At 43.6% G+C, this 115343-nt stretch carries 124 protein-coding genes and 2 pseudogenes (2 of these 126 only partly in view); 100 read left to right on the top strand and 26 right to left on the bottom strand.

The features are described 5' to 3' along the window. Positions 1-160 carry the 3' portion of a sensor domain-containing protein gene (locus EJA10_RS07035; RefSeq protein WP_211340540.1) on the top strand. Its footprint begins 1943 nt before the window's first position, so 160 of the gene's 2103 nt are visible here — the last part of the coding sequence; its start codon lies off the left edge, out of view; it ends in the stop codon at positions 158-160. Between the two features lie 27 nt (positions 161-187). Here EJA10_RS07035 and EJA10_RS07030 read toward each other — a convergent pair whose 3' ends face one another. Next, a complete protein-coding gene (locus EJA10_RS07030; protein WP_125479286.1) occupies positions 188-1054 on the bottom strand; it encodes a metallophosphoesterase in 867 nt (288 codons plus the stop codon). A gap of 196 nt (positions 1055-1250) precedes the next feature. Between EJA10_RS07030 and EJA10_RS07025 the strand changes: the two genes are divergently transcribed. After that, the gene (locus EJA10_RS07025) at positions 1251-1478 is read left to right on the top strand and encodes a hypothetical protein (RefSeq protein WP_246017708.1); all 228 of its coding nucleotides are present in this window, start codon (positions 1251-1253) and stop codon (positions 1476-1478) included. 56 nt (positions 1479-1534) lie between these two features. Here the strand turns inward: EJA10_RS07025 and EJA10_RS07020 are convergent, their stop codons facing one another. Continuing rightward, the gene (locus EJA10_RS07020) at positions 1535-2323 is read right to left on the bottom strand and encodes a C39 family peptidase (protein WP_125479285.1); all 789 of its coding nucleotides are present in this window, start codon (positions 2321-2323) and stop codon (positions 1535-1537) included. 171 nt (positions 2324-2494) lie between these two features. Between EJA10_RS07020 and EJA10_RS07015 the strand changes: the two genes are divergently transcribed. From EJA10_RS07015 to EJA10_RS07005, 3 genes are all read left to right on the top strand, one after another. Next, the gene (locus tag EJA10_RS07015; protein WP_125479284.1) at positions 2495-3700 is read left to right on the top strand and encodes an EAL domain-containing protein; all 1206 of its coding nucleotides are present in this window, start codon (positions 2495-2497) and stop codon (positions 3698-3700) included. A 74-nt stretch (positions 3701-3774) separates the two neighbouring features. Continuing rightward, the gene (locus EJA10_RS07010) at positions 3775-4017 is read left to right on the top strand and encodes a hypothetical protein (RefSeq protein WP_125479283.1); all 243 of its coding nucleotides are present in this window, start codon (positions 3775-3777) and stop codon (positions 4015-4017) included. Positions 4018-4288: 271 nt separating this feature from the next. Beyond that, entirely contained in the window at positions 4289-4960 is a 672-nt protein-coding gene (locus tag EJA10_RS07005; protein ID WP_125479282.1) for a DUF3993 domain-containing protein, read from the top strand. Between the two features lie 69 nt (positions 4961-5029). On the opposite strand, the gene EJA10_RS07000 is transcribed toward EJA10_RS07005, so the two are convergent. Both EJA10_RS07000 and EJA10_RS06995 read right to left on the bottom strand, forming a co-directional pair. After that, entirely contained in the window at positions 5030-5269 is a 240-nt protein-coding gene (locus EJA10_RS07000) for a glutaredoxin family protein (protein WP_125479281.1), read from the bottom strand. Position 5270: 1 nt separating this feature from the next. After that, entirely contained in the window at positions 5271-6233 is a 963-nt protein-coding gene (locus EJA10_RS06995; protein WP_125479280.1) for an MBL fold metallo-hydrolase, read from the bottom strand. Between the two features lie 184 nt (positions 6234-6417). Here EJA10_RS06995 and EJA10_RS06990 point away from each other — a divergent pair, with 184 nt between their 5' ends. From EJA10_RS06990 to EJA10_RS06945, 10 genes are all read left to right on the top strand, one after another. Then, a complete protein-coding gene (locus EJA10_RS06990; RefSeq protein WP_023627836.1) occupies positions 6418-6654 on the top strand; it encodes a YkuJ family protein in 237 nt (78 codons plus the stop codon). Between the two features lie 168 nt (positions 6655-6822). Next, positions 6823-7269: a cyclic-di-AMP-binding protein CbpB gene (gene cbpB, locus EJA10_RS06985; protein WP_125479279.1), complete on the top strand. Its 447-nt coding sequence runs from the start codon at positions 6823-6825 to the stop codon at positions 7267-7269. 55 nt (positions 7270-7324) lie between these two features. After that, positions 7325-8839 carry an MDR family MFS transporter gene (locus EJA10_RS06980; RefSeq protein WP_125479278.1) on the top strand — a complete coding sequence of 505 codons (1515 nt, stop codon included), beginning with the start codon at positions 7325-7327 and terminating at the stop codon, positions 8837-8839. Between the two features lie 112 nt (positions 8840-8951). After that, a complete protein-coding gene (locus tag EJA10_RS06975; RefSeq protein WP_125479277.1) occupies positions 8952-9845 on the top strand; it encodes a transcriptional regulator CcpC in 894 nt (297 codons plus the stop codon). 128 nt (positions 9846-9973) lie between these two features. Continuing rightward, positions 9974-10684 carry a 2,3,4,5-tetrahydropyridine-2,6-dicarboxylate N-acetyltransferase gene (gene dapD, locus EJA10_RS06970; protein ID WP_125479276.1) on the top strand — a complete coding sequence of 237 codons (711 nt, stop codon included), beginning with the start codon at positions 9974-9976 and terminating at the stop codon, positions 10682-10684. 61 nt (positions 10685-10745) lie between these two features. Then, on the top strand, positions 10746-11873 hold the full coding sequence (locus tag EJA10_RS06965) for an N-acetyldiaminopimelate deacetylase (RefSeq protein ID WP_125479275.1): 1128 nt from the start codon (positions 10746-10748) through the stop codon (positions 11871-11873). A 269-nt stretch (positions 11874-12142) separates the two neighbouring features. Then, positions 12143-12601 (top strand): TlpA family protein disulfide reductase, encoded by a 459-nt coding sequence (locus EJA10_RS06960; protein WP_125479274.1) that lies wholly within the window; start codon positions 12143-12145, stop codon positions 12599-12601. Between the two features lie 207 nt (positions 12602-12808). Further along, positions 12809-14557, top strand: a complete 1749-nt coding sequence (locus EJA10_RS06955; protein WP_125479273.1) for an ABC transporter ATP-binding protein — start codon at positions 12809-12811, stop codon at positions 14555-14557. A 119-nt stretch (positions 14558-14676) separates the two neighbouring features. Further along, positions 14677-16494, top strand: a complete 1818-nt coding sequence (locus EJA10_RS06950; RefSeq protein WP_246017707.1) for an ABC transporter ATP-binding protein — start codon at positions 14677-14679, stop codon at positions 16492-16494. Between the two features lie 139 nt (positions 16495-16633). Then, positions 16634-17578 carry a DUF4349 domain-containing protein gene (locus EJA10_RS06945; RefSeq protein WP_246017706.1) on the top strand — a complete coding sequence of 315 codons (945 nt, stop codon included), beginning with the start codon at positions 16634-16636 and terminating at the stop codon, positions 17576-17578. 62 nt (positions 17579-17640) lie between these two features. On the opposite strand, the gene rnjA is transcribed toward EJA10_RS06945, so the two are convergent. Together rnjA and EJA10_RS06935 are read right to left on the bottom strand one after the other, a co-directional pair. Beyond that, complete coding sequence (gene rnjA / locus EJA10_RS06940; RefSeq protein WP_125479272.1) at positions 17641-19308, bottom strand: ribonuclease J1; 1668 nt, start codon at positions 19306-19308, stop codon at positions 17641-17643. Positions 19309-19311: 3 nt separating this feature from the next. Continuing rightward, a complete protein-coding gene (locus tag EJA10_RS06935) occupies positions 19312-19524 on the bottom strand; it encodes a DNA-dependent RNA polymerase subunit epsilon (protein WP_125479271.1) in 213 nt (70 codons plus the stop codon). 588 nt (positions 19525-20112) lie between these two features. Between EJA10_RS06935 and EJA10_RS06930 the strand changes: the two genes are divergently transcribed. Next, a complete protein-coding gene (locus tag EJA10_RS06930) occupies positions 20113-20883 on the top strand; it encodes a Cof-type HAD-IIB family hydrolase (protein WP_125479270.1) in 771 nt (256 codons plus the stop codon). A 32-nt stretch (positions 20884-20915) separates the two neighbouring features. Here the strand turns inward: EJA10_RS06930 and def are convergent, their stop codons facing one another. Continuing rightward, on the bottom strand, positions 20916-21470 hold the full coding sequence (gene def, locus EJA10_RS06925) for a peptide deformylase (protein WP_125479269.1): 555 nt from the start codon (positions 21468-21470) through the stop codon (positions 20916-20918). 129 nt (positions 21471-21599) lie between these two features. After that, positions 21600-21725, bottom strand: a complete 126-nt coding sequence (locus EJA10_RS06920; RefSeq protein WP_125479268.1) for a YjcZ family sporulation protein — start codon at positions 21723-21725, stop codon at positions 21600-21602. Positions 21726-21834: 109 nt separating this feature from the next. Here EJA10_RS06920 and EJA10_RS24055 point away from each other — a divergent pair. From EJA10_RS24055 to lpdA, 5 genes and pseudogenes are all read left to right on the top strand, one after another. After that, positions 21835-22658 (top strand): annotated as a pseudogene (locus EJA10_RS24055) (YkyA family protein). 565 nt (positions 22659-23223) lie between these two features. After that, on the top strand, positions 23224-24339 hold the full coding sequence (gene pdhA / locus EJA10_RS06910) for a pyruvate dehydrogenase (acetyl-transferring) E1 component subunit alpha (RefSeq protein WP_125479267.1): 1116 nt from the start codon (positions 23224-23226) through the stop codon (positions 24337-24339). 3 nt (positions 24340-24342) lie between these two features. Further along, positions 24343-25320 (top strand): alpha-ketoacid dehydrogenase subunit beta, encoded by a 978-nt coding sequence (locus tag EJA10_RS06905; protein WP_035209342.1) that lies wholly within the window; start codon positions 24343-24345, stop codon positions 25318-25320. Between the two features lie 48 nt (positions 25321-25368). Next, positions 25369-26736 carry a dihydrolipoamide acetyltransferase family protein gene (locus EJA10_RS06900; protein WP_125479266.1) on the top strand — a complete coding sequence of 456 codons (1368 nt, stop codon included), beginning with the start codon at positions 25369-25371 and terminating at the stop codon, positions 26734-26736. 3 nt (positions 26737-26739) lie between these two features. Beyond that, on the top strand, positions 26740-28149 hold the full coding sequence (gene lpdA / locus EJA10_RS06895) for a dihydrolipoyl dehydrogenase (RefSeq protein WP_125479265.1): 1410 nt from the start codon (positions 26740-26742) through the stop codon (positions 28147-28149). A 52-nt stretch (positions 28150-28201) separates the two neighbouring features. On the opposite strand, the gene EJA10_RS06890 is transcribed toward lpdA, so the two are convergent. Continuing rightward, positions 28202-28579 carry a small peptidoglycan-associated lipoprotein gene (locus EJA10_RS06890; protein WP_246017703.1) on the bottom strand — a complete coding sequence of 126 codons (378 nt, stop codon included), beginning with the start codon at positions 28577-28579 and terminating at the stop codon, positions 28202-28204. A 613-nt stretch (positions 28580-29192) separates the two neighbouring features. Between EJA10_RS06890 and EJA10_RS06880 the strand changes: the two genes are divergently transcribed. Next, on the top strand, positions 29193-30068 hold the full coding sequence (locus EJA10_RS06880; RefSeq protein ID WP_125479263.1) for a polysaccharide deacetylase family protein: 876 nt from the start codon (positions 29193-29195) through the stop codon (positions 30066-30068). 15 nt (positions 30069-30083) lie between these two features. On the opposite strand, the gene EJA10_RS06875 is transcribed toward EJA10_RS06880, so the two are convergent. Further along, positions 30084-30518 (bottom strand): DUF1885 family protein, encoded by a 435-nt coding sequence (locus tag EJA10_RS06875; RefSeq protein WP_125479262.1) that lies wholly within the window; start codon positions 30516-30518, stop codon positions 30084-30086. A gap of 159 nt (positions 30519-30677) precedes the next feature. Between EJA10_RS06875 and EJA10_RS06870 the strand changes: the two genes are divergently transcribed. Together EJA10_RS06870 and EJA10_RS06865 are read left to right on the top strand one after the other, a co-directional pair. Next, positions 30678-30977, top strand: a complete 300-nt coding sequence (locus EJA10_RS06870; RefSeq protein ID WP_125479261.1) for a DUF3055 domain-containing protein — start codon at positions 30678-30680, stop codon at positions 30975-30977. A 288-nt stretch (positions 30978-31265) separates the two neighbouring features. Then, positions 31266-31388: a GapA-binding peptide SR1P gene (locus EJA10_RS06865; RefSeq protein ID WP_079508283.1), complete on the top strand. Its 123-nt coding sequence runs from the start codon at positions 31266-31268 to the stop codon at positions 31386-31388. A gap of 60 nt (positions 31389-31448) precedes the next feature. Here EJA10_RS06865 and EJA10_RS06860 read toward each other — a convergent pair whose 3' ends face one another. After that, the gene (locus EJA10_RS06860) at positions 31449-32918 is read right to left on the bottom strand and encodes an aminotransferase class I/II-fold pyridoxal phosphate-dependent enzyme (RefSeq protein ID WP_125479260.1); all 1470 of its coding nucleotides are present in this window, start codon (positions 32916-32918) and stop codon (positions 31449-31451) included. 218 nt (positions 32919-33136) lie between these two features. Here EJA10_RS06860 and EJA10_RS06855 point away from each other — a divergent pair, with 218 nt between their 5' ends. Together EJA10_RS06855 and EJA10_RS06850 are read left to right on the top strand one after the other, a co-directional pair. Then, positions 33137-34096, top strand: coding sequence for an NAD(P)H-dependent flavin oxidoreductase (locus EJA10_RS06855; RefSeq protein WP_125479259.1), 960 nt, complete (start codon positions 33137-33139; stop codon positions 34094-34096). Positions 34097-34251: 155 nt separating this feature from the next. Further along, the gene (locus tag EJA10_RS06850; protein WP_125479258.1) at positions 34252-34536 is read left to right on the top strand and encodes a UPF0223 family protein; all 285 of its coding nucleotides are present in this window, start codon (positions 34252-34254) and stop codon (positions 34534-34536) included. A gap of 47 nt (positions 34537-34583) precedes the next feature. Here the strand turns inward: EJA10_RS06850 and EJA10_RS06845 are convergent, their stop codons facing one another. Further along, positions 34584-35204, bottom strand: coding sequence for a YktB family protein (locus tag EJA10_RS06845; protein ID WP_125479257.1), 621 nt, complete (start codon positions 35202-35204; stop codon positions 34584-34586). 166 nt (positions 35205-35370) lie between these two features. Here EJA10_RS06845 and EJA10_RS06840 point away from each other — a divergent pair, with 166 nt between their 5' ends. The 3 genes from EJA10_RS06840 to EJA10_RS06830 all read left to right on the top strand — a co-directional run bounded on the left by EJA10_RS06840 (position 35371) and on the right by EJA10_RS06830 (position 37068). Further along, positions 35371-35565, top strand: coding sequence for a hypothetical protein (locus tag EJA10_RS06840; protein WP_125479256.1), 195 nt, complete (start codon positions 35371-35373; stop codon positions 35563-35565). A gap of 245 nt (positions 35566-35810) precedes the next feature. Next, positions 35811-36614 carry an inositol monophosphatase family protein gene (locus EJA10_RS06835; protein ID WP_125479255.1) on the top strand — a complete coding sequence of 268 codons (804 nt, stop codon included), beginning with the start codon at positions 35811-35813 and terminating at the stop codon, positions 36612-36614. Positions 36615-36765: 151 nt separating this feature from the next. Continuing rightward, entirely contained in the window at positions 36766-37068 is a 303-nt protein-coding gene (locus EJA10_RS06830) for a hypothetical protein (RefSeq protein ID WP_246017702.1), read from the top strand. Positions 37069-37100: 32 nt separating this feature from the next. Here the strand turns inward: EJA10_RS06830 and EJA10_RS06825 are convergent, their stop codons facing one another. After that, positions 37101-37286 carry a YlaF family protein gene (locus EJA10_RS06825; RefSeq protein WP_125479254.1) on the bottom strand — a complete coding sequence of 62 codons (186 nt, stop codon included), beginning with the start codon at positions 37284-37286 and terminating at the stop codon, positions 37101-37103. Between the two features lie 153 nt (positions 37287-37439). Between EJA10_RS06825 and typA the strand changes: the two genes are divergently transcribed. From typA to EJA10_RS06810, 3 genes are read left to right on the top strand one after another with little or no spacing between them, the layout of a single operon-like run. After that, positions 37440-39275, top strand: coding sequence for a translational GTPase TypA (typA, locus tag EJA10_RS06820; protein ID WP_125479253.1), 1836 nt, complete (start codon positions 37440-37442; stop codon positions 39273-39275). A 21-nt stretch (positions 39276-39296) separates the two neighbouring features. Next, positions 39297-39611, top strand: a complete 315-nt coding sequence (locus EJA10_RS06815) for a YlaH-like family protein (RefSeq protein WP_125479252.1) — start codon at positions 39297-39299, stop codon at positions 39609-39611. Between the two features lie 11 nt (positions 39612-39622). Then, positions 39623-39916, top strand: coding sequence for a hypothetical protein (locus EJA10_RS06810; RefSeq protein ID WP_125479251.1), 294 nt, complete (start codon positions 39623-39625; stop codon positions 39914-39916). Between the two features lie 705 nt (positions 39917-40621). Here the strand turns inward: EJA10_RS06810 and EJA10_RS06805 are convergent. Continuing rightward, positions 40622-40822 carry a YlaI family protein gene (locus EJA10_RS06805; protein ID WP_125479250.1) on the bottom strand — a complete coding sequence of 67 codons (201 nt, stop codon included), beginning with the start codon at positions 40820-40822 and terminating at the stop codon, positions 40622-40624. Positions 40823-40965: 143 nt separating this feature from the next. On the opposite strand from EJA10_RS06805, the gene EJA10_RS06800 reads away from it, so the two are divergent. Then, positions 40966-41421 (top strand): pyridoxamine 5'-phosphate oxidase family protein, encoded by a 456-nt coding sequence (locus tag EJA10_RS06800; RefSeq protein WP_125479249.1) that lies wholly within the window; start codon positions 40966-40968, stop codon positions 41419-41421. Between the two features lie 30 nt (positions 41422-41451). Here EJA10_RS06800 and EJA10_RS06795 read toward each other — a convergent pair whose 3' ends face one another. Next, entirely contained in the window at positions 41452-42039 is a 588-nt protein-coding gene (locus EJA10_RS06795) for a YhcN/YlaJ family sporulation lipoprotein (protein ID WP_425462080.1), read from the bottom strand. 227 nt (positions 42040-42266) lie between these two features. On the opposite strand from EJA10_RS06795, the gene EJA10_RS06790 reads away from it, so the two are divergent. Beyond that, complete coding sequence (locus tag EJA10_RS06790; protein WP_125479247.1) at positions 42267-43607, top strand: PhoH family protein; 1341 nt, start codon at positions 42267-42269, stop codon at positions 43605-43607. Positions 43608-43653: 46 nt separating this feature from the next. Here the strand turns inward: EJA10_RS06790 and EJA10_RS06785 are convergent, their stop codons facing one another. Beyond that, positions 43654-44154 (bottom strand): peptidyl-prolyl cis-trans isomerase, encoded by a 501-nt coding sequence (locus EJA10_RS06785; protein WP_125479246.1) that lies wholly within the window; start codon positions 44152-44154, stop codon positions 43654-43656. Positions 44155-44341: 187 nt separating this feature from the next. Here EJA10_RS06785 and EJA10_RS06780 point away from each other — a divergent pair, with 187 nt between their 5' ends. Both EJA10_RS06780 and EJA10_RS06775 read left to right on the top strand, forming a co-directional pair. Beyond that, entirely contained in the window at positions 44342-44623 is a 282-nt protein-coding gene (locus EJA10_RS06780) for an Fpa/YlaN family protein (protein ID WP_125479245.1), read from the top strand. A gap of 172 nt (positions 44624-44795) precedes the next feature. After that, positions 44796-45995 (top strand): FtsW/RodA/SpoVE family cell cycle protein, encoded by a 1200-nt coding sequence (locus EJA10_RS06775; RefSeq protein WP_125479244.1) that lies wholly within the window; start codon positions 44796-44798, stop codon positions 45993-45995. 29 nt (positions 45996-46024) lie between these two features. On the opposite strand, the gene EJA10_RS06770 is transcribed toward EJA10_RS06775, so the two are convergent. Then, positions 46025-46975 (bottom strand): COX15/CtaA family protein, encoded by a 951-nt coding sequence (locus EJA10_RS06770; protein WP_125479243.1) that lies wholly within the window; start codon positions 46973-46975, stop codon positions 46025-46027. Positions 46976-47593: 618 nt separating this feature from the next. Between EJA10_RS06770 and cyoE the strand changes: the two genes are divergently transcribed. The 8 genes from cyoE to EJA10_RS06730 all read left to right on the top strand — a co-directional run bounded on the left by cyoE (position 47594) and on the right by EJA10_RS06730 (position 55712). After that, entirely contained in the window at positions 47594-48520 is a 927-nt protein-coding gene (gene cyoE / locus EJA10_RS06765; RefSeq protein ID WP_125479242.1) for a heme o synthase, read from the top strand. Positions 48521-48622: 102 nt separating this feature from the next. Continuing rightward, positions 48623-49696 (top strand): cytochrome c oxidase subunit II, encoded by a 1074-nt coding sequence (coxB, locus tag EJA10_RS06760; RefSeq protein WP_125479241.1) that lies wholly within the window; start codon positions 48623-48625, stop codon positions 49694-49696. A gap of 30 nt (positions 49697-49726) precedes the next feature. After that, complete coding sequence (gene ctaD, locus EJA10_RS06755) at positions 49727-51598, top strand: cytochrome c oxidase subunit I (protein WP_125479240.1); 1872 nt, start codon at positions 49727-49729, stop codon at positions 51596-51598. Beyond that, positions 51598-52227, top strand: coding sequence for a cytochrome (ubi)quinol oxidase subunit III (locus EJA10_RS06750; RefSeq protein WP_125479239.1), 630 nt, complete (start codon positions 51598-51600; stop codon positions 52225-52227). Before ctaD ends, EJA10_RS06750 begins: the two co-directional genes overlap by 1 nt. A 4-nt stretch (positions 52228-52231) precedes the next feature. Beyond that, positions 52232-52567, top strand: a complete 336-nt coding sequence (ctaF, locus tag EJA10_RS06745; protein ID WP_125479238.1) for a cytochrome c oxidase subunit IVB — start codon at positions 52232-52234, stop codon at positions 52565-52567. 158 nt (positions 52568-52725) lie between these two features. Beyond that, positions 52726-53637, top strand: a complete 912-nt coding sequence (ctaG, locus tag EJA10_RS06740) for a cytochrome c oxidase assembly factor CtaG (RefSeq protein WP_125479237.1) — start codon at positions 52726-52728, stop codon at positions 53635-53637. A 334-nt stretch (positions 53638-53971) separates the two neighbouring features. Continuing rightward, positions 53972-54436, top strand: a complete 465-nt coding sequence (locus EJA10_RS06735) for a DUF420 domain-containing protein (protein WP_125479236.1) — start codon at positions 53972-53974, stop codon at positions 54434-54436. Positions 54437-54539: 103 nt separating this feature from the next. Beyond that, positions 54540-55712, top strand: coding sequence for a GNAT family N-acetyltransferase (locus tag EJA10_RS06730; protein ID WP_125479235.1), 1173 nt, complete (start codon positions 54540-54542; stop codon positions 55710-55712). A 55-nt stretch (positions 55713-55767) separates the two neighbouring features. Here the strand turns inward: EJA10_RS06730 and ytvI are convergent, their stop codons facing one another. Beyond that, positions 55768-56826, bottom strand: a complete 1059-nt coding sequence (gene ytvI, locus EJA10_RS06725) for a sporulation integral membrane protein YtvI (RefSeq protein ID WP_125479234.1) — start codon at positions 56824-56826, stop codon at positions 55768-55770. Positions 56827-57111: 285 nt separating this feature from the next. Between ytvI and EJA10_RS06720 the strand changes: the two genes are divergently transcribed. Next, the gene (locus EJA10_RS06720; RefSeq protein WP_125479233.1) at positions 57112-57480 is read left to right on the top strand and encodes a hypothetical protein; all 369 of its coding nucleotides are present in this window, start codon (positions 57112-57114) and stop codon (positions 57478-57480) included. 26 nt (positions 57481-57506) lie between these two features. On the opposite strand, the gene EJA10_RS06715 is transcribed toward EJA10_RS06720, so the two are convergent. Further along, positions 57507-57869: a YugN family protein gene (locus tag EJA10_RS06715; RefSeq protein WP_125479232.1), complete on the bottom strand. Its 363-nt coding sequence runs from the start codon at positions 57867-57869 to the stop codon at positions 57507-57509. Between the two features lie 252 nt (positions 57870-58121). Between EJA10_RS06715 and EJA10_RS06710 the strand changes: the two genes are divergently transcribed. Both EJA10_RS06710 and EJA10_RS06705 read left to right on the top strand, forming a co-directional pair. Next, positions 58122-58550, top strand: coding sequence for a CBS domain-containing protein (locus EJA10_RS06710; protein WP_125479231.1), 429 nt, complete (start codon positions 58122-58124; stop codon positions 58548-58550). Positions 58551-58807: 257 nt separating this feature from the next. Further along, positions 58808-59878: a CAP domain-containing protein gene (locus tag EJA10_RS06705; protein WP_125479230.1), complete on the top strand. Its 1071-nt coding sequence runs from the start codon at positions 58808-58810 to the stop codon at positions 59876-59878. A gap of 46 nt (positions 59879-59924) precedes the next feature. Here EJA10_RS06705 and EJA10_RS06700 read toward each other — a convergent pair whose 3' ends face one another. Further along, entirely contained in the window at positions 59925-60290 is a 366-nt protein-coding gene (locus EJA10_RS06700) for a hypothetical protein (RefSeq protein WP_125479229.1), read from the bottom strand. Between the two features lie 12 nt (positions 60291-60302). Then, positions 60303-60797: a PaaI family thioesterase gene (locus EJA10_RS06695; protein WP_125479228.1), complete on the bottom strand. Its 495-nt coding sequence runs from the start codon at positions 60795-60797 to the stop codon at positions 60303-60305. 386 nt (positions 60798-61183) lie between these two features. Between EJA10_RS06695 and EJA10_RS06690 the strand changes: the two genes are divergently transcribed. The 3 genes from EJA10_RS06690 (at position 61184) to EJA10_RS06680 (ending at position 62499) form a co-directional block, all read left to right on the top strand. Next, on the top strand, positions 61184-61585 hold the full coding sequence (locus EJA10_RS06690) for a YlbD family protein (RefSeq protein WP_125479227.1): 402 nt from the start codon (positions 61184-61186) through the stop codon (positions 61583-61585). Between the two features lie 14 nt (positions 61586-61599). Then, positions 61600-61839 carry a YlbE-like family protein gene (locus tag EJA10_RS06685; protein ID WP_125479226.1) on the top strand — a complete coding sequence of 80 codons (240 nt, stop codon included), beginning with the start codon at positions 61600-61602 and terminating at the stop codon, positions 61837-61839. A gap of 192 nt (positions 61840-62031) precedes the next feature. After that, positions 62032-62499 carry a YlbF/YmcA family competence regulator gene (locus EJA10_RS06680; protein WP_125479383.1) on the top strand — a complete coding sequence of 156 codons (468 nt, stop codon included), beginning with the start codon at positions 62032-62034 and terminating at the stop codon, positions 62497-62499. An 82-nt stretch (positions 62500-62581) separates the two neighbouring features. Here EJA10_RS06680 and EJA10_RS06675 read toward each other — a convergent pair whose 3' ends face one another. Next, positions 62582-62899, bottom strand: a complete 318-nt coding sequence (locus tag EJA10_RS06675; protein WP_125479225.1) for a hypothetical protein — start codon at positions 62897-62899, stop codon at positions 62582-62584. A 292-nt stretch (positions 62900-63191) separates the two neighbouring features. Here EJA10_RS06675 and EJA10_RS06670 point away from each other — a divergent pair, with 292 nt between their 5' ends. Continuing rightward, positions 63192-63467, top strand: coding sequence for a YlbG family protein (locus tag EJA10_RS06670; RefSeq protein WP_125479224.1), 276 nt, complete (start codon positions 63192-63194; stop codon positions 63465-63467). A 36-nt stretch (positions 63468-63503) separates the two neighbouring features. Here EJA10_RS06670 and EJA10_RS06665 read toward each other — a convergent pair whose 3' ends face one another. Then, entirely contained in the window at positions 63504-63893 is a 390-nt protein-coding gene (locus tag EJA10_RS06665) for a DUF7147 family protein (protein ID WP_125479223.1), read from the bottom strand. Positions 63894-64109: 216 nt separating this feature from the next. Here EJA10_RS06665 and EJA10_RS06660 point away from each other — a divergent pair, with 216 nt between their 5' ends. From EJA10_RS06660 to coaD, 3 genes are all read left to right on the top strand, one after another. After that, positions 64110-65531 carry a stalk domain-containing protein gene (locus tag EJA10_RS06660; protein ID WP_125479222.1) on the top strand — a complete coding sequence of 474 codons (1422 nt, stop codon included), beginning with the start codon at positions 64110-64112 and terminating at the stop codon, positions 65529-65531. Positions 65532-65946: 415 nt separating this feature from the next. Continuing rightward, a complete protein-coding gene (gene rsmD, locus EJA10_RS06655; protein WP_125479221.1) occupies positions 65947-66519 on the top strand; it encodes a 16S rRNA (guanine(966)-N(2))-methyltransferase RsmD in 573 nt (190 codons plus the stop codon). Continuing rightward, positions 66520-67011, top strand: a complete 492-nt coding sequence (gene coaD / locus EJA10_RS06650) for a pantetheine-phosphate adenylyltransferase (protein ID WP_125479220.1) — start codon at positions 66520-66522, stop codon at positions 67009-67011. Between the two features lie 18 nt (positions 67012-67029). On the opposite strand, the gene ylbJ is transcribed toward coaD, so the two are convergent. After that, entirely contained in the window at positions 67030-68253 is a 1224-nt protein-coding gene (gene ylbJ, locus EJA10_RS06645) for a sporulation integral membrane protein YlbJ (RefSeq protein WP_125479219.1), read from the bottom strand. A gap of 298 nt (positions 68254-68551) precedes the next feature. Here ylbJ and EJA10_RS06640 point away from each other — a divergent pair, with 298 nt between their 5' ends. Both EJA10_RS06640 and EJA10_RS06635 read left to right on the top strand, forming a co-directional pair. Then, positions 68552-69343 (top strand): patatin-like phospholipase family protein, encoded by a 792-nt coding sequence (locus tag EJA10_RS06640; protein ID WP_125479218.1) that lies wholly within the window; start codon positions 68552-68554, stop codon positions 69341-69343. After that, positions 69340-70365 (top strand): SepM family pheromone-processing serine protease, encoded by a 1026-nt coding sequence (locus EJA10_RS06635; protein ID WP_125479217.1) that lies wholly within the window; start codon positions 69340-69342, stop codon positions 70363-70365. Before EJA10_RS06640 ends, EJA10_RS06635 begins: the two co-directional genes overlap by 4 nt. Before the next feature lie 14 nt (positions 70366-70379). On the opposite strand, the gene EJA10_RS06630 is transcribed toward EJA10_RS06635, so the two are convergent. Continuing rightward, on the bottom strand, positions 70380-71600 hold the full coding sequence (locus EJA10_RS06630; RefSeq protein WP_125479216.1) for a nucleotidyltransferase: 1221 nt from the start codon (positions 71598-71600) through the stop codon (positions 70380-70382). Between the two features lie 146 nt (positions 71601-71746). Here EJA10_RS06630 and EJA10_RS06625 point away from each other — a divergent pair, with 146 nt between their 5' ends. From EJA10_RS06625 to EJA10_RS06610, 4 genes are all read left to right on the top strand, one after another. Then, a complete protein-coding gene (locus EJA10_RS06625; protein ID WP_125479215.1) occupies positions 71747-72271 on the top strand; it encodes a YceD family protein in 525 nt (174 codons plus the stop codon). A 79-nt stretch (positions 72272-72350) separates the two neighbouring features. After that, positions 72351-72524, top strand: coding sequence for a 50S ribosomal protein L32 (gene rpmF, locus EJA10_RS06620; protein ID WP_023615018.1), 174 nt, complete (start codon positions 72351-72353; stop codon positions 72522-72524). Between the two features lie 293 nt (positions 72525-72817). Then, a complete protein-coding gene (locus EJA10_RS06615; protein WP_342773893.1) occupies positions 72818-73582 on the top strand; it encodes an enoyl-CoA hydratase/isomerase family protein in 765 nt (254 codons plus the stop codon). Between the two features lie 89 nt (positions 73583-73671). Next, on the top strand, positions 73672-74301 hold the full coding sequence (locus EJA10_RS06610; protein WP_125479214.1) for an RsfA family transcriptional regulator: 630 nt from the start codon (positions 73672-73674) through the stop codon (positions 74299-74301). A gap of 50 nt (positions 74302-74351) precedes the next feature. Here the strand turns inward: EJA10_RS06610 and EJA10_RS06605 are convergent, their stop codons facing one another. Continuing rightward, positions 74352-74816: an N-acetyltransferase gene (locus tag EJA10_RS06605; protein ID WP_125479213.1), complete on the bottom strand. Its 465-nt coding sequence runs from the start codon at positions 74814-74816 to the stop codon at positions 74352-74354. A 230-nt stretch (positions 74817-75046) separates the two neighbouring features. On the opposite strand from EJA10_RS06605, the gene EJA10_RS06600 reads away from it, so the two are divergent. The 40 genes and pseudogenes from EJA10_RS06600 to EJA10_RS06405 form a co-directional block, all read left to right on the top strand. Further along, the gene (locus tag EJA10_RS06600; protein ID WP_125479212.1) at positions 75047-76390 is read left to right on the top strand and encodes an acetyl-CoA carboxylase biotin carboxylase subunit; all 1344 of its coding nucleotides are present in this window, start codon (positions 75047-75049) and stop codon (positions 76388-76390) included. Between the two features lie 14 nt (positions 76391-76404). Then, a complete protein-coding gene (locus EJA10_RS06595) occupies positions 76405-76617 on the top strand; it encodes an acetyl-CoA carboxylase biotin carboxyl carrier protein subunit (protein WP_125479211.1) in 213 nt (70 codons plus the stop codon). A 21-nt stretch (positions 76618-76638) separates the two neighbouring features. Then, complete coding sequence (locus tag EJA10_RS06590; protein ID WP_125479210.1) at positions 76639-78180, top strand: acyl-CoA carboxylase subunit beta; 1542 nt, start codon at positions 76639-76641, stop codon at positions 78178-78180. Positions 78181-78669: 489 nt separating this feature from the next. Beyond that, positions 78670-79566 (top strand): 2-dehydropantoate 2-reductase, encoded by an 897-nt coding sequence (locus EJA10_RS06585; RefSeq protein ID WP_125479209.1) that lies wholly within the window; start codon positions 78670-78672, stop codon positions 79564-79566. Further along, a complete protein-coding gene (locus EJA10_RS06580; protein WP_342773892.1) occupies positions 79563-79955 on the top strand; it encodes a DUF3397 domain-containing protein in 393 nt (130 codons plus the stop codon). The genes EJA10_RS06585 and EJA10_RS06580 overlap by 4 nt, the downstream gene beginning before the upstream one ends. Before the next feature lie 165 nt (positions 79956-80120). Next, positions 80121-81755, top strand: coding sequence for a bacillithiol biosynthesis cysteine-adding enzyme BshC (gene bshC / locus EJA10_RS06575; RefSeq protein WP_125479208.1), 1635 nt, complete (start codon positions 80121-80123; stop codon positions 81753-81755). A gap of 288 nt (positions 81756-82043) precedes the next feature. Further along, the gene (gene mraZ, locus EJA10_RS06570; RefSeq protein ID WP_125479207.1) at positions 82044-82475 is read left to right on the top strand and encodes a division/cell wall cluster transcriptional repressor MraZ; all 432 of its coding nucleotides are present in this window, start codon (positions 82044-82046) and stop codon (positions 82473-82475) included. 57 nt (positions 82476-82532) lie between these two features. Next, the gene (gene rsmH, locus EJA10_RS06565) at positions 82533-83471 is read left to right on the top strand and encodes a 16S rRNA (cytosine(1402)-N(4))-methyltransferase RsmH (protein WP_125479380.1); all 939 of its coding nucleotides are present in this window, start codon (positions 82533-82535) and stop codon (positions 83469-83471) included. A 24-nt stretch (positions 83472-83495) separates the two neighbouring features. Next, a complete protein-coding gene (ftsL, locus tag EJA10_RS06560) occupies positions 83496-83855 on the top strand; it encodes a cell division protein FtsL (RefSeq protein ID WP_342773891.1) in 360 nt (119 codons plus the stop codon). After that, positions 83855-86065: a penicillin-binding protein gene (locus tag EJA10_RS06555; protein ID WP_125479206.1), complete on the top strand. Its 2211-nt coding sequence runs from the start codon at positions 83855-83857 to the stop codon at positions 86063-86065. Before ftsL ends, EJA10_RS06555 begins: the two co-directional genes overlap by 1 nt. A 150-nt stretch (positions 86066-86215) precedes the next feature. After that, a complete protein-coding gene (locus tag EJA10_RS06550; RefSeq protein WP_125479205.1) occupies positions 86216-88129 on the top strand; it encodes a stage V sporulation protein D in 1914 nt (637 codons plus the stop codon). Positions 88130-88331: 202 nt separating this feature from the next. Beyond that, on the top strand, positions 88332-89792 hold the full coding sequence (locus EJA10_RS06545) for a UDP-N-acetylmuramoyl-L-alanyl-D-glutamate--2,6-diaminopimelate ligase (RefSeq protein ID WP_125479204.1): 1461 nt from the start codon (positions 88332-88334) through the stop codon (positions 89790-89792). A 1-nt stretch (position 89793) separates the two neighbouring features. After that, complete coding sequence (locus tag EJA10_RS06540) at positions 89794-90243, top strand: hypothetical protein (protein WP_125479203.1); 450 nt, start codon at positions 89794-89796, stop codon at positions 90241-90243. Between the two features lies 1 nt (position 90244). Beyond that, entirely contained in the window at positions 90245-91219 is a 975-nt protein-coding gene (gene mraY / locus EJA10_RS06535; protein ID WP_125479202.1) for a phospho-N-acetylmuramoyl-pentapeptide-transferase, read from the top strand. Next, entirely contained in the window at positions 91220-92572 is a 1353-nt protein-coding gene (gene murD, locus EJA10_RS06530; RefSeq protein ID WP_125479201.1) for a UDP-N-acetylmuramoyl-L-alanine--D-glutamate ligase, read from the top strand. 136 nt (positions 92573-92708) lie between these two features. Further along, complete coding sequence (gene spoVE / locus EJA10_RS06525) at positions 92709-93773, top strand: stage V sporulation protein E (protein WP_425462079.1); 1065 nt, start codon at positions 92709-92711, stop codon at positions 93771-93773. A 302-nt stretch (positions 93774-94075) separates the two neighbouring features. Next, positions 94076-95170, top strand: a complete 1095-nt coding sequence (gene murG, locus EJA10_RS06520) for an undecaprenyldiphospho-muramoylpentapeptide beta-N-acetylglucosaminyltransferase (RefSeq protein ID WP_125479199.1) — start codon at positions 94076-94078, stop codon at positions 95168-95170. 61 nt (positions 95171-95231) lie between these two features. Beyond that, positions 95232-96140: a UDP-N-acetylmuramate dehydrogenase gene (gene murB, locus EJA10_RS06515; protein ID WP_125479198.1), complete on the top strand. Its 909-nt coding sequence runs from the start codon at positions 95232-95234 to the stop codon at positions 96138-96140. A 258-nt stretch (positions 96141-96398) separates the two neighbouring features. Beyond that, a complete protein-coding gene (locus EJA10_RS23740) occupies positions 96399-97190 on the top strand; it encodes a cell division protein FtsQ/DivIB (RefSeq protein WP_125479197.1) in 792 nt (263 codons plus the stop codon). Beyond that, positions 97168-97872 carry a DUF881 domain-containing protein gene (locus tag EJA10_RS06505; protein WP_246017701.1) on the top strand — a complete coding sequence of 235 codons (705 nt, stop codon included), beginning with the start codon at positions 97168-97170 and terminating at the stop codon, positions 97870-97872. Before EJA10_RS23740 ends, EJA10_RS06505 begins: the two co-directional genes overlap by 23 nt. A gap of 114 nt (positions 97873-97986) precedes the next feature. Further along, positions 97987-98721, top strand: a complete 735-nt coding sequence (locus EJA10_RS06500) for a DUF881 domain-containing protein (protein ID WP_425462073.1) — start codon at positions 97987-97989, stop codon at positions 98719-98721. Next, positions 98721-99071 (top strand): small basic family protein, encoded by a 351-nt coding sequence (locus tag EJA10_RS06495; protein ID WP_125479196.1) that lies wholly within the window; start codon positions 98721-98723, stop codon positions 99069-99071. The genes EJA10_RS06500 and EJA10_RS06495 overlap by 1 nt, the downstream gene beginning before the upstream one ends. A 136-nt stretch (positions 99072-99207) precedes the next feature. Then, positions 99208-100491, top strand: a complete 1284-nt coding sequence (gene ftsA, locus EJA10_RS06490; RefSeq protein ID WP_125479195.1) for a cell division protein FtsA — start codon at positions 99208-99210, stop codon at positions 100489-100491. A gap of 40 nt (positions 100492-100531) precedes the next feature. Then, positions 100532-101674 carry a cell division protein FtsZ gene (gene ftsZ / locus EJA10_RS06485; RefSeq protein WP_125479194.1) on the top strand — a complete coding sequence of 381 codons (1143 nt, stop codon included), beginning with the start codon at positions 100532-100534 and terminating at the stop codon, positions 101672-101674. Between the two features lie 383 nt (positions 101675-102057). Then, a complete protein-coding gene (spoIIGA, locus tag EJA10_RS06480) occupies positions 102058-102996 on the top strand; it encodes a sigma-E processing peptidase SpoIIGA (RefSeq protein WP_125479193.1) in 939 nt (312 codons plus the stop codon). Positions 102997-103040: 44 nt separating this feature from the next. Next, positions 103041-103759: pseudogene (gene sigE / locus EJA10_RS06475) on the top strand (RNA polymerase sporulation sigma factor SigE). A gap of 165 nt (positions 103760-103924) precedes the next feature. Beyond that, positions 103925-104704 carry an RNA polymerase sporulation sigma factor SigG gene (sigG, locus tag EJA10_RS06470; RefSeq protein WP_125479192.1) on the top strand — a complete coding sequence of 260 codons (780 nt, stop codon included), beginning with the start codon at positions 103925-103927 and terminating at the stop codon, positions 104702-104704. Positions 104705-104827: 123 nt separating this feature from the next. Then, complete coding sequence (locus EJA10_RS06465; RefSeq protein ID WP_125479191.1) at positions 104828-105100, top strand: YlmC/YmxH family sporulation protein; 273 nt, start codon at positions 104828-104830, stop codon at positions 105098-105100. A gap of 66 nt (positions 105101-105166) precedes the next feature. After that, positions 105167-105994, top strand: coding sequence for a peptidoglycan editing factor PgeF (gene pgeF / locus EJA10_RS06460; protein ID WP_125479190.1), 828 nt, complete (start codon positions 105167-105169; stop codon positions 105992-105994). Beyond that, positions 105995-106681: a YggS family pyridoxal phosphate-dependent enzyme gene (locus tag EJA10_RS06455; RefSeq protein WP_125479189.1), complete on the top strand. Its 687-nt coding sequence runs from the start codon at positions 105995-105997 to the stop codon at positions 106679-106681. A 1-nt stretch (position 106682) separates the two neighbouring features. Then, positions 106683-107123, top strand: coding sequence for a cell division protein SepF (locus EJA10_RS06450; protein WP_125479188.1), 441 nt, complete (start codon positions 106683-106685; stop codon positions 107121-107123). 5 nt (positions 107124-107128) lie between these two features. After that, positions 107129-107389 carry a YggT family protein gene (locus tag EJA10_RS06445; protein WP_125479187.1) on the top strand — a complete coding sequence of 87 codons (261 nt, stop codon included), beginning with the start codon at positions 107129-107131 and terminating at the stop codon, positions 107387-107389. 155 nt (positions 107390-107544) lie between these two features. Then, positions 107545-108318 carry a YlmH family RNA-binding protein gene (locus EJA10_RS06440; protein WP_125479186.1) on the top strand — a complete coding sequence of 258 codons (774 nt, stop codon included), beginning with the start codon at positions 107545-107547 and terminating at the stop codon, positions 108316-108318. Positions 108319-108409: 91 nt separating this feature from the next. After that, positions 108410-108931, top strand: a complete 522-nt coding sequence (locus tag EJA10_RS06435; protein ID WP_125479185.1) for a DivIVA domain-containing protein — start codon at positions 108410-108412, stop codon at positions 108929-108931. Positions 108932-109297: 366 nt separating this feature from the next. Next, positions 109298-112057 carry an isoleucine--tRNA ligase gene (ileS, locus tag EJA10_RS06430; RefSeq protein ID WP_125479184.1) on the top strand — a complete coding sequence of 920 codons (2760 nt, stop codon included), beginning with the start codon at positions 109298-109300 and terminating at the stop codon, positions 112055-112057. A 148-nt stretch (positions 112058-112205) separates the two neighbouring features. Continuing rightward, entirely contained in the window at positions 112206-112493 is a 288-nt protein-coding gene (locus EJA10_RS06425) for a TraR/DksA C4-type zinc finger protein (RefSeq protein WP_125479183.1), read from the top strand. Between the two features lie 467 nt (positions 112494-112960). After that, positions 112961-113452 (top strand): signal peptidase II, encoded by a 492-nt coding sequence (gene lspA, locus EJA10_RS06420; RefSeq protein WP_125479182.1) that lies wholly within the window; start codon positions 112961-112963, stop codon positions 113450-113452. After that, positions 113424-114335, top strand: coding sequence for an RluA family pseudouridine synthase (locus tag EJA10_RS06415; RefSeq protein WP_125479181.1), 912 nt, complete (start codon positions 113424-113426; stop codon positions 114333-114335). The genes lspA and EJA10_RS06415 overlap by 29 nt, the downstream gene beginning before the upstream one ends. A gap of 207 nt (positions 114336-114542) precedes the next feature. Then, positions 114543-115085, top strand: a complete 543-nt coding sequence (gene pyrR / locus EJA10_RS06410; protein WP_125479180.1) for a bifunctional pyr operon transcriptional regulator/uracil phosphoribosyltransferase PyrR — start codon at positions 114543-114545, stop codon at positions 115083-115085. A gap of 142 nt (positions 115086-115227) precedes the next feature. Continuing rightward, positions 115228-115343 carry the start of a solute carrier family 23 protein gene (locus EJA10_RS06405; RefSeq protein ID WP_125479179.1) on the top strand. It continues 1201 nt past the right edge of the window, so the window shows 116 of its 1317 coding nt (coding positions 1-116); the start codon lies at positions 115228-115230; its stop codon lies beyond the right edge, outside the window.

Raw genomic sequence — 115343 nt, 5'->3', positions numbered from 1 at the left:
TCTGGGAAAAAGCCTTGGGATGGAAGTCATTGCTGAAGGCGTTGAAGAACAGGGCCAAGTCGACTTTCTGGTGGGAGTGGATTGTGAAAAAGCACAAGGCTACTATTTTGCGAGGCCTTTAAAGGTACGTGATGCCGAAGAACAATTCATACTGAATTAAAAAACAAGCAGCCAAACGGCTGCTTGTTTAATTTTGCAGTGTGAACAAGGATAATTCCGGTTGAGATAAAAACCTGAATGGAAGCCTTGTCGTTCCCAGCCCTCTGTTAACGTAAAGTTTCATAGACGGGTTGCTGCCAACGGTATAGAAGCCTTCCACATACTTTTCAGCAAAAGGCGGGGTGACCCAGGGACCATAGAAAGGAATCTGGATTTGCCCACCGTGGCTATGACCGCTCAGCTGTAATTGAATTGGGAATGCGGCAGCTTCATCTGCTTTATCTGGCGCATGGGAAAGGAGGATAGTGTAAGCGTCATGGGGGATCCCTGCCATCGCAGCTTTAATGTCCGGTTGTCCGAGCATGGCATCATCAATACCTGCAATCCAAAGTGAACTGCCATCCAGGAGTGAAACCTTTGCTGAACGGTTTAGCAATAAAGTGAATCCGGACAGTTCCATGATCTCTTTGTAAATTTCCGACCCATATCCGCCATGGTCATGGTTCCCATAAACGGCGAATTTCCCTAAAGGGGCATTTAGTTTGTTTAACATGGAGATGATTTGATTCCTGTCTTGGAAATGCCGAGGATCATCGAGCAGGTCTCCGGTAAAAACGATAAGGTCAGGGCTCAGTTTATTTATTTGCGAAATCAAATCCTCTAACTGTGCCATCGTATATTGGAACCCCACATGTGTGTCGCTGAATTGAATGATTTTCATGCCTTTGAATCCTGCAGGCAATGCGTCATTCTTAAGCTTATGGCGGGTGATATCCAGCATATGAGGTTCTAATTCACGAGCGTAATAATAGCCGCCCGTGCTTAATCCAGCAGCAGCAAAAAGTGTTCCAGCCATCCTTTTTATAAAAGTCCTCCGAGTCATTTGTTCCGACATGAAAATTACCAACCTATCTCCAAATTTCTCTACTATACTAGCAAACATACAATAAAAAATGAAGTGCCATTTTAGGGCAATAAAACGTAAACCAAAAGCGTTAAGGGTTTTTAAATCATTTCAGAAGGGAAGAAGAAGGAAATATGAAAAGGCTTTTGTCTTTAAAATATTTCTGGCCATGTAGAGGTGTTGTCCTTTGAACCACTATGATATGCAGGTTGAAATGATTTTTATTCCTGCCAAAAATGGATATATCAAAGTTTTTGTATATGGGTTCACCAATCTGGGAACCTGGGGGAGTGCTATTGCAGAATTCAATGGACTTTCCGTTTCCGCAAAGGGATTCAACAAAAAGAGGACGGTTGTCCGCTCAATCACCAAATTGCATGAATCCCTTGTGAAAAAAGGCGGCAAGAATGAATAACAGAGCAGAAAAAATAAGGCGGGAAGCGAACTCCAGCCTTATCCATAGCAATTTCCTCATTTGTAACTAACTGCTCTTGACTGCATGACTTTCCAGGTTTCGATGAACTTCTGTTTATTTACAGGTACCTGCTTCCTTCCGGATAAAGGGTCGTTTATATAGACCGTGTTCTCATTGAATCCCACGAGAACGACGGCATGCAGGTCCAATGGAGTTTTAATGACTTCTTTGCCATGCGTCCATGATTCCCAGCGGTCTGGCAGCCGATAGTCACCGGTTGTCCACACAACTACTGGATAGCCGGCAGAAACATGGCCGAGTACTTCATTAAAATCCCTGCCAGTTAAGTTGAAAGCCCGGCCTGGGAGGTATCGGTTGGTCAACTCCACCATTGGTTTATCAAAAACAGCATACCCTGCCTGTCTTCCGGTCATATCTCCTACAAAACCTTCAGCCGGATTGCCCCAGCTTAGGATATCTCCTCTTGCAGTCCTTTTGATTGGATCATTGTCTTTTTTAATTTCCTGGTAAAGCCTCATTTTATCTGTATCAGCTCCGGCGTATTTCAGCATCATCGCCAGGCTGGTCACTTCACATCCATATTTTAGTTCCGGGTTTTGCTTGATCAAGGGTACGTTCAGCAATGCTTTATTCTTTTTAACTGACTGTTGTTGATTAATTGTCGCTTGTTCAGGGGCTGCCTCTTTCTGAATCGGCCTGGGTGTTTCTGCTTTTGTCATTGGTGAATTTTTTGCATTTTGAGTATGCACTTCATAGTCGGCGGGCGAGCCGTGACTGCATCCAAGCAATGGAAGAAGAATGCCGATGAAATGCCACGCTTTCATGTCATCATCCTTCCATAAGCTCTGTTTATAGTTTAGGTCATTGCAGCGCTTTTATAATATGAGGAAAATGGAAACAGTGTAACTGAGGGATTACTCATAATATGATAAAATCATTCATATCAAAATAATGACGATATTTACTGCATGTAATGATGGGGGAGTGGGTGATGTATGGATGCTTTAGATATATTGACGGACCTTGAAAATGTCGTCCCATTTTTTCAGCCGATTTTCAATGCTGAAGAGCACAGAATCATCGGATATGAAATTCTTGGCCGCTATAAAAGAGGAAATGAAGAGATGAGCCTGGGGTCATTTTTTCAGGATGAAACCATTCCAGAAGAGTACCGGAATGAAGTGGATAATGCTGTCCTGACCAAAGCCCTTGAGATTGCTTCCCAGACAGATGACAGGGATATTTTGTGGTTCGTGAACAGGGATGCTGAATTATTGATGATTGATGACGGGGAGCAATTTCTTCAGCTGATTCTTTCATACCGTGAAAAAGGACTAAATCCCGGCCAAATTGTCCTTGAAATTTCCGACCGTCATGAACAGAGTCATTTAGAACATTTATTGAATTACTACAAAACATTTGGAATGAAAGTCGCGATTGATAAAGTTGGAAATGAAAGCAGCCATTTAGACAGGATTGCAGGAATCGAACCCGAAATCCTCAAGATTGACATGTCCTCTCTTAGGTCAACTGCCAGTGGTCCATCCTACCTGGATGTCCTCCATTCACTATCAATTCTGGCTCGCAAAATTGGTGCCACATTATTGTTTGAAAACATTGAAACTTCCTATCAGCTCCAGTTTGCCTGGAAAAATGGAGGAAGGTTTTATCAGGGGTTTTATTTAAGGAAACCGGAAGCAGCCCTGGTTGAAAAAGACATTCTGAAAGACAAGCTTAAAACCCAAATCCATGGGTTTATTTTATCCGAGAAGAAAAGGCTGCATTCATTTTTTGAGTTGCGGAATGAATTGCACTTGAAATTCAATGAATTAATCACACGGAACAAGAGGTCCGATACAGAGGAAATGCTGATCACATTATCGAAAAACCTTGAAGGAATCGCTTTTCGTATGTATATATGTGATGAGGATGGGTTCCAGTTGTCGCCAAATGTTTATAATTCAGGCGAAAAGTGGATTCTTCAGCCTGAATACCTGAATAAAAACTGGAGCTGGAGACCTTATTTCCTTGAAAACATTATCAGAATGAGAACAGGGAAAAAAGGAATCTTATCTGACCGGTACAGTGACATTGAATCAGGTGAGGTCATCCGAACGTTCTCCCTTCCATTAAACGAAAAGGAGTACTTGTTTGTTGACTTAAGTCCGTATTTCCTGAATGAAAAAGAAGGTTTATTTTGACAAAGGAAATGACGAATAGCAATCCGGAATAAGCACAATTTATATATATAGCCTTCTAAAAAAGGGGGATTCACATGAGTATATATACAACTATGCTGCTGTTGGCGGGAGCGGGAGTGCTAGTTGCCGGACTTTTTTATACCTGGTCCTTTGGCAAGGCACAGAAAAGGGCGCAAGGGAATCTTGATACCCAGGTCCCGGGAGCAGTACAAGAACACGCTTATATACGCAATCCGATTTTCTTAACCTATATCATTGTTCTTTCACTTGTATTGTTGTTTATCGTCTATTTCGCGGTAACAAGTGCAGGTTATTAACCTCCTGATGGGGGTTATTTTTTTTGTAGTCAGAATCAATGTTCATGAATCGTGGGGTACAGAGGAAAAAAGCATCATCTTGGAATTTCCTTATAAACTTACAATTTTTTCGACTTTTGCGTTAGTTCGCGTGTGCGGAGGGTAAAATGGAAATAGAAAGCAGCTTTTTATGTCAGATACTGATGTTATTTTGCGAATGAATTACATCATCCAATAGGGAAAATGTTGGTAAAATTGTATGTACTAGCCACCATAGAAAAGGGGGAGGAAAATGGACAAGCTGTCTAGACTATTATTTTTATTCAGTATGTTTCTTGTGTTGCTTGTACCGGTTCATGCTAATGCCCAATCTGAATTGAAAGGGCGGGAGCAGGTGTTTGAATTTCTTGGCAAGGCATTTGAATCCCAGGTTTCCCTGAGTGAAAAAGGAAGGACCATGAAGCAGGTGGAAGCGGTGCTCGATCCTTATTTTACCGAAGACTATAAATCCCAGTTCATTGAGGAAAACGTGATAGGACAGGAAAACCAGTACCAGACGTATGGAACGGATTTTGCTCCATACTACATTCCGTTTTACGCATTCTCAGATAAAACGAAGGTAGTGGATATGGAGGATGCGATCTATGTTGTTGAATTTTTCCCGGGCAATGGTGAAGGGCCAGTAAGCTACGATGATCACTATGAGGGCCTGAAGCTTGTACAGGAAGAAGGAAACTGGAAGGTTGCAGATTATTTGTATGACGAGATTCCTGAGGAAGTAATCAATAAAGCATATCCTGAGAAAGCCAAGGCCAAACAGGCGGAATCAACCGAAAAGGATCGCTCAAGTGCTTATGAAGGGAACTTTGTAACTGGACCGAACTTTTCGATGCTGAAAACCTTCATGGAGCTTGGCGTCATTTTCAAAAATGAAAACAGGACCTTGCTGTTTGGGTTATTATAAGATTAAAAAGGGTGTTCCCGAAAAAAAATGGGACACCCTTTTTGCTTCTTCAGCTTTGTTAACTGCTTCTCATTCGTCTATATTCAGTACTTGTTTCAGTCTTTCCAGGTCAAAGCCTGTGATGACTTCATCGCCTATGACGATCGTTGGAGTTGAGTAGGAATTGTATTGCTGTGTCAGCTCTTGCCTGCTTTTTTCGTCCTCGTGAATATTTCTCTCTTCATAAGTGAAGCCAAAATCTTTCAGGAACATTTTAATGATGGTGCAAGGCGGACAATCATTCTGGGTGTATACGATGATGCCGGTCATGTCAGCGGCTTCCTCCATTCTTTTTCTGAAAATAATGTGCAAGCCCCATGGCGCTTACATTGATGTCAAGGTGGAGCAGTTCGTAAATCGGGTGATTCTCATTGAGCCCCTGCTCTGTTAGGTGGGCTTTTATTTTACCATAAATGGTCCTGGTAATTTCCTGGACCTGCTGATCTGGGTGGATTTCTTGTGAGACAGCAAGCTTAGCTTCCTCCAGGAATACCTCAAGCCATTCCTCAACCTGTTTGAAAACAGCTGCAGGATTTTCAGACATCCCATAATGACCAAAGAAAATCCGTTCAATTCCCAAATCTTTATATCTCCCGATCGAGTGCCGCATTTTCTCTGGATCGAATTGATTTGGTGAAGTGGATGGAAGATAGAATTCAATTCCCTCCCTATATAGCTGAGGGTAAAAGATCCCGGCAGTATCGCCCGTAAAGACCCCTTTGAGAGCAGGATGGTAAATACTGAAATGATGGTTCGCATGCCCGGGAGTATCGAGGAATTCAAGCTTCAGGCCATGACTGATCTCAAGGGAATCGCCATCGCCCTTGACCACCAAGCGTCCTTCGGGAATGGGAATGATGGGATCAAACAATTGGTCGAATTTCTCTCCATAAACCGCTTTGGCCCCCTGTATCAAACGGGAAGGATCGGCCAAATGACGAGCCCCCTTTGGATGGACGACTACTTTTGCATTAGGGCATTTCTGGAGCATAAGTCCTGTTCCCCCGGCATGATCCAAATGGATATGGGTTACGATTATGTATTGAATATCGGCAGGTGTAACATTCATTGATTTCAGGCCATCAAGGATATGGGGAATGGAAGGACTTGCAGAAGTTTCAATCAGTGTAAGTTCATCTTCCATTAAGAGGTAAGTGCCTGTGCGTTCAGCAATGGACAGATCGTAATCATCAATCAGGAAAAGCTTTTCAGATAGTTGGACAGGTTTTTTCAAAAAAACACTCCTTTTCATAAGCTTTTACTTGTACATCGTCTGACAATATTTTATTCTGTTAATATTGACATGTAAAGAATTACGTATGAATATTCTGAAATCATTTTACATGGATATAAATAGGCCAATTGCGAAATCTATTTATAAGTTAATTGGTTTTTCTTGTTTGAAAGGAGAGGGAACAATGTCACAGCTTCAAGGAATTATCACCCGTTTAAAGAATCTGCAAGAGCAGTCCAATGGAGGAGAGCCTGCTCAACGCTTTTTTGAAGTAAATGGTGAGCGTAAATGCCAGGTTACATACCATCCGAAAACAGAAACGTACGAATTGGAAATATACAATGATAAAGAAAAGCCGAAGAAATACCAATTTGATAACATCGACATGATTACAATCGAGATTTTTGATTTGATTCAATAATCTCCTTGTAATGTGCTGCAGAATGAGAAAAGGACCCCCTGTGGTCCTTTTCTTGTTTAAGATTGTTACTTATAATCTCTTTGATACAGTGTAAACTAAATAAAAGCACCCTTACCTGATTTATGTTAAAATGAAATGGAAAGAAATCCATTTTAGGGAGTTTTCGCCATGATAAGTCTTTACAGCGGAGAGTTTTTGGAATTAACCATTAAGGACCTGATGATTCCTTCCGAGCGCGTTGCCCATGTGCAAGTTGGCAATAGTCTTGAGCATGCCCTTCTGGTTTTGACAAAGAGCGGCTACACCGCGATTCCAGTCCTCGATCCCCACTATCGCCTTCTGGGTTTAATCAGTACACCCATCATAATGGATTCCATCCTTGGCCTGGAAAGAATCGAATTTGAACAACTGGAAAGAAAACGGGTTGAAGAGGCAATGAATAAAAAAATTCCCAGGGTCAATATCCACTCCAACCTTCAATCTTCTCTGGATCTTCTTGTTGACCATCCATTTTTGTGCATCGAAGATGAATCTGGTATTTTTGAGGGGATTTTGACAAGGCGGACAGTTTTGCATCAGCTGACAAAGCATGTCAAAAAGCAAAATAAAAGATAAATGACAACAGCTCCCGGCTTCGGGGGCTGAATTTTTTACGTATAGAGGTGAAAGTATGGGACAAGCGGGGAATCCTCAGCAAAATGAGGGAAAACGGGTGACAAAGCGTCCCTATGTACTTGCGACAGTCATGCTTGCTATGTTTATGGGGGCAGTTGAAGGAACCATCATATCAACCGCTATGCCAGCCATTGTTGGCGATCTTGGGGGTTTTGCACTATACAGCTGGGTGTTCTCGGCATATTTATTGATGAATGCTGTTACAGTCCTTATTTATGGTAAGCTTTCCGACCTTTTTGGAAGAAAGCCGATTTTGACTTTTGGGATTATTGTGTTCCTGATTGGGTCAATTTTATGCGGTACGGCGGAAACAATGGAGATGCTTATCCTGTACCGTTTTATCCAGGGTTTTGGTGCCGGGGCTGTCATGCCAATCGCCACTACAATTGTAGGGGATATCTACACCAGGGAGGAACGGGCAAAGATACAGGGGTATCTTTCCAGTGTTTGGGGGATTTCTGCCGTTTCAGGACCAGCTCTCGGTGGACTTATTGTTGAATATGCGAGCTGGAGATATGTTTTCTGGATCAATGTTCCACTAGGAATACTGGCAATTGCCGGGCTTTGGCTTTATTTGCACGAAAACATCGAGAAAAAGAAACAACAGATCGATTATCCAGGGGCCATCCTGCTGACAGCGGCCATCAGTTCATTGATGATTGTCCTGGTGGAGGCGGGAACGAATTGGGCCTGGACCTCGCCAAAAACGATTGGATTGATTGCCCTAAGTGTATTGGCCTTTATATTCTTCATATTCCAGGAACGAAGAGCAGCCGAACCGATGATGCCATTTAATATCTGGCGGGAGAGGTCAATTTTTATAGCCAATATGACATCTCTTACTACAGGAGTTATGTTGATAGGCATATCGAGTTTCCTCCCGGCGTTTGTCCAGGGTGTAATGGAGAGGTCGCCGATTGTAGCAGGCTTCACATTAACGGCCATGTCTATAGGGTGGCCAATCGCAGCAGCAGTCGCGGGGCGCCTCCTGTTAAGAATAGGCTATCGCACGACATCTTTGTTTGGAGGGGCTTCTTTGATTTTCGGAAGCATTCTTTTCGTTACGCTTACGCCGGAAGCCGGACCGCTTTGGGCAGCAGCAGGCTCATTCTTTGTCGGAGTCGGGATGGGGCTGACGAGCACAGCCTTCATTGTGTCGATACAAAGCACTGTTGCGTGGCAGCAGAGGGGCATTGCGACAGCTGCGAATATGTTCATGAGAAACCTTGGAAATACAGTGGGTGCTGCCCTTCTTGGCGGCGTACTCAACAGCAGCATAATCTCCTACATGAAAAGGAACGGTGCTTCTGATCAGGATTTTTCCATCGATACTGCTAACGTCCTGCTTAATGAGGCTGACAGGATGAAATTGCCAATCGAATTGAAAACGGTCCTCCAGGATGCTCTGACAAACGCACTGCATTCTGTTTACATTGTTGTCTTGGTCTTTGCGGTGATCAGTATGCTGTTCATCCTATTCATGCCAAAAAAAGAAGAAACTGCTGAGTGATTTGAATTTTTCTGTGTGATACTCTTTTCGTCATTGAGATTACAATCTTTGATATAGTTAAGAAGGATTAATTAAAATATAAGATAAGCAAAACTTATAAAGAGGTTTTACTATGTCATCAATATCCGAATTCCATTTATTATCTGTGCTGGCTCAGGAAATGAATATGAGGAAGGCGGCGGAAAGATTATTTGTTTCCCAGCCTGCTATGTCGCAGCGCCTGCAGTCTATTGAAAAGGACTGGGGAGCCAAGCTTTTCCTCCGCTCACAGAAAGGGCTGACACTTACACCGGCAGGGGAAATCGTCGTCCAATTTGTGAATGAAACGATCAATCGGGAAGAAAAAGCGAGGGAATCCATCCATGCATTAAATTCAGAGGTATATGGAACCCTTAAAATAGCCGTGGCGTCCATTGTCGGACAAAACTGGCTTCCTCAGGTCTTGAAGAAATATGTGAACCGATACCCTCAGGCAAAGATTTCACTCGTAACAGGATGGAGCAGTGAAATCTCAAAAGCATTGTATGAAGACCAGGTCCATATAGGCATCATTAGGGGTACACCTGACTGGAAGGGTGTCAAGATCCATTTGTTCAAGGATAATCTTTATCTGGTCGATACCGAAATCACCAGCCCAGAGCAGGTCCTGGAAACGGACAGGCCGTTCATCCAGTTCAAAAGTGATTCAAATTACTACCAGGAAATCCAGGATTGGTGGCTGAGGCAATTCCAGACAGCACCAAGAAGGACGATTATCGTGGACCAGATCGAAACATGTAAGCAGATGACATTCAATGGAATTGGGTACGCTATTCTGCCGGCCATAACCCTGAACGGAGCTGAGAAGGATATATTCAAGGTCCCGCTCCATGACGAAAATAATGAACCGCTTGGCAGGGACACCTGGCTGCTTGGGTATGAGTCTGCATTCCAGCTTAAACAGGTTCAGGCATTCATCGAAATCGTGAAAGAACATATAGTGGACTCAAAACAGAATGATAAATAGTTTTTCTTGTTTTCGACACTTTTGTTTGTTAAAGTAATTTTTAGAAAATGGTTGTTTTCATCTAGCCCGCTTTACTGTGAGCAGGTTGAGAAGAACCTCGACAATACATATCTGGAGGTAAAAAGAACATGAAAATGATGGATGCTAACGAAATCATTTCGTTTATTCAAAATAGTAAAAAGGCTACACCTGTTAAGGTATACCTCAAAGGTGATCTTGAAGGAATCGAATTTGGCGAAAACACAAAAACGTTCATTTCCGGAAACACTGGGGTCATTTTTGGTGAGTGGGCTGAGATCAACCCGGCTATTGAAGCAAACCAGGCAAAAATTGAAGAATATGTAGTAGAAAACGATCGCAGGAACTCAGCGATTCCTTTGCTTGATATGAAGAATATTAAAGCTCGTATTGAACCAGGTGCGATCATCCGTGACCAGGTGGAAATTGGCGACAATGCGGTCATCATGATGGGCGCTTCCATCAATATCGGTGCTGTCATCGGTGAAGGCACGATGATCGATATGAACGTGGTCCTTGGGGGACGTGCGACAGTCGGCAAGAACTGCCACATTGGTGCTGGTTCCGTACTTGCGGGTGTCATCGAGCCGCCTTCAGCCAAGCCAGTCGTTGTTGAGGATGATGTTGTAATCGGGGCGAATGCTGTTGTTCTTGAAGGTGTAACGGTTGGAAAAGGCGCTGTTGTAGCTGCAGGCGCGATTGTCATTGATGATGTTCCTCCATATACAGTCGTAGCTGGAACTCCGGCACGCGTCATCAAGGAAATCGACGAAAAAACAAAATCAAAAACTGAAATCAAGCAAGAGCTTCGCCAGCTTTAATAGCATGCGAGAAAGCGTGGATCCTCAATCCGCGCTTTCTTTTATAAGGGGGGATTACTCGATGGATTTTGATTCTTTCATTAAAATTAGAAGAGACTTGCACCAAATTCCTGAACTAGGCTTTAGGGAATATAAAACACAGGCCTATCTGCTGGATTATTTGAGCCGGCTCCCACAAGAACGTTTGGAAATCAAAACGTGGGAGACCGGAATCTTTGTCAGGGTCAAAGGTGGGAATCCGACAAAGACGATTGGTTACAGGGCTGATATAGATGGACTGCCGATTACCGAAGCAACAGGTCTCGAATTCGAATCCACCCATACAGGACAAATGCACGCATGCGGCCATGACCTTCATATGTCAATTGCGCTTGGGCTGATCACTCACTTCGTCAACCAGCTACTAGATGATCATTTGCTTTTTATCTTCCAGCCTGCTGAAGAGGGGCCTGGGGGAGCGGAGCCGATGTTAAATACGGAAATCATGAAGGAATGGAAACCGGATATGATTCTCGCGCTGCATATCGCTCCGGAATATCCTGTCGGTACCATTGCTACCAGGGAGGGGCTCTTGTTCGCCAATACTTCTGAATTGTTCGTTGATTTGGCAGGGAAAGGGGGGCATGCTGCGTACCCTCACCAGACCAATGATATGGTGGTGGCTGCGTGTGCCCTTGTTACCCAGCTTCAGTCGATTGTTGCCCGCAATATTGATCCCCTTGATAGTGCAGTTGTAACAATAGGGAAGATTACCGGGGGGACCGTACAGAATATCATTGCTGAAACAGCAAGGATAGAAGGGACGATCCGCACCCTGTCCATTGAATCGATGGCTAAGGTGAAAGAAAGGATCGAGGCGCTTGTACATGGGGTTGAAGTAGGGTATCAATGTAAAACTGCGATTGATTATGGTGCCATGTACCATCAAGTATATAATCATGAAGAATTAACGCGGGAATTTATACAATTTGCAGAAGGCAACGAGCAAGTCAATGTTGTTGTTTGCAGGGAAGCGATGACTGGCGAAGACTTTGGCTACATGCTGAAAGAAATACCTGGATTCATGTTCTGGCTCGGAGTAAACTCAGGATATGGATTGCATCATGCCAAGTTGAATCCGGATGAAAATGCCATCGGGACAGCAATTGACTTACTTACAAGGTACATTGAATGGAAAGGGAAAAAATAATGTAAAATGGGCTGGCTTTCTGCCAGCCCTCTTTTTGTTTAATAGCAGTATGATCGATAAGTCCTAAATCAGTAAACAGCTTTACGTTATTATTTGGTGCAAAACATGGATGGTGATACACTAATATTCAGACAAAGGAATATTTTCCGCTGAACCCGTATATAAAATGCATCTTTGAAAGCACATAGGGCCTGGCATATGTTAGGTCTATTAGTTCTAACCACTGAACTGTTTTTTACAGCTAATCCTAATAGAGAGAGGTGCCAAATATGAGATTACGTGAACCAATGCCTGAATTGACAGGAGCAAGTGAATGGCTGAATGGTGAAGTCACAAGAAATCAGCTGATCGGTGAAAAGCCAACCCTCATCCACTTCTGGTCCATCAGCTGCCACTTATGCAAGGAAGCGATGCCTCAGATTAATGAATTTCGCGACCTTTACCAAGGCAAGCTTAATGTCATAGCTGTCCATATGCCCCGGTCAGAGAATGACTTGAATCTTGAGGAAATCAAGAAGGTAGCAGCAGACCACAGCATCACCCAGCCTATTTTCATTGATAATAGTCATAAGCTTACGGACGCTTTTGAAAACCAATATGTCCCCGCATACTATGTTTTTGATAAAGATGGCAAGCTTAGGCATTTTCAGGCGGGCGGCAGCGGCATGAAAATGCTAGAAAAGCGTGTGAACCGTGTCCTTGACGAAATGGAAAAAACGGAAGAATAGAAAGCAAGAGCCGGCTGATGCCGGCTTTTTATTGTCCGCTTGTATCTGACTATTCTTACTGACAAAAAAATTAAAAAATTCTTAAAAAAGGCTGGAAAAATATTTCGAAAGCCGATATATTAATGTATACGTGCCTTTTGTTTTTGCTAACCTTTTCCAAAAAAACAGAGGTTCTTACGATTCTCTATTTTCCAAGGGGGGAAATGAATGGATACATTCAAAAAACTGCAAGGCTATTATTGGCCCTACAAAAATTATTTTATCTGGTCCATCTTTTTCATGTTGATCGTTACCGCCATTACTGTGGTGTATCCGATGATCCTGCAGCTTACAATTGATGAAGTCATCATTGGAGGCAGGTACAATTTAATCCCAGTATTGGTAGCCAGCTTTGTGGGCTTCATGTTTGTAAAGGGTATCTGCACTTATATTTACCAATACACTGGCGATTTGTTTGGCATTCATTCCGTTTATAAACTTAGGAATTCCCTTTATGAGAAACTGCAGTTCCTTTCCTTCCGTTACTATGATAATGCGAAAACGGGAGATTTGATGTCCAGACTTACGGCTGACGTGGAGGGGTTCCGCTTTTTCCTCAGCTTCGGCTTTTCGGAATTGATCCGCTTTGTCTTACTGATTGGAATCAGCTTCTCAGTGATGTTTTATTATTCTATTTCTCTGACGTTTGTGACACTTGCGACACTGCCTTTCCTGGCAGTAGCTGTCTATAAATTTGATCGTGCTGTCCATCCTGCCTTCAGGGGAATAAGGAAATCTTTCGGTAAGCTGAATACGAAGGTACAGGAAAACATCAGCGGGATCAATACTGTAAAATCCCTCTCGAGGGAAGATTATGAGATTGGCAGATTCAATGATTCAAATGGTGACTATAAAGACAAATACTTATTCACCTCGGAAATTTGGGCTAAGTATTTTCCTTTTATGGAGTACATGGGGAATTTAAGTGTGGTCCTGCTCCTGGGATATGGAGGGTATCTCGTTATGAACGGCTCACTGCTGCCAGGGGAACTAGTCGCTTTCTACAGCCTTGTCTGGTATATCATGTGGCCGATCATGAACCTGGGGTTTGTCGTGAACCTGTTTTCTCAATCAAAGGCATCCGGAGAGAGACTGCTCGAAATCCTGGAGGCAGACGCTGAGATTAAAGAGAAGCAGGGAGCGTTAGAAATGGAGAAGCTTTCAGGCGATGTTGAGTTCCAAAATGTTACCCTCCGTTACGGAGAAGATGATTCAGAAGCATTATACGATATAAGCTTCAAGGCGCGCCCGGGAAAGACAATAGGGCTGATTGGCTCTACCGGCTCCGGAAAAACAAGCATTACTCAGCTGATGACAAGATTTTATGAGCCTGTCGAAGGAAAAGTCCTGATTGATGGCCGCGACATCAAGGATTACTCTTTACGCTCACTGCGCAGCAGCATAGGGATCGTACTCCAGGAGTCATTCCTGTTTTCCTCATCCATAAGGGCCAATATTTCGTATGGCAGACCGGATGCAACAGAGAAAGAAATCATTGCGGCAGCCAAACGGGCCCAGGCGCATGATTTCATCATGGAACTGCCCGATGGATACGAAACCATTCTCGGCGAGAGAGGCATGGGTTTATCAGGAGGGCAGAAGCAAAGGATTGCAATTGCAAGGGCAATTTGTGTCAACCCGAGCGTCCTGATCCTCGACGATGCCACAAGTGCTGTGGATATGGAAACTGAGTTCAAAATACAGAAGGCATTGCTTGAAGTAATGAAAGGAAGAACGACCTTCATCATTGCCCACAGAATCTCTTCCTTAAAGCATGCAGACGAAATAATCGTGCTTGAAAATGGAACGATAGCAGAACGAGGCACACACGAGCAATTAATCAAGAATGGCGGAACATATCAGAAAATATATGAAATCCAATTCAAGGACCGAAAGAAGGTAAGCCAGACTGGTTGATTGAAACAAGAGAGTGATGACGGACATGAACAAAGTGGAAACCGGGATCAGTGTCCGTCATCAAAATGTCCAATCATATAATACACTTAATCAAAAGCTGCACAACAGGGGGGAAGGATTTGAGCAAAAAGAGCAATTCTCAAGTCTTGAATCGGTTTCGGTATTCTACTGATCAAGTAATAGATAAGCCTTTTAATTGGAAGCAAATGTTAAGGCTGTTCAGCTATATGATGCCTTATAAAAAAACGCTGGTGCCTCTGTCGATTGCGATGGTTCTGATCACGACGGCGGTTAGGCTGGTAATCCCAATCCTTATAGGGATCTACACGCTAGACAGGGCTGTAGTGAACAAAGATGCCTCCATGCTGTTCTGGCTTGTTGCATTAATTGCAGGCTTGTATACAGCATCGTATGTTGCGAATATTTTCCGTATCCGCTGGATGAATCAATTAGGCCAAAATGTCATTTATGATTTGCGCAAGCATTTATTTACTCATGTTCAAAACCTGTCCCATCGTTTTTTTGACCAGCGTTCAGCAGGCTCAATACTGGTCAGGATCATGAATGATATCAATTCATTGCAAGAGCTGTTCACCAACGGAGTCATCAATCTGTTGATGGACATCGTGTTGCTGATCGGAATCTTTTTTATCCTGTTCACATTAAGCCCTCAGCTTACGCTTGCAATTATGATTATCCTGCCAATCATGTTTTTGATTTCGACAAAGCTCAGGAAAAATATCAGGCGCTCCTGGCAGGATGTAAGGATGAAGCAGTCGAAGCTGAATTCCCATTTGAACGAGAGCATCCAGGGCATCAGGGTAACCCAGTCTTTCACACAAGAAAAAGAGAATATGGCATTCTTTGATGGTGTCAATGATGAAACCTTTAAGAGCTGGAAAAATGCGTCTCAGAAAAACGCTATGTTCCGTCCGCTTGTTGAATTGACAAATGCCCTTGGAACAGCTGTCCTGATTTGGTACGGAGCGCATTTAATCCAGAATGGGACGATATCAATTGGTGTATTCGTTTCCTTTGCTTTTTACCTGGGGATGTTCTGGGAACCAATTTCCAGGCTTGGCCAGGTTTATAACCAGTTATTGATGGGGATGGCTTCCTCCGAAAGGATTTTTGAATTTCTGGATGAAAAGCCGATCGTATCAGAGGCTGATCATCCGGTTGAGCTCGAGGATATTCGCGGACAGATTGATTTTGAAAAGGTTGTCTTTTCATACGACGATAAGCGGACTGCGCTTAAAGGAATAAATCTCGAAATAGAAGCGGGCCAGACGGTTGCCCTCGTTGGCCATACAGGGTCTGGAAAAACAACCATCGCCAATTTAATCAGCAGGTTCTATGATCCAACCTCTGGAAAGGTGTCAGTAGATGGCCATGATCTGAAAGAGGTTTCTATTGGCAGCCTGAGAAAGCATATCAGTATAGTCCTGCAGGATACATTCATTTTTTCAGGTACAATCTATGATAATATCCGTTTTGGAAGGCCTGATGCTGCAGAGGAGGAAGTGAAGGCGGCTGCCGAAGCTGTTGGCGCGGCGGAATTCATTGAAAACCTGCCAAATGGCTACCAAACAGAAGTAGAGGAACGGGGGAATATCCTTTCCGTAGGGGAAAGGCAGCTGCTGTCCTTTGCGAGGGCATTGCTCGCAAATCCAAGGATTTTAATCATGGATGAAGCGACAGCCAGCATCGATACAGAAACAGAAATGAAGATCCAGAATGCGCTGAAAACATTGTTGAAGGGCCGGACAGCCATCATCATTGCCCATAGGCTGTCAACGATTCGTGAGGCGGACAATATCTTTGTACTTGAAAACGGGGTTATTATCGAGAAAGGAAACCATGCTCAGCTCATGGGAATCGAAGGAGAGTATTATGATTTAGTTCAGGCGCAATTCAATATGCTGGATGCAGTTTAGAAGCCTTCATTCGAAGGCTTCTTTTTGTAAACATCTTTCATTTCTGCACCAAAAGAATCAATTTGAAAACATCCTATATGTAACATTTTTACATGAAGGCCCGTCTGTATTAAAAAGATGTTATTAAGGGGGCAGGAAATTGATAAAAAAAGGATTGGCCATTTGCCTCTCCTTGATCATTTTGCTGGCGGGCTGCAGTGGCGGTACCTCACAGGAAGACAGTAAAATGAGCTCGGACCATGATAGAGACACGGTTGAAATGGAAAATAACACGGGAGAAATTGCTTTTTCAGATGAAGGCGAAAAGGACGTCGGTTCTGATAGCACTAGTAAGCAGAAAAGCAGCGTTAAAGGAGATGATCCAGCAGTCAGTATTCGTTTGGTCATCTTCACCGCACAATTGGATTTAACAGTGAAAAATTTTGAAAAGGCCCGAAATGCTCTCGAACAAAAAGCACAATCTTATATGGGATATATCGTCAAGTCAAATTCATTCCGTTATGAGGGAGAGCGCCAAAGCGGATCGATGACATTCAGAATTCCTCAGGAGCATTTTCAAGCTTTCCTGAATGATGCAGAGGGTCTTTCTGTTCATGTCAACAACCGCGAGGTAAACGGGCAGGATGTGACGGAGGAGTATGTGGATCTCGAATCGCGCCTGAAGTCAAAGAAGGCTGTTGAAGCAAGACTTCTTGAGTTCATGGAGCAGGCACAAAAGACAGAAGATCTGCTGAAGATCTCATCCGATCTGGCTGACGTACAAGAGGAGATTGAACAAATTGCCGGACGGAAAAAATTCCTTGAAAACCAGACGGCCTATTCAACAGTGATCATCACCCTGGAGGAAAATGAAATCCCAGTTTCGAAAATTGATAATGAGAACCTGAATACATGGCAAAAGATCAAGAAACAGTTCGCAGACAATATCAATCTGCTTCTGGCTGCAGGTTCAGGAATCATCGTCTTCCTGGTTGGAAACCTTCCAATTTTGCTGATTGCAGGTGTCCTCATTGCCGCGATTATTTATTTCATTAGAAGGAAAGTGAAACCTTCACAAAATAACAATATGGATTCAAATAGTTAACTTAGTATTATAAGAAGAGGCAAAACAAAAACCGTTGCGGAATCCGCAACGGTTTTTGCTGTTTATACCTCCATAATGATCGGAAGGATCATCGGCCGGCGTTTTGTTTTTTCATAAAGGAATGGTGCGAGAGTATCAGTGATTTCATTTTTAATTTCTGACCACTGAGTTGTCTTTCTTTCCATTACTTTATTCAAGTGCTTATTGATTAAGCTTTGCGCATCATTAATCAAGTCACCGGATTCCCTCATGTAGACAAATCCGCGTGAAATTAAGTCAGGTCCAGCTGCAATCTTAAAGTCCTTCATATTGATGCTTACGACTACAACAACCAAACCTTCTTCAGAAAGGATGCGCCTGTCGCGGAGAACGATGTTACCGATATCTCCTACACCGCTTCCGTCGATGTAAACATTACCGGATGGGATCTTGCCGGCGACACCAACTTCATTGTCACCTAGAGCAAGTACTTCACCATTGTCCATGATGAAGCAGTTTTCTTCAGGGACACCGCAATCATTTGCAAGCTTTGAATGCATCTTCTGCATACGGTACTCACCATGGATCGGCATGAAGTATTTTGGCTTGATCAGTCGAAGCATTAACTTCTGCTCTTCCTGACCGCCATGTCCGGATGTATGGATGTCATTTAACGAACCGTGGATAACATCCGCACCGGCACGGGAAAGCATATTGATTGTGCGGTTTACGCTGATTGTATTCCCAGGGATAGGTGAGGATGAGAAGACAACCGTATCTCCAGGCTGAATCTGAATCTGACGGTGGGTCCCGTTCGCAATCCTTGATAGCGCAGCCATTGGCTCTCCCTGGCTTCCTGTACATAGGATCGTTACCTGGTTAGCTGGCAGTCTGTTGATCTGCTGCGCATCGATGAACGTATCCTTGGGTGCCGTGATATAGCCTAATTCTTGTCCAATATTGATGGCAGATTCCATGCTTCGGCCGAAAACGGCAACTTTTCTGCCGTTCGTTACCGCAGCTTCTACAACCTGCTGTAATCTGTGAATGTTGGAAGCAAATGTAGCAAAAATGACTCGTCCATCCACTTTCCTGAAAATATCCTGGATGCTCTCGCCAACACGGCGCTCAGACATAGTGAAGTGGGGAACCTCTGCATTTGTGCTGTCAGAAAGGAGGCAAAGCACGCCTTCTTTCCCGATTTCAGCCATTTTTGTCAGGTTGGCAGGCTCACCTACAGGAGTGAAATCGAATTTGAAATCTCCCGTATGTACAATCTGTCCTGGTGGAGTTTTGACAACCACACCATAGGAATCAGGGATACTGTGAGTAGTCCTGAAGAAAGTAACTGATGTTTTACGGAATTTGATAATATCATCTTCCTTGATTTCAATCAGTTTGGCTTTGCGCAAAAGACCATGCTCTTCAAGCTTGTTTCGAATCAGTCCCAGGGCTAGCTTGCCGCCATAAATAGGAACATTGATTTCACGAAGCAAATAAGGGATGCCGCCAATGTGGTCTTCGTGGCCATGGGTAATGAAAAGGCCTCTGATTTTGTCTTCATTCTTCACTAGGTATGAATAGTCAGGAATAACATAATCGATGCCCAGCAATTCATCCTCTGGGAATTTAATGCCGGCATCGATCAAGATGATCTCATCCTGGAATTGCACACCATAGGTGTTTTTTCCGATTTCGCCAAGTCCTCCGAGTGCGAAAACGGCTGTTTGGTCATTTTTTACAAATTTCATAAATTATCCGATCTCCAATACTTCAAATTCTTCTTTTTGTTTTTCGTACTCCAGATAATTACCCTTTACTGCCTCGATATACTCAATATTATATTGGCGGTCAGCAATCTTTGTCCGGACATCTCTTTCAGAATCACCTTCGACATAAATCGTCTGTGTTTTTTCACGTACTGGTACTTGCTTGTTTGATTCCTGGAAGTAAACTTTAAAAATCATGTAAAATCTCTCTCCTTAAGTGAACTAATTCTTTTTATGCAGCTATTTTCAATAAGGTTCTTGTGAGCCCTCTTTAAAGAAAATAGCTAAATATAAAAATTAACAATGTAGATCATTGTTAGTATTCATCGTATGGATGCTTTAAGTAGCCGTCATTTCCGCTATTAACCAATTTACAATAAGGAAGGAGCCCTTCGCAAGTTTGAAGGGCTCAAAAAGTTATGCGATAGTTTTTTTGCGAAGCAATTCTTTCCACTGTTTTAAAAGCTTCTTTCTTAGCTTCTTTAACATAGTGGATCATCTCCTTACTTCTTATTTTAAACTATCCTTGTCCAAAGTAAAGTAAACAAGGAAAAGTTTAGTAAAGATTATTTTTCTAAAAGCTATCTTTTTGTTTATATTATATGATGAAATCGCAATTTTTTTCATGGGGAATCGTGTAATGACAGAAATTGTCATCTTTTTGCCACAGTTTTTCCTTTCTTATTTGTGTACAGGCACTAATGGATTTGGTAGACTATCGTGATTACATACTTTTAGTACAAAATAGACGAAATACCTCAAGAAAAAGCAGCAAAGGAGATCAAAATGAGCAAAATTGTATTCTTTGATATTGATGGAACACTGTTGGACCACGATAAAAATTTGCCAGCCTCTGCAAAGGAGGCGATTGGCTTGCTGAAGGAAAACGGTGTTTTTGTGGCCATTGCCACAGGGAGGGCACCTTTCATGTTCGAAAGCCTGAGGAAGGAGCTGGACATAGACTCTTTTGTCAGCTTTAACGGGCAATATGTGGTTTTTGAAGGGGAGGCAATCTATAAAAATCCCCTGAATGGCGAAAAAATAGAAAACCTTTATTTAAAGGCGGAGGAGAAGGGGCATCCGGTCGTTTTTATGAACCATAGGACGATGAAATCCTCGGTCAAACACCATGAATATATTGAAATGAGTCTTGGCGGACTGAAATTCGCCCATCCCGAACATGATCATACTTTTTATGTGGATCGTGACCTTTACCAAACCCTCCTTTTCTGTGAAGAAGGAGCAGAGGGATATTACCTGGAAGCTTTCCCTGAGTTTAAACTGATCAGATGGCATCCTTATTCAGTTGACATCCTGCCTGCAGGAGGCTCGAAGGCCGAAGGAATAAAGAAGATGATAGAAAGACTGGGCTTTAAGACTGAGGATGTTTACGCATTCGGTGATGGCCTGAATGATTTGGAAATGCTTGAAACAGTCGGAACCGGAGTGGCCATGGGAAATGCCGTTCCTGAACTTAAGGAACTCGCCAACATGGTAACAAAAGATGTCGATGACAATGGCATCTGGCATGGTCTGAAAAAGTTGAACTTAATTTAAAGTAAAAAGCCGAATCGGTTTCCGATTCGGCTTTATCTTTCAACTGGTGATGCATTAGGAATGTCCGCAAACGGATCCTGCTTGTTAATATGATCATAAAACATGACTCCGTTAAGATGGTCGATCTCATGCTGGAATACAATAGATGGCAGACCTTTTAATCGCAGTTTCACTTCATTTCCTTCGAGGTCAATTCCTTTTACTGTAACTCTTGCGTATCTTGGTACATATCCAGGAATCGATTCATCCACAGACAGGCATCCCTCTCCAGATTGGAGATAGGAACGCTCAACCGAATGGCTGACGATTTTCGGGTTGAACAGCGCATAGCTCAGCAAATTATCTTTTTCATCGGTCAAATGAACGGCGATCATCCGTTTAGATACATTAATTTGTGGTGCAGCAAGCCCGATTCCAGGTCGGAGTCCATGTCTCTGGGAGATTTCCGGATCCTGGCTATTTATAACGTATTGAAGCATGCTTTCTAAAATTGCCTTATCTTCTTGTGAAGGAGGCATAGGTACTTCTTCCGCGACATTGCGGAGGACAGGATGTCCATCGCGTACGATATCATCCATCGTCAACATTTGCTTCACCTCTGGTATGTAATAATTATAAGTCTAACAAATGATACCCTAAAAGTTAACTGAAAAAGTGGAACATACTTTAAGAAAAAAGAAGAGAGAAGGTGAACTAATTCACCCTCTCTGCTCAAACTAGAATTTCCAGCAAGCGCATCCTACGATGATGAGAAGGATGAACAATACGACAATCAATGCAAAACCTCTGCCGTATCCTGCTCCTCCTACTGGATAACCGCAACCATATCCATAACCGTACATAAAGGAAACCTCCTCCTTTGGTTTTTCGCCCTATTTTTTCAATGGGTCGATTGCTATAGCCTATGCATCAGGAAGAAAAAGGTATAGGCTGCAGCCTAAAGTCATAAAGATGCTTTACTCTGAATATATATATGGCAGGACAAGCCTTTTGCCGTTCCATCTCCATCTTTGTCATTATACGCCGCAAAATTTCATATCTATTGTCAAATCCCGCCGTAATCGCTATAGTAAAATTGGTATCTATGAGGAGGTTATTATATTGTCCATAATCAAAAAAATAAGTTTAGCCATCCTGTTGGTGGCTGGAGTTTTCAGTCTAACTGGGTGTCTGGACAAGCAATCGCCCGAGGAAAAAATGTTCGATGAGCTTGAAAAAGTCGTGTCGATTGAGAAAGTGTTTGAGGATCAGCAGGATCCGCTTGTTGATTTGGAAAAAAAGAAAAAGCGATATATGAACAAATTATTTCTCTTGGTATGAAGGAATATGACCAAATCGTCAAATTGGCAGACGAAGCACTTGAAATAGCCGACCAACGTACAGAGCATATCGATAAAGAGAAAGAAAGCATCGAGGAATCAGAAAAGGAATTCAAAAATGTTGCCGGCATTATCGAGGAAATCAAGGATGCTGAACTGAAACAACAGGCAATCCAATTGCAATCAACCATGGAGGAAAGATATCAAATCCATGGCGAACTATATAAGAACTACAAACAAGGCCTTCAATATGACAAAGAACTTTATGAAATGTTAAAGGACAAAGAATTAAGCTTTGAGAAACTCGAAGAACAAATCAATAAAGTGAATCAAGTTTATGAAACCGTCTTGAATAAAAATCAGGAATTCAACGAAAAAACGGACCAATACAACAAAGAGAAAATGGACTTTTACAAGAAAGCCGGGATTGAAGTAAGTACTGAGGACAAAAAGTAAACCATAGGCAAAGCCGCTCATTAAGAAGCGGCTTTTTATTTTGTTATAAAACTGCAGCCCAGGTTGGTCCAAAAAGTAAAAAATGCATTAATACAGTTTGAATTAAAAGTAATTTATTATAGTACAGATTTAAATAATAGGTAATACAGATGCTTTTCTGAAATAACAACATATTGATGGTGAATAAAATTAAAAAAGATAAAACATAGTATTTGACGGAGTTATTTTCGTGTTGTAAACTAAAAAACGAATGAGCATATTGTATTACTCTATTTTTAAATTTCATTGATACAGAATGTTGAACGTTGAAATGGAGATTAAGTAGTTTTTTTATAGTGAAACTGTGGAAAACTATAGAGTGGTGTGTTCACAAGAAACCATATCCTTGAGATTTGTTTTGAACGATCAAAAGATTATGCGCTTTTGTGTACTGCTTTTAAAAATGAAGTACAATTCTGCTCTGAGATGTATTTAGAAACCCGGGGAAGTTTATCCTGATAATGGGTAACCTATCTTTGTATATCAATTAAAAATTTATGAAGTATGAAAGGAAGAGGTGGCTCTGATGGCATCTAAAACAAAAAACAATACTGTTGATGCAATGAAGCAGCTCGAGAATATCGAAAGCCAATTCGAAATGTTCCAAATTCTAAACGAAGAGGGCGAAGTCGTTAATGAAGCGGCAATGCCTGAGCTTTCGGATGAGCAATTACAAGAATTAATGAAGCGTATGGTTTACACAAGAATCCTTGATCAGCGATCAATCTCTTTGAATCGCCAGGGACGTCTTGGATTCTATGCTCCTACTGCAGGACAGGAAGCTTCCCAGCTTGCATCCCAATTCGCACTTGAGAAGGAAGATTTCATCCTTCCAGGATATCGTGATGTGCCTCAAATGATCTGGCACGGACTTCCGCTTACACAGGCGTTCTTGTTCTCACGCGGCCACTTCAAAGGCAATCAGATCCCTGAAGGTGTAAACGTCATTTCACCACAAATCATCATTGGTGCCCAGTACATCCAGGCAGCTGGTGTTGCTCTTGGAATGAAAAAGCGCGGCGCTCAAGCAGTTGCTGTTACTTACACTGGTGATGGCGGATCTTCTCAAGGGGATTTCTACGAAGGAATCAACTTCGCAGGTGCTTACAAAGCTCCGGCAATTTTCTTTGTTCAAAACAACCGTTTTGCTATTTCAACTCCTGTCGAAAAGCAGACTGCTGCACAGACAATTGCACAAAAGGCTGTTTCTGCAGGTATCCCTGGAATCCAGGTAGACGGAATGGACCCGCTTGCAGTATATGCAGTAACACTTGAAGCACGTAAGCGTGCAATCAATGGAGAAGGTCCAACGTTGATCGAGACGATGACATATCGCTACGGTCCGCACACAATGGCTGGTGATGATCCTACTCGCTACCGTACAGCTGACCTTGATAACGAATGGGAAAAGAAAGATCCACTAGTGCGTTTCCGTAAGTTCCTTGAAAAGAAAAACCTGTGGACTGAAGATATGGAAAACGAAACAATCGAAAAGGCGAAGGAAGATATCAAGAACGCGATTAAAGAAGCGGATGATACTCCTAAGCAAAAAGTAACAGACCTAATGGAAATCATGTATGAGGAAATGCCAGACTACTTAAAAGAGCAGTATGAAATATATAAAGAGAAGGAGTCGAAGTAAGCCATGGCTCAAATGACAATGATTCAAGCAATTACAGACGCTCTTCGCGTTGAAATGAAGAACGATCCAAACGTACTTGTTTTCGGGGAAGATGTAGGTGTCAACGGCGGGGTATTCCGCGCGACGGAAGGCCTGCAAAATGAATTTGGTGAAGACCGTGTATTCGATACACCGCTAGCGGAATCTGGTATCGGCGGATTGGCAATTGGTCTTGCACTTCAAGGTTATCGTCCTGTTCCAGAAATCCAGTTCTTCGGCTTTGTATTCGAAGTAATGGATTCTATTGCAGGTCAAATGGCTCGTATGCGCTACCGTTCAGGCGGGCGTTACAGCTCACCAGTCACAATCCGTTCACCATTCGGCGGAGGCGTACATACTCCTGAGATGCACGCTGACAGTCTTGAAGGTATGGTCGCTCAACAACCAGGTCTTAAGGTTGTTATCCCTTCAACGCCATATGATGCAAAAGGTTTGCTGATTTCTTCTATCCGTGATAATGATCCAGTCATTTTCCTTGAGCACATGAAGCTTTACCGCTCTTTCCGTCAGGAAGTACCAGAAGAAGAATACACAATTCCACTAGGAAAAGCAGATGTTAAGCGCGAAGGAAAAGATCTTTCCATCATTACTTATGGTGCAATGGTACACGAATCTCTTAAGGCGGCAGAAGAACTTGAAAAAGAAGGATATTCTGTTGAGGTAATCGACCTTAGAACGGTTATGCCGTTTGATATCGAAACAATCATTGCTTCTGTTGAAAAAACAGGCCGTGCAATCGTTGTTCAGGAAGCACAAAAACAGGCTGGAATGGCTGGCCAGATTGTTGCGGAAATCAACGATCGCGCAATCCTTAGCCTTGAAGCTCCAGTATTGCGTGTAGCAGCTCCTGATACAGTTTTCGCATTCTCTCAAGCTGAATCTGTATGGCTGCCTAATTACAAAGATGTCATTGAAACAGCTAAAAAAGTACTAACGTTCTAATAAACGCTGAAATTATTAAGGCTCGATAAATTTAGGAGGGTGAATCCATTGGCATTCCAATTTAAACTGCCAGATATCGGCGAAGGTATTCACGAAGGTGAAATCGTCAAGTGGTTCGTTAAACCTGGCGAAAAAGTTCAGGAAGACGATGTACTTTGTGAAGTGCAGAATGACAAAGCAGTAGTAGAAATTCCTTCACCAGTCGCTGGTACAGTCGAAGAGATTTTAGTTGAAGAAGGTACAGTAGCAACCGTCGGACAGGTACTTGTCACGTTTGACGCGCCAGGCTATGAAAACCTTAAATTCAAAGGCGAAGATGAAGATGCGCCTGCTGAACAACCTAAACAAGAAAAAACGGAAGCTCAAGTGCAGTCTACTCTAGAGGCTGGCCAGGAGATCAAGAAAGAAGCTGCCGAAGCACCTGCTCCTGCAGCTGAAACGGGTGCTGGCGCCGCTGCAGCTCCACAGACAGCAGTGGATCCTAACCGACGTATCGTAGCTATGCCATCGGTACGTAAGTATGCGCGAGAAAAAGGTGTAGACATCCGCCAGGTTCCTGGCTCAGGAAAGAACGGACGAATCGTCAAGGCAGATATCGACAGCTTCCAAAGCGGCGGTGCACCTGCGGCAGCTCCACAAGCAGATCAGGCCCCACAGGCACAAGCTGAGGAAACACCTAAAGCAGCTGCAGCTCAGCCAATTCCAGAGGGTCAATACCCTGAAACTCGCGAAAAGATGAGCGGAATCAGAAAAGCGATCGCGAAGGCAATGGTCAACTCCAAGCATACAGCACCACATGTTACTTTGATGGACGAAGTGGATGTAACGAAGCTTGTTGCTCATCGCAAGAAATTCAAGGAAGTTGCTGCAGAGAAGGGAATCAAGCTTACATTCCTGCCTTATGTGGTAAAAGCATTAACAAGTGCGCTGCGTGAATATCCAGCATTGAACACATCCCTGGATGATGCAACTAGCGAAATCATTCACAAGCACTATTACAATATTGGTATTGCTGCTGACACAGAAAAAGGACTACTTGTTCCTGTTGTGAAGGACGCAGACCGTAAATCCGTGTTCTCTATATCTAATGAGATCAACGAACTTGCAGGCAAAGCACGTGACGGCAAGCTGGCTCCAGATGAAATGAAAGGTGCTTCCTGCACAATTACAAACATCGGCTCTGCTGGCGGACAATGGTTCACTCCGGTCATCAATCATCCGGAAGTAGCAATCCTTGGAATCGGCCGCATCGCTGAAAAACCAGTAGTCAAGGATGGGGAAATTGTAGCGGCTCCAGTTCTTGCACTTTCATTAAGCTTCGATCACCGCATGATCGACGGTGCAACTGCTCAGCACGCATTGAATCACATCAAGCGCCTATTGAACGATCCAGAACTTTTGTTAATGGAGGGGTAATAAATGGTAGTAGGAGATTTTCCAATCGAAACTGATACTCTTGTCATCGGTGCCGGCCCTGGCGGATATGTGGCAGCCATTCGCGCTGCCCAGCTGGGCCAGAAAGTAACAATCGTGGAGAAAGCAACTCTTGGGGGAGTCTGCCTAAACGTTGGCTGTATTCCTTCAAAAGCATTGATTTCTGCAGGTCACAGATATGAAAATGCTTTGCATTCTGAAGATATGGGGATCAAGGCAGAAAATGTAACCCTTGATTTCTCAAAAGTACAGGAATTTAAAGCAGGCGTTGTCAAGAAGCTTACTGGCGGTGTAGAGGGGCTATTGAAGGGCAATAAAATCGATATCGTGAAAGGTGAAGCATATTTTGTGGATGCCAACACCATTCGTGTAATGGATGAAAATTCTGCCCAAACCTATACATTCAAGAATGCGATTATCGCAACTGGTTCTCGTCCAATCGAGATCCCGGCATTCAAATACTCCAAGCGTGTACTTGATTCTACAGGAGCCCTGAATCTGCAAGAGCTTCCTAAAAGCATCGTTGTTATTGGCGGTGGATATATCGGAACTGAGCTTGGCGGAGCATACGCCAGCTTCGGAACAAAAGTAACAATCCTTGAGGGTGCTGACGAAATCCTGAATGGTTTTGAAAAGCAAATGTCTTCACTTGTTAAACGCAACCTTAAGAAAAAGGGTGCTGAAATCATTACAAAGGCACTTGCTAAAGGTGTAGAAGAAACAGACACTGGCGTGACAGTAACATATGAAGCAAACGGTGAACAAAATAAAATCGATGCAGATTATGTATTTGTCATGGTAGGCAGAAGACCAAACACGGATGAACTTGGTCTTGAGCAAGTTGGAATTGAGATGACCGACCGTGGTGTCATCAAAATCGACAAGCAATGCCGTACAAGTGTAAGCAATATTTACGCAATTGGCGACATTGTTGAAGGACCTCCATTGGCTCACAAAGCTTCTTATGAAGGTAAAATCGCTGCTGAAGCACTTGCAGGCCATCCTGCAGAGATTGATTACCTGGCCATTCCTGCTGTCGTATTCTCTGATCCGGAACTAGCATCTGTTGGTTACTCAGAGCAGCAGGCAAAAGAGGAAGGCATTGCGGTTACAGCTGCTAAATTCCCATTTGCAGCAAACGGACGTGCACTTTCATTGAACCAGACAGATGGATTCCTGAAGCTTGTAACACGTAAAGAAGATGGTATCGTGATCGGCGCGCAAATCGCTGGACCGAATGCTTCTGATATGATTGCTGAGCTGGGATTAGCGATTGAAGCCGGTATGACCGCTGAAGATCTTGCTATGACGATCCATGCTCACCCAACACTTGGTGAAATCACTATGGAAGCTGCAGAAGTAGCAATTGGCAGCCCTATCCATATTGTAAAATAAACAGAAAAAATCCTTTCCGTTATGGAAAGGATTTTTTTATTAAGAGGATACATTAATCGCCGTTCAGGACAGCTGAAAGCGGCTCGATGATTTGGTCTTTGGTCACTGTCCCGTTAACACTGGCAAGCACCTGATCACGTTGTAAAATGAGGATGGCTGGGAACTCTTCCACTTCAAGGAGTCCATAGTATTTTTTTGCATTTGAAGTCGGGATGACGACCATATTCTTGAACTCATTAGGATATTGCTTTTTTAATTCAATGATAGCGTCATAGTAAGATGCTTCATGATTATAATCATCCTCATCAGAGAAGAAAATCACTTGTTTAATATCTTCGTTCAGAATCAGTTGATCTGAATCGTTGGCTGGGTTACATGAAGCTGTCAGGAAGAGGAACGAAGCGACAAAAACAAAAGACAAGCTTTTCATTTATCTTTGCCTCACTTTTTTCAGAATCGTGTTCACTGTGTGTGAATGTTTGTCCATATTCTATCATAGCAATTTCCAAAACAATGGAATGTTATTGAAATGTTACATAATTGAAAAATATACTTTCAAAACTAACATATACTAGTAAAAAAGGGTCGGCGGGAAGTTGTGCTCTATTGACGAGATGCTTTGGGATACTTATACAAGCTTCCCATCAATCGTCAATGTTTAGCAGCCCAAACCAGGGGAAAAGACTATTTAGACTCGGTGGTGAAAGGTTTGAAAGTGTATACAGTTCTATTGCTTCAATTGATCATCTGGAGTGGATATACATTCATTGAATGGCTGTCCAAACACGATCATCCCATTTATAATGGAATTATGTTCTTGGTTTTTTTCTATTTAGCCATAATCATAGGCAATTACATAATTAAATCAGCAAAAAAGACTTTCTTTATCACTCTCATCAGTCTGGGCCTTTATGCGTCCTTTCATTTGACGATGTCATTTATAGTTTAATGCCTGGAGGACCGGGTGCCTGTAAGGGGCGAATAGAAAAATCTAAGAGCAGCAGTATATTGACAGCAATGGAACGCAGCAGGAGGGGAAGAATTTGAATAGAAAGCTAGTTGTGCTCGCATCATTACTGCTTCTTGCAGGCTGTGGAGCTGATGAACAAGCCCCTGCTGAACAGCCCAAGGGCAGTGCAGCAGAAGAGCAAAACGACAATAAACAGCATGAGACAGAAAAAGAAGCCTCTTCCAATACTGAGCAGGCAGAGACGGAAGCCGCAGCGGGGTTGGAAGGAGAAGCAAAAGAAGAAGCTGGACAAGCGGTCCCGCAATATAGAATGAAAGATGATTTTTCAATCCAGAATATCGAAAACCCAGATGAAAAAGTTGTCCTTTTGACAATCGATGACGCTCCAGACAAGTATGCCCTCGAAATGGCAAACACCTTGAAAGACTTGAATGTAAAAGCAATCTTCTTTGTTAATGGACATTTCATTGATACACCTGAAGAAGGGGAAGTGCTGAAGCAAATTCATCAAATGGGTTTTTCGATAGGGAACCATACCTACAATCATAAAACCTTGAAAGAGTTGACGGAAGAGCAGCAGAGGAAGGAAATTATCGATTTGAATGACAGGATCGAGGAGCTTACTGGAGAGCGTCCGCAATTTTTCCGAGCGCCGTTTGGAATGAATACAGATTACAGCAAAAAGCTGGCTGCAGAAGAAAAAATGCTCTTGATGAACTGGACATATGGATACGACTGGGAAAAAAATTATCAATCGAAAGATGCACTCGCTGACATCATGGTCAATACACCACTGCTCCGTAATGGGGCGAACCTTTTGATGCATGATCGGGAATGGACAAGCGCAGCGCTCCGGGACATCGTTATCGGGCTGGAAGAAAAGGGTTATATGATTGCCGATCCTGCGCTTATTGAAACTCCTGCGAACCAAAAAACGGCTGCTCAATAGCAGCCGTTTTTCAAGTTACTTTCTAGGATAGAAATACATCACTCTGCCATTGAACAGGTGCAGCTCACCTTGAAGCTTCTTGGCAATGAATTTGCTGAATTCATTCGCTTTTCCCTTATCGCCAGCTGTAGCTGTTGGGGGAAGGGTAATCTGTATGTATGTTTGCTCGCGCTCCGTTCCATCTTCTTCGGCGAATGTTTCTTGATCTACACCAAGTAAAATGGCATTATATCGGTCCTGGGAAGATTGTAGATAAAACCATGTTCCTTTTGCGTCTTCTTTTTCTTTAATATCATAAGGGAAAGCAGAGTTTTCATAATTCCAGTCAACCTGGTCGCCGGTCTTAGCGGTGATTTCTTTGTAGTAGTTGAATAAATCCTTCAATTCATCGGTGGAAATGGCTTGCTGAGCTGATGATGGAACAAGTTTGATATAAGCATTACTAGACATCGTCCAATCCCCTTTTCCTATCTATTCTCCCCTCATTTTATCACTCTGTAAAAAGCGTTGACAATAGATTAAAAGCTTTTTGGTTTTATATGACTTGCCTTTTTGTCAAAAATAAATTATAATAATATTCTAAATATTTAATTAAAAAGGAGGAGGCATATGGAACTATTCGAAAAGCTTTATGATGAGCACGAAAAGGTTCAAGTCAGATTTGTGGGGTTTACTACTTATGATACTCGTTATGACTTTGGGATCGTGTATACGAATATGTTTTTCGGAAAACCACTCGTTGTATGTATGCAGACGGGGCGTTCGGCACTCCTCGACCCAAGGGACATTGAAGACGTAGAATATTTGCAGAAAGCATTCCATATTGCAGAAGCACAGCAGGCTGAGGATCTTGCGTTATTTTTTAAGGAAGAACTTCCATCAGCACCATTCCAGACTCAATACGAATAAGCCATGGGAGAAGGCAGGCCGACTGGGCCTGTTTTTTGTTTTCGTTTTTTAGTTAGTATTCTAAATCAACAGCCTTTATAAAGCGCTTTAGATAATATACACTAAATAAAAATGTGTCATACTAATACAAAACCAAGCATATCTTTTGTAAATGCAAAGCAAAAATAAACCAAAAAAAACTAAAAGTGTTATACAATTTAGACTTGAAATATAAATAGTGTTATATTATTATATAATTAGAAATGATAAAGCGCTTACAAAATTCAAAATGAAAAGGAGTTTGAAAAGATGGGAACTATCGTTTGTCAAACTTGCAATTCAACAATTGACCATTTCGAAGATGAAAAAGTGACTGTATTATATTCAAAAAAATGCAACTGCTGCGACCATGAAGGTGCGGAAGAGAGATAAGATAAGATAAGATAAGATAAGATAAAAGGGCATGCTCAGCGCATGCCCTTTTTTGTATGATTAACGGATCGCTTTATGCTCTTTAATGACTCTGAAGGACTTTAGTTCATCGTCTTCAGGTCCCTGGACCGGCAGGCCGGCTTCCATATTGGTCTTGATATACACGAGGTTTTCCTCTGTAATGATTTCGCCAGGGATGAAAATCGGAATCCCTGGTGGATAAACCATGACGAACTCCGCAATAATCCTGCCTTCTGACTCCTCAACAGGAACTACCTCTGTATCAGCATAAAACGCATCCCTAGGAGTAAGTGCCAATAGAGGAATATCCGGCAGCATGACTTCTGCATGCACTTTTTCAGCCAGGTGGTGATATTCCTTGGATAGCTCCCTAAGTGCTTCGACAAGAATTTCCGCTTCTTTCTGCGTGTCCCCTGGAGTGATAATGCAAAGGATATTGTATAAATCGGATAGTTCAACCTCAATGTTGTACCGGTCCCTCAACCACTTTTCAACTTCATATCCGGTAATATTAAGATCCTTGATACTGATCAGGACTTTCGTGGGATCAAAGTCATAAGTGGCATTCGTTCCGAGCAGGTCTTCGCCAGGACAGTACAAGTGTTCAATTTCATTGACCTGTCCGCGGATCCACTGTGCCAGTTTGATGGTCCGGTCAATGATTTCCCTTCCCTCAATTGCAAGCCTTCTTCTTGCTGTATCCAAAGAAGCGAGCAATAGGTAAGAGGTGGATGTAGTCGTAAGCATGCTGATGATCGACTGCACGCGCTTTGGAGAAACTAATCCTTCTCTCACATTAAGAATCGAACTTTGAGTCATCGAGCCCCCGAGCTTATGGACGCTTGTAGCTGCCATATCTGCTCCAGCCTGCATCGCAGAAAGGGGAAGGTCTTCATGGAAGTGGATATGGACTCCATGAGCTTCATCCACAAGTACGGGTACATCATAAGAGTGAGCAATCTCAACGATTTTTTTCAGGTCAGCAGCAAAACCGAAATAAGTTGGATTGATGACAAGCAAACCTTTCGCGTCTGGATGCTGTTCCAAAGCCTTCTCTACCGAATCAGTTGAAATGCCGTGGGAGATGCCTAGTTTTTTATCAATCTCTGGATGGATGAAGATGGGAATTGCACCCGAAAAGACGATCGCCGACATAATGGATTTATGCACATTACGCGGAACGATGATTTTATCTCCAGGTCCGCAGACTGTCATGATCATGGTCATGATCGCTCCGCTTGTTCCTTGTACTGAAAAGAACGTATGGTCTGCGCCAAATGCTTCGGCCGCAAGTTCTTGTGCCTGCTTGATGATACCCTTTGGTGAATGGAGGTCATCAAGCGGGCCAATATTGATCAAATCGATCGATAAGGCATTATCGCCAATGAATTCCCTGAATTCCGGATCAATTCCGCTGCCTTTTTTATGGCCGGGAATGTGAAACTGGATCGGATCCTTTTCTGCATGCTTTAGTAGGCTTGTGAATAACGGTGTTTCGTTTTGTGACAATTGATGATCACACCTCTTTAATGTATTGGATTTCGGTTTATGATTATTGTTTGGTATTTATAAAAATAAAACACATGCATTATAGCACTAATCGGGGTGTTTGCAAAGAAATTCATGAAGCGGAATACCGGACAGTTTTGATGAGATAAAAACAGGAAATGGATCAATAAAGATAGAAGTATTATAAAAAAACAACAAGCATGAGAGGGAGAGAGAACATGAACTGGAAAACAGAAGTAACCGAACTTCTAGGAATACAATATCCAATCATTCAAGGCGGCCTTGCCTATCTGGCTTATTCTGATTTAGCTGCTGCGGTTTCGAACGCTGGAGGACTGGGGCAGATCACAGCAATGTCACTTCCGGATCCTGATGCGCTAAGAGGAGAGATACAAAGAGTCAAACAGCTTACAGACAAGCCGTTTGGGGTTAACTTTGCAATCGGTCAGCATGGCAGGCCTTTTTCGCATTATCTTGATGTGGCCATTGAGGAAGAAGTGCCCGTCATTTCAATGACAGGGGGGAATCCGGCCCCAATTTTCGAACAGCTGAAGGGTACGAACACAAAGAAGCTGGTTCTTGTCGCTGCTAAAAGACAGGCTCAGAAAGCAGAGGAACTGGGCGCAGACGCTGTCATGGTTGTTGGACAGGAAGGCGGAGGGCATCTTGGGAAAAGCGACATCGGCACAATGGTTTTGATCCCGGCAGTAGTAGATGCTGTCACTATACCAGTAATCGCTTCGGGGGGAATTGGTGACGGCAGGGGGCTGATGGCAGCCTTGAGCCTGGGAGCACAGGGGATAGAGATGGGTACAAGGTTCATCGCTACGAAAGAGTGTGTCCATGCGAATGAAGTGTATAAGCAAAGGCTGGTGGAAGGAACAGAGAATGATACAACGGTAATCAAAAGAACACTTGGCATGCCTGCGAGGGCTATCGCTAATCCATTAACGGAAAAAATAATTGAAATCGAAAAGAATGGCGGCGGCTATGAAGAACTGAAAGAGTTGATTAGCGGTTCGGCGAATCGCAAATATATTTATGAAGGCGATCAAGAGCAGGGATTTGGCTGGGCAGGTCAGGTGATGGGCCTGATTAAAGACTCACCGTCAGTAGCTGAACTTTTTGAAAGAATCATTAGAGAAGCTGAAGGAATAAGGAGGAGCTGGAACGAATAAAGCGTTGATTTCCTTGCCATTCATTCCGGATATCTGTAAAATCGTTTATCAAACAGGCTGTTTTTTGCAGAGCAAGAAGGTTGGAAAACAGCGTCCAAAAAAGAAATGCACAGAATTTACATTTTCTGTGCAGTGCATGAAAAGCAGGTGACATAATGGAATATCAATATCCGATCGACTACACATGGTCCACCGACGAAATCGTCGATGTCATTCATTTCTTTGAATGTATCGAAAAAGCGTATGAAAACGGGATTGACAGAGACGTTTTACTTGCAGCTTACCGCCGTTTCAAGGAAATCGTGCCAGGCAAGGCCCAAGAAAAGACGATTTTCAATGAGTTTGAAGAAGTGAGCGGCTATACATCTTACCAGGCAGTAAAAGCGCTCAAAGAGACGAGTTCTGGCCAGAAAATCAAAGTCGCACCAAAAAGAAAATAGGATGGAATATGAGTAAAGAGCCCATGAAAATGGGCTCTTTATTTGGTTTATGCCATTTTATATAGGGGTAATATTTCTTTAAATACAAACTCGATATTAGATAGCATTTCTTCACCGCTCAGTTTGACGGCTTCCTCGCGAGGGATATTCAAGCCGCAAAGGATTTCAGCCTTTTTCACAGTTTGAAGGCGCTGGAACATTGAAAGAAGGTCCTCCTTTGAAAGCTCGCTATGTAAGGAAGCTTCAGGCTTCATGTGGTCAATGGACCAAAAGAAATCCTTTGGAGTCCGGGTATAGATCGTATCAATGTTCTTTTCCAGCTTCTGGCCGATCGCTTCCTTATCTGGAGCTTCGTATATGACGGCGAACCAGATAAAGACATGCGTTTCCCACAGGCCGATCTGGAAATGGGGCAGCATCTTATATCCTCTGGGATTACTTGCGAACGCGACCCATGTATCCTTTGGCGGATTTTTCGTCCTTCTTGCATGCTTCGCCACGTGGTAGTGCATTTCATCACCAGTAAGGACTGATAAGGTAGGAGCAAAATGCTGGCCTAGCTCTTCCAGCTTCGGGCGGATCTGGGATTTCAAGGCCTCCATTCTTTCATCGAGACCGTCAATTTTAAACACATCGAAATCTGCTTGTGTGAATCCTGAAAATGACAATATAAAAACCTCCTATTGCTTTGTCAAATATTGTAGCAAAAGCAACTTGAAATTTGAAGCAACAGGCATTTTTGAGAGTATGGGTATGAGCACAAATTTGTACCACTGCCAATGGAGAATTCATACAATGAATAAAAAAACAGAAATTATAGAGGAGTGTAATATAATGAAACAACTTATAAATTCGACAAGAAAAAGGAATGGCGAACTGCAAAGAACAGCAGTATTGCGTTTGGAAATGGATTATGAACTGGCGACACTTTTTGACGCAATGACTGACTCGGATAAGACGAAAATGAAGGAATGCAAACAAAAATTAGAAAGAATTCGACAAGAACTATTGCGATTGAAAGCTTTGTAAGGGTTTATTATTTGGAAAGATGAAAGGGAAAAACATTTTGATTTGTTCAGAAAAATGCAATCATTGCAAAACATGACGAACTCCTGAAATGAAATGGAGTTCGTTTCTTATGTAGAATATAACTGAACTGCTTTGAATGTTTATCTGCGTTCAGGGGGAATCCTAATACTTGATGCGAAATTAGCTTATCCTATAAGCTGTAATAGATTCCTGATACGTAAAAATACGGAATGGGGGAAAGATGAATGAATCATAACCTGAAAGAAATTTATACATATGCTATGGAATGGACGAAGGAAGCTGGTGAAAATATAAGGGCTTCTTTTCCGAAAACCCTGAATGTAACGTCAAAGTCGAATCCAAATGACCTGGTGACAGATATAGATAAGGGGACCGAGCAATATTTTATCGAAAAAATCAAAGGCAAATACCCGGACCATCGTATCATGGGTGAAGAAGGCTATGGCGATGAAGTGACAGGGTTATCAGGTGTTGTTTGGATCATTGACCCTATCGATGGAACAATGAACTTTGTGCATCAGCAAAGGAATTTTGCGATCTCTGTAGGGATTTATGTAGACGGTGAGGGAATGATTGGTCTTATTTATGATGTGGTTCATGATGAACTCTATCACTGTATAAAAGGGAATGGAGTATTGCTAAATGATAAGCCGATTCCAGAGCTGAAGGAGTCCAGAGTGAGTGAGGCGGTAATTGCCCTTAATGCTTTATGGGTGGCTCCTAACAAGCGGATCGACCATCAGATGTTCATCCCGTTAGTGCAGGATGTAAGAGGAACGCGCTCCTACGGTTCAGCTGCAATGGAAATGGTTTATGTTGCAACAGGAAGGATCGATGCATATTTAAGTCCCAGACTGGCACCGTGGGATATCGCTGCCGGAATCATTCTGATCAAGGAATTGGGCGGTGAGGCCACGGATCTCCGTGGAAATGAGCTGGATTTGCTGAAGGAAAACTCTTTATTCGTCTCTAAACCGGGATTGCACAGTGAAATACTGAAGCACTATCTTAAGGATGGAAAATGGTAAAAATCGCTTCACGTCCATTTAAAAGGCATGACTTAGCTTTCTTTCAGGAAATCATTTCAGACAGTGCCAAGTGGCAAAAGCGCGAACTTCGAAATCATGCACTTGAAGAGTATATGAGAGTATACGAAGAACTTTCGGGGGAGTGGAGGGTATGGATGGAGAAGGACCTTCCGGTGTCTATTTCCTACCATGTTCCTGTCGCACCATCCAATCAAAAGCCCTGGCTGGGGACCATTTTGGTGAAAGCATCGGAAAGGCGCAGAGGAGTTTCTGCCACGATCATCAATCATCTTCCGAAGAATTGAAGGCAGCTGGACATAAGGCCCTTTTTGCCGGTGTGCCCATTGATGAATATGAATGGGCAAATTTTTTGACGGACTGCGGTTTTGAACAATTTAAAACAGAAGAAAATAAAGGCGAAACCTTTATGATTATGGTTCGCCCCTTTGAATGACCGGCTGTATTTCCAGCCGGTTTTGTGTTTGTCTATAGTTCTCCTGCTTCCCGCATCTTCTTTTTCTTCTTAAAGCCGAAGCCCATAACAAGCACAAGTGCGACAATACAGGCAAGCGTTCCGATTACACTGCGTTCTCCAATGGCAATTCCGATCCCAATCATGCATGAAGCGGCAGCGAAAGCGAAAAATAATAATGGCCATTTTATTTGCTTCAAGGTAATTCCTCCATTCGACAGTAAGCTGCAAAATAATATTATTTTAATTGTACATTAAAATGCTTTTAGGTTTCTACTCTTATTGTGTTATAATATGTGAGTTGTGAAAAAAGCCATTAGATAAATTTGAATATTAAAGGCAGGGTGACTTTTTTGAAATTAAGAGAAGATATTCGTAATATAGCGATCATCGCTCACGTTGACCACGGTAAAACGACATTGGTCGACCAGCTCCTGAAGCAATCAGGAACTTTCCGCACCAATGAGCATGTGGAAGAGCGCGCAATGGATTCAAATGATTTGGAAAGAGAACGAGGAATTACCATCCTCGCGAAAAATACAGCTATTTCATATAAAGATACACGCATTAACATTCTTGATACTCCTGGACACGCTGACTTTGGCGGCGAAGTGGAGCGGATCATGAAAATGGTTGACGGCGTTTTGCTTGTAGTCGATGCATACGAAGGCTGCATGCCACAAACACGCTTTGTTTTAAAGAAGGCGCTTGAACAGCACCTTACACCAATCGTGGTCGTGAATAAAATTGACCGTGATTTTGCCCGTCCTTCAGAGGTTGTAGATGAAGTGTTAGACTTGTTCATCGAACTTGGTGCAGATGAGGACCAGCTCGAGTTCCCGGTTGTTTATGCATCTGGAATCAACGGAACAGCAAGCTTGGATCCTGAAAAACAAGATGAAAACATGCAGGCATTGTACGAGTCGATTATCGACCATATCCCGGCTCCTGTAGATAACCGTGAAGAGCCGCTGCAATTCCAGGTTGCCCTTCTTGACTACAATGACTATGTGGGAAGAATCGGTATTGGCCGTGTATTCCGCGGTACGATGAAGGTAGGCCAGCAGGTAGCATTGATGAAACTTGATGGTTCTGTCAAACAATTCCGTGTAACAAAAATCTTTGGTTTCTTCGGGCTAAAGCGCCAGGAAATCCAGGAAGCATATGCTGGTGACCTGATTGCCGTATCCGGAATGGAAGATATCAATGTCGGTGAAACAGTATGTCCATTCGACAACCAGGATCCACTTCCAGTTCTGCGCATTGATGAGCCGACACTTCAAATGACATTCCTGGTCAACAACAGCCCATTCGCAGGTCGTGAGGGTAAATACCTGACTTCAAGGAAAATTGAAGAGAGACTTCGCGCACAGCTGCAAACTGACGTTAGTCTTAGGGTAGACAACACTGATTCACCGGATGCCTGGATCGTTTCAGGACGTGGAGAACTTCACTTGTCTATCTTGATTGAAAACATGCGCCGTGAAGGTTATGAGCTTCAAGTGTCAAAGCCTGAAGTAATCGTAAGGGAAATCGACGGAGTGCGTTGTGAACCAGTTGAACGCGTTCAAATCGATGTTCCTGAAGAGCACACAGGTTCCATCATGGAATCAATCGGTGCCCGTAAAGGTGAAATGCTCGATATGATCAACAACGGAAGCGGCCAAGTACGATTGATCTTCAACGTACCTGCACGCGGACTGATCGGATACACAACAGAGTTTTTAACATTGACTCGCGGATATGGTATCATTAACCATACATTCGACAGCTACCAGCCAATGCTTCAGGGCCAGGTAGGCGGACGCCGCCAGGGTGTTCTGGTATCGATGGAATCCGGAAAGGCATCTACTTATGGAATCATGCAGGTAGAGGACCGTGGAACGATTTTTGTTGAGCCAGGAACTGAAATCTATGAAGGCATGATTGTCGGCGAACACACTCGTGAGAACGACATCACTGTAAATATCACGAAGGTAAAGGCAGCAACTAATATCCGTTCTGCAAATAAGGACCAGACATCGGTCATCAAGAAGCCGAGAATCATGACTCTTGAGGAATCTTTGGAATACTTGAACGATGACGAGTATTGCGAAGTAACACCAGAGTCAATCAGACTCCGTAAAAAGATTCTTGATAAGAACGAGCGCGAAAGAATCGCGAAAAAGAAAAAATTCGCTGAAGCTTAATTTTAAGTAGGGGGAAGAAGTATGGACGTAAGCCAAAGATTATCTTTTTTTGCAGCACTTTTCCGTGTTGATGAAAACCCGACAGTTGGGATGTGGCTGCTTTATCTGACCATTGCCGGGTTAAGCATCCTCGTTTACAAACTGGGATTTGCACAAAAGCTGCCATTGCTGAAAAACATCATTATCTACGCATTCTTATTGCTTGGCTCTACTGTCCTGACCTTCCTTGCTATTTTCCTTCCAATTACGGAAGGGCTTGTCGTCGCTGCGCTGATCCTGATCATTTACAAACTCAGGCTGCGCCAGCACAAAAAAGAAGAAGCGAATGTGAAATAGGGGGTGGCGAAATGAAATCACTCCAGGACGCTATCTATAACTGGCTGACAATCAAGATTGTCAGTGACGCCCGTCCAGAGGACACAGCAGCTAATGATACGACGCAGTTGTTTGAACAAATTCTTGCTGAAGAACATCAAGTGGAATCGAAAGAACTAAAACGTGATGCACTGATGTACTATGTGACCATCGTGAAGGAAGGGGAGACGAAAGAATACCGCTTCCCCCGGGACCTGATCGAAGTCATGCTGGACCAGATCAGGCAAGAACCAGACAAGTACGTCAACTACCCTGAAGAAGAATAAGAAAAATCCGCCCAATGAGGCGGATTTTTTTCGTATGTATTCGCTTCGAAGGACATTTTGTTTGATAGATGGTGGAACGTCCCCGATAGAGGTTCACCTTTGGACAAAAAGGTGTAGGGGGAGCTGGAAATGTCCGAAGCAGGGTCGTCTTCGGACAAAATTGATGTAAGTGAAGCTGAAAATGTCCGAAGTAGGGTCATCTTCGGACAAAATTGATGTAAGAGAAGCTGAAAATGTCCGAAGCAGGGTCGTCTTCGGACAAAATTGAAGTAAGTGGGGCTGAAAATGTCCGAAGTAGGTTCATCTTCGGACAAAATTGAAGTAAGAGAGAAGCTGGAAATGTCCGAAGTAGGTTCACCTTTGGACAAAATTGATGTAAGAGAAGCTGAAAATGTCCGAAGTAGGTTCACCTTCGAACAAAATAGATGTAAGTGGAGCTGAAAATGTCCGAAGTAGGGTCATCTTCGGACAAAATTGGTATAAGTGGAGCTGGAAATGTCCGAAGTAGGTTCATCTTCGGACAAAATTTGTGTAAGTGAAGCTGAAAATGTCCGAAGTTGGGTCATCTTCGGCCAAAATCCCATAGAACTGTACCTGAAAGGTCCGAACCCGGCCGTCCTAGATTAGAACGCAGAGTGTATAAACCAAAAGCTTGGTCAAGGCTAACCCTTAAGTACCGCTCTCAAGCCTGTAAGCACTCACTAATCACCAATCTTCTTTCTTCACACGGCTGCGGTAAAGTTTGAAGTTGCCAGTGGCAATCCGGTCCTTTGTTTTCTCTGTGATTCTTTCGTTACATGGGTCGCACATATATGTATGGATCGGCCTGTTGCGCAGCCGCTTTGCCTGGAGGGTATCACTGTTGATGTTTTCGATTTTGTCGCATAGCACGCATTTGACTCTCATTCTTACACCTCTTATTAAATTCCTGATTTGAGTTTGGATTACACATAGTATATCATTGTTTACAGCCTGTAGAGGGAAAATCATTTGATTTGCCCTCTTTAAAGGGTTCGTAGTACTATTATGATAATTTAAGGAGGGTGAATATGGCAAATCAAGTAGAACCTAAACTAATCCAACCATTGTTTGATGAATTGCAAAAAGAGCGTTTCGTCACATTGGCGACAGTGGATCACGAATCCGGCGGCCCGAATGTGAGCGCTATTTCTTGGGTGCTTGCGAAGGATGAGGAAACGATTTATTTTGCAGTGGATAACCGTTCCCGAATCATCCAGAACATAAAAAGCAATGACAAAGCGGTCATCAATTTAATTGCAAACGAATCTACATATTCCATCAGCGGGACTGCAAGTGTCAAGCAGGAAAAGCTTGAAGACGTTCCTTTGAAGCTTGCGCTCGTTGAAATTCGGATCACCGAAGTAAGAGATGTAATGTTCTATGGTTCTAAAATTGTTGCGGAACCTCAATACGACAAGACATATGATAAAGATGCCGCTGCTCGTCTTGATAAACAAGTAATGGATGCAATGAGAAAAGCTTAGTCAAAAGACTAAGCTTTTTTTGTACCGTTTTTATTTGTGGTATTTTGATTCTTCCTGCTGTTTTTTCTCAAGCTGCTGCTTTTCTGACTGATCAAGCTTTTTCTTGGGATCTTCGGTTGGTTTGTTGTTTTGCGGCTCAATCATATCCGCAGGAACCTCTGGCATGATGCGGCCGGTGATATCTGAGAGTTCATTCATAATGCCCATCAAAGGCTGTCCATTGCGGATATCAGCTGAAATCTCCCGCAGTCTTGCTGTAATATCAGGGTCGGCTACAACTACAGCTCTTGCTCCATGAGGGTCTTTCTTTAATGCCTCTGCAACTGTATATTTCACTGTATCTACCTCGGAGCGCTCCATATTGTCATCGACATCGATGCCTACAATCGCGTATCGGCCCAGCACAACTGCCGCTGCATCATCTACATTGGGGATATGGGTTGTAAGGTTGACCAGGTGCCGAGAAATCCTTTGGCCGGATTCACGGTCTACCTCCTGTATCGTACTGTTCTGGACCCGGACCTTGTTTTGATCGCGGTCGTTTTGGCTGGCATTATTTTGCAGGTTGCAAGCGGTGATCAACGTTAATAAAGAAAGTACGGCAATCAATCTAATCATCATAAATCCCCTCCGGATATTTATTGGAAAACAATTAGGAATGCAAAAACATTCAATCATGTCATGGGTGCTTTTTCTCCATACCGAGCCCTTCAAATAGAAATGCTCAAAGGTTATTGTGCAAAATATCTTCTATCTTTATTCAGGAAGTCATATATTTTACCAAAGTCCCGGCCAAGGCTGCCAAGTTGGCCAGAGTCGAGATCAAGAAGGCGGGAGGCATCAATTTGAGTAAAATATACGTACTGGATACAAACGTCTTATTACAGGATCCGCACGCGATTTTTTCTTTTCAGGACAATGAAGTTGTCATACCTGCTGTAGTACTGGAAGAAGTGGATTCCAAGAAAAGATATATGGATGAGATTGGGAGAAATGCACGCCAGGTATCAAGGCTTATAGATGGAATGCGTGAAACAGGTAAACTTCACGAAAAAATCAATTTGGAGGGAGGAGGAACTCTACGGATTGAACTGAACCATCGCTCTTTCCACCAGCTTCAGGAAATCTTTGTTGAAAAGACAAATGACAACCGTATACTCGCGGTTGCCAAGAACTTGAGCCTGGAGGAGGAAACGAAAGAAGATGGGCGCCCGGTGATCCTTGTCAGTAAGGATGCCCTCGTTCGAGTGAAGGCAGATGCAATTGGGCTTTTAGCCGAGGATTTTCTTAGTGACAGGGTAGTGGAACTGAATCATCTTTACTCAGGATATGCCGAAATTTATATGGAGATTGAGGTCTTAAACCGCTTTTATGAAAAGGGTGAGGTCAACATCTCCGAGTTGAATGGACAGAATTTTTTTTATCCTAACCAATTTGTCATCATGAAAGACATTCTAGGAAGCTCGGCCTCTGCCATAGGAATGGTCGATACGAAAAACAAGAAAGTGAAGAAGCTTGTGTTTGAGCACGAGGGGAAGCAGACGTGGGGAATTCGTCCAAGAAATGTGCAGCAAATCATGGCGATGGAATTGCTTTTGCGCCAAGACATGCCCCTCATCACCCTGATTGGGCGGGCAGGTACGGGAAAAACCTTGCTGGCTCTTGCAGCTGGGCTCCTGCAAACAGAGGATTTGGGGATTTTTAAAAAGCTCCTCGTTGCACGGCCAATTGTACCTGTCGGCAAGGACTTGGGATTCCTGCCAGGTGAAAAGGAAGAAAAGCTGCGACCATGGATGCAGCCTATATATGATAATCTGGAGTTCCTGTTTAACACCAAGAAGCCAGGAGAACTTGATGCCATACTGGCAGGAATGGGTTCTATTGAGGTGGAGGCACTGACTTACATCAGGGGCAGAAGCATACCGGATCAATTTATCATCATTGATGAAGCCCAGAACCTCACTAAACATGAAGTAAAAACGATCCTGACAAGGGTAGGGGAGAGAAGCAAGATTGTCCTGATGGGGGACCCGGATCAAATTGACCATCCTTACCTGGATGCATATAACAATGGCCTGACATATGTTGTAGAGAAATTCAAGCATCAGCAGATTGCCGGCCACGTTCAGCTGGTGAAAGGCGAAAGATCTCCGCTTGCGCAGCTTGCAGCCGATCTGCTCAAATAAAAAAACGGGCATCCCAGTCTGGATGCCCGTTGGCTGAACCTACATATCATTCCACTGTAAATCCGGTTACATTCCTAATCGGGTTTTCTTTATTTGACCCATCCTGGTAGTACACATGCAAGGGGCCATCTTCCCTTAAAGGCTTGCCATCCTTCGAAAAGCCAAGGATAATCGTTGATGCTTCTTCAAGAGAAAGAGTCAGTTGTTCCTGATCTCCGTATTCAACGATAACATTCACAGCGTTCTGCTCTGGCTCAGCGTTCTTCAGAAAAGGCTTAAAGGGGATACCGAAAGTGCCGTTCAGAACTTTTTCCTTCTGAAACTTAACTTCTGTTTTCAAAGTGGGAGGATAAACGGCTCCCTCCATGATTTCACGATCCCAATGTTTGGATACTGACTTAGTATATTCCTCCAACGAATCTTCCTGCATTTGTTCTTGTTTGAAATATGTATTCAAATCCACTTTTCGATCATCGAAAATCCAAACACCCGGATCTAAAGTGATCTTGTATTTAACTTTGCCTTTGATAGGGATGATTGTTTCCATAATATCCTCCTGCCTGGATGAGAAGTGTTTGACTTAAGTATACTGATAAATCCCGGAAATGTCATTCTGGCGGGTTGCAGGCATGATACCATAAATTTCTGAATCCTTAATATTCTTGCATTTTTGTCCGCTTAAGGGTAAAATTTATAGAAGGATTGGGTAATCGCTCGGAAACGGGGGGATCAAGTTGGCGTCTGATATGATTATTAACCATCAGGAAAAAGCCCATGCCTTGCTAAAGGCTGACGCTGATAAAATATTAAAGCTGATCAAAGTGCAAATGGATAACCTGACAATGCCTCAATGCCCTCTTTACGAAGAGGTGTTGGACACGCAAATGTTTGGCTTGTCCAGAGAAATAGATTTTGCAGTAAGACTCGGCTTAATCGAAGAATCAGAGGGAAAAGTCATTCTCGGCCAATTGGAAAGAGAGCTTTCCATTTTGCATGAGGCTTCGTTAAAAAAATAAATCATAAAAACTCAAACAGTCCTTTCCGATTGTTTGAGTTTTTTTGTGAAAAATTGTCATTACGCTTACATGACAATTTATTAAGAATTCGATAACTTTTCCTTAAATAAAGGCAGGATATTTGAACTTATAGTAGAATAGATAAAACAACTTAGAAGATGGGGAAGAGACGATGTTTAAAAAAATACTGAAATCCTATGACTATTCATTAATCATTGTTGTTGCTCTCTTGTGTTTATTTGGCCTGGTCATGGTTTACAGTGCGAGTATGGTGACATGGCATGGAACAGACAGTGATTTTTTCTATCAGAAACAGAAGATCAATTTACTGGCGGCCGCTGCTATGTTTGTTATAGCTGCCCTGTTTCCCTACAAGGCGATGAAGAGTACGAAGATCCTTCTTCCTATGGTTTTATTTACGCTGGCGGGCTTGACCATACTGTTTGTAGTTGGAAAGGTAGCGGGGAATGCCCTAAGCTGGATTGAAATGGGGACAAGGAGCATCCAGCCTTCTGAGCTTGCGAAGCTAAGTGTCATCATTTACCTTTCAGCAGTCTACGCAAAAAAACAATCCTACATAAATGAATTTAATAGAGGTGTATTGCCTCCATTATTATTCCTTGTTATGGTTTTCTTCCTGATCGCTCTACAGCCCGACTACGGAACAGGCGGCATTATTATGCTGATTGCCGGTTCGATTATATTGTCTTCAGGGATGAATTTTAAAAATATCATGAAGCTGGTAATGATCGTAGTAATCCTGCTAGTACCCGTTTCATTAATATTAAAAGATGAGGTCTTTTCTGAAAAACGAATGGCGCGCCTTACCTCTTATAGCAACCCCTTTAATGACGAGCAGAAATCAGGGTACCAGCTTGCCAATGCCTATTATGCCATTGGCTCAGGAGGTTTGACAGGTCTCGGTTTGGGACAAAGCAACCAGAAGTTGGGCTACCTGCCGGAAGCACACACAGACTTCATCATTGCAGTGATCTCTGAGGAGCTTGGTATTTTCGGTGTTGGTTTTGTGATACTTAGCCTGGCTTTCATTGTTTTAAAAGGAATCCACATCGCCCTAAAATGCAAAGATCCATTTGGGAGCCTGCTGGCGATAGGGATCTCCAGCATGATAGGAATCCAGTCCTTCGTCAACCTGGGCGGGGCGACAGGAGTCATTCCGTTGACCGGTGTACCGTTGCCGTTTGTAAGCTATGGCGGGTCATCCCTGCTTCAGCTGGCAGTGGCCATGGGGATTCTAGTTAATGTATCCATGTTTGTCAATTTTGAAGAAAAATATAAGAAGGACAAAGCACCTCAGCCAAAGCCGAAGCCGGCAATGGTCAATCAAAACAGTTATAAATTCAGGTCATAAAAAAAGCTGCAGCTAATGCTGCAGCTTTCTTATTTTGCCGTCACCGGTGAAAGTTCGACTGGCTTTTCGGCTCTTGCAGCATTTTTCTTGCTTCTGCTGACCAGCAGGATGAAGTAGCTGAAGACCCCGAATAAAACGGAAATAAAGAATGCGTGTGATAAAGCGACATACAGGTTCAGTCTTGTGAAGATAACCATGGCGCCTGCAGCAACTTGCAGTGAAACCAGGATAAAGGAAATGATCCAGCCCCAGTAAAGGACTCTTTCATGTCTGTAATGTTTGATCGCAATGTAAGTGACATAAGCGATCCAGATAAATATGAAACCTGCTGCTGCCCTGTGTCCCATTTGAACCCACTCATAAATATTGGTAGGGAGGAAAGAACCGCCATTTGTACATAATGGCCAATCCTTACAAACCAGGCTTGCGTTCATATGTCTCACCAAAGCCCCTGTGTAAACGACAAGATAGCTATAGATGGACAGTCCGATGATATGGAACCTCATCCTATTGTCAATGACAAGCTTTTCTGCCTGGAATTTTTTATCGACTTCAAAAATAAGCATGGTCAATAATAGTACGGCAGCAAAAGAAATAAGAGAAATACCAAAGTGAAGGGCGAGTACAAAATCCGATTGTCCCCATACCACCGCTGCAGCTCCAATCAAAGCTTGAAGCAACAGGAAGAAGAAGGACAAAACTGCTAAAAACTTTGTCTCACGGATGTGGCCGATCGCTTTCCACGTCCAGATCGACAAGATGAGCACCATGATTCCGACACTGCCGGATACCAGTCTATGTGCTAGCTCAATGACTAATTCGGGCGTAATATTAGTAGGAACGAATTCTCCATTGCAGAGCGGCCAGGATTTTCCACAGCCCATACCTGAATCAGTTTTTGTTACCAGTGCTCCCCCGAGCAAAACAAAAAGCATTCCGATTGTGGTCAATACAGCGAGCCACTTAAGGGAACGTTTCATTAACATCACCTGCTTATTCATAGTTCGATAAGTTGTCAAATAATAAACTTGACATGTATAATAAAAGAATCGTGCAGAATAGAAGAAATTCTACTCCTATAATAACGAATTTTGACGAAAAAGGATAGAAAACAATACTTAAGATACTACACAATAAAATCCTTTTAATCAATACTGCATCTCTCATATGGACATTATGTTCTTTTACTGGCAAATTGCTTAAGTAAACAGGGGACTATGGACATTTCGAGGTATACATACCAGCCATTTGGCAATCAAGAAAATATTATCCAAAAATATGTAATCCGAGATGATTGGAGATCAAAAATAATCTCCTGGGATTTGAGTGATAATTCCTTGCAATAAAAATGAAGTTTATGGATAATGGCGGTAAGACACAAATTAGTCAAATTTTGTTCAAAAAAAATTCACAAAAAAGTTGTGAAGTGTGATTTAATATACAACGTGGGTGTTATTTTTCTACACAAACATTTAACAGCCTTAACACAATGATAATAGTGAAAACTATCAGGCATATAAAGCACGAAAATACTCTTCTTTTTTTTGTAAAAATTCGCATATGGGATGATACAAGAAAGAGGATGAAGGAGGATAAGGATGTCTAATTCAAAAGCTTTGTCTGAAGCTGTATTGGAAAACGGGCAGCCTGTGGTCGGGGAAAAAACAATGATGAAAGACTTTCTTGCACTAATTAAAGTAGGGATTGTTAACTCCAATGCGATGACGACTTTTACAGGTCTTTGGCTGGCACTTCACTTCAGCGGTGCGCGTTTCCTGGATAATATCGATTTAATACTGGCAACATTGATAGGTTCTTCGCTGATCGTTGCTGGATCCTGCAGCCTTAACAACTATATTGACAGGGATATCGATCATCTGATGGAACGGACCAAGGGAAGACCGACTGTTACTGGACGGGTCCAGCCTGGGAAAGTTGCCTTGATGAGTTTCCTGCTGATTGGTGCAGGAACTGCGTTCTTGTTTACCACTACCATAACTGCAGCCGTGATCGGCCTGTTTGGAGTTTTTAGTTATGTAGTTCTATATACAATGTGGTCAAAAAGGCTATATGTATCAAACACAATTGTCGGGAGTATCTCAGGGGCAGTGCCTCCGCTAATCGGCTGGGCTGCAGTTGATGCCAACCTTGATATCATGGCATGGATGCTTTTCGCCATCGTATTCATCTGGCAGCCGCCTCACTTTTATGCACTGGCAATGAGGAGAGTAGAGGAGTACAGGGCAGCAGGAATTCCGATGCTTCCAGTAGTCAAAGGATTCAAGGCTACGAAAAGATCGATTTTCCTCTGGGTAGCAGCATTGCTTCCATTGCCATTCTTCCTTCCTGAACTTGGAATTCCGTTCATGGTTCTTGCGACCGCCTTGAATATCGGCTGGCTTGCATTGGGATTCTATCTGCTAAAGCTTAAAGATGATATGAAATGGGCAAAACTGATGTTTGTATATTCTTTACAATACTTAACGGTCATGTTTGTCGCTATGGTAATTGTCACACTTATTTAATCTTTGTTAGGAGATTCACTCTTTGCTAGAGCGGATTTTTCCATATATTTTTTTCAAAACAAATTTATTAGATTTTCTACGAAAGAGGGGTTTAATTAAGCTATGAAGATGCTTGCTAAATGGCGTCTGCTGTCTTTGTTCGCAATGATGGCATTAGTCTTGTCCGGCTGTGGTGAGCCATTCCTGTCTACATTAAGACCGGCAGGTGAAGTTGCTCAATCCCAGTATGAACTCATGCTATTGAGTACAGCGATTATGGTGGGAGTAATTGCTGTCGTCACAATCATTTTTATTTATGTCATTATGAAATTCCGCAGGAAGAATGACAATGAAATTCCTAAGCAGGTTGAAGGAAGCCACAAGCTGGAGATCCTTTGGACTGTTATCCCGATCTTATTGCTTCTGATTCTTGCTGTTCCTACAGTTGCTGCAACATTCAAGCTTGCGGACGTCTCTCCAATGGAAAAGAAGAACGCTGACGGGAAAACAGATGCATTAGTTGTCAACGTACGCGCAAATCTTTACTGGTGGGAATTTGAATATCCAAATGAAGAAATCATCACAAGCCAGGATTTAGTTGTTCCAACTGATGAAAAGGTTTACTTTAACCTGAAGGCTTCGGATGTTAAGCACTCATTCTGGATTCCTTCTGCTGGCGGAAAGATGGATACGAACACTGATAACGTCAATAAGTTTTGGCTTGAATTCGACAGCAAGGGTGCTGACGAGGCTGGCGGACTTTTCTATGGAAAATGTGCTGAGCTTTGCGGACCTTCTCACGCGTTGATGGATTTCAAAGTTAAGGCACTATCCAGAGCTGAATTCGATCAATGGGTTGCTGATATGAAAGCAGTTGAAGAGCCTGTTCAGGCAGAAACTCAAACTGCACAACAAGGACAGGAAATCTTCAACAACAGCTGTATCGGATGCCATGCCGTCACTCCGGCAAACACAGCTCCGGAAGCAGCTCGTGTAGGCCCTAACTTGACTAACTTCGGTGAACGCTCACGTGTAGCTGGCGTCCTGGATATGTCAGAAGAAAATATCAAGAAGTGGCTGGAAGACCCAGAAGCATACAAGCCGGCAAACAAAATGACTGGCAAGTATCCTGAGCTTTCTGATACTGAACTTGATGCATTAACAGAATATCTGATGGGCTTGAAAGTCCAGAAATAATGGGGATTTGTTTGAAAGGGAGGTAAAACTGTGAGTACCTATGCTCAGAAAAAGGGATTCGGCGCTGTTTTATGGGACTACCTGACAACGGTTGACCATAAGAAAATCGCGATCCTTTATCTAATTGCTGGCGGATTCTTCTTCATCCTTGGCGGACTTGAAGCTTTGTTCATCCGTATCCAGCTGGCTGTACCTAACAATGATTTTGTAAGCGCAGGTTTTTACAATGAAATCCTGACGATGCACGGAACAACGATGATTTTCCTTGCGGCGATGCCACTGGTGTTTGCCTTTATGAATGCTGTCATGCCTCTTCAAATTGGAGCGCGTGACGTTGCATTTCCATTCCTGAACTCTTTAGGGTTCTGGTTGTTCTTCTTTGGTGGAGTATTCCTTAACCTTTCATGGTTCCTTGGGGGAGCACCTGATGCTGGTTGGACTTCTTACGCTTCTCTTGCAATGGCGTCTGAAACCCATGGTATCGACTTCTACGCACTTGGGTTGCAGATTTCCGGTGCGGGTACACTAATCGGGGGGATCAACTTCCTGGTGACGATCGTTAACATGCGAGCACCAGGTATGACTTATATGCGTATGCCGATGTTCACTTGGGCAACTTTTGTAACATCAGCTCTGATTCTTTTCGCATTCCCTCCATTGACAGTTGGATTGTTCTTATTGATCTTCGATCGTATGTTTGGTTCTAATTTCTTTGATGTAGCAAACGGTGGTAATACCATCATCTGGGAACACCTTTTCTGGATTTTTGGTCACCCTGAAGTATACATCCTGATCTTGCCGGCTTTCGGTATTTTCTCTGAGATTTTTGCAATCTTCTCTAGAAAAAGACTTTTCGGTTACTCATCCATGGTATTCGCGACCGTATTGATCGGTTTCCTTGGATTCATGGTATGGGCTCACCATATGTTCACAACTGGTCTTGGACCAATCGCAAACGCGATTTTCGCTGTAGCGACAATGGCCATTGCTGTTCCTACTGGTATCAAAATCTTTAACTGGATGTTCACGATGTGGGGCGGAAGCATCAAGTTCACAACTCCGATGCTTTGGGCAGTAGCCTTCATCCCATCCTTCGTAGCCGGTGGTGTAACTGGTGTCATGCTTGCATCTGCTGCTGCTGACTATCAGTATCACGACAGCTATTTCGTTGTTGCTCACTTCCACTACGTAATCGTTGGTGGTGTCGTATTCGCTCTATTCGCAGGCGCTCACCTGTACTGGCCAAAAATGTTTGGCACAATGCTGAATGAAACTCTTGGTAAGGTTACTTTCTGGTTATTCCTGATTGGTTTCCACCTGACGTTTTTCATCCAGCACTTCCTTGGTTTGATGGGGATGCCTCGCCGTATCTTCACATTCCTTCCTGGACAGGGACTTGAAACTGGTAACCTGATCAGTTCAATCGGTGCCATCTTCATGGCAATCGCAACAATCGTTCTTTTGATCAACGTGATCATGACACAAGTTAAAAACGAAAAAGTTGGAAATGACCCTTGGGGCGACGGACGTACACTTGAATGGGCAATTGCTTCACCGCCGCCATTCTACAACTTCAAGCAGCTTCCACTTGTTCGTGGATTGGATGCTTACTGGCTTGAAAAAATGGAAGGCAAAAACGGTATGACGCCTGCAGAACCGCTTGGCGACATCCATATGCCAAACAACTCTTTCATTCCATTTGTCATTTCACTTGGTCTGTTCATTGCAGCATTCGGTGCGATGTACCGCGCTGAAACTAGCTGGGGACTGCTAGTCCTGATCCTTGGTATGGCCGTTACATTGGGAGCAATGTTCGTCCGTTCAATTAAGGATGACCATGGATTCCATATTCATAAAGAAGATTTAATGGATGATGATAATGATAAGGGGGTAAAGGCATAATGCAAGCTGAAGAAAAATTCACTTATGAAACATGGCCTGCCGAGCCTGAAAAAGCGACCCTCGAAGCAAAAAACAAGTTTTTAGGCTTCTGGTTCTTCCTTGGTGGAGAAACAGTATTGTTCGCGACTTTGTTCGCAACATATCTTGCACTAAAGGATAAGGTACCTAGCGCAGACCACGCTCTGGCAAAGGATATCTTTGAAATCCCGCTTGCATTCGCGGCTACAATGCTGCTTTTGACAAGCTCATTAACAAGTGTGTACGCGATGTACCATATGAAAAACTTCAACTTCAAGAAAATGCAATTATGGCTTGGATTGACAGTTGCCCTTGGTGCTGCGTTCCTTGTGCTTGAGATTTATGAGTTCTATCACTATGTACATGCGTTTGGACACACTTTCACTAGCAGTGCGTTCGGGTCAGCCTTCTATACACTGGTAGGCTTCCACGGAGGTCACGTTGCATTTGGTTTGGCTTGGATCATTACATTGATGGTCCGTAACTCTAAACGTGGATTGAACCTGTACAACGCTCCAAAGTTTTATGTAGCCAGCCTATACTGGCACTTTATCGACGTTGTCTGGGTATTCATCTTCACAGTAGTATATCTAATGGGAATGGTGGGATAAACTGATGGCTAATCAACAACCAAGTTCAGGGAACCCAAGAGTGGATGTCGCATACCGCCGCAAAAAAAGTGCGGAAGAAATGAGATATCAAATCGTTTCCTTCACATTGATGATTTTCTTGACAATCGTTGCATTCGTTGCAGTGGGCTATGAAGGATTCTCAGGCTGGTTCACAGTTCCGTTCATCCTTTTGCTTGCTGTTGTCCAGGTAATTTTCCAGCTATACTATTTCATGCACATGAGCCACAAAGGCCATGAAGCACCTGCATTGTTCCTATATTCAGGTGTGGTAGTTGGTGCTGTAACAATCCTGGCGTTCACAACCATCATCTGGTGGTAATCTAAAGTTTACATTCATGAAAAAATCGGCCGACAAAGCCGATTTTTTCTATGAGTCGGAGCATACTAGCATTTAATGGAAAGGCCATTCCGTTGATGTTCCATACCTTTGGAAGTATAATGAGAGTAAAGTTCTAAAAATGGACGGGGTGAAAAATAATGCTTACTCTGGATATATTCGGGTTCAGGGCCCTCTGGAGCCCGGTTTTTATGCTTGTCATGGCAGCTCTGCTGGTTGCATATTATTTGGTGGCATTCAAATATTATCATCGTTTTAAGGATGGTGTACCGGCAACCAGGAAACAGGCTGCTTACTTTACATCCGCTGTGCTAGTGCTTTATATCATAAAGGGATCACCTGTAGATTTGATGGCACATATCACTTTTTATATGCATATGATCCAAATGGCCGTACTTTATCTTGTTGTTCCTCCATTATTGATTTTCGGATTGCCTAATTGGCTGTGGAGAGCGTTTTTATCATTGCCGGCTGTAGACCCGTTATTTCGCTTCTTCACCAAGCCGCTTATCGCCTTGATCATGTTCAACGGAATATTTTCTATTTATCATATTCCGCTGGTTTTTGATTACGTAAAAACGAATATGTGGGTTCATGCAGGTTATACCTCCGTTCTTTTTGTACTGGCGATGTTCATGTGGTGGCCGCTCATCAATAAACTTGAAGAATACCAGACATTGTCAGGGGTAAAGAAAATGGGCTATATCTTCGCTGATGGTGTTTTAATCACTCCAGCGTGTGCATTGATCATTTTTGCTGATACCCCAATGTATGCGACATTTTCGGATCCGAATGCCTGGGGTGAGGCACTTAAATTATGTGTTCCGCCGACGATGCTGTCTTCACTGGATTTAAGCGGTCCGGAAATGTTCAGCTCAATTTCGCTCCTTCATGACCAGCAGCTGGGTGGGGTCATCATGAAGGTCATTCAGGAAATTGTCTATGGCATCTTCCTTGGATATGCATTCTTCCAATGGTTCCGCAATGAAGAAGAACGTCAGTCTGAACAAGATGCAATCAATCTTGCCAGCGCTCCGCAGACTGTTAAATAAAGTTGATATGGCAGGCTTCCCATTACTAGAGGGAAGCCTTTTTATTAATGGTTGTTTCCGCATGTTTTTTTGTTTTTTCGTACTTAACCCTTCACTCGCTTTTTAACGGGGCTTAGGGGCGCATTTTCTTGCTAAAAGGCAGGAAAATCGTTAAAATTCAGATGCCGATTTTTACTCTTGGGCCTGAAAGCAACAACGTTTACGAAAAAAGCCTTTTTACTAGTAAATCCGGCCTGATATTTTTATTACATTATTGCCACTCAATGATTGAAAAATCAGGGTAGGTCACATACAATTAATCTTATGGAGAAATAATGATTGAGAGGGAAACGATATGTCTAATTTACCGATCTTGCCAACGATCAGCACGACGTTCATAGTTTTGAGCGCTATCTTTGTGGCTATTGGCTGGGCACAGATAAAACAAAGAAAAATCGAAAAGCATCAGAAAACCATGACATTGGCAGGGATTTTTGCCATAATATTTTTTGTCATTTATGCATCAAGGACCATCTTCATTGGAAATACTTCCTTTGGCGGACCCGATGACATCAAAATCTATTACACTTTATTTTTGATCTTCCACATCACACTCGCGACTATTGGAGCGGTGCTGGGAATCACATCTCTGTATACTGGTTATAAAAACAAGCTGGAGCGCCACAGGAAGCTCGGGCCGATTACAAGTGTCATCTGGTTCTTCACAGCTATTACAGGTGTTGCTGTTTATCTTCTCCTCTATGTTTTTTATGAAGGCGGAGAAACAACTTCTGTGATCAAGGCTATCCTTGGAACTTAATAAGAGGTTGGGAAAACATTGCAATCAGCAATGTTTTTTCTTTTGCAGGGATATTTGCGATAAAACTCGAATGTATATAGTGACAAAAAGGGGGAAGATCAGCTTGGATATTAAAGTTTTATCGGAAGAACATTACTTACAATCGATGAATCTGTCGATGTATGCTTTTCAATACCAAGTGCCGGAAAATGATATTCCAAAGCGCCTTGAGACATTAAAAAAACATAGGCTGCTTGGGATTTTTGAAGGAGAAGAATTAGCGTCGAAATTGCATATCCTTTCTCTGAATGTAAAAGTGGGCAAGCAGGAGTGGAAAATGGGTGGGATTGCAGGGGTGGCCACTTACCCTGAGCACCGCAGAAAGGGATATGTGAACGCTCTTATGAAGAGATCGTTGGTGGATATGAATGATGATGGAAACATTGTTTCCTTCCTGCATCCATTTCAAATCGACTTTTATAGAAGGTTCGGCTGGGAAGTTATTTCAGACAGAAGGAAAGTAACAATTGAAAAGATTGATTTAAAACCTTTAAAGCCCCAGGCGGGACAGATTAAAAGGTATATAGAAAAGAACCACTGTTTTGATGTAGAGAACATCTATAACCAGTTTGCTGAGAAACATAGCGCAATGCTTGTGAGGGACAATGACTGGTGGAGCAACAATATTTATGGCTCGCAAACAGCAGCAGTCTATTATAATGCTAAAGATGAACCTAAAGGCTATCTGTTATATGAAGTGAAAGACAATGTTATGAAAGTGGAGGAACTGGTCGTGCTTGACCACGAATCAAGGGTTGGTTTATGGAATTTTATCTGCCAGCATGATTCTATGGTGGATCGTGTAGAACTCATGCTTTCCACACATGAGCCATTTCCGTATTTCCTTAAAGAGCCTAAGCTTAAGACTGAAATCTATCCCTATTTCATGGGCAGGATTGTAAATGCTGAAAAAGCGCTGGAGACCTATCCTTTTAATAAAACGGAAAAGAATGTGTTCCTTCATCTGGATGATCCGGCAGCTCAATGGAATACCGGTACATACCTGATTGGCCGGGAAGAGGTGAAATTCTATCCTGTAAAAGAAGGTAGTGCATGTGTTACCCCGCCGCAGCGTGGACTGCAGTTGAATATCAACGCACTTACTGCAATTCTGTTTGGATATAAGAGACCCATGGAATTATTCGAGATCGATTTGCTTAAGGGAGATGTTGCAGAAGTACTGGAACTGGAGAAAAAGATTCCTGCCCTCAAGTCATTCTTTTACGATTTTTTCTAGTATTCTTTTCAAATAGGAAACCCGGGTGTTTATCACCCGGGTTTTTTCTCGTTTCTCAAATCTTAAATTTCATTTTAATGATCCCTGCTTCTTTAGCAGAGTTGAAGCCGATCAGGATTAAAGGTCCAATGACGAAGCCAAGGAATCCGAATAGCTTCAAGCCGAGGTACATCGCGATCAGTGTGGATAATGGGGATAGTCCAATATGGCTTCCCATCACTTTTGGCTCGACTGTACGCCTGATGATCAATAATATGACCGCGAGGACCGCCAGTTGCGTCCCAAGTGCGACACTTCCCGTGGCCAGATGGAAGATAGACCATGGCGCCAGTATAACGATGGAGCCAATCAGCGGAATGAAATCAATCAGCCAGATGACCGCTGACATCACAATGGCATATTCCGGCGCAATGAAGAGCAATCCAATCAAAGAAACAGCAAAAATAATCACACTGACGAGGAATTGGGCTTTCAAGAAGCCGAATACCACATAGGAAAGGCGGGAGGTCATAAAGTGAACTTTATCAGCCGTTCTTTCCGTCAAATGGCTATATACACGTTTTCTTAAAGATGGAAGCTCCAGAAGGAACAAAAATAACGCGATCAGATAGACAAGGAAGCTAATCAAAAAGTTTGGAATATAGGTCAGCAAGGCCTTTAAGTTATCTATATTGATGAAAGCGATCATGTCATTCTTTAGTTTATTGAGAAAATCCTCTGCCTGGCTGCTGATTTCTGTTACGACTTCCCTTGGCAGGTCATTTGCCGCTTCCACAAAGCGGTTCTGCGCCATATACCAGGCATTCGTAATTTCATTTATGTAGACAGGTGTATTGTCAATCAGTTCAATTGCCTGCGTAACAGCCGTTGTTGTCAGGAAGTAGCCGGCAACCACAATCAGGAGAACAAACAGGAGAAAAATGCCCAATACTGCCAGCCTTCGTCCAATCTTGAACCTTTTTTGGAAATATACTACTGCAGGTTCAAGGAAGAGGGCGGTGATCAGCGCAGCAATCAGCGGGATGGATACCGGAAGAATAATAAACATGATTGCCGCCACCAGGATGGTGATAAATGCGATAATGATGGTTCGTTTTGTAAAAATACCGGACAATTGGATCTCCTTTCTATACCCATGAAGAGTACACCATAAAAAACATGTAGTGAATCCTTTACTCTTCAACAAGTCAAAGAGTAAAAATCCTTAACACTTAAATTATAGTACGCATTTAATATAAGAAACAACAAAAATAACGTTGAGAAAGCAGTGTTTTTGTTAACTTTGCTGATTTATTGCCGCTGTGTCAGGTTTTCAGCCTTATTTTTTGGTTATTGACTATATCTTTTCTCTGTAAGCATTCGAAAATTCGTGTTCACAGTTTTATTAAGGGGTGAGGCTATGAAGAACTCAAGGAAGATCATGCCTCCGCATTATAGAGAGGTATGCCGTGCTGTCTGTGCGATTGTCCATGCCAATCTGGATGAAGATCGATTTTTCCAGCCATCAAGGGCATGGAAAAGGTCCAGTTTTTTTTCCGCGCGCGGGTTTTCTTTTTCCGATCACGGAGTAATTGTTGGAATCGAACAGGATTTGTTGAATGTAAAAATTTATGCCACTGCCTTAACGGGAGATTTCCCCCTTTATCAAACTGCATTCTTGCTTCAGGAGAGGATAGCAGAAGAAATCAGGCTGCTCACTTCCATCTTTCCCAATAAAATCGATATCGTCATAACGAGCGTCAGAACGATGCAAAAAAAGACGCAATAAATGCGTCTTTTAATGTAATGCCTAAATTATTGGATTGCGACTTTCTCCACTTCCGCTTTTATCTCTTTAAGCAGGTTTTCGCTCTGGCTGACAAGTGCCTTTGGAAAATGTTCGCCTTCACCATACTCAACCCCATGCGGATAGTAATGCTTACCCAGCAAAGGAGTGATCAGTTGAATGATCGCTCTGTGGGCCCCTACATCGCCTTCCACAGCATAGCCCTGAACACGAAGATAATATGTACCCTCTTTCACGACTATTTTTTTGTCATAATTGACTCGCTCATAGTCCCATTGTTCTGAACGGACCAGTCCGTGATCGTGCATAATCTCGTCCAAACGGTTCAAGTCCGCCTTGAATGTTTCAATGCCCGTATTTTCAAATCTCATCTTATACCCTCCTAAAACACACTGCAAGATATTACACTAAAAGATTTTATCTCAGTTTTAATAATAGTAAAAAAATGATTAAGTTGCAATGAATATAAAAACGAACTTCTTTTAAAATGTAACCATCCTGATGCTCCATGTAGTATCTGATAAACGAGCTGGGATTATGTGTCCCTTGGGCATAATAAGCAGGATTCGGGTAAACATAACTGTGTGAAGGTAAAGCATAGATAAATAAGGAGGAAAATGAAGGTGCGTAAAATCAGTGAAATCATGACAACCGATGTGGAGACTTGTACGTTACTGGATAATGTATTCGAAGTAGCTGTTAAAATGAAGGACTTGAATGTTGGTGCAATCCCGATTGTGGATGAGGACAAGCTTGTCGGAATGATCACAGATCGTGATATCGTAATCAGGGGAGTAGCAGAAAAGCATCCGCCATCTTCAAAAGTAGAAACCGTCATGAGTGATCATCTCGTAACGGCTACCCCAGATATGACCAGCAAAGAAGCAACCAGACTGATGGCAGAGCATCAGATCAGGAGGCTGCCTGTGGTAGAGGGAGATAAGCTCGTCGGAATCGTGGCGCTTGGCGATTTTGCAGTCGATGAAATGACAGATGAACAAGCCCAGCACGCTTTATCGGAAATCTCTGAACCTGGAAGCCAGGTACAATAACTTTCAGGGCACTCTGCCAAGGGTGCCTTCTTTCTTTCTTTATTTATTTATGAATATGATAGTCAGAAAAAAATCATTTCATTAGAAATAGGTCAGCTCTATTAATGATTTATTTTTTTAAGGGACTGTTGTAATGGTTCTATTAAAAAGAAGATAGTAAATGATATAATAATTTTAAAAATCGCTCATATAGTGGTAGAGAGAGATGATAGAAAACATGTGAACACACTGCGTGTTTTCGAAAGGGGGGGCTTGGTCTGCGTACAATCGTCAGGATTTTATTATTTGCGGCAATATTTTTATTTATAGGTTTATATCTAGGTTATAACAAGGATGATGGCAATGTACTAATCATCGATCAGGAGTCGACTCCTAAAGTAGATGAATCCCTCGAAAAAAATATCAGTGAACAGAACATCAGTGAAGGAATTGAGCAGCCCCAAAACGGCGTAGGGTCGCTCCTGGGAAAGGAGATAGACGCTCTCAAGGCAGTTTTGGGCGAACCAGCCAGAGTCGATTTGTCAGCTTACGGGTTTCACTGGTGGATTTTCAATAATGATCTTGATCAGTATATCCAAGCCGGAGTATTGAATGGCAAGGTTGTTACTGCCTACGGAATAGGGCCTAAAGTGAATGTGGAACCTTTTAAAATTGGCCAGCCGATTGAAGAGATTTTTTCAATGAATGTAATTGAACCAGACGTGACCTTTGAATACAACGGCAGTTCATATAAGTTTGAGCTTTCCGAACAGGATATGAACACCCGTCCTGTGATCAAGATGGGCGATTATTTCGTTCAGCTGTACATCGACCGGTTCACCGGTTCAGTATCCAGCATCCGGTTTATGGATAAAGAGACAATTGTCAAACAGCGGCCATATGAAATGGTATACAGAGGTACGTTGATTGAACCCCCTGTCTTATCTGATGGTGACTGGGTCAGGATTGAGGCAGGACTAAAAAAACAAATCCTTGATATCACGAATGCGCTGAGACTAAGACATGAGCTTGAAGTACTTGAGTGGGACGAAAAAACAGCAGAGGTTGCATACGCCCATAGTAAGGACATGGCGGAGGAAGATTACTTTTCCCATGAATCGGAAAAATACGGTGACCTTTCAGAACGCTTGAAAACAGCTGATGTAGTGTATCAGGTAGCCGGGGAAAACATTGCAGCGAATTATACTGATGCACCGGCTGTGGTCGAGGGTTGGCTGAACAGTGAATCCCACCGTGAAGCACTGTTGAATGAGGAGTTTTCCCACCTGGGTGTAGGGGTTTACCGAAAGCATTATACCCAGAATTTTATCAGTATGTGGGAACAGTGATTGCAATTTTAAATTTTATCTAAACAAAGGAGTATGGCCAAATTGGTCATACTCCTTCTTCATGTTTGATTGCCCTGTTAATTGAGAAATATCCTTGTTTCCAGTTGCCGAACAAATGCACGACATCACCTTTTTGAAAAATGGGAATGGAAGCGCCTTTCCTTACAGGGGTTACTTTTCTTACGGTTACCTGTTTGGAATCGGTCATGATTTTCAGTACAGTAACATGGTTGAACCTATGATAATAAAACCGCTCTTTATGTTCATGGATTTCCAGGATTTTGCCCGTTATGATGGCCTCTTCCGGAATATCCTCGAGGTTCAGCCATTCCTGATAATTTTCCTGCATTTCCTTCTTCGTAAGCCAATAGAAATAAGCAAGGATAATCGGAATTACGATTGCAGTAACCATAGAGCCCCCACCTTATTTTTTATGCTGTTTTTCAACAACAAAGAAGCTTCCAGAAGAATGTGCGATTTTTTTGCCGTCCGACCTGAACATGTCCGCTTCCAGCACAATTGTACTGCGTCCTTTATGAATCAGTGTCGCCTTGCAATGGATGCTGTCGCCAATTCCTGCGGCTAGATAATGAATATTCATCTGGGATGTGACTGCTGCAAATCCTTCAGGTAAAAGCCTGTTGGCCAGAGTGCCCATTGCTGTATCGAGGACAGTGGCGGTAAAGCCTCCATGCACAATTCCCAGTGTATTATCGAGCAGTCTTGTAATTGGAATATCAATTTCACAGGATTCGCTATCAATCCTTCTGTCCATATGAAGGAGACCATCGATAAATGTACTGTTCTTTCCGCTTAATTTATTTTTGACCCCTGACAAAACGGTCCTGATCGTTTCAAGATCCTCTTCGCCTGATAGCGAGATGCATTCGTCCAATAGCTGGTGCAGTTCTTTTTCCACTATATTAATACCTCTTTCTGATCAGCTCTTTCCATATGAATGAGCATGGAAATCATTATTGTAATAAAGTCTTCTGTTCATTTATTTATTTTACCATTTATAGAGGCTCTTTTCGCATACTTTGTTGTTATCTGGATATTTCCGTTTTTTATGCACCTTTAGTGAATAAGGAAAAAAACCGGGAAGCAATTTAAGTGTGTTTGCAGGGAACTTGTGAAAACCTTAAAAGCGAAACAGCTAGATAACAATCTGATAAAAGCTGAATGCCGCTTGTGATATTTACATTTTCAATAATGGACAATGAAGTCTTTGTTTTGGACTTTTCACCAATCAGGAGAAGAATCATATGCTATTATAGGCATTTGTTACACTGTGAGGTGAAAGCTATGGCCAAGAAGAAACTTCATCCCTCTGTTGAAAAGTTCAAGGAGTTCGTGAAAGGTCATCCTGAACTTGTCCGGGAAGTGAGGAGCGGGAATACGACCTGGCAGGAATTGTATGAAGATTGGTATCTGCTTGGTGAGGATGACCCTAAATGGGGTGCTGAAAGCATTGATGACCAGACCGTAAAAGGTGAAGAAGAAGAAAAGAAGACAGACTGGCTTGGGACCATCATGGGCGCGGTGCAGAATATGGATCCTGAAAAATTGCAGGGCCAGATTTATAACATCAGCCAGACACTCGGAGCAATCCAGGGAGTGCTTTCACAATTCCAGGGTTCCAAAGGAGGTCCGCAGGCACCTAAAAGTTCAGGGCCAGTGAATCCTTTTTCATTCAGGAAGGATTAGAACGGAGGCTGATCATGCGTAAAGATGTATTGGAACAATTAAGATCGAATAAGGACTTGATTGAGTTTGTCCGAGCCCAGCCCAACTGGTACAGAAAGCTCAGCAGGGATCCAAGGGACGTTTATTCAGCACAAATCGCGGCCCTGCATCATTTTGAGAAAACAATCCCGCATAAGGTGCAGAAGTTCTCCAATAGTGTCCAGATGGCTTCAATGATGATGCATATGTTCTCGAGCATGAACTCGAAATCATGACCAGCTTTCTTCCTTGTGAAGAAAGCTTTGTTTTTGACTGGAATAATAAAATAATCCACTTTTGGATTAGCCCTTTGTGATGGCCTCGAGGAACGTCCTATGCCTGTCGGGGATGACCAAGGCGTTTTTGTCCTTCATTATTTGCAGCAGTCAACCCGGAAAACTTCGCTTTTCTGGCAGTTTCATGGTAAAATGGGTGACGGAGGTGAGCCAGCTTTGCTTGCTGTTACATCAGAAAGAGTATTATTGTTGGAAGAAGCTGAACAATTGGTCAGCATGATCTTAGAATCTGATATTGCCGAGAATTACCGGCAGTGTTTATATAATGTTAAGAACAATCCAGACACTCAGAGGAAGGTCCGTGAGTTCGTAGAAATGAAAGAACGCTATGAGGAAGTCCAGCGTTTTGGGAAGTATCATCCGGACTATAAGGAAGTCATGGGTCAAATTCGGATCGTAAAAAGGGATCTGGATCTTGATGAGGTGATTGCCGAATTCAAGAGAGCAGAGAACGACCTTCAGGCTATGCTTGATGAGGTCAGTGTCATCATCGGCAGGTCTGTGTCCGAAAGCGTCAAGGTCCCGACTGGCAACCCATTCTTTGAAAGTTCATGCAGCGGCGGATGTGGCTCTGGTGGCAGCTGCGGTTGTTCTGCATAATTCATCTACTGCAGCATGGAGAAATCCATGCTGTTTTCTATTTACAGTGGCTATAGCCGAACGGACTGGATTCACCTGTATTTTATTTTAACCTGATGCAATCTGGACAAAGATTGCCGCAGCAAAACATTTTCCTTTGCGGGACATAGAAGCGGTGGCGGAAAACAAGCAGAAAGCCATCCTTCCTGACGAATTCCGTCTCGCTATGAAGCTGCCGTCCCTTCATTGCGCCAGCTGAAGCGTGCCGAATTCTGTTCTCTATTTCCTTTTGGCTGCCGTCCTCTTTTCTCTGGACATATAAAAACGGGATGCCTGCGGCTTTTTTATAATAGACATTGTCAATTGCTTCATCTGCGGACAGGATGGACAGAAACCGTTCCCATATCAGTTCAAGATTCATATACTCACCTTCTTGAATGAATTGATTAAGGCTGATCGTAAACCTTGCTGCTCACTGAACCACAGTGTTCTTGCGGTTCCTGATGGGATGTCAGTGAAGGAGCAGCAAGAAAAAGCCCCGAGCAGCTAAGATTGAAAGATTATATACAAAAAAGGCTGCAATCCATACGAAAACAGCTTACTTACATGATACGCAAGTTGCAAAAAAGGGGCAAACGTGATTGGTGATTGAAAAAACTGGTTTTTGTATGCTAGACTAGTACAAAGCAAACGTTTACCGAAGGGGAAAAAATATGATAGGACAGAGGCAGGGAATCATCGTATGGCTGTATTCACTGAAGCAGGCCAAGATGCTCAGAAGATTTGGAAACGTCCATTATGTCTCAAAAAAACTGAAATATGCCGTGATCTATTGTAATCTGGATGAGGCAGAGGCACTTATGGAAAAAATAAGTTCATATTCGTTTGTCAAAAAGGTGGAGCCTTCCTACAAGCCATTCCTGAAAATGGAATTTGAGAATTCTTCCCCTGACAAAGCAAAAGAATATGATTATAAGATGGGAATATAAGAAAAAAGGTGAGGAAGTCCTCACCTTTTTTGTATTTTATTGAAGCGGCGGGATATAGTGGTTCAATCTTAATATCCCAATCAGATGCTGGTAATATAACTCTTTCTCGGCAAAAACGCTAGATGGCTTGGCATCGAATTCAATGATGACTTTGTCCAGTTCTGCAGCCAGCTCAGCGAACAGGTCAAATCGCTTGTTCTTCATTACATGAGGATTCGGTACACCTTCCCGACAGATGTAAAGCGCCTGGAAATTCCCGGGATTCGTAGGTTTAAGAACCACAACAAGAGAGCTGACTTCCTTATCATTATTTTTTGTATGGATGGCCATTAAGTGCATCAAGCGGTGGCGATTCGCCCTTGCCGTCTCAATTAATTCGTAAAGGTCCGAATATCCTTCTCCAAGCTCAATAAAACGCTGAATCAATCGTAACTTCCCCTTCCAAGATATCGTTCCACCATACTTTATCATTAGTGGAAGCAAATTTGAAGCTGTCCCGTTCATCTGCCTTTCATAAAACCAGGGAAATTTCATCTTACTACAAGGACATATTTTTGTTATTTTAGTAGTAGTGAATTTTATTTTTGCTTTCTCTGGATTTCTGTCTATCAGAGTTCAAGAAGATTGAGGAGTATTATCATTATGAAAAAAGCAGCCGCCCTGATCATTTCAGGCTTACTTATCATCATATCAGGAATGATCCTTTGGCAGTGGCTCTCTTTTACAAAAGAAAAAGCCAATCTGGCAGCCGAGCCATCAGCAACAATAAGCCAGGAGATTATAGTGAAGGTAGACGGAACCGGACTGAAGGTTAAACAGGTTTTTATCGGCCTTAACCGAGATCGCAGCTATGCTGTAGACATTCCTCTCCCAGCGAAAGCTGTGGAATGTACGGGGATTGAAAAAGAACCATGCGACAAAAATATGGAAGCCTTGCCAAAAGGGACAAAACTACAATTTCAATACGAGATAGAAAATGCAGCGGGGATTCAATTATTGCTGAATGAATGGCTTATCTCCTTGAAAGATGAAGATGTAACCCAGACAAAAATAGAAGTCATCGACCAGCTTCATAGAAAGGGAACATGGGCTTCTGGTTTGCCGTTAAAGGGGTATAAGCAGACAGAACTTCTCCACTATTACGTTTTTGAGGGGGCTATGGCAAATCCAGCTCTGTACTGGCAGGAAAAGCCTCTTGCCAAGCTTTCCAGTCAGAGGGGAATCCACTTCTATACCCCTTCGAAGCAACAGGAAATATACAAATTTGAAAGTCTGGCAAACTTTGAAGACAGCCATTTGTCAGTGGTCCTAGGTGATGACAAGCGGATTGTCCATGGAAAAGGTCTGCTTCTTGCAGGGAACAGTATGTCAAAGCAAGAACTGGAACACCAGCTTGCGATTTCATTATTATCCTCGAGATTTCCGGAAATCGCTGAGGGAGAGGCCTGGGTTCTGGAAGCTCTGGCTTCGCTCATAACAGATGTGGAGCCGGTCGATCGTAAAAGCAAAACAGCCGTAAGTGAGCTAAGAAGCGTATTTTCAGGTGAAGAGCTAAAAGAGTTTGTTGATTCCCTATCAGAAGGCGGGCTAACATTCGCTATGCTCGATCAACGGTTGTCTTCAATAAAAGGGATGGAAACGAAGTTCTTCGCCATGAATAGAAATAAAGATCCCGGCCTTTTCCCGATGCTATTCCTTGACAGCCGGAATGTCGTTATTAACGGGAATACAATTTCAGAAGCAGGGGTCATAATGAAAGATCAGCGAAATCTTTTTCCTCTAGAAAAAACGATGGAGATCCTCGGCTTCAAAACAGAAGCCAGCCCGGACAGGCAGTTCCTTACTATTACATCCGGCAACAGCCATTATACTTTCAACCTGAAAAATAAAACCTTTATTTTCAACGGAGAGAGCTTTGGTCTGCTTGAAAAGCCGTTCCATAGTATAAATGGCCATTTCTTTATCGAGAAAAAATGGCTGAATGCGATTTTTAAGGTGAACATAACAGAAGATGAAGAAAGCATCAGGCTGGCGCTGGATAAACAGGCAACTGATAAAAAATGAACTGTACCATGATAGTGAATGCATTAGGAGCGCGCTTGAAAAGGGAGTGGCAAGTCAAAAAAAAAGCCCTGCAGATTCTGCAGGGTCCTTCTATATCCTTTTTACAGGATAGAAGGCAAAGGGAGAGGAGAAACCGGAGGAAGAACTTATGGGGAAACGTAAGTCTTCTCCGCGGTTGGCAACAACATCCTCGAATTGATGTTGTTACCTTCATTATTTCCATTATAGGAAGCGTTATACACTTATTTGGTTAATTTTTTGCAGGTGTGGTAGGATAAGGGAGTAATTTCGTTTTTTGTGTCGATTGCTGCTGCTTTCAAACAATGATTGGAATACTGAACGTGAAATTCCGCTGATTTTGGTGTAAGCAGCAAGTTATAATGAAAAAAGCCTTTATGATTGAGGAGTACATAAGATGAGAGTTGTATCAGGTGAATTGAAGGGGCGGAGTTTAAAAGCGGTACCCGGGACATCCACGAGACCGACGACAGACAAGGTCAAGGAATCATTATTCAATATGATTGGTCCTTATTTCAATGGAGGTCTTGGCCTGGATTTATTTGCAGGAAGCGGCGGGCTGGGGATCGAAGCGCTGAGCAGGGGTCTCGATAAAGTCATATTCGTTGACCGGGAAGGAAAGGCGATACATGTCGTTAATGAAAACCTGAAATCAGTGGGTCTTGAGGATAGGGCCGAAGTGTACAGAAATGATGCAGTCAGGGCCTTGAAAGCAATCCGGAAAAGAGAACTAGTTTTCAATTACATATTTTTAGATCCGCCATATAAAAAACAGCAGCTGGTGAAATTGCTTGAAATGATCAGCGATGAGAAGCTGATTAATGCAGAAGGAATCATTGTCTGCGAGCACGCTTCTGACATTTCACTGCCTGAAGAAGTGGGCAGTCTGATACAGACCAGAAGCGAGAAATACGGAATCATAGGGATCACACTTTTTAAACTTGTTGGAGAAGATGAGGGGGAAGTATAAGTGGCACGGATTGCTGTATGTCCTGGCAGTTTTGACCCAATTACATATGGGCATTTAGATATCATCACAAGGGCTGCCAAGGTCTTTGACGAAATCTATGTAGTTGTTTTGAATAATTCTTCTAAGAAGCCATTATTCTCAGTTGAAGAGAGAATTGACTTAATTGAAAAGGTGACCAGGCATATCCCGAATGTCAAGTTCGATTCATTCCAGGGGCTGCTTGTAGATTATGCCGAAAGCGTTAATGCCAACGCAATCATCCGTGGGCTGCGAGCCGTTTCGGATTTTGAATATGAAATGCAGATCACTTCAATGAACAGAGTATTGAATGATAAGATTGAAACTTTCTTCATCATGACGAACAACCAGTATTCATTCTTAAGTTCGAGTATTGTCAAAGAAGTTGCAAAGTATGAAGGGAAAATATCCGAGCTGGTCCCTGTGGAAGTCGAAGAAGCTCTTGTGAAAAAATTCAATGAGAATCAAAAATAACGGGCAGATTGCTGCCCGTTATTTTTGTTGCATCATGCGATTACCGAGTATCCAAATATAAAGGATCAGGCTGCCGATGGTGACGAGCGGCCCAGCTGCGGCAATCAGGCTGTACGCCTCTGCAAGGCGGCTGCCCTCGTTTGTCAAATACTCCATCACTGGAAGTGCGTTGGATGGCTGTCCCTCTTCAAAGAAGCGCTCATAAACCGGAGTCCACAGTAGATACGCATACACAGCAGCAAAAATGCCATGCAGAATCCTTGCGAAGAAGAAAGGCTGGAAACGGATATCGGTCTGAGCAAGTATGCTCGCAACCTGTGCCTGGACGCTGAAACCACTAAAAGCGAGGATGAAGCTGGTAATCACAGCCTGATGCATTAGAGTCGCCTCCTGAACCTGGCTGGTCATCTGGCTCCCGAGAGTGATTTCGAAAAGCCCGGAGATATATGGCATGCTCAGCATTTCGGTCATTCCGAGCATCGCAAGAGCAATTTCGATGAACTCTGCCAGAAAGGCGGTAATATGCAAATGGAACAATAGCTTGTTTATGACAGAAAATAAGATGATGAAACCGCCGATCATCAACAATGTTTGAATGGATGACATAACAGCATCACCAAGGAGCTTTCCAATCGGACGGTTGTCTTTGATCCTTGTCCGATGCAATGCAGCGAATGCATCCCTTATCGACAGATTCCTATCTTTTTCTTTTGAAGACTTCTCTTCACTTCTTCCGTAAAATCTCATAATCAAGCCTACGCTTATGTTCCCCAGGTAATGTGCAAGAGCGAGTATGATCCCCAGCTGCACATTATAAAAGAACCCTACAGAAACCGCACCGAAAATAAAAAGAGGATTGGATGAATTGGTGAAGGAAACCAGTCTTTCTGCTTCAATCTTTGTTAACTGCCCCTCCTGGCGAAGGCGGGCAGTAAGCTTCGCCCCGGCAGGAAATCCTGAAGCCATACCCATTGCCCACACAAATCCGCCGACCCCTGGAACCTTGAATAACGGACGCATCAGAGGCTCGAGCAATACTCCTATAAAACGGACAACACCGAAGCCAATCAGCATTTCAGATACAATGAAAAAAGGCAGGAGAGAAGGGAAGACAATTTCCCACCACATATTCAACCCTCTGATTGAAGCATCAAAGGATTCCTGAGGAAAAGAGATGAGCGATGCAGCCAGCAAGGTGACAGAGGCTGCAAGGAAGAGTGTTTTAATTCTGGATTTGAGCACCTTTTATCCTCCCTCCTGTTCGTCTGTTGCTGTGAAACTTTTATAATCAGTGGTAAAATAAAGAGAAACTTGATCAGTGGGGTTATTTTCCATCCGCCGCTGGTTGTATGTATTCTCCTTGTTTTTAATGGCTGACTTCCTGCATGATTGCCGAACTGCGCAAAGAGCACATTAAAAACAAAATATATGGTTAGTTGTCAGCCTTGTCCTCATATAAATCAATATACTCGCTGAACTTTAAATTAGACCAAGTTTAGTTTGTATGGATGAAATTACGGTTTTAAGGGAGGAAAAAGCTTTGGCGAGCCCGAAGGTTGGTTTGGCTCTTGGTTCAGGCGGCGCACGAGGATTTGCCCATCTGGGTGTTATAAAGGCTTTGAGGGACGAAGGGATCCCCATTGATTTGATTGCCGGCAGCAGCATGGGGGCACTCGTTGCTTCCTTTTATGGGGCGGGTCTTGATGTTGAACGGCTATATAAGCTTTCCCGTGTATTTAAGAGGAAATATTATCTGGACTTCACCGTCCCCAAAATGGGGTTCATCGCTGGAAAAAGGGTGAAAGAATTAATCAGGATTTTCACTCATGGCAAAAACATTGAGGAACTGGATATTCCGATCGGCATCGTGGCAACAGATCTAATGTCAGGTGAGAAAGTGGTTTTCAGGGATGGACCGGTAGCTGAAGCTGTCAGGGCGAGCATCGCAATCCCTGGTATATTTGTTCCGGAAAAGCTGGAAGGAAGGCTTTTTGTAGACGGAGGAGTAGTTGACAGGATTCCTGTATCAGTCGCCAAGGAGATGGGAGCGGATATTGTCATTGCCGTTGATGTATCCAGCGTAAAAGTGAATAGTGAGGTTACTTCCATTTTTGATGTCATCATGCAAAGTATCGATATTATGCAGATGGAGCTTGTGGCTAATCGTGAGGTTGCCTCCGATATCATGCTCAGGCCGCCAGTGGAGATGTACAATTCAAAGGCATTCACAAATATAGAAGAAATCATTGACATTGGTGAGGAAGAAGCCAGAAAACATATTGATAAAATTAAACAGTGTATTGAGCAGTGGAAGGGGTCCCAAACAGAATGAGCAGAAAAGCGTCTATCAGCCTGTCAATATTGGCAGCTGTCCTATTAATGGCAAGTGCCCTCTATTATTTGCCTTATTATGTTTCAAAGCCGGGGATGGCAAAGGAGCTTGAACCGATCATCGAAGTGGAAGGCGGATATGAGGAAGAAGGCAGCTTCATGCTGACGACCGTCAGGATGGGGAGAGCAAATATATATTCCTATATCATCGCGAAGATGAGCAAATATCAGGAACTATATCCTGTGGAAGATATCAGGGCAGAAAATGAATCTGATGAGGAATACAATATCCGCCAGCTACACATGATGGATAACTCGAAGACCGTCGCAATAGAAGTGGCGTACAAGAAAGCGGGTATCCCGGTAGAGTATAACTATAAGGGTGTTTATGTGCTTAGGATCATGGAAGGTATGCCGGCTGAAGGAAAGCTTATGCCGGGTGATCTCGTTTTCGAGGTCGATGGAAATGAATTTGAGTCTTCCGATGATTTCATTGCTTATATCAGTTCAAAGAAACCGGGAGATATCGTTCAATTAGCTTATAAACGGAATGGCAAGACAAACAATGTGGAAGTTCCGCTTAAGGCCTTGGATGATGGCAGTGAGCGTCCTGTTGTAGGCATCCAGCTTGTTGATGACAAAGAAATAGATGTTGATCCTGATGTGACGGTCCATTCGGAAGAGATAGGCGGACCTTCTGCCGGGCTGATGTTCTCTCTGGAAATTTATAATCAATTGATCGAAGAAGATTTGACGAAGGGATATGAAATAGCAGGCACTGGAACAATGAGCTCTGATGGTACAGTAGGAAGAATCGGCGGCATCCAGCAAAAGGTGGTGGCTGCAGATAAGGCAGGAGCAGAAATTTTCTTTGCACCATTTGAAAAAGGGGCGAAGGGTTCCAATTACGAAGAAGCAATGATTGCTGCGAAGGATATTAAAACAAAAATGAAAATCGTCCCGGTCGATACGTTTGAAGAAGCAGTATCTTATTTGGAAAATCTAAATAAAAAATCAAGCTGATTCAGCTTGATTTTTTATTTTGCCGAAAGCATGATTGGCGGACGCGCAAATTCCTCTTTGAGCAATCGTTCCTGTCCTCCTCCCGTTTGCCCCAGAGCATAAATTTTTGAAGCCCTGATATCCAAATCAATATCCTGTTCGGAATAGGAGGAGAGCTTCGAAATGAGCGGCAGGCTGAAATTCTTTTTATTACCATTCAGGTAAGCTCTGCCTTTATCGGTTGCTCCCAGCAATCGTAAATAATTTGCGGTGTGGGGAGCGGTTTTCATAGTATCTTTCCGAGTATTGGTCAATATATGAAGGCATACTCTCTGAAGCCGGGTCCAAGTATATCGCTTCGTTTTAATAGCCTCCATGAATTCCTGGAAGGTATCCGATGCAGACGCAGCGGCTAGCAGCCGGTTCTCGAGGCCTTCTTCGACTTCGTAAAATTCTTTTATTTCCGCCGGAGTGCTCTGGAGCAGTTTATATTTCAACAGGTGCCAGTAGCTTTCCCATGAATGGAATCCGCCATAATCATCCCTGTACTTTAGCAGCAGTTCATAGGTGGTATCCGGAACGTACTGCTTTATGGTTTCGATTTCACCGGATGCACCGAAAAGGGCTTTCCGGATGCTTGTTGCACTGGCGATGGTAGCAGAGGCGAAGTGTTCATCATGATAACCGGCGTTCTTTCTGGTGATGGTTTCCGCCTGCATAGCGCTTTTTTGGCTGATGATCGCCTGTATGTAGTGAAGGCCAAGGATATTGTTCGGCTTGGATATATCGATAAACTCCTCCGAAGGGGATAATGACCGGAAGCTGAGCGCGATCGATTTTGGATAGCTGTGTCCTTCCCCTGTGTAGAATCGGATCTGCTCCTGGAACCGATCATTGTTTGTCTCCAGGTAAGCAATTGTTCTTTTAAAAGCTTCGAGGTCACCGGATTCACTTCCAAAACAAAGCGTTGTACACCCGGCGGCAGAAAGTATCGATACAGCTCCTTCTGCAAATACCTCCGCGTGCTGGGTCGCAAAACGGTAGGGAAGCTCAAAGACGATATCCACGCCAGCGGCCAGGGCCATTTCAGTCCTTGCCCATTTTGAGACGAGCGCCGGTTCTCCCCGCTGCAGAAAATTCCCGCTCATTGCCGCGATGGCAATATCAGCACCAGATTTTTCTTTTGCCTGCTGCAGGTGGAATAAGTGGCCATTATGGAAAGGATTATACTCAACAACGACACCGACCGCTTTCATTTTAGGACTCCTTCATGATAAGATGGATATTGCATTGCTTTGAAGTTTAATTTAAAGTATTTATGTAAATTATAGTGTAAAGAAAAAATATTGACAAATGATTACGCGAAGGGCTATAATTACCTTTGTTGCCTTGGGGTGATTCTATGAAATGGACAATAAGTCAGATACAAAAACATCGAAACAAGGACTTTCTGATCGATGAGATTGTCCGGATGGATGCAATAAAGGAAACAGATCCGACGATTCGAGAAGTTTCTCCGATCCAGCTTACTGGAAGGGCCGATATCAGTGCCACGAGAGTAACTTTCCATATTCGGATTGAAGGCCATCTGATTCTTCCGTGTTCACGGACATTGGTTGACGTAAATTATCCGATTGATGTTGAAACTACTGAAACTTTCATGTTGAATAGCCACGACTACGAGGCTGACGAGGAAGTTTATCAAGTAACAGGCGATGTCCTTGATCTTGAACCGATCATCAGGGAGATCCTGCTGCTGGAAGTGCCGATGCAGGTATTCTGTGATGATGGCGCTGGTCAAGAAGGCGCACCCCAGTCAGGTAAGGATTGGGAAGTAATCGAGGAACAGGAGAAATCCGAAAAACTTGATCCCCGGCTTGCCGGACTTGCAAAATTCTTTGAGGATTCCAAGGATTCCTCTGACTAACCGATTAAAAAAGAGCGTGAAGGCCCGGAATGGACTGGCCTTCATCAACTTTCTTATTCCTTTTAAGGAGGTGGGAAGAATGGCTGTACCATTTAGAAGAACGTCTAAAACTGCGAAAAGAAAACGCCGTACTCATTTTAAATTACAAGTTCCGGGTATGGTAGCATGCCCTAACTGCGGTGAAATGAAACTTGCTCACCGTGTGTGCAAAGCTTGCGGAACATACAAAGGAAAAGAAGTTGTAAACGACTAATTTTTCTCTCGAAAAAAGCACAGGATGCATCCGCATCCCTGTGCTTTTTTTGTTGTTAACGAAATTATAGAATTATTGAGTTGTGAATAACTCCAAGAATTTTTCTTAATCCAGTTCCAGCTCCTAGCCCCTCGAGTCGCTTCGGTCCGCCCAATGAAGTCAAAGAACGACTTCACTGGTCGGCCCTCCAGCGCTTGTCGGGGCTTAACGAGGCGCTTGCGCTTTTTGTTCTTTCACTTTTTAATTCTCCGGAAAATTGCTAAAATTTATGATACTAGTCTTGGAGGAGGACAATGATGGAATCATACATAATATCGAAGGAACCTGAAGGTATTTTACTGTTCACAATCAATAGGCCGGAAAGGCGGAATGCCATTAATTACGAGGTGATGGAAGGGCTTGAACAAGCACTCGATTTGGCAAAAGGGGACGATGTGAAGGTTTTTGCGATTACCGGGGCGGGGGATCAGGCTTTTTGTTCAGGAGGGGACCTATCGGCGTTTCATCAACTGAAAACAGAAGAACAGGCGAAGGGCATGCTGTCCAGGATGGCCGGTATCCTTCATAAACTTCTTGTTCTTCCGAAGCCTACTATCGCGATACTCAATGGTTCCGCTGTTGGCGGCGGCTGTGAAATTGCTGCAGCCTGTGATTTTCGGATTGGAAGAGAGGGAATGAAGGCCGGATTTGTTCAGGCCAATCTGGCGATAACGAGTGGCTGGGGAGGGGGCACGATCCTGTTGGAGAAACTGCCGGAACATATAGCCCTGAAAATGCTGCTTGACGCAAACATACATACTGCAGAAGAACTTCAGGAATTGGGATTCATCCACCATGTCTATAAGGGAGATCCACTGGATGCATGTCTCTCATTTTTAAAGGAGAGCCTGAAAAAAGAGCCAACTGTATTAAAAGCATATAAAACGTTGCTGAATAAAAAATGGGAGCAATTATCGATGTTAGAACGAATGGAAGAAGAAGCCTCACGATGTGCGGTATTGTGGGAGGATGATGCTCACCATCGTAAAGTGGACGAATTCATGACGAAGAAAAAATAAAAATAAATAGCAGGGTATTTGGTGTAATCAGTCTATCTTTCCTATTAGATGCATATGAATGAATAAAAAACAATAGGAGGGATTTTTTGATGCCATTAACCCGACAGGATGCCTGGTCTCAAGACGAAGATTTATTGCTGGCTGAAGTAGTGTTGCGCAACATCCGTGAGGGCGGTACGCAATTGAAAGCATTCGAAGAAGTAGGAAAGCAGCTCTCTAGGACGGCCGCTGCCTGCGGTTTTCGCTGGAATTCATATGTAAGAAAACAATATAAATCTGGTATTGAACTGGCAAAGAAACAGCGGAAGGAAGCAAAGAAACAAGGCAAGTCACAGAGCAGGGCTGAGGATGCCCAGGTGCCTGCGGCTGAGGCTGCCAATCCTTCTCCCGAACCGCAGTCACAGCAGCCTGGCCTGAGTATTGATGCAGTAAAGCAATATTTGGATGAGCTTTATGAAAAGGCAGGCAGCGCTGACAGCCAGGAAACTCTGGATGAACATAAAGAAAAAATCCGCGGACTCGAAAAACAAATCTATTACTTGTCTGCAGAAAATGAAAAACTGGAAACGCAGTTAAAATCCATGGAAGAGGATTATCGCGCCCTGATTGACATCATGGAGCGGGCCAGGAAAAGAGTTGGCCCGAAAGACGAAGAAAAGCAGCAGAAGCTGAACTTCCAGGTCGAAGGTAAAGGGAATCTTGAAAAGGTTGAAAAATAGTAAAAAAGCGCCTGCCGAAACGGCAGGCGCTTTTTCTGTGATTATTGAAGCTACTCTGTTACGCCGGCAGGATACCAGACAAGCGGATTTTCGCCGCGATCCCTGTCTACATCATAATGAACAGGAGTGAACCCCATCTTATCCCAGAAATCCTGTGATTTGACTCTTGGATTGGTTTTGATTGGCTGGCCGAATTTTTTCGCAAATTCAACCAGCGCTTTGCCATAGCCCTTGCCCTGATAGTTTGGAAGAACTTCCAGTTTCCATAGTTCCAGGTAATCCTGTGGAGGTTCGAAATAGCGGTCAAATTGCTTCTTCACCTGGTAAAGGCTCATACGTGCCACCAGCTTGTCGCCGAAATAGATGCCGTAAAATGGTGAATCACTATCATTCTCCACGATGTTTGCTTCCAGATCCTCTAGCATCGACAACTCCTGATGTCCATACTCTTTAAATTTCTTGAATTCTTCTAATGTCTTATAATTGATTTTCAATTTCTCCACTTTATGTGCCAAAATGCATTCCCCCATTCACAAGCTGCCAGTACTTCAACAATAAATATATACCCTGTTTATAAAGACAGCTAATATATTTGTTTTAAATAACTTATTTTTATTATATTATAAAAACATGAAAAATTCTGCATTTGAATTTTAGAAAGCGGTTCCAATTTTTGCAGGAAATAAACAGAATATTGTAGAATTTTAAAATGTGAGTGAATTTTTTACGGGAAAGGGGAAAGAGCGTGCAAAAAATTCTAATTGCAAACAGGGGAGAAATTGCGCTTCGCATCATCCGCACCTGCCGTGAAATGGGGATTCAAACAGTAGCTGTCTATTCGGACGCTGATCAGGAACTCCCATTTGTAAAGGAAGCTGACAGTGCATTCCGGATTGGAGAGCCGCCTGTTCAAAAATCATATCTGAATGCAGATGAGATTCTAAGAATCGCAAAAGCCGAAAACGTGGATGGCATCCATCCAGGATATGGATTCTTATCGGAAAATGCTGAATTTGCCCGCAAGGTAAAGGAAGCAGGACTTACATTTATTGGGCCTGCCCCGGATGTATTAGAAAAGATGGGCGATAAAATCGTTGCCAGGTCAACAATGGAAGAGGCAGGAGTGCCTGTCGTGCCTGGGAGTGACCTGGGGCTAAAAACTCTGGATGAAGCTGTAAAGCTGGCTGGTGAAATTGGCTATCCTGTTATGCTGAAGGCCAGTGGCGGCGGTGGCGGCATCGGCATGGTGCTCTGTGAAAATGAGCAAGCGCTCGCTAAGAATTTTGACTCAACGAAAGGCAGAGCAAAGGCTTACTTCGGTTCGGACGAAGTGTTCATTGAGAAATACATCAAGAACGCACGCCATGTGGAGGTGCAGATTTTTGGTGATTCCCACGGAAACCATGTTCATATGTTTGAGCGTGACTGCTCGATTCAAAGGCGCCATCAGAAGGTCATTGAAGAAGCACCTTCGCCATTCCTGAAGGATGAGGCGAGGCAGAAGATGTATGATACGGCAGTGAAAGCAGCTAAGGCAGTAAATTATGAGAATGCTGGCACTGTTGAATTCATCGTCGATGAGGATGAAAACTTCTATTTCCTTGAGATGAACACGAGGCTGCAGGTTGAACATCCAGTAACAGAAACAATCACAGGGCTGGACCTTGTGAAATGGCAGATCCTCGTGGCGCGCGGGGAAAGACTTCCGCTGCTCCAGGATGAAATCGGGAAGAAAGGCTGGGCAATTGAATTCCGCCTATATGCCGAAGATCCAGTCAGATTCCTTCCTTCTCCAGGAAAAATCAATGAGTTCACCTGGATGGACGGGGAAGGAGTCCGTGTCGACTCAGGATATCAATCGGGTTCAACTGTTACACCTTTTTACGATCCGATGGTGGCTAAGTGCATTGTTGCCGGCAGTACAAGGGCTGAAGCGATCCAGATTGCACAGGAGTTTTTTTCGGCATTGAAGCTGGATGGGATCAAATCGAATGCACCGCTGTTTGCTGACATTCTAGGTGAGGAAGGCTTCAGATCCGGTCATTATACGACGGCTTATTTAACAGAACGAAAATTGGCATCTAAATAGAGGGGGAAATGAACATGAAAGAAATTACAGCGAATATGGCAGGGACAGTTTTGAACGTTATGGTGGCAGCAGGAGATTCCGTAACAGAGGGCCAGGAAGTGATGATGCTGGAATCAATGAAGATGGAAATTCCAGTTGAAAGCCAGGGAGCAGGGAATGTTGCAGAGGTAAAGGTAAGCGTAGGAGATTTCGTGAACGAAGGCGATGTCCTGCTTGTACTAGAATAATAGAACTGGAGGAGGGGAATAATGACTACCGCTAAAACTCTATCTGATACATTACAAGAAAAAGTGAAGCAAATCGAGGCTGGCGGCCATCCAAAGTATCATGAAAAGCTGGCCGAGCAGAATAAGATGTTTGTGCGCGACCGCCTGAATCTTTTGTTTGATGGCGGAATCTATGAGGAAGATGGGAAGTTCGCCAATTTCCAGGCAGGCGACCTGCCTGCTGATGGCGTGGTAACCGCAATTGGGAAGATCGGCGGACAGACAGTGTGCGTTATGGCAAATGATTCTACTGTTAAAGCTGGTTCCTGGGGAGCCAGAACAGTAGAAAAAATCATCAGGATTCAGGAAACGGCTGAAAAACTAAAGGTGCCTTTGCTCTATCTTGTAGATTCTGCTGGTGCGCGGATTACCGATCAGCTTGAAATGTTCCCTAACCGCAGAGGGGCGGGAAAGATTTTTTACAATCAGGTTAAACTGTCCGGGGTCATTCCGCAAATCTGCCTATTATTTGGTCCGTCAGCTGCTGGAGGAGCCTACATCCCTGCATTCTGCGACATCGTAATCATGGTCGACCAAAACGCATCAATGTATCTTGGATCACCAAGGATGGCAGAAAAGGTAATCGGGGAGAAGGTTACTCTTGAGGAAATGGGCGGAGCCCGCATGCACTGCTCTGTCAGCGGTGTGGGGGATATGCTTGTATACAGTGAAGAAGAAGCTATTGAATCCGCGAAAAAGTACGTGAGCTATTTCCCGGCAAACTTCCAATCGAAAACAGCAGTTCTTCAAGGAATTTCTCCAAAGGCAGGCAGAAGCCTTGAAGAAATTGTCCCGTTGAACCAGAATGCACCATTCGATATGTATGAAGGAATTGATGCACTTATTGACGAGGGCAGCTTCTTTGAAATCAAAAAGCTGTTTGCCCCCGAAATCATCACAGGGCTGGCGCGTATCGATGGCCGCGCAGTAGGGATCATTGCGAACCAGCCAAAGGTAAAGGGCGGCGTATTGTTCGTGGATTCAGCAGACAAGGCGGCGAAATTCATTACGCTATGTGATGCTTTCCATATTCCGCTATTATTCCTGGCTGACGTCCCGGGCTTCATGATTGGAACAAAAGTAGAAAGAGCAGGAATCATCCGTCATGGAGCAAAATTAATTGCTGCCATGAGCTCGGCGACTGTTCCGAAAATATCTGTCATTGTACGCAAAGCTTATGGCGCAGGCCTTTACGCTATGGCAGGTCCGGCGTTCGAACCAGATTGTTGCATTGCACTTCCGACCGCCCAGATTGCGGTAATGGGACCTGAAGCAGCAGTTAATGCAGTATATTCCAATAAAATCAACCAAATTGAAGATCCGAAGGAGAAAATTGCTTTCGTCCAGGAAAAACATCAGGAATACAAAGAAAGCATAGATATTTATAAGCTTGCCTCAGAGTTAATTGTTGACGACATCGTAGCAGCCAATGACCTGAGGAACGCTCTGATCGATCGTTTCAAATTGTATGAAACAAAGGATATGGAATTCAGCGTCAGGAAGCATCCAGTATATCCAGTTTAATGACGAAAACAAGGGTATCCCAAAAGCAAATCTCTTTGGGCGCCCTTTTTTATATTGGGATAGCTGTAAAAATAGGCAGTCGATTTCCGTTCCAGGCACTTCACTTTCCGCGAAGATGGCGGTGAGCCTCCTATTCGCTGGTCACTCCTGTGGGGTCTCATCTGTCCAGCTGATCCCACTGGAGTCTTCGTGCCTTCCACTACAATCAACTCAGTTTTTGTTTTATTTTTATGAAAAATAAAATAGATATCCTCTTTTGTTAAAAATAGGTCACCACTTTAAAACAAAAAGTGAAGTGATTTTCTTATCAACAAATTCCTGGGATCCTGTTTGGATCCCTCTGGTTTATCTGAAAATCGTGTACGAGTAATAGGATTGCTAGAATTATTTAAAATTATCTTAATCACTTCTTCCTATTAAAGTGGAGTTTCTGCTAAAATATGACTAATAGACCAGTTTGGCACAAAACTCATTCAGATGAGGGATTTTATGAAGATAGCCATTATCGGCGGTGGTTCTTTAGGTTTATTGTTTTCCTATTACTTAAGCTTAAAAAACACTGTCACTCTATACACAAGAACCCAGGAACAATCAGACTTAATTAATGAAAATGGAATACATATTGTTCGGGGAGACTACACAGGCAGAGCACATGAATTGATTGCTGCTCCTATTGAAATGTGGCAGGGTACCGAGGATCTTACCATTGTTGCTGTGAAGCAATACCAGCTTCCGAGCCTGTTGCCGATCCTCCAGGCGAAGGCATCTGGCAATCTTCTTTTTCTGCAGAACGGTTATGGTCATATCAGGCAGCTGTCGGAACTGTCCCCGCCCGGAATTTTCGTAGGTTCTGTCGAGCATGGTGCTGTAAAAGCCAATCCTTATACCGTTTACCATAATGGACTGGGTGTGACGAGGACTGCTGTTTTCAATGGTAATGAAGCTGTTTTAAAGGAATTGTCTTCTGCTGTACCGGCTGAATTCCCATTCGTGATGGAGCCTGACTACGAACAAATGCTGATGAAGAAGCTGGTTGTCAATTCTGTCATCAATCCTTTGACGGCTACGCTCAAGGTGAAAAATGGTGCACTGATTCAAAATTCATATTTCTATCAGTTATTTACCTCGTTATTTGATGAATGTGCTCAGGTTCTTGAGCTTACCAATAAGGCAGAATACTTTCAGAATCTGTTGACTGTATGTGAAAAAACAGCTGATAACCATTCATCCATGTATAAGGATCTTGAAAATGGAAGGCAGACAGAAATAGATGCTATCCTTGGTTATTTGCTCGAACGATCTGCAGAGAAAAATATCAAAGCTCCATTAATACATAATTATTACTATTGCATCAAGGGGAAGGAGCACGAAAGGGAGGGTGAATGATGCCGGGATTCTTTTCCGCATTTGTTGCCACATTGATAACAGTACCAATGATTGGCTACCTCGCTGTGTTCATCATTAGCAAACAAATCACGGGCAACCATCGAAGGTCAGTCAATCTGGCAATTGATTTCAGCACATTTCTGCTTGTACTGTCTGTTCATTTCCTGATCCTCACGATATGGGACAGGTCATACCTTTGGCTGATTTTGATTGTCTTGTTTGGACTTGCCGCAATCTTTGTCTTTATTCATTGGAAGTTTAAAGAAGAAATCGTTTTGCCCAAGGTATTTAAGGGTTTTTGGCGCTTCAATTTCCTGCTGTTTTTTTCTGCCTATATCATCCTGGTCGTATTCGGGTTGATTAAGCGCCTGACATTTCTGTTTGCTTGAATAGTGTTGGGTTGCCTTCTGGTGAAGGAAGACCCAGCACTTTTCTTTTTCCTGAAAAAACCTTGATTTTAGAAATTTCGAAAGGCAAAGTTTTTTTCTTTTCGTTTTAAACAATGCTATACTCATAACAGTGAAAATTGTTTACGAGAAAGGAAGTACACGTCAATGGAGATGCTGGATCTCTCTCTTCCGGCTGCGAACCGGTTTGCGACTGATTACCTTGCTGGGAGCCCTGAACTGCAGAGCTTCTTTCATTATAATTTTATAGATAAACATTCATATGAAGAACGTGTTAATGAACTGAAAGGCAGATCATTCATGCGGAATGAACTGGCTGACCATATTCAGGCTTTCATGTCACGTTATGCAAAATCCGAAAAAATATCGGCTAATATTGATAAGCTTCGGCACGAAAACAGTGTGGCTGTCATTGGCGGGCAGCAGGCAGGCATACTGACCGGGCCGCTTTATACAATCCATAAGGTCATCTCAATCATAAAGCTTGCTGAACAAAAAGAGGCTGAACTAGGCGTTCCGGTTGTCCCGGTATTTTGGATTGCTGGTGAGGACCATGATTATCATGAAGTAAATCATGTGTTTGTCATGAAAAACAATAAACAGGAAAAGTGGATTTATCCTGAAAAGAACCTTGAAAAGAAAATGATTTCCGAAGTTTGTATCAACAAGGATTTGTGTTACTCGTGGGTGGAAGAAATAATGGAAACCTACGGGGAAACAAAGTATACAAAGGAAGTTCTTGCTTTTGCGCTGGATGCCTTGAAAAATGCAGAATCTTTTGTTGACTTCTTTGCGATGATCATAATGGAGCTCTTCAAAGATTCCGGTCTGCTGATTGTCGATTCAGGCAATAAGGAATTAAGGAAGCTGGAAAAAGAATACTTCGTCAACCAGATTAAAAGCCACCGTGAGATTACCTCCGCTGTCCTTGGCCAGCAAGAGAGAACCCAGTCGGCAGGTTTTTCTCATATGATCGATATAAGCGAACAGGCTGCTAACCTGTTTTTCTACGATGAAAAGGTGAATGAGCGGATTCTGCTCCAGTTCGACCCACAAAGTGGAGGGTTTACAGGGAAAAATGGTGAAATCAGCTTCACATATGATGAGCTGGTGGAGATGGCAAACGAATATCCGGAAAAATTGAGCAATAACGTTGTCACCCGGCCATTGATGCAGGAATGGCTTTTCCCGACTCTTGCATTTATCGGCGGACCTGGTGAAATTGCGTATTGGGCTGAGCTGAAGATGGCGTTTGAACATTTTGGGCTGAAAATGCCCCCGCTTGTGCCGCGTTTAAATATTACGCTTTTGGAACGATCCGTCGAGTCGGACATGGAGGAACTAGGACTGGATTTACAGGAAGTGCTAATTTCCGGAACGGGCGGGCATGAACTGAAATACATCGATTCACTAAAAGACCGAGAAGTCGAAGAACTTTTTGAAAACGTCAAAACGATGCTGATAGAAAATTATCAACAGATCCGGGAAAAGTCCACAGGCATAGATCCTGTGCTTAAGCCGATGCTGGAAAAGAACGAATCGATTTTAATGAACCAGATTGGATTCATGGAGGATAAAATTGTAGAGGCAGTATGCCGCAAAAATGATCATATCCTGAGGAAATTCACAAGAATCGAGAATGCATTAAGGCCAGGCGGTTCACCACAGGAACGCGTATGGAACCCGTTCTACTATCTGAACAGATATGGATTAAGCCTGGTACCTGACCTGCTGAAGCTTCATTATGAATTCGACGGTACCCATAAAATCATAAAGCTCTAACGTGAAAGCTCCATTCTATAAGAATGGGGCTTTTTTTGTGCAACGGGGAATAAATCGTCTTCAACGGGGAATATCCACGAGCCAACGGGGAATAAACAGCGTTCAACGGGGAATAAATTCATCCCAACGGGGAATAACCCCGATTCTCTTCACAAAAATAAAATCAAAGAAATTAATGGAAACGATAATTTCGAGAAGGAAATCCACAGCGTGGGGAGAATATTTAAAATAAGGTGGTGAAAAGTGGGGGAATGTGGTACATTGTATTTAGAAAGTGGGGGTAGTGGCATGTTCATGGGTGAATACCATCATAATGTTGATAGCAAAGGCCGATTGATCATCCCTGCCAAGGTGCGTGAAAACCTTGGAGAAATGTTCATTCTTACCCGTGGACTCGACCAGTGTTTATTTGGCTACCCAGTTTCTGAATGGTCAGTGATTGAAGACAAGCTTAAGGGACTTCCGCTGACGAAAAAAGATGCCAGAGCATTTACCCGTTTTTTCTTTTCGGGTGCTACCGAGAGTGAAATTGACAAGCAGGGGAGAGTCAACATCCCATCCCCGCTGATGCAATACGCCAAGCTTGAGAAAGAATGTGTGATTTTAGGTGTTTCCAATCGAATTGAAATTTGGAGCAAAGCCATCTGGGAAGAATATTTCGCAGAATCTGAGGAATCTTTTGCTGAAATTGCGGAAAATATGATTGGATTTGATATTTAAGGGTAACATTATTCTGATATAATATTACCTGCTCCTCGATTGGAAAGGTGGATCATGATGTTCAAACATACAACAGTTTTACTGGAAGAAACAGTAGACGGGCTCAATATCAAGCCTGACGGTACATACGTGGATTGCACTCTCGGTGGCGCAGGCCACAGTGAATTGATTTTGTCCAGGCTTTCGGAAAAAGGAAAGCTGTACGCCTTTGACCAGGACGATATCGCGATTGCAAATGCAAAGGAAAAGCTTGCAGCATATGGAGACAGGCTGACAATCATCAAAAGCAACTTCCTTTATCTCAAGGAAGAGCTTGAGAAACAAGGTGTGACTGAGGTGGATGGTGTCCTTTATGACCTCGGAGTTTCCTCCCCGCAGCTAGACACACCGGAGAGAGGGTTCAGCTATCATCATGATGCACCGCTGGATATGCGGATGGACCAGGACGCTCCGTTATCAGCTTATGATGTCATTAATGAATGGCCATATGAGAAATTGGTCAGAATCTTTTTCCAATATGGGGAAGAGAAATTCTCGAAACAGATTGCCAGAAGGATTGAAACATCTAGGGAAACCAAGCACATCGAAACGACAGGTGAACTGGTGGAACTGATCAAAGATGTCATTCCGGCACCTGCAAGAAGAAAGGGCGGACATCCTGCGAAAAGAATCTTCCAGGCAGTGAGGATCGCCGTAAATGATGAACTTGGTGTATTTGAAAAATCCCTTGAGCAGGCAATTGACGTTCTTGCGGTTGGGGGAAGAATCAGTGTCATTACGTTCCACTCCCTCGAAGACAGAATCTGCAAGGTGACCTTCAAGAAAGCGAGTGAAACTCCGCCGCTTCCTCCGGGCCTGCCGATCATTCCTGAGGAATACCAGCCAAAACTGAAGCTGATTACCAGGAAGCCAATCCTTCCATCTGAGGAAGAACTTGAATTCAATAACAGAGCAAGATCCGCGAAATTGCGTATCGCTGAAAAAGTGAAAAAATAAAAATAAAATGATTCAGGAGGGAAAATGATGAGCAATCTGGCAAGGAAATTGCAACAGGAACAGCAGCAGCGCACTGTTCAAGCACCAGCCAAAGCACCGGCAAGAAGAAGTTCGATTCTTACACCCGGCGAAAAGATCCTGATGTTGGTTTTCGGAGCAATCGTATGTTTCGGCGCGACATTCATGGTATCAAAACAGGCGGCCATTTACGAAGTCAACAAAGAAATTCAGCTAATCGAGAGCAGTATTCAGGAACAGCAAAAAGTAAACAGTGACCTTGAAGTCCAGGTTAGCGAATTAAGTACCTATGAACGCATTAAGCAGGTTACGGAAAAACTCGGCTTAACATTGAATGAAGACAATGTTAAAGGTGTGGAAAACTGATGAACAAGAAACAACCTCATATGAATGCGGGAGCAGCGCTATTGTTTTTATTATTCAGCCTGCTCTTTTTCATCTTGATTTTCAGGTTTGTGACGATCCAGGTTACCGGTGAGGTCCACGGTCAGGCTCTTGCAGCCAGGGCCCAGCAGAAATACACGGATGAAAAGGTCATCGAGGCTGTTCGCGGAACGATTTTTGACCGTAAAGGGGAAGTGGTTGCCGAGGATACAACGGCTTATACACTTGTGGCCATCCTTGACCCATCTGTGACCAGCAACAAGAAAAAACCTAAACATGTGCAAAATCCCGAGATGACAGCAAAGAAGCTCGCGAAATATTTAGATATGAGTGAGGCTGACATTTATGAGAGGCTGTCACGCAAAGGGCCGTTCCAGGTCGAGTTCGGAAAAGCCGGTCGTGACATTTCCCATCAGACAAAACGTGAAATTGAAGAATTGAAGCTTCCTGGAATTACTTTTTTACGAGATTCAAAGAGATTCTATCCGAATGGTGTGTTTTCTTCCCATCTGGTAGGCTTTGTTGAAAAGGAAGATGAAAAGGGAAAAACGATTACAACCGGTAAGCTAGGAATTGAAAAATCGCTCAATGATGAACTGACAGGGGAAAACGGATCAGTTTCTTTTGAAAGTGATTTGTGGGGATTCCTGCTTCCTGATAGTGAGAAAAAGGTAAACCCCGCCAGAGATGGGGACAATATTTATTTAACGATCGATAAAAAGATCCAAACGTTTGTTGAGGATGCTGTAGACAGGGTTGACAAAGAATTCAAACCGAAAAAAATCCTTGCGGTTGTGGCAGATCCAAAGACAGGGGATATCCTTGCGATGGCCCAGCGGCCAAGCTTCCACCCAACCACCCGAGATGGTCTGGATAAAAGCTGGCATAACGAAGTGGTTGAAACACCGATTGAACCGGGATCGACGATGAAGATCTTCACACTGGCAGCGGCAATCGAGGAAAATAAGTGGAATCCAGGAGAGTATTATAAATCTGGTTCCTACAAAGTTACGGAAAAATCTGCATCAATCGGGGATCATAACAATCGCCAGGGGTGGGGAACGATTACTTATCTGGAAGGATTACAGCGTTCTTCAAACGTAGCGGTCGCAAAGCTAGTTAATGAAAAAATCGGTACGGATAAATTCCGGGAATACTTGACTGATTTTGGTTTTGATCAGCCGACAGGCATTGACCTCCCGAATGAAGCTGTGGGTAAAATCCAGTATCAATGGCCAGTTGAAAAAGTAACGGTCTCTTATGGCCAAGGGTCGACGTTTACACCTATTCAATTGATCCAGGCTGCGACTGCCGTTGCGAATGATGGGAAGATGATGAAGCCAAGGATCATTGACAAAATTGTTGATCCGAACACAGGAGAAGTGGTCAAACAAGAAGAGCCTAAAGCTGTCGGACAGCCAATTTCCGCAAAAACCGCAAAAGAGGTCCGTGATGTGCTGGAGACGGTTGTTACTGGTGAGCATGGTACGGGAAAAGCGTATGCGATTGAGGGCTATGATGTTGCCGGAAAAACCGGTACAGCAAATATCACGACAAACGGAAGATATCTCAATGGAGCGAACGATTATCTCTTCTCTTTTCTTGGTATGGCTCCAAAGGATGATCCAAAGCTGATTGTTTATGTGGCAGTACAGCAGCCTGAAATCGATCATTATTTCAAGGGTTCAATCCCGACGTCCATGATCTTTAAATCAGTTATGCAAAGCAGCCTGCAGTATTTGAACATCAAACCGGCATCAATGGAAAAGGCGGATTCAAACGCTGTTCCTGATATCGTTGGTATGGGAGCAGCAGAGGCCAAGCAGCTGCTTGAATCAAAAGGATTTAATACAGTTGTCATCGGAGACGGAAACAAAGTGGAAGACCAGCTTCCAAAAGCGGACACGATTGCCCTTGAAGGTGAAAAAGTCATCATTAAAGCTTCAGGTATCATGACCTATCCTGATATGAAGGATTGGTCGTTAAGGGATGTCATGAAACTGGCACAGATTGCTGGAGTAAAGTTGAACAAGGCGGGCAGCGGTTATGTCACAAAGCAAAGCCTGCAGCCTGGTTCGCCAATCAAGGAAGGGGAAAACCTTGTTGTGGAACTGGAAACCCCGCTGGAACAATTTGAGAAATCCCAGAAAAAAGAAGAAGAAAGTGAAGAAACAGAGGAAGTGGGCGGCTGAGCCCCTCCTCTGTTTTTCTTTTTTCTATTAAGCATCAGCCTGTCTACTTCTTGTTATATTCAAATTCGTACAAGCATATATTTGAACGAGTGTAATGGAGATTCGATCTGTACATTATCGGAATAATGGAAAAGGGGGTTCGTTCAATAGATGCGTGTTTCAAATGTAACCGTCAGGAAGAGGCTGGCAATCGTTTTATTGGTAGGGGTTCTGGTCTTTACAATTATTGATGTCCGCCTGGGCTATGTTCAATTCATGCTTGGGGACTTTTTGACGGGTAAAGCAAAGGACTCATGGAGCAGGAATGTTCCGTTCGAACCACAGCGAGGGGAAATCATGGACAGGAATGGGGTGGCGCTCGCCACGAATATCAGTGCTCCAACCGTATATGTGGTTCCGCGGCAGGTGAAGGATCCAGAGGCCACTGCCGAAATTCTCGCCAAGTCCTTAAATATGCCAAAGGAAAAAGCATTTCAGCATATTACGAAGAAGGCGATGATTGAAAGAATTCCAGAAGGACGGAAGATTTCTCACGAAAAAGCCAAGGAAATCAGGGCTCTCGACCTAAAGGGGGTTTACATAGGCGAGGATTCGAAAAGGCATTATCCTTACGGAAGTTATCTTTCCCATGTTCTTGGATTTGCTGGAATCGACAACCAGGGGCTGATGGGGCTGGAGCTTTATTATGATAAGCAATTGAAGGGGCAAAAGGGTTCTGTTCAATTTTATGCTGATGCAAAACAACAGCGAATGAACAATATGGCCGATGATTATGAACCGCCAGTGGACGGACTCGACCTGAAGCTGACCATTGACAGCCGGGTCCAGACAATCGTGGAAAGGGAGCTGGACATTGCACAGGCAAAATACAATCCGGATGGAATCATCGCGATTGCCATGAATCCGAACAACGGAGAAATCCTCGCCATGGCAAGCCGGCCGGATTTCGACCCTGCCAACTTCAGGAATGTGCCGCCTGAGGTGTACAATCGCAATCTTCCAATCTGGAGCACGTATGAGCCAGGGTCCACGTTCAAGATTGTCACCCTGGCAGCTGCGCTTCAGGAGGGAAAGGTAGATTTAGAGAAAGATCATTTCCATGATTCCGGCTCGGTAGAAGTAGCGGGAGCCCGTATCCGCTGCTGGAAAAAAGGCGGCCATGGAAGTCAGTCCTTCCTGGAGGTTGTAGAGAATTCCTGCAACCCGGGGTTTGTGGAGCTGGGGGACAGATTGGGCAAAGAGACGCTTTTTAAATATGTAAGAGACTTTGGCTTTGGCCAAAAAACTGGTATTGACCTTCAGGGTGAAGGAAAAGGGATCATGTTTAATCTTGACAGGGTTGGACCTGTCGAGCAGGCGACGACAGCGTTTGGCCAGGGCGTATCGGTCACTCCGATCCAGCAGGTTGCTGCCGTGTCAGCCGCGGTGAATGGAGGCATCCTCTATACGCCTTATATCGCAAAAGAACTGATCGATCCGTTGACAGGGGAAATAGTAATGAAAAAAACTCCACAGCAGAAAAGGCGGGTCATATCTGAAGAGACGTCCAAAGAAATCAGACATGCTCTTGAAAGCGTTGTTGCCAAGGGTTCAGGTAAAAATGCTTATGTTGATTCTTACAGGGTAGGCGGCAAGACCGGTACAGCCCAGAAAGCGAAGGACGGCCGGTACCTTGAAAATAACCATATCGTTTCATTTATTGGATTTGCACCGGCTGATGATCCGCAAATTGTCATCTATGTTGCTGTAGACAACCCTAAAGGAACGGTCCAATTTGGCGGAGTTGTTGCTGCACCGATCGTCGGAGACATAATGGAAGACAGCTTGCGGGCAATGGAGGTTCCTCCGCGCAAGGACCAGATAGAAAAAGAACTTACCTGGCTGGATACACCGCTGGTGGAAGTTCCGGATTTAAGGGGCCTTACAAAGCAAGAACTCCAGCAGCAGCTGATTAATTTCAAACTTGATATTGCGGGCTCAGGAGAAAAGGTGGTTAAGCAGCTTCCGTCTCCAGGGATAAAAATTAAAGAGGGTTCGACCATCAGAGTTTATATGAATGATTAAGTGATATTGTAGGGATACTGCAGGGCAGGGCGGCATCAGGATGGGAATCCGCCGCCCGCTTTTGCATGTTTTGGAGAATAGCAGAAAATCATAAGCGGGCGAACATAAAAAGGGCTTGTACTTTTCATCTCAACAATGGCTAATTTCAGCCTAATCATGTAAAATAAGAGTCGCCATGTTTGTTTGAGAGGATTTGATATTTATGAAATTACACGAATTGATCGGTTACTTGCACCCATTCGTGGATTACAAGGGAGAAAATCCCGAAATTACTTCAATTGAAAATGATAACCGAAGAGTAACTGCTGGAAGTTTATTCATATGCATAAAAGGTTATACAGTTGATGGTCATGATTTTGCCGGATCTGCCGTGAAAAATGGTGCTTCAGCTGTCCTGGCTGAACGGGAGCTTCCACTGAATGTCCCCGTCATCGTGGTCAAGGATACGGTTCGCGCGATGGCTGTCCTTGCTGATGCTTTCTACGGACAGCCAAGCCAAAAGCTGCATATGGTTGGGATCACCGGCACAAATGGTAAAACGACAACAAGCCATATCATTGAAAAGATTTTCAAGGATGCTGGCCAGAAAACAGGGTTGATCGGAACCATGTATACAAAAATTGGTGATCAAATTTTCGAAGTGAAGAACACGACACCAGAGAGCCTGACGCTGCAAAAAACATTTAAGAAAATGGTCGTTGAACAGGTGGATACAGCAGTGATGGAGGTTTCTTCTCACGCTCTCGTCTATGGCCGTGTTCATGGAACGGATTACAATGTAGCGGTGTTTACCAACCTGACGCAGGACCATCTTGACTACCACAAAACAATGGAAGAATACAGGAAAGCAAAAGGGCTTTTATTTTCCCAGCTGGGCAATGCATTCAACCACGATAAGCCAAAGTTTGCTGTCCTTAACTCGGATGACCCGGCAAGTGAAGAGTTTGCGATGCTCACATCGGCACATATTTTAACTTATGGAATTGACAACCATGCTGATCTTCAGGCAGCCAACATCAGCATGACCGCCAGCGGAACCTCATTTGATCTGATCAGTCCGTTCGGGGTGAGGGATGTGAATATCCAGCTGATCGGCAAATTCAGCATCTATAACGTGCTTGCCAGCATCGGAGCGGCACTGGTGTCAGGAATCGCTTTAGAAGATATCATCAAGTCTGTCGAGAGTGTAAAAGGTGTTTCCGGACGTTTCGAAGTGGTCGATGCAGGCCAGGATTTTTCCGTGATCGTTGATTATGCGCATACGCCAGACAGCCTTGAAAATGTCCTTAAGACCGTCCAGCAATTCGCGCAAAAACGGGTATTCTGTGTAGTCGGCTGCGGCGGAGACCGCGACCGTACCAAGCGCCCCTTAATGGCCAAGATTGCTTGTGAATATGCCACAGATGCTATTTTCACCTCTGATAACCCAAGGAGCGAGGATCCGGACGCTATCATCAAGGACATGGAGGAAGGCGTGAAGGGTGAGGTTTACACTTCAATCATTGACAGGAAAGAGGCAATCCAGCATGCAATAAAAAATGCGAAAGCCGGAGATGTCATCCTCATTGCCGGAAAAGGCCATGAAACATATCAGCAAATAGGCGACAGGACATTTGATTTTGATGACAGGATTGTAGCACGAGAGGCGATAGAGGAGAGGTAATATGCTGACTTACCAGGATGTTTCAGGTCTTTTTTCAAAGACTTCTGGAATAAATGATGAAAATATCCATTTCTGCACTGTAAGCTCCCTGGCTGGTGCCAGGCAGCCGAAGGGATTGTTTATTCCTGTGTCAGCCGATTCCGGTACCCTGCAGGAGGCAATCTCAAACGGTGCGGTGGCTGCTGTGTGGCCTGAGAACGAGCGGGTCCCAGCTTATGCCCCGAACCATTTCCCGATTTTTTTCACAGAAGACAATTTGAAAGGCTTAGAGAAAATTATGAAATCATACTATAACTACTTGTTACAACATGAAAAAATCAGCGAGAAAACAAAATTCATTTTCGCTGACAAAGGACTTCTTAATGAAACAGATGAAACATATGATATAGCTGTGATGGCTGAAACCATCAATCGTCTTGGCAGCAATCAGGAAAAGGCAGGTGAGGAATAGAATGCTGGAGCAAGTTATCTTTTTCACAATTTTAATGGGCTTCCTAATTACAGTTTTGCTTTCTCCAGTTTTTATTCCTTTTTTGAGAAGGCTTAAATTCGGCCAAAGCATCAGGGATGAAGGCCCGAAGTCACATCAGAAAAAAACTGGGACTCCCACGATGGGCGGGGTCATGATCCTGATATCCATCACAGTGACGACACTTGTCATGACGGGCAAGTTTTCACAGCCTGGTGTTGAAACTTATCTTTTATTATTCGTGACTTTAGGATTTGGACTCCTTGGCTTTATGGATGACTTCATCAAAGTTGTCATGAAGCGTAACCTTGGGTTAACCTCAAAGCAAAAGCTGTTGGGCCAAATTATTATATCTGTCATTTTTTATTTCATTTTTAAGCAAAGCGATTTCTCTACAGTGGTAAGCATCCCGCTTACTGATTTCTCCATCGATCTTGGCTGGGGATACGCGCTGTTCATCATTTTCTGGATGGTAGGCTTTTCGAATGCTGTTAACCTGACGGACGGGCTTGACGGGCTGGTTTCCGGAACGGCAGCCATTGCGTTTGGAGCATTTGCTGTTCTTGCGTGGAGCCAATCCCAATTTGAACTGTCCATTTTCTCCGTTGCCGTAGTCGGGGCAGTCCTGGGCTTTCTTGTATTTAATGCACACCCGGCGAAAGTGTTCATGGGAGATACAGGATCGCTGGCACTTGGAGGTGCGATTGCTACAATCGCCATTCTGGCAAAACTGGAGATCATCCTGATCGTCATCGGCGGAATTTTTGTCATCGAGACATTGTCGGTTATCCTTCAGGTCATCTCATTCAAGACAACAGGAAAAAGGATTTTTCGAATGAGTCCCCTGCACCACCATTATGAATTGATTGGCTGGTCAGAGTGGAGAGTTGTCGTGACTTTCTGGACTGTGGGACTTCTTTTTGCCATCCTTGGAATTTATATAGAGGTGTGGATTTAAATGAAACATATTAAAACCTATCAGCATAAAAAAATACTTGTTCTTGGTCTGGCCAAGAGCGGGGTCAGCGCAGCTGCGCTGTTACATAAACTGGGTGCTTTCGTGACCGTTAATGACAGCAAGCCTCTATCGGAGAATCCGGAGGCACAAGGGTTGCTTGAGCAGGGAATCAAGGTTGTCTGCGGAAGCCATCCTATTGAATTGATGGATGAAGGCTTTGAGCTTGTCGTCAAGAACCCGGGGATTCCTTATTATAACCCTATGATCCAAAAAGCGGTTGAAAAGGAAATTCCGATCATTACCGAAGTGGAGTTGGCTTATCAAATTTCTGAGGCACCGCTTGTTGGCATAACTGGAACGAATGGCAAGACAACGACTACGACCCTGATCTTCGAAATGCTTGAAGCGGGGAACAAGAAGCCATTGATTGCCGGGAATATCGGAACAGTTGCTTCAGGTGTTGCACAGGAAGCGACTGCAGAAAACACGATTGTAATTGAATTATCTTCCTTTCAATTGATGGGCATTGACCAATTTAAGCCTAGGATTGCGATTATCACCAATTTGTATGATGCGCACCTTGATTACCATGGAACAATGGATGAGTATATCGGTGCCAAAGCCCGAATCACGAAGAATCAGACAGCAGAAGACTATTTGATCGTGAATGCTGACCAGGAAGAAGTCATGGAGATTGCACGCAATTCGCGGGCACAAATTGTTCCTTTTTCAACAAAGAAGGTCCTGGACCACGGTGCATATGTTAAGGATGGGTGGGTCTGCTTTAATGGTGAGCGAATCATTGAAACAAAGGAGATCGTCCTGCCAGGAAAGCATAACCTTGAGAATATCCTCTCAGCAGTAGCTGCCACTCTGCTTTCAGGAGCAGATAAAGATGCAATCAGTCAGGTGCTGACCACCTTTGCAGGCGTCCGGCACAGGCTCCAGTATGTAGGCAATATTGGTGGCCGCAAATTCTATAATGATTCAAAAGCAACGAATATATTAGCAACTGAAAATGCCCTGGCAGCATTCGCTGCTCCAATTGTATTGCTGGCTGGCGGACTGGACAGGGGCAATTCCTTTGACGAACTTATTCCTTCTTTAAAAAATGTCAAAGCTTTGATTACCTTTGGACAGACAGCAGAAAAAGTTGGACAGGCTGGTCGTGTTGCAGGAATAAAAACGATTTTGCAGGTCGATAATGTGGAAAAGGCCGTTCCCGTGGCATTTGAACACTCTGAACCCGGCGATGTCATCCTGCTTTCTCCTGCATGTGCAAGCTGGGATCAATACAAAACTTTTGAGGTCAGGGGAGACATGTTTATCGAGGCTGTGCATAAGCTTAAGTAAGGGCTTGTCTTGAACAGCATGACTCAGTTTGTTTGGCCTCATGCAGGCTGGATGGGAAGCGGCATATGAGCCCTAAATCATACAGCCGAGGTGTATTGCTTTGCCAACGAAAAGGACTACTCCAGACATTTTTCTTATGATCTTGACTTTTACGCTTTTGGCAGTGGGCTTGATAATGGTCTATAGCGCTAGTGCTGTCTGGGCGGACTATAAGTTCAACGACTCATTCTTCTTTGCGAAACGGCAAATGCTGTTTGCTGGTGTTGGAATCATTGCGATGTTTTTTATCATGAATATTGACTACTGGACCTGGCGGACGTGGTCGAAGGTCATCCTGATCGTATGTTTCGTATTGCTGATCCTCGTCCTGATTCCGGGAATCGGGAATGTCCGGAACGGTTCACGAAGCTGGATTGGCGTAGGAGCCTTCTCTGTCCAGCCGTCTGAGTTCATGAAGATTGCGATGATAGCCTTTCTCGCCAAGTTTTTATCTGAAAACCAGAAGATGATCACCACACTGAAAAAAGGACTGATTCCTTCTTTAGGTCTTGTCTTTTTGGCCTTTGGCCTTATTATGCTTCAGCCTGATTTAGGAACAGGCACTGTGATGGTTGGAACTTCTGTTGTCATGATTTTTATAGCCGGAGCACGGATCAGCCACTTTGTTGGACTTGGGTTAATTGGAGTGGCAGGCTTTGTCGGATTGATTGTTTCAGCGCCATACAGGATGAAACGGATCACTTCATTCCTTGACCCCTGGCAGGATCCGCTCGGAAGCGGCTTCCAGATGATTCAATCACTTTATGCGATCGGTCCGGGTGGATTATTCGGGCTGGGGCTTGGACAGAGCCGGCAAAAATTCTTTTACCTGCCGGAACCGCAAACCGATTTTATCTTTGCGATACTTGCCGAGGAACTGGGGTTCATTGGTGGTTCCTTCATTCTCCTGCTGTTTTCTTTGCTTCTGTGGAGAGGCATCAGGATCGCGTTAGGTGCCCCGGATTTATTCGGTACCTTCCTCGCGACCGGAATCATTGCGATGATCGCCATCCAGGTCATGATCAATATAGGTGTCGTAACGGGGCTGATGCCAGTAACAGGAATCACTCTCCCATTCCTTAGCTATGGGGGATCCTCCCTGACACTGATGCTCATGGCTGTCGGTGTACTGCTGAATATCAGCCGCCATTCAAGATATTGAGATCATAGAATAAAAGACCCTGCAGCAGGGTCTTTTATTTATTGGAAAAGGCAGCAAGCATCCTGAATAGTAATAGGAATATACTCCTGTTCATGCTATATTACATTTAAATAACAATATCTTTAAAAATCGTCCTGAAGTTTAGAATATAGTAGAATAGGGTAAAACCGGGAAGTGCCTTTTTTATGGCACAATCTCGGGAGCCATGATTTGCTGGGGTGATGGGTTTCCTTGAAACTGTCCACCCTAAAGAGAAAGAATGGCTGTATAGAGAAATAGAGATTTTTGCTGAGGTGTGGAAAATGAAGATAGCAGTTAGCGGCGGCGGTACGGGTGGACATATTTATCCTGCGCTTGCACTGATCAGGGAGATTCAAAAGAAGGATAGCAATGTTGAGTTTCTGTACATAGGAACCGAAAAAGGGCTCGAAAGCAATCTGGTGCCCAGGGAAAATATCCCCTTTAAATCCATACATATTACAGGCTTCAAACGAAAGATTTCTTTTGAAAACGTAAAAACCGTCCTGCGCTTCCTTAAGGGTGTCAGAGACAGTAAAAAAATGCTTAAGGAATTCAAGCCCGATGTTGTAATTGGCACCGGGGGTTATGTTTGTGGCCCTGTTGTCTATGCGGCAGCGAAAATGGGCATACCTACAATTGTCCATGAGCAAAACAGTGTACCCGGTCTTACAAACAAGTTCCTGAGTCGCTATGTTGATAAGATTGCCATTTGTTTTGAAGAGGCCAGGGAGTTCTTCCCGAAGGAAAAAGTCGTGTTGACAGGAAATCCGCGGGCGTCAGAAGTACTGGGGCAGGATGGAATCAGGGGACGATTATCTTCAGGTCTGAAATTGAAGGTACCGACAGTTCTTATTTTTGGCGGAAGCAGGGGAGCGAGGCCGATCAACGAGGCTGTCGTCAAAAGCCTGACGGAATTAAGCAGCAAGACATATCAGGTGTTATATGTAACGGGAGATGTGCATTTTGAGGAAGTCCGAAAAGAGGTTGAACTGGTAGGGAATCCGGAAAATGTAATCATAAAGCCGTTTATCCATAATATGCCCGAGGTACTTGCCGGGGTTGATTTAACGGTCTCCAGGGCCGGAGCTACAACGTTGGCTGAACTAACGTCACTCGGGATTCCGAGCATCCTTATTCCAAGCCCATATGTGACTGACAACCACCAGGAAAAGAATGCAAGGGCACTGAGTGATAATGGAGCAGCAAGGCTTTTGCTTGAAAAAGATCTTACTGGACCTAAGCTGGTTGAGAATATTGACCAGATCCTGGGGAATGAAGAGAAATTGGCCGGTATGAAGAAAGCGGCCAAAGAACTAGGCATACCTGACGCCGCCCAAAGGCTGTACAGCCTCATTGAGCAATTGGCTAAAAAGTAGCCTATAGGCATGCAGCTGCATAAAATAGTCAAAATAGCTGTATCGTGAAAGGAAGGTATTTATGAAGGATCTAGCTGACAAACTTAGAGAATTGAACATCGGTTCCGTCAAGGAAAATGAACCGCTGGCAAACCATACATCAATGAAAATCGGCGGACCTGCCGACATACTTATTGAGCCTTCATCCATTGAGAATTTAAAAAAAGCAATTGATGTAATCAAATCCTCAGCTGTTAAATGGACGGTAATAGGAAGAGGGTCCAATCTCCTTGTGTCTGATAAAGGAATTGAAGGAGCTGTAATAAAGCTCGGCTCTGGAATCGATGATTTAGAGATCGATGGAACGAAGGTAACAGCAGGCGGAGGCTTGTCACTCGTAAACTTCGCCATCACCATCAGCCGCAAAGGCCTTTCTGGTCTGGAATTTGCCGGGGGCATTCCGGGCTCAATTGGCGGTGCCGTATATATGAATGCTGGTGCCCACGGATCCGACATTTCGCAAATCCTTGAAAAAGCTTATGTGCTTTTTGAGGATGGTTCGCTTGAGTGGCTTACGAATGAAGAAATGAAGTTCTCCTACCGTACATCAGTACTCCAAAAGGAACGTCCTGGAATCGTTGTCGGAGCTGTATTCCAGTTGAAAGAAGGCAACAGGGAAGAGATTGTGGCTGAGCTGCAAAAAAACAAGGACTACCGCAAGGATACCCAGCCTTATAACTTTCCGAGCTGCGGAAGTGTATTCAGGAATCCGCTTCCTAATTACGCTGGCAATTTAATTGAAAAATCCGGCTTGAAGGGCCACCGGATCGGCGGGGCGCAAATCTCTGAGCTTCATGCCAATTTTATCGTCAATACTGGAAATGCAAAGGCTGAGGATGTATTGGGGCTTATTCAGCACGTTAAGGATACAGTTCTTGAAAAGCATGGAGTCAAGATGGAGACAGAGGTTGAAATTATAGGCCGAAAATAACAGGAAATTGCTTTAAGCTGTCAAATTCTGTGATATAATAATTCATTAGATTAGATGAAAATTGGGGAGAGAAACAGCATGTATCCTTTCTTGTGCCGTTCCTCTTTTCCTTTTTTAAAGACTGTGTATGGACAAGCCTGCATACAGTCATCCGTCTGGTCATTGGAAAATATATCTTAGAGATGGCTTCAACCTGTAAGCTCATGATAGATGTTGTTCTTTAGGAAATGGGTTCAGCCGATAAAGAGGGGATTGAAAATGGACAAGGGGAAAATCGTCTCAATTGAAGACCGGATTCCGAAGTTAAAACATCAGAGGCGCAAGAAAGCAAATAGAAGGCTCATCATGCTGCTCGCTATGTTTTTTATCCTGATAGCCAGTGTGATCTATTTTCAATCACCATTAAGCAAGGTGAAGAAAATCACTGTTACCGGAAATGAATCCTATTCTTATGATCAGATTGTCGAAGAAAGCGGACTTACCCTTGAAACCAATGTATGGAAAATCAGCAAGGGAGAAGTGGAAAAGGAACTGCAAAAGATCCAGGAAGTTAAAAAAGCTGTTGTGGATATCCTGCTCCCCAATACAGTGGCGATAAGAATTGAGGAATACAACCGGCTTGCCTACATATCAAAGGGGAAGGATTTTTATCCAGTCCTTGAAAATGGACATATCCTTGGTGAGAAACGAATAGATGAAATTCCTGTCAATGCTCCGATCCTGATCGGTTTTAAAGAGGGCAAGGTTCTGGATGAAATGATCGCTTCGCTTGAGGAACTTCCTCAAGAAGTCATCAATTCCATATCAGAGGTTCATTCCAAGCCTTCAAAGACAGATCAGTTTCTTGTCAAGTTATATATGAATGACGGCTTTGAGGTTAACGCCACTCTCAGGACTTTCTCTGAGAAGATGGCGCATTACCCATCAATTGTCAGCCAGCTGGACCCTGCCAAAAAGGGTGTCATCGACCTTGAGGTTGGCTCCTATTTTAAAGCATTTGAATCAGAGGAAGCAGAGGAAGTTGAAATTGAAAAAGAAAGTGAACAGTAACCGTGTCATCCTTTCACTCGTTTTTCTGGTGCTTGGCTTTATGGTTGCCTTTTCGTTCCGTGTGACCCAGGATGAGAATGACCATAGCAAAGGTTTGACGAACAGGCAGTGGGAGCAGCAGTTGGGCTTGAGGAATGAGTTGATCGAACAGGAAGAAAAAAACCGCGAGCTTCAAAAGGAACTGAATGCCAAGCAGGAGAAAGTCAGGGAAATTGAAGCAAGTCTTTCAAAAGAGGCCCAGGTTTTCTTCAATATGGCGGAAGATGCTGAAAAATATCGTATGTTCCTGGGAAAGGTGAAGGTCAGCGGCAAAGGTGTTAAGGTCACTCTTGCTGATGGAGAGTATAATCCTGAAGAAGAAAATATCAATAACTACCTTGTCCACGAACACCATGTATTCAAGGTGATCAACGAACTTTACATTTCAGGTGCGTCAGCAATTTCCGTTAACGGCCAGAGAATTGCCCATAATTCGTATATTTTGTGTACTGGACCTGTCATAACGGTGGATGGCTACCAGCATCCCGCCCCTTTTGAAATTACTGCAATTGGTGACCCCGATGTTCTTTCCTCCGCTTTAAACATTACCGGTGGGGTAAAAGATCAGCTTGTGAACGACCAGATCATTTTTTCTCTCGAAAAGATGAATGATATTAAAATGGATCCTATTCTGGGAAATTAATTCTGACAGAAGGAAGTATTCCCTAAAATGAATGTTTAATAGGCTTTTTGTAAGTGCCAGTGGATGTTCTCAGGCACGACCAGCAATGGCCTTATGGAAAGCAAGGTGAGAGTTTTGGGCCGACCTAGTAATCTTAGCTTCAGCATGATAGCGGCTATTATCGGGCTGATGGTCGCCATCCAATTTCAAACAGTGAGAGAACCAGTGGTCCGTGACACAAGAGACACATGGCAGCTTCGCGAGGATTTAATGAAAGAAAAGGAATTCCAGTCAAAACTGCTGCTGGAAATCAGGTCAAATGAAGAAAAAATCGCAAAATATGAAACGGAACGGCAGCAAAGCAAGGAAGAAGTGCTCCGTGAGACACTTGCAGAATTGAAGACTGAAGCAGGTTTGACTGAGGTGACCGGACCAGGGCTTACTTTATCGATTGTCCCGGCCTTTAACCTGGTTGTTGAGGGCGGCAACCCTCCTTCGGTTTCACCGGATATGCTGAAAAGACTGTTGAACGAATTGAACATGTATGGAGCAAAGCAGGTTTCGGTTGATGGCGAAAGGGTGATCAACACAACGGTCATCAGGGATATCAATAGGGTGACGAAAATCAATGGGCATTCATTGAACCGTTTCCCCATTGAAATAAAGGTAATCGTAGAAAATTCTCAGGTGGCTGAAAAGTTATACAACCGAATGAAGGTTTCTTCGGTTGCAGAAGATTTTTTCATCGATAACCTTGAAGTGAAGGTGAACAGGCCTGAAAGCCAATTGGCAGTACCTGCCTATCAGGATACAATCAGAATCAGGCATATGGAATCCGTGAAAACAGATAAAGGGGGAGGCAACGGCTAATGTGGCTTCCAATCATGGGGCTGATCATCGGTGCGATCATTGGGTTGTTGACCGATATACGAATTCCTGCAGAATATTCGAACTACCTGTCAATCGCGATCCTGGCCGCCCTTGATACTTTGTTCGGCGGAATCCGAGCCCAGCTGCAGAATATTTATGATGAAAAGGTTTTTGTATCAGGTTTCTTTTTTAATATAGTTTTAGCTGCAAGTTTAGCTTTTCTAGGGGTTCATCTTGGTGTAGACTTGTATTTAGCAGCAGTTTTCGCCTTCGGAGTGAGGCTGTTCCAGAATATCGCTGTTATCAGGAGAATATTATTGACAAAATGGTCGACTTCAAGTGAAAAGTAGAAAAAAAAATGATATTTTAAAAGGGAAATATTTAATTGTGACGAATAAAGTAGTGTAAATTAAAATGAAAAGCAATTAGATAAGCGTCCGAAATTGTTGTTCAAACATATGTAATTGTTGAAGGAGGTGCCACAGAATGAACAGCAATGATATATATGTCAGTCTTGACATCGGTACATCCAGTGTCAAAGTGATCATTGGTGAAATGGTCAACGACTCTTTAAATATAATTGGTGTTGGCAATGTGAAGTCCGAAGGGTTGAGAAAGGGCTCCATTGTTGATATAGATGAAACCGTTCATTCTATTAAAAAGGCAGTAGAGCAAGCTGAGAGAATGATAGGTATGAAGATTAACCAGGTGATTGTTGGTGTCACCGGCAACCATGTATCGCTATTGCCTTGCCATGGCGTGGTTGCAGTATCGAGCGACAACCGTGAAATCACGAACGAGGATGTCGCGAGGGTCATTGATGCCGCGCAGGTTGTATCAATCCCGCCCGAGCGAGAAATAATAGACGTGATTCCAAAGCAGTTCATCGTTGATGGCCTTGATGAAATCAATGATCCAAGGGGCATGATCGGTGTCAGGCTCGAAATGGAAGGTACGATCATAACAGGTTCTAAAACCATCTTACATAATACCCTTCGTTGTGTGGAGCGTGCTGGACTGGAAATACTGGATATTGCCCTTCAGCCGCTGGCGGCGGGAGCATTCGCTCTCTCGAAGGATGAGAAGAACATGGGCGTCGCTATGATTGATATCGGAGGCGGTTCCACGACAGTCGCCGTTTTTGAGAACGGGCACCTGAGAGGGACATCCGTGATTCCGGTTGGCGGGGATCATATAACAAAAGACTTGTCCATCGGATTGCGCACGACTACCGAAGAAGCAGACAAGCTAAAACTGAAGCATGGACATGCCTTTTATGACCATGCTTCCGAAGAGGAAGTTTTCGAGGTTTCAATCATCGGAAGTGACCAGCAACAGCAGTTCAACCAGCTGGAAGTTGCCGACATCATCGAGGCAAGGATGGAGGAAATCTTCTCCCTTGTCCAGGATGAGCTGAAGATGATGAACATTAGAGACCTTCCTGGCGGATTCGTCTTAACAGGAGGTACAGCCAATATGCAGGGCGTACTCGAACTCGCCCAGGATATTTTCCAAAGCAGGATTCGACTCGCGGTCCCTGACTATATTGGAGTAAGAGAACCGCAGTATACAACAGCAGTAGGATTGATCCAATTTGCTTATAAGAACGCGAAATTAAAAGGAAAGAAAATGGAAGCAGCTTTTAGTGAATTAGAACCGAAAGAAAAAAGAGTTCAAAAACAGCCGCATCCAAAATCGAAGCCTGAGAAACAGCCTGAAGAAAAAGTCACCTCAAGAATGAAGAAATTTCTTGGCTACTTTTTTGAATAATCAGAGCTAACAGGAAATCGGCGAATTAGGAGGATTTGTCATGTTGGAATTTGATACGAATTTAGATTCACTTGCTACGATAAAAGTAATCGGTGTTGGCGGCGGCGGAAATAATGCGGTTAACCGAATGATTGAACACGGTGTACAAGGTGTAGAGTTCATCGCCGTCAATACTGACGCACAGGCGCTTAACCTTTCCAAAGCTGAAATCAGAATGCAAATCGGCGCAAAGTTGACCCGCGGGCTTGGTGCGGGTGCAAACCCTGAGGTAGGCAAAAAAGCTGCTGAGGAAAGCAAAGAGCAAATCGAAGAAGTATTGAAAGGTGCAGACATGGTGTTCGTTACTGCCGGAATGGGCGGTGGAACTGGAACGGGTGCTGCACCGGTAATCGCACAGATCGCCAAAGATCTTGGTGCGTTAACGGTGGGGGTTGTTACACGCCCATTCACTTTTGAAGGACGCAAGCGTGCCGGGCAAGCTGGCGGTGGAATAGGTGCAATGAAGGAAGCGGTAGACACACTGATCGTCATTCCAAACGACCGCTTGCTTGAGATTGTCGACAAGAGTACACCTATGCTTGAAGCATTCCGTGAGGCGGATAATGTTCTTCGCCAGGGTGTCCAGGGTATTTCTGACTTGATCGCTACTCCAGGATTGATCAACCTTGACTTCGCTGACGTAAAAACAATCATGTCCAATAAAGGTTCAGCCTTGATGGGTATTGGGGTAGCATCAGGAGAAAACCGTGCTACTGAGGCAGCCAAAAAAGCTATTTCGTCTCCATTGCTTGAAACATCGCTTGATGGAGCACAGGGTGTCTTGATGAACATTACTGGCGGCACGAATTTGAGCCTGTATGAAGTCCAGGAAGCTGCTGATATTGTAGCTTCAGCTTCAGACCAGGATGTAAACATGATTTTCGGTTCTGTCATCAATGAGAACCTTAAGGACGAAATCATTGTTACTGTGATTGCTACAGGATTCAACGAAGAAGTCACCCAGACAAAGCCGCAAAGACCAGGTTTTGGCGGCCAGCAGAAGCAGGGCCTGGGAGCGGTCAAACGAGAACAGCCAAAGCGCGAAGAGATCCAGCAGGAAGCACCGAGAAGCAATCCTTCATCCCAGGGTGAAGATGCATTGGATATTCCAACTTTCCTGCGCAACCGCAATAGAAGACGTTAATTGAAACATTCAAGGGGCATAGCCGAACAGGCTATGTCCCTTTTCTATGAAGAGAATTGATATTGCTTTTGACTTCTCAGGATTAAACCTACTAGTACATCATTCCGTTTATCCATTCAATAAATAATCTGAAAATTGACAAAATCCGAATGTAAAAGTGAAAATCTCTGTTGTTTTGTTGCCAGAATGTGACACACTTCATAGGTCATAGACGATATACTTTTTCGTAACGGAATGATAGAGGAGAAACACTGCACGTATTTCATTCTCCCTTATCTGCCGATCCAGCACGAAGCTTTCTGACTGACTGTTAATGCTATCAAGTTCATATTGGCGTGAAGGACAAATTAGGTGCTAACGCTCTTTAATCAGGAGGATGAGAGGTGAAGGTCTATCTGGATGTGATTTGGGCGCTGAATCTATTATTTGATACGTTCCTTCTTTATTTGACCGCGATCATCCTTAAAAGGCAGGTTAAGTTGTGGCGGCTTGCATTGGGGGGCGCTATCGGTTCAATGCTCATTATTTTGTCTATTACTCCGTTACATGCTGCTGCCGGGCACCCAGTTGGTAAATTGTTTTTCTCGATTCTCATGGTCCTTGCAGCCTTCGGATACAATAGATTCCGTTTTTTTGTAAAGTCCCTTATGACTTTTTATGTAACTACCTTCTTACTGGGGGGCACCTTGACAGGAGTCCATTATTTCATCCAGTTTGATATGGACCTCGCCTCGAATGTAGCGTTGAACTATATTAAAGGTTTTGGGGATCCAGTCAGCTGGTTGTTCGTCCTGCTTGGCTTTCCGCTTGCCTGGCATTTTTCTAAAAGGAATATAGAACAATTTGAAATGACAAAGATTCAATATGATTCACTGGCTGGCGTGGAAGTGCAATTCATGGGTATGGTATACGAGGTTAAAGGACTTATTGACAGCGGCAACCAGCTATATGATCCGATTTCGAAAATGCCCGTGATGATCTTCTCCATTGCCGGAGAGTTGGAAAGACTACCTGTTGAAATCAGAAGAATTGCTGAGAATCCGGATTGTGTACTGTCGGGGGAAGGTAACTTTACGCAGCAGCTCGAGAACAGGATGAGAATCATTCCGTGCAAGGTGGTTGGACAAGAACATCAATTGATCATTGCTTTCAATCCAGAAAAAATTACGATTACTGCGGAAGATGGGGTGTATGTGGCAGAGAAGGGGTTGATTTCATTTACTGCCCAGCAACTTTCTGCCGATGGAAGCTTCCAGTGCATTATCCATCCGAAAATGATGACAGGCATGGCAAAGTCTGATTCAACGGTTAAGGTAAGCTAATAATACTATACTCAGAAATACATAATTTAGAAGGAGGACAATCAATGAAAAATTTACGGCTTCGGTTATCCTATTACTGGTATAAATTATTAATGAAACTTGGTTTAAAAACAGATGAAATATATTATATCGGCGGTAGCGAAGCGTTGCCACCTCCTTTGACCAAGGAAGAGGAAGAAGTGCTGTTAAATAAGCTGCCCAACGGCGATAAGGCTGCAAGGTCAATCCTCATTGAACGGAATTTGAGGCTTGTCGTCTACATTGCCCGCAAATTTGAAAATACAGGTATCAATATTGAAGACTTGATCAGTATCGGGACCATAGGATTGATCAAAGCAGTCAATACATTCAATCCCGAAAAAAAATCAAACTCGCAACCTATGCGTCCAGATGCATTGAAAATGAAATTTTGATGTACTTGCGCCGAAATAACAAGTTGCGGTCTGAGGTTTCTTTTGATGAGCCACTGAATATTGACTGGGACGGCAATGAACTCCTTTTGTCCGACGTGCTTGGCACCGATGATGACATCATCACGAAGGATCTTGAGTCCAACGTAGATAAAAAACTGCTTGTAAAAGCGCTTCAGCAGCTTTCTGACCGTGAAAAACAGATCATGGAACTGCGCTTTGGGCTTGGAAGCGGCCAAGAAAAGACACAAAAAGATGTTGCTGATATGCTGGGAATCTCTCAGTCCTATATTTCCCGACTTGAGAAAAGAATCATTAAACGGTTACGTAAAGAATTCAATAAAATGGTATAGCAAAAAAATTTCTTGGAAAAATTTTTACGTGAATATCATTGATAATCTGCGGTTTTCCTGGGTGACCCTTCCATTTTCAGTCGTGGTACCCGGTAAATAGTGCATATTTTTCCTTCCTGCGGAGATACTGAATTTTGACAGCAGCTCCTGTGAGGAGGGAAAAGATTGACACGAAACAAAGTTGAAATTTGCGGTGTTGATACATCAAAGCTTCCCGTTCTAAAAAACGAGGAAATGAGAAAACTTTTTAGAGAAATGCAAAGTGGTGACATCACAGCTAGAGAAAAACTTGTGAATGGGAACCTAAGGCTTGTTTTAAGTGTAATCCAGCGATTTAACAACCGGGGCGAGTTTGTCGACGATCTGTTTCAGGTCGGGTGTATAGGCCTTATGAAATCCATTGATAATTTTGATCTGGGACAGAATGTAAAGTTTTCAACCTATGCCGTTCCGATGATCATTGGCGAAATCAGACGGTATTTAAGAGATAATAATCCAATCAGAGTATCGCGTTCCTTAAGGGATATTGCCTATAAAGCCCTGCAGGTCAGGGAAAGGCTGATGAGTGAGGCATCAAGGGAACCAACGGCTGAGGAAATCGCCAAGGTGCTTGAGGTACCGCATGAGGAGATTGTCTTCGCTCTGGATGCGATCCAGGACCCTGTCTCCCTGTTTGAACCGATTTATAATGACGGCGGGGACCCAATCTATGTGATGGACCAGTTGAGTGATGAGCGAAACAAAGATTCTAACTGGATTGAGGAAATCGCCCTTAAGGAAGGCATGAGACGCCTTAATGAGAGGGAAAAGCTGATTTTGCGCAAAAGATTCTTCCAGGGAAAAACCCAAATGGAAGTTGCCGACGAAATCGGCATCTCACAGGCACAGGTATCCCGTCTTGAAAAAGCCGCAATAAAACAAATGAATAAGAATATCCAGAGCTAAGCTGCCTTTTTGGCAGCTTTTTCATTTATCAGAAACCCGCTATTCATAAATCATACATTCGGTTTCTTTTCATATATTTCTAATAGGTGAAAAAGCGCCAATGCGAAATCCGGAGGGATCAGTATGGTTAAGGTGACGGAATTTCAGGTGAAGGATGTCGTCAATGTATCGGATGGAAAAAGACTCGGTAACATTGAAGATTTTGAGATCAATTTAAATACAGGAAAAATCGAAGCGGTTGTGATCGGAAGCAGCGGGAAAGTTCTGGGTTTTTTCGGCAAGGAGGATGAATTTGTCATCCCATGGAGGAATATCCTGAAGATTGGCGAGGACGTCATCCTGGTCAGATATAAGGACAGCGGGGAATATATCCAGCAAGAGGAGCGGGACGAGTAACCGTATCACTGTTGTCTTGCAGCAACTTTGTGATAAACTAGACAAAAACACGGTGAGGTAAGATAAATGGAACCATTCATTTTAAGTAGCAAAGAATATTTCTCAATAAAAGAATGGATGGATCGTTTTCCAGGTCTGGAGGCTGGATTCACGTCAAAGAATGGCGGAGTGAGCCAGCAGGCTTTTACAGGACTGAATTTTGGTTTCCATGTAGGTGATGAGCAGGGGGCCGTATGCGAAAATCGTCTCCTGCTGTCCGATAAAATCGATTTCCCGTTATCAAGCTGGGTAGGTGCTGAGCAAACGCATGATACCAGGATTGCGCGCGTCTCAAAAACTGATAAAGGACGGGGCTCTGATGCATATGAATCTTCTTTTTCTGGAACGGATGGTTTCTTCACAGACGAAAAAGAAATCTTGCTGACATTATGCTTTGCCGATTGTGTACCGCTTTATTTCATTGAGCCGGAGCTGGGGATAATTGGTGTTGCCCACGCAGGCTGGAAGGGGACAGTAAACGGCATCGGTTCTGAGATGATTAACAAATTTCAGCAAAATGGGGCAAATATAGAAAAAATTTATGCAGTAATTGGCCCATCAATATGCAAAAAATGTTATATTGTTGATGAGAGAGTGATCTCTTTAGTAAAAAATATACTAGATGGTGTCGATATATTACCATATAATCAAGTTAGTGATGGTCAATATTCACTTGATTTGAAAGAATTGAACCGGCAGATTATGGTGAAGGCCGGGATAAAAGCCGAGAATATACTAGTTTCCGAATTTTGCACGAGCTGCCATAGCGAACATTTTTATTCGCACAGACGGGAGCACGGGAAAGCAGGACGGATGATGGCTTATATTGGCTGGAAGGAGGATAGCCGTCCATAAATGAAAGTATCTGAAAATCTGGAGGTTATCCAGAAGCAAATTGCAGATGCCTGTGAAAAGGCTGGCCGGAGTCCGGAAGAAGTCAAAATCATCGCAGTTACCAAATATGTATCACCAGAAAGGGCCCAGGAGGCCATTGAGTCCGGGGTCATCCATCTGGGTGAAAACCGCGATGAAGGTCTGCTCGACAAGATCAGCAAATTGAAGGACAAGCCGGTATGGCACTTCATTGGGACACTGCAGACAAGAAAAGTTAAAAACATCATTGAGCATGTTACATATATCCATTCACTGGACAGGCTGTCGCTTGCGAAGGAAATCGATAAGCGCGCCTCATCCAAAGTGAATTGCCTCGTCCAGATCAATGCATCCGGCGAGGAAAGCAAGCATGGATTAGAGCCTCACCAGGTCATTGATTTTGTTAGAGAGCTGAAGCAATATCCATACATCGAGGTCAGCGGATTAATGACAATGGCACCTTATACCGAGGATGAGCAGGTAATCAGGGATTGTTTCAGGACATTGAAGCAGCTTCAGCGAGAAATTCAGGCACTCAATCTTGAATTTGCCCCATGTAACGAACTATCCATGGGAATGTCAAATGATTTTAAAATAGCGGTTGAAGAAGGCTCTACAATGGTGCGAATTGGCACTGCTTTGGTAGGCAACGAATCGGAGGTGCAATAAAATGAGCTTGAAATCGAAAATTAAGACATTTTTTTTCCTGGAAGATGAATATGACTATAGAGATGAGGATATGCTCGAAGAGGAAGCTGAGCCTATGAAGCCAAGCAAGCAGCCTGTTCAGCAAAAACAAAATGTAGTGAGCCTGCAAAGCGTTCAAAAATCATCCAAAGTGATTCTGATGGAGCCGAGGATGTATGCGGAAGCACAGGAAATCGCCGATCATCTGAGAAATCGCCGAGCAGTAGTAGTGAACCTTCAGCGCATCGAGCAGGACCAGGCAAGGCGGATCGTGGACTTCCTTAGCGGCACTGTCTATGCGATTAGCGGGGATATTCAGCGGATTGGCATGAATATCTTCTTATGCACCCCGGATAATGTGGAAGTGACAGGAAATATTTCTGAACTGATGCAGGAGCGGGATTACCAAGAGTCGAGGTGGTAGATTAAATGGATTTAGTTATAGGTATAATAGCTCAAATTGTAAGTTTATATCAGTGGGCCCTGATCATCTATATTTTTATGTCATGGTTCCCGAACGCAAGAGAGACTGCGATTGGCCAATTTCTCGCAAGGATTTGCGAGCCATTCCTGGAGCCGTTCCGCAAGATTGTCCCTTCAATTGGCATGATCGATATCTCGCCAATCGTCGCTTTCCTAGTATTGCGCTTCGCAGTCAGTGGACTTTATCAGCTGGCGGCATGGTTTTAATATGAAACTTTTCTTGCAGGGTCGTATGCGGCCCTGCTTGTTTTCATTTCATCCTCAGGCAGTATGAGACAGGTCATAGGGCCGGTTTCTGCCTTTCACGCGTTGGCATTGTTTTGTGAAGACGATAAGGATCGATAATCTAAAGGAGAACAAACATGAGCATTTACCAGCATTTCCGTCCTGAAGAACGGGAATTCATCGACCAGATTATTAACTGGAAGGAATATGTGGAACAGAACTATGCTCCAAAACTGACTGATTTCCTTGACCCCAGGGAACAGCAAATCCTGGCCACCGTCATAGGAAAGCATCCCGATGTGAAGTGGGAGCTGTTTGGCGGATCTCCAGGCACGGAAAGAAAGCGCGCCTTTCTTTTTCCAGAATACCTTGAAGCGAAGCCAGAGGACTTCCAGATCAAGCTTTTCGGTATTGATTATGCGAAGAAGTTTGTCACGATCGAACATCGTCAGGTATTGGGAAGCCTGATGTCACTGGGACTGAAGCGGGGTAAATACGGCGACATCCTGATTGATGGCGATCAGGTCCAATTTTTCGCAGGTGCTGAAATTGCTGATTATATCCGTCTGCAGCTTGAGTCGATCGGCAGGGCATCAATCAACCTGAGCGAGCTGCCGCTGGAAAAAGCAGTGGCAATCGAAGAGGATTGGCAAGAGATGAGTACGACCGTTTCTTCCTTAAGACTTGATACAGTAATGTCCGCTCTTTTCAACCTTTCCCGGCAAAAATCGCAGCTGCTGATCCAGCATGGACATGTAAAGGTCAACTGGACGGCCATAGAAAATACAGCCTTTGAATGTGGTGAAGGGGATGTCATATCGGCAAGGGGATACGGCCGTGCGAAAATGATCACAATTGAAGGGAAAACAAAAAAAGATAAATATCGAGTTATTGCCGGCAGAAAAAAATAATTATATAGTTATAGTAGAAGGATTTTTAGTTTTTTTGTCGAATCATTGCTTTAAGTACATAAAGGATTATAACTTAATGGGAGGTGGCGTAATGCCTTTAACGCCGTTAGATATACACAACAAAGAATTCAACAAGGGATTTCGCGGGTATGATGAAGATGAAGTAAACGAGTTTCTTGACCAGGTGATCAAGGACTATGAACTAATTATCCGAGAGAAAAAAGAACTTGAAGAAAAACTGAATGAATTGAATTCAAGGCTTGGCCATTTTACAAATATTGAAGAAACACTTAATAAATCAATCGTCATTGCCCAGGAGGCAGGGGAAGAAGTCCGCCGCAATGCTCAAAAAGAAGTGAAGCTGATCATCAAGGAAGCGGAAAAGAACGCTGACAGGATCATCAACGAATCCCTATCAAAGGCTCGCAAAATCGCACTGGAAATCGAGGAACTGAAGAAGCAGTCAAAAGTATTCAGAACCAGATTCAAGATGCTGATCGAGGCACAGCTTGATATGCTGAACACGGATGACTGGGATCATCTGCTTGAATATGAATTGGATTCAACAGAACTGAAGGCCTCTGCAAGAGAAGAAGAAGATTCACTGGCTTGACGCAAGCACGCTATTTCGCATATAATTTCATAACAAAGTGCAATACATGACAGAAACGTTGACAGGGACAGTAAGGCAGTCCAAGAGCTTGCTTCATCAGCGAAATGGGGAAGGTGGAAGCCCATTGCAAGCGGACAGCCAGAACATCACCCTATAGTTCCGAGCTGAACGTCCGGTATGGATCATTAAGCGCAGGCGTGACATCCGCGTTAAGGATGCTAAGAGGACAGGGTTCATTTACTTGTCTATTTAGGGTGGTACCGCGGGAATAAACCTTCTCGTCCCTTTCGAGGGATGAGGAGGTTTTTTTTATTTTCACCTTAATCTGGAATGATATTGCATCGGTAAAATAGGAGGATCAATTTAATGGAGTACAAAGACACATTGCTCATGCCGAAGACCGAGTTTCCAATGCGCGGAAATCTTCCGAACAGGGAGCCGGAGATCCAGGCTAAATGGGAAGAAATGAATATCTATGAAAAAGTTCAACAGCACACAGAAGGACGCCCGCTATTCGTCCTTCATGACGGGCCTCCATACGCAAATGGAGATATCCATATGGGACACGCGCTGAATAAAGTCCTAAAAGATTTTATCGTCCGCTATAAGTCGATGAGCGGTTTCTGCGCCCCATACGTACCAGGCTGGGACACACATGGATTGCCAATTGAACAGGCACTTACCAACAAAGGTGTAAAGCGCAAGGAAATGAAGGTTGCTGAGTTCAGGAAGCTATGTGAAGAGTATGCCTATGAGCAAATCAACAACCAGCGTGAACAGTTCAAGCGCCTTGGCGTGAGAGGTGACTGGGAAAATCCTTATATCACATTGAAGCCTGAGTATGAGGCACAGCAAATCAAGGTATTCGGCGAGATGGCGAAGAAAGGCTATATCTATAAAGGTAAAAAGCCAGTGTACTGGTCACCATCAAGTGAATCAGCATTGGCAGAAGCTGAAATCGAGTACCAGGATAAGCGATCAGCTTCCATCTATGTTGGTTTCCCTGTGAAAGACGGCAAAAGCGTTCTTGACCAGGATGTTGAAATCGTCATCTGGACGACAACACCATGGACAATTCCTGCAAACCTTGGCATTTCCGTTCACCCTGACCTGACTTACGTTGTCGTGGAAGCGGACGGAAGGAAATTCCTTGTCGCTGAAGAACTTTTAGAAGCCGTTTCGAATGAAATCGGCTGGGAAAACGCTTCTCAAGTCAAGAAAGTAGCTGGTAAGGAGCTTGAAGGAGTTCTTGCCAAGCATCCATTATATGGCCGTGATTCACTTGTCATGCTTGGCGAGCATGTTACGACAGATGCAGGTACTGGCTGCGTCCATACTGCTCCTGGCCACGGGGAAGACGATTTCCATGTAGGGCAGAAATATGGTCTTGAAGTATTATGCCCTGTTGATGATAAAGGTGTTATGACAGCTGAAGCAGAAGGATTTGAAGGGTTATTCTACGATCAAGCAAACAAGCCGATCACAGAAAAGCTTGAAGAAGCTGGAGCTTTACTGAAATTAAGCTTCATCACTCACTCATACCCGCATGACTGGAGAACGAAAAAGCCTGTTATCTTCCGTGCTACTGCACAGTGGTTCGCATCAATCAAGGATTTCAGAAGCGAATTGCTAAAAGCGGTTGAAGAAACGAAATGGGTTCCAGCCTGGGGAGAAACAAGATTGTTCAACATGGTCCGCGACCGAGGTGACTGGTGTATTTCCCGCCAGCGTGCATGGGGCGTTCCGATTCCAGTTTTCTATGCTGAGAATGGCGAAGAAATCATCACGGACGAAACAATCGAGCATGTGTCCAGCCTGTTCCGCGAGCATGGTTCAAATATCTGGTTTGAAAAAGATGCGAAGGACCTGCTGCCTGAAGGCTTCAGCCACACTGGAAGCCCGAACGGCCAGTTTACAAAAGAAACAGACATCATGGATGTTTGGTTCGATTCTGGTTCTTCCCACCAGGCGGTGCTTGTAGAGCGAGATGATCTGCAGCGCCCGGCAGACCTTTATCTTGAAGGGTCTGACCAGTATCGCGGCTGGTTCAACTCATCGTTATCAACTGCTGTTGCCGTTACTGGCAAGGCTCCGTACAAAGGTGTCTTGAGCCACGGCTTTGCTCTCGATGGAGAAGGCCGCAAGATGAGTAAGTCAATCGGAAACGTAGTAGTTCCAGCGAAGGTAATGAATCAGTTAGGTGCCGACATCCTTCGTCTCTGGGTTGCTTCTGTAGACTATCAGTCAGATGTACGCGTTTCTGATGCGATTTTGAAGCAAGTCGCTGAAGTCTATCGTAAAATCCGCAACACATTCAGATTCTTGCTCGGCAACCTTTCTGATTTCAATCCTGCGACAGATGCAGTTCCATTTGAGCAGCTGAGAGAAGTCGACCAGTTCATGCTTGTAAAGCTGAACAAATTGATCAAGTATGTACGCAATGCATATGACAATTATGAATTTGCAGGCGTCTACCATGCTGTCAATAACTTCTGTACGCTTGACTTAAGTGCATTCTACCTTGATTTTGCGAAGGATGTTCTGTACATTGAAGCAGCTGATCACGCTGATCGCCGTGCAATCCAGACAGTCTTGCATGAGAGCCTATTGGCATTAGTAAAGCTGACTGCACCAATCCTTTCTCACACAGCAGATGAAGTATGGGCATTCATCCCTTCAGCGAAGGAAGATAGCGTCCAGCTGACAGATATGCCTGAAGCGAAGGAAATCGCAAATGCAGACGCACTTGAAGCGAAGTGGAATGCATTCATGAAGCTTCGTGACGATGTCCTGAAGGCCCTTGAAGAAGCAAGGAACTCTAAAGTGATCGGCAAATCGCTGACAGCGAAGGTTTCGCTGTACGTCAACGACAAAACTAAAGAGCTTCTGGATTCTGTTTCTGAAAACCTGAGCCAGCTGTTTATCGTATCCGGTTTCGAAGTTGCAGGCACTTATAATGAAGCACCTGAGAATGCCATCAAACTTGAAACTGCGGCAATCGTCGTAACAAAAGCGGAAGGCGAAACATGTGAACGATGCTGGGTTGTCACACCAGAAGTAGGCAAGGTTGAAGAGCACCCAACCCTTTGCCCGCGCTGTGCAACCGTAGTAAAAGAAAATTATTAATGTTTATGAACTCCGGGTTTATCCCGGAGTTTTTTCTGTCCAAATATCTTCCTGCTCCGGGAAATCCTGCAGTACATGTAAAAAGTTTAGCTGATTCAGTAAGGGCGATGCGGAAATAATAGCTGTAAACAGGAACGGGGGCAGATATATGGAAGGTAATCTTGATTACATTTACAATGAGCTCCGCGAAACGAGAACAGAACTGTTAGCGTACCTGAATCATGGTCAAAAAGATGAAAGGATTTTACAATACATCCTGGATGAATTAAGGGATATTGAAACAGCATTGAACAAAATGGAAAACGGCGAGTATGGGAAATGCGAAATATCAGGTGAATATTTGCCATACGAACTGCTTCAAACCATTCCCACCGCTAAATCAGTCACAGAACTGCACCAGGTGGAGCACTTTCTCCGGAAGCCGATTTATTCTTGATATGAGGTAATCATTAAAAAGAAAAAAGCAGATGCTTTTATGTAAGGCAGAGCTAAAGATGCGCGATTAGTTTAAGCTCAGTCTATAAAATCCGAAATTATTTGAAGCATAAGCGTTGTAAAATGTGCATGGTCTTCGGACATTTTAGGAGCAGCGGCGCTGGATATTGTCCGAAGATGCATAGGGTGCGGACATTTTAGAAGCGTTAGCGGGGAGTTTTGTCCGAAGTAGCACCAACTTCAGACATTTCTGGAGCGTCAGCGTTAAAATTTGTCCAAAGTAGCCCAGGGTTCGGACATTTCTGAAGCATCAGCATTGCATTTTGTCCGTTTTGTCCGAAGTAGCGCAAGGTTCTAACAATCTTGCCCCTACAATCACAACCCAATCTTAGAATGGCTGTCGTTTTTATTTTAGATGTGCTAAAATGCAAAGGTAATGAATTGCTGTGGATGTGGAGGTTGCCTTTTGTGTTTTATTACATAATTGCGGTTTTTGTGGTTTTGCTTGATCAGCTGACGAAATGGTTTATTGTGAAGAACATGGAGCTTGGAGACAGCATAAAAGTCATAGAGAATTTCTTGTACATCACTTCCCACCGGAACAGAGGTGCCGCGTGGGGAATCCTGCAGGGGCAGATGTGGTTCTTTTACGTGATTACCATTGTCGTGGTCATTGGGATTGTCATCTATATCCAGAAGGCTGCCAAAGGAAAGCTGCTGCTGGGTGTTTCGCTTGGTTTCATGCTGGGCGGCGCGATCGGTAATTTTATTGACAGGGTGTACCGGAAAGAAGTGGTGGATTTCATCAACACGTATATTTTCGGATACGATTTCCCGATTTTCAATATCGCGGATTCTGCGCTTGTCATAGGTGTGGGGCTGCTGATGCTGGATATGATCAGGGAAGAGAGAGAGGCGAAAAGAAAAGCTTATGGAGAAAATGGAACACATCATCAGTGAGGAACAGGCTGGTGACAGAATAGATAAAGTTGTATCAACACTGGATCCTGAATGGTCAAGAAGCCAGGTGCAGCAGTGGATCAAGGAAGGAAATGTCCTTGTCAATGGAGCCCAGGTCAAAACGAACTATAAATGCAGTCTTGACGATAAACTGGAAATCGTCATTCCTGAACCAGAGATTCTTGATGTTATACCCGAAGAAATGGACCTTGAGATCTTTTACGAGGACGCTGATGTCCTTGTTGTGAACAAGCCAAAGGGAATGGTCGTGCATCCCGCACCGGGACATATGACCGGCACCCTTGTAAATGGGCTTATGGCCCATTGCAAGGATCTATCCGGCATCAATGGCGTCCTGCGTCCAGGAATTGTCCACAGAATTGATAAGGACACTTCAGGCCTGCTGATGGTCGCCAAGAACGATTTGGCTCATGAAAGCCTTGTAAACCAGCTTGTGGCCAAAACGGTAACACGTAAGTATAAAGCGCTCGTGCATGGAAATATCCAGCATGACCATGGCACAATTGATGCTCCGCTTGGACGCGATACTAAAGACCGCCAGAGCATGACGGTTGTGGATAACGGGAAGCATGCTGTTACCCATTTCAATGTACTCGATCGGTTCAAAGACTTTACATTTGTTGAATGCCAGCTGGAGACAGGGAGGACTCACCAAATCCGTGTCCATATGAAATACATTGGTTATCCGCTTGCCGGTGATCCAAAATACGGCCCGAAAAAAACATTGGATATCGGCGGACAGGCCCTCCATGCAGGACTGCTTGGGTTCGACCATCCAAGAACTGGGGAATACCTTGAGTTTGAAGCCCCGCTGCCGGAGTATTTTCTGCAACTTTTAAATGATTTAAGAGAAAATCGTTGACAAAGTTCAACAAGTATCTTAAGATGACTATAGTTTAATAAGTCCTTTAAAAACAGTCCCGTGAGGCTGAGAAGGAAACGGATCGCAGCAGGCATATTTCGTGTGTCCTGGTGCAGCTGACACTCGTCGTTTACCCTCTTGCCGCATCAGGCAAGAGGGTTTTTTACTTATCCGTTTTCAGCCATAGACAGAGAAGGAGTGAAAACAATGTCTGAAAAAGCAGTCGTTCTTGATCAGCAGGGAATCCGCAGGGCACTGACCAGAATTGCCCATGAAATCATCGAAAGAAACAAGGGAATCGAAGATTGTGTCCTGGTCGGCATCCGAACTAGAGGCATCTACATCGCCAAAAGGCTTGCCGAGAGAGTCCGCGAGATTGAAGGTGCGGAAATGCCTGTCGGGGAGCTGGATATCACATTGTACCGCGATGACCTGACGAAGAAAACAAATGACCAGGAGCCCGAAGTAAAAGGGTCCGATATCCCGGTCGATGTCTCCAACAAAAAGGTGATCCTGGTGGATGATGTCCTCTATACAGGCAGGACAGTCCGTGCAGCGATGGACGCCTTGATCGATATTGGGCGGCCGGCTACGATCCAGCTTGCGGTGCTGGTGGACCGTGGACACAGGGAGCTGCCGATCAGGGCAGACTTTGTAGGCAAAAACATCCCGACTTCAAGCTCTGAAAAAATTGTAGTTAAGCTTCAGGAAGTGGATGAAGAAGAAAAAGTAAGCATTTCTGAAAAATAAATATCACCCTTTTAATACAGTCCAGAGAGGCTGAAAAAGGGGGAGCACAATCGAGTTTGCTTTGTGCTGGTTTTTTTACCCTACCCTCTTTGCACCTTCTGGCAAAGAGGGTTTTTTTGTAAAAAAGAGAGGAGATCATACAATGAACAAACCAATCCTAGACATAAAAGACGTACCATCACCTTTCCAATGGGTTACACTTAGCCTCCAGCACTTATTCGCCATGTTCGGCGCGACTATCCTTGTTCCTTATCTTGT

It is taken from the genome of Mesobacillus subterraneus, from assembly GCF_003937825.1.
GTDB classification, from domain to species: domain Bacteria; phylum Bacillota; class Bacilli; order Bacillales; family Cytobacillaceae; genus Mesobacillus; species Mesobacillus subterraneus.
This window is presented reverse-complemented; position numbering and strand designations above follow the sequence as displayed.

Coding starts and splice junctions, on each gene's coding strand:
- EJA10_RS07030 (WP_125479286.1), bottom strand. CDS start 1,054: ATGTCGGAACAAATGACTCGGAGGACTTTTATAAAAAGGATGGCTGGA.
- EJA10_RS07020 (WP_125479285.1), bottom strand. CDS start 2,323: ATGAAAGCGTGGCATTTCATCGGCATTCTTCTTCCATTGCTTGGATGC.
- EJA10_RS07015 (WP_125479284.1), top strand. CDS start 2,495: ATGGATGCTTTAGATATATTGACGGACCTTGAAAATGTCGTCCCATTT.
- EJA10_RS07010 (WP_125479283.1), top strand. CDS start 3,775: ATGAGTATATATACAACTATGCTGCTGTTGGCGGGAGCGGGAGTGCTA.
- EJA10_RS07005 (WP_125479282.1), top strand. CDS start 4,289: ATGGACAAGCTGTCTAGACTATTATTTTTATTCAGTATGTTTCTTGTG.
- EJA10_RS07000 (WP_125479281.1), bottom strand. CDS start 5,269: ATGACCGGCATCATCGTATACACCCAGAATGATTGTCCGCCTTGCACC.
- EJA10_RS06990 (WP_023627836.1), top strand. CDS start 6,418: ATGTCACAGCTTCAAGGAATTATCACCCGTTTAAAGAATCTGCAAGAG.
- cbpB (WP_125479279.1), top strand. CDS start 6,823: ATGATAAGTCTTTACAGCGGAGAGTTTTTGGAATTAACCATTAAGGAC.
- EJA10_RS06980 (WP_125479278.1), top strand. CDS start 7,325: ATGGGACAAGCGGGGAATCCTCAGCAAAATGAGGGAAAACGGGTGACA.
- EJA10_RS06975 (WP_125479277.1), top strand. CDS start 8,952: ATGTCATCAATATCCGAATTCCATTTATTATCTGTGCTGGCTCAGGAA.
- dapD (WP_125479276.1), top strand. CDS start 9,974: ATGAAAATGATGGATGCTAACGAAATCATTTCGTTTATTCAAAATAGT.
- EJA10_RS06965 (WP_125479275.1), top strand. CDS start 10,746: ATGGATTTTGATTCTTTCATTAAAATTAGAAGAGACTTGCACCAAATT.
- EJA10_RS06960 (WP_125479274.1), top strand. CDS start 12,143: ATGAGATTACGTGAACCAATGCCTGAATTGACAGGAGCAAGTGAATGG.
- EJA10_RS06955 (WP_125479273.1), top strand. CDS start 12,809: ATGGATACATTCAAAAAACTGCAAGGCTATTATTGGCCCTACAAAAAT.
- rnjA (WP_125479272.1), bottom strand. CDS start 19,308: ATGAAATTTGTAAAAAATGACCAAACAGCCGTTTTCGCACTCGGAGGA.
- EJA10_RS06935 (WP_125479271.1), bottom strand. CDS start 19,524: ATGATTTTTAAAGTTTACTTCCAGGAATCAAACAAGCAAGTACCAGTA.
- EJA10_RS06930 (WP_125479270.1), top strand. CDS start 20,113: ATGAGCAAAATTGTATTCTTTGATATTGATGGAACACTGTTGGACCAC.
- def (WP_125479269.1), bottom strand. CDS start 21,470: ATGTTGACGATGGATGATATCGTACGCGATGGACATCCTGTCCTCCGC.
- EJA10_RS06920 (WP_125479268.1), bottom strand. CDS start 21,725: ATGTACGGTTATGGATATGGTTGCGGTTATCCAGTAGGAGGAGCAGGA.
- pdhA (WP_125479267.1), top strand. CDS start 23,224: ATGGCATCTAAAACAAAAAACAATACTGTTGATGCAATGAAGCAGCTC.
- EJA10_RS06905 (WP_035209342.1), top strand. CDS start 24,343: ATGGCTCAAATGACAATGATTCAAGCAATTACAGACGCTCTTCGCGTT.
- lpdA (WP_125479265.1), top strand. CDS start 26,740: ATGGTAGTAGGAGATTTTCCAATCGAAACTGATACTCTTGTCATCGGT.
- EJA10_RS06890 (WP_246017703.1), bottom strand. CDS start 28,579: ATGAAAAGCTTGTCTTTTGTTTTTGTCGCTTCGTTCCTCTTCCTGACA.
- EJA10_RS06875 (WP_125479262.1), bottom strand. CDS start 30,518: ATGTCTAGTAATGCTTATATCAAACTTGTTCCATCATCAGCTCAGCAA.
- EJA10_RS06870 (WP_125479261.1), top strand. CDS start 30,678: ATGGAACTATTCGAAAAGCTTTATGATGAGCACGAAAAGGTTCAAGTC.
- EJA10_RS06865 (WP_079508283.1), top strand. CDS start 31,266: ATGGGAACTATCGTTTGTCAAACTTGCAATTCAACAATTGACCATTTC.
- EJA10_RS06855 (WP_125479259.1), top strand. CDS start 33,137: ATGAACTGGAAAACAGAAGTAACCGAACTTCTAGGAATACAATATCCA.
- EJA10_RS06850 (WP_125479258.1), top strand. CDS start 34,252: ATGGAATATCAATATCCGATCGACTACACATGGTCCACCGACGAAATC.
- EJA10_RS06840 (WP_125479256.1), top strand. CDS start 35,371: ATGAAACAACTTATAAATTCGACAAGAAAAAGGAATGGCGAACTGCAA.
- EJA10_RS06835 (WP_125479255.1), top strand. CDS start 35,811: ATGAATCATAACCTGAAAGAAATTTATACATATGCTATGGAATGGACG.
- EJA10_RS06830 (WP_246017702.1), top strand. CDS start 36,766: ATGGATGGAGAAGGACCTTCCGGTGTCTATTTCCTACCATGTTCCTGT.
- EJA10_RS06815 (WP_125479252.1), top strand. CDS start 39,297: ATGGACGTAAGCCAAAGATTATCTTTTTTTGCAGCACTTTTCCGTGTT.
- EJA10_RS06810 (WP_125479251.1), top strand. CDS start 39,623: ATGAAATCACTCCAGGACGCTATCTATAACTGGCTGACAATCAAGATT.
- EJA10_RS06805 (WP_125479250.1), bottom strand. CDS start 40,822: ATGAGAGTCAAATGCGTGCTATGCGACAAAATCGAAAACATCAACAGT.
- EJA10_RS06800 (WP_125479249.1), top strand. CDS start 40,966: ATGGCAAATCAAGTAGAACCTAAACTAATCCAACCATTGTTTGATGAA.
- EJA10_RS06795 (WP_425462080.1), bottom strand. CDS start 42,039: ATGATTAGATTGATTGCCGTACTTTCTTTATTAACGTTGATCACCGCT.
- EJA10_RS06785 (WP_125479246.1), bottom strand. CDS start 44,154: ATGGAAACAATCATCCCTATCAAAGGCAAAGTTAAATACAAGATCACT.
- EJA10_RS06775 (WP_125479244.1), top strand. CDS start 44,796: ATGTTTAAAAAAATACTGAAATCCTATGACTATTCATTAATCATTGTT.
- EJA10_RS06770 (WP_125479243.1), bottom strand. CDS start 46,975: ATGAAACGTTCCCTTAAGTGGCTCGCTGTATTGACCACAATCGGAATG.
- cyoE (WP_125479242.1), top strand. CDS start 47,594: ATGTCTAATTCAAAAGCTTTGTCTGAAGCTGTATTGGAAAACGGGCAG.
- coxB (WP_125479241.1), top strand. CDS start 48,623: ATGAAGATGCTTGCTAAATGGCGTCTGCTGTCTTTGTTCGCAATGATG.
- EJA10_RS06750 (WP_125479239.1), top strand. CDS start 51,598: ATGCAAGCTGAAGAAAAATTCACTTATGAAACATGGCCTGCCGAGCCT.
- ctaF (WP_125479238.1), top strand. CDS start 52,232: ATGGCTAATCAACAACCAAGTTCAGGGAACCCAAGAGTGGATGTCGCA.
- ctaG (WP_125479237.1), top strand. CDS start 52,726: ATGCTTACTCTGGATATATTCGGGTTCAGGGCCCTCTGGAGCCCGGTT.
- EJA10_RS06735 (WP_125479236.1), top strand. CDS start 53,972: ATGTCTAATTTACCGATCTTGCCAACGATCAGCACGACGTTCATAGTT.
- EJA10_RS06720 (WP_125479233.1), top strand. CDS start 57,112: ATGAAGAACTCAAGGAAGATCATGCCTCCGCATTATAGAGAGGTATGC.
- EJA10_RS06715 (WP_125479232.1), bottom strand. CDS start 57,869: ATGAGATTTGAAAATACGGGCATTGAAACATTCAAGGCGGACTTGAAC.
- EJA10_RS06700 (WP_125479229.1), bottom strand. CDS start 60,290: ATGGTTACTGCAATCGTAATTCCGATTATCCTTGCTTATTTCTATTGG.
- EJA10_RS06690 (WP_125479227.1), top strand. CDS start 61,184: ATGGCCAAGAAGAAACTTCATCCCTCTGTTGAAAAGTTCAAGGAGTTC.
- EJA10_RS06685 (WP_125479226.1), top strand. CDS start 61,600: ATGCGTAAAGATGTATTGGAACAATTAAGATCGAATAAGGACTTGATT.
- EJA10_RS06680 (WP_125479383.1), top strand. CDS start 62,032: ATGGGTGACGGAGGTGAGCCAGCTTTGCTTGCTGTTACATCAGAAAGA.
- EJA10_RS06675 (WP_125479225.1), bottom strand. CDS start 62,899: ATGAATCTTGAACTGATATGGGAACGGTTTCTGTCCATCCTGTCCGCA.
- EJA10_RS06670 (WP_125479224.1), top strand. CDS start 63,192: ATGATAGGACAGAGGCAGGGAATCATCGTATGGCTGTATTCACTGAAG.
- EJA10_RS06660 (WP_125479222.1), top strand. CDS start 64,110: ATGAAAAAAGCAGCCGCCCTGATCATTTCAGGCTTACTTATCATCATA.
- rsmD (WP_125479221.1), top strand. CDS start 65,947: ATGAGAGTTGTATCAGGTGAATTGAAGGGGCGGAGTTTAAAAGCGGTA.
- EJA10_RS06635 (WP_125479217.1), top strand. CDS start 69,340: ATGAGCAGAAAAGCGTCTATCAGCCTGTCAATATTGGCAGCTGTCCTA.
- EJA10_RS06630 (WP_125479216.1), bottom strand. CDS start 71,600: ATGAAAGCGGTCGGTGTCGTTGTTGAGTATAATCCTTTCCATAATGGC.
- EJA10_RS06625 (WP_125479215.1), top strand. CDS start 71,747: ATGAAATGGACAATAAGTCAGATACAAAAACATCGAAACAAGGACTTT.
- rpmF (WP_023615018.1), top strand. CDS start 72,351: ATGGCTGTACCATTTAGAAGAACGTCTAAAACTGCGAAAAGAAAACGC.
- EJA10_RS06615 (WP_342773893.1), top strand. CDS start 72,818: ATGATGGAATCATACATAATATCGAAGGAACCTGAAGGTATTTTACTG.
- EJA10_RS06610 (WP_125479214.1), top strand. CDS start 73,672: ATGCCATTAACCCGACAGGATGCCTGGTCTCAAGACGAAGATTTATTG.
- EJA10_RS06595 (WP_125479211.1), top strand. CDS start 76,405: ATGAAAGAAATTACAGCGAATATGGCAGGGACAGTTTTGAACGTTATG.
- EJA10_RS06590 (WP_125479210.1), top strand. CDS start 76,639: ATGACTACCGCTAAAACTCTATCTGATACATTACAAGAAAAAGTGAAG.
- EJA10_RS06585 (WP_125479209.1), top strand. CDS start 78,670: ATGAAGATAGCCATTATCGGCGGTGGTTCTTTAGGTTTATTGTTTTCC.
- EJA10_RS06580 (WP_342773892.1), top strand. CDS start 79,563: ATGATGCCGGGATTCTTTTCCGCATTTGTTGCCACATTGATAACAGTA.
- bshC (WP_125479208.1), top strand. CDS start 80,121: ATGGAGATGCTGGATCTCTCTCTTCCGGCTGCGAACCGGTTTGCGACT.
- mraZ (WP_125479207.1), top strand. CDS start 82,044: ATGTTCATGGGTGAATACCATCATAATGTTGATAGCAAAGGCCGATTG.
- rsmH (WP_125479380.1), top strand. CDS start 82,533: ATGTTCAAACATACAACAGTTTTACTGGAAGAAACAGTAGACGGGCTC.
- ftsL (WP_342773891.1), top strand. CDS start 83,496: ATGATGAGCAATCTGGCAAGGAAATTGCAACAGGAACAGCAGCAGCGC.
- EJA10_RS06555 (WP_125479206.1), top strand. CDS start 83,855: ATGAACAAGAAACAACCTCATATGAATGCGGGAGCAGCGCTATTGTTT.
- EJA10_RS06550 (WP_125479205.1), top strand. CDS start 86,216: ATGCGTGTTTCAAATGTAACCGTCAGGAAGAGGCTGGCAATCGTTTTA.
- EJA10_RS06545 (WP_125479204.1), top strand. CDS start 88,332: ATGAAATTACACGAATTGATCGGTTACTTGCACCCATTCGTGGATTAC.
- EJA10_RS06540 (WP_125479203.1), top strand. CDS start 89,794: ATGCTGACTTACCAGGATGTTTCAGGTCTTTTTTCAAAGACTTCTGGA.
- mraY (WP_125479202.1), top strand. CDS start 90,245: ATGCTGGAGCAAGTTATCTTTTTCACAATTTTAATGGGCTTCCTAATT.
- murD (WP_125479201.1), top strand. CDS start 91,220: ATGAAACATATTAAAACCTATCAGCATAAAAAAATACTTGTTCTTGGT.
- spoVE (WP_425462079.1), top strand. CDS start 92,709: ATGATCTTGACTTTTACGCTTTTGGCAGTGGGCTTGATAATGGTCTAT.
- murG (WP_125479199.1), top strand. CDS start 94,076: ATGAAGATAGCAGTTAGCGGCGGCGGTACGGGTGGACATATTTATCCT.
- murB (WP_125479198.1), top strand. CDS start 95,232: ATGAAGGATCTAGCTGACAAACTTAGAGAATTGAACATCGGTTCCGTC.
- EJA10_RS23740 (WP_125479197.1), top strand. CDS start 96,399: ATGGACAAGGGGAAAATCGTCTCAATTGAAGACCGGATTCCGAAGTTA.
- EJA10_RS06495 (WP_125479196.1), top strand. CDS start 98,721: ATGTGGCTTCCAATCATGGGGCTGATCATCGGTGCGATCATTGGGTTG.
- ftsA (WP_125479195.1), top strand. CDS start 99,208: ATGAACAGCAATGATATATATGTCAGTCTTGACATCGGTACATCCAGT.
- ftsZ (WP_125479194.1), top strand. CDS start 100,532: ATGTTGGAATTTGATACGAATTTAGATTCACTTGCTACGATAAAAGTA.
- EJA10_RS06465 (WP_125479191.1), top strand. CDS start 104,828: ATGGTTAAGGTGACGGAATTTCAGGTGAAGGATGTCGTCAATGTATCG.
- pgeF (WP_125479190.1), top strand. CDS start 105,167: ATGGAACCATTCATTTTAAGTAGCAAAGAATATTTCTCAATAAAAGAA.
- EJA10_RS06455 (WP_125479189.1), top strand. CDS start 105,995: ATGAAAGTATCTGAAAATCTGGAGGTTATCCAGAAGCAAATTGCAGAT.
- EJA10_RS06450 (WP_125479188.1), top strand. CDS start 106,683: ATGAGCTTGAAATCGAAAATTAAGACATTTTTTTTCCTGGAAGATGAA.
- EJA10_RS06445 (WP_125479187.1), top strand. CDS start 107,129: ATGGATTTAGTTATAGGTATAATAGCTCAAATTGTAAGTTTATATCAG.
- EJA10_RS06440 (WP_125479186.1), top strand. CDS start 107,545: ATGAGCATTTACCAGCATTTCCGTCCTGAAGAACGGGAATTCATCGAC.
- EJA10_RS06435 (WP_125479185.1), top strand. CDS start 108,410: ATGCCTTTAACGCCGTTAGATATACACAACAAAGAATTCAACAAGGGA.
- ileS (WP_125479184.1), top strand. CDS start 109,298: ATGGAGTACAAAGACACATTGCTCATGCCGAAGACCGAGTTTCCAATG.
- EJA10_RS06425 (WP_125479183.1), top strand. CDS start 112,206: ATGGAAGGTAATCTTGATTACATTTACAATGAGCTCCGCGAAACGAGA.
- EJA10_RS06415 (WP_125479181.1), top strand. CDS start 113,424: ATGGAGAAAATGGAACACATCATCAGTGAGGAACAGGCTGGTGACAGA.
- pyrR (WP_125479180.1), top strand. CDS start 114,543: ATGTCTGAAAAAGCAGTCGTTCTTGATCAGCAGGGAATCCGCAGGGCA.